Below are 115343 nucleotides of genomic sequence, written 5' to 3' on the forward strand. Positions count from 1 at the left end.
AGTGTGCAGCGGTTTTGCGGCAACGACATGCGTAAAAACAAAGAGCTAAAGCGTAGGGAGCGAATCTGAAAGATCGCGACGCGCTTTAGCGGATCAGCCTTCGTTCCAGGAAGGCCTGCATGTCGCGACGGCCGTCCGCCACGCAGTAGACGACGACGTCGGTGCCGATGATACGGTAGATCATGCGCCAGGGCTTATGGTGCAGTTCGCGGTATTCGGAGATACCGATGCTGGCCAGTTCCTTCGGAATATTTCCGCGGGCCGGGAATTCTTCGAGATCGGCGCAGGCGCTTTCGATTTCCGTCAGGATGCGCTCTGCCGTCTCGGCGCCGTCGCGGGCGGCAATGAAACGATAGAGATCCTCGACGTCGCGTTCCGCGTCCTCGGCAAGAAGAACACGATAGCGCATCAGGACTGGTCGTCGGCCAGATGTTTGCGGATGCGCGCGAAGGATTCCGATGCAGGACGCAGCTTGCCTTCCTCGACCTGTCGATTGGTGAGCGCCAGCACCTTCAGCAGCGCCAGCGTTTCCTGCGTTTCTTCATATTGGCCGACATCCTGAAGGATCGCCTTTGCCTCGCCGTGAAGGGTAATGACGACGGGCTGCGGATTGTCCTTCAGCGTCCGGATGATCTCGGGCGCATGTGCCTTGAGATAGCTGATCGGCTTGACCTGTTCTGACAGCTTCATGCGGCTACTCCATGTTGACCAGAATATAGATCATTAAATGGTCGATTGAAAGATCCATGCGCATGCCCGCCCGCATTCCCGGCATCTGAATTTCCGTCGCAGCTGCGGCTGCTTTTTTCCTCTCATTGTCCGCGAAAGAGAATGTCATTTCTTATCATGATATTTGTCTACTGATTTTATAGATTAAATATTGCAACCACTGAGCGGATCGTGGCGCCATGACCTACCTCCTCAGCCTTCTCGACAAAAGCCCGATCGAACAGGGCCTCTCCGCCGCCGACGCGTTGCGGGCGACGGTAAAGATTGCCGCCCGGGCCGAGGAACTCGGTTATCACCGTTTCTGGGTCGCCGAACATCACAACATGTCCAACCTGGCGAGTTCCGCGCCGGAGGCGCTGATAGCCTATCTTCTCGCCAAGACATCGAGGATCCGGGTCGGCTCCGGCGGCGTCATGCTGCAGCACTACAGCGCCTACAAGGTTGCCGAGACCTTCAATCTCCTGGCATCGCTTGCGCCGGGCCGCGTCGACCTCGGCGTCGGCAAGGCGCCGGGCGGCTTTCCGCTGTCGACGCGCGCCTTGCAACTTGCCGTCGATCCGGTGAGGAAGCCGGATTTTGCGAGCCAGCTTTCCGATCTCAACACCTATCTCGCGGCCGATCCTAATTACGACGGTGCCCAGGCGACTCCTTTCCCGCCGACGGCTCCGGAGCGTTTCTTGCTCGGCGCCAGCGTCGAGAGCGCCGAACTGGCGGCCGAGAAGGGGTGGGAGCTCGTCTTCGCCGGCCATCTGAATGGCGATCCCGACAATCTGAGCAAGACCTTCGAAGCCTATGAACGGGCCTCGGGCGGCAAGCGTCCCAGCCTGGCACTCGCGGCCTTCGCCGCCGAAAGCGAGGAGTATGCCCGTGAGCGTGTCGGTAAGCTTAGGATCGTCAAGGTGTTCCTGCCGGACGGTCAGACCGTCAACGTCGGCAGCGAAGAGCAGGCAGCCGAATTTGCCCGGCAGGCCGGCGTCACCGATTACCGCATCGAGGAGAAGGTGCCGAGCGTGCTGCACGGCACTGCAAAGCAGATCCGCAAGGAACTGGACGAGCTCCACCGCCGCCACGGCGTCAAGGAATTCGTGCTCGACACGCCGGCGCTTTCAACCGCCGACCGCCTTGCCTCCATCGAGCTGCTCGCCGCCGAGCGCCTTTCCCTCGTCGCCTGACCTTTCCAAGGAGGATCGATCCCATGGCTCAGAAACACGTCACATTCGGCATCATGCTGCAAGGTCCCGGCGGCCATATGAATGCCTGGAAACATCCGAGCGGACCGGCCGATGCCAGCGTCAATTTCGATTTCTTCGTGACGACGGCGCGCAAGGCGGAGGCGGCCGGCATCGCTTTCGCCTTTGTCGCGGACGGGCTTTATATCAACGAGCAGTCGATCCCGCATTTCCTCAACCGGTTCGAGCCGATCGCCATTCTCTCGGCGCTGGCGGCTTCAACCTCGAAGATCGGCCTCGTCGGCACGGTCTCGACTTCCTACAGCGATCCTTTCACCATTGCCCGCCAGTTTGCCACGATCGATCTCATCAGCGGCGGCAGGGCAGGGTGGAATGCGGTGACCTCGCCGCTCGAGGGTTCGGGGCGAAATTACAGCCGTGAACATCCCGAGCACGAGCTGCGCTACGAGATTGCTGAGGATTATATCGACGCAATCAAGGGTCTCTGGGATTCCTGGGACGATGACGCTTTCGTGCGCAATCGCGAGACCGGCGTTTTTGTCGACAAAGCGAAGATGCATCGCCTCAACCATAAAGGCCGCTTCTTCCGTATCGAGGGACCGCTCAATATCGGCCGATCGAGGCAGGGTCAGCCGGTGGTCTTCCAGGCGGGCGCTTCGGACTCCGGCATCAGGCTTGCCGGCAAGCATGCCGACGCCGTCTTCACCAATGGCGGGCCGTTCGAAGAGGCGCGAGGCTTCTATCGTCAGCTCAAGGATAGCGTCATTGCTCACGGGCGGCCAGCCGCGGAAGTCGGCGTTTATCCGGGCATCGGCCCGATCGTCGGCAAAACGGCTGAGGAAGCGGAAGCCAAGTATCAGGCGATCCGCAATCTCGTCACGATCGAGGAGGCGCTCCTCTATCTCGGCCGCTTCTTCGATCATCATGATTTCGGCGTCTACCCGCTCGATGCGCCTTTCCCTGACATTGGCGATATCGGCAGGAACAATTTCCGCGCCACCACCGACCGCATCAAGAGGACGGCGCGCGAGAAGGGGCTGACACTTCGCCAGGTCGCGCTCGATTCCGCGACGCCGCGCACCGCCTTCATCGGCACGGCGGAGCATATTGCCGACGAGATCATCCGCTGGGTTGATCATGGCGCCGCCGATGGCTTCATTCTCGGCTTCCCCGTCATCGCCGAAGGCTTCGACGACTTCGCCGAGCACGTCCTGCCGATCCTGACCGCGCGCGGCTATTTCGATCCGGTCCTCAAGGGCGAGACGCTGCGCGATCATCTGGGCCTTCCCTTCCGGGAAAGCCGGCATGCGGCCGGCGCCGATCAGGTCGAGCAGGGAAGGGCTGTCGGCGCCTGAGGCGCCGAGCGAACCGCCATGGACACCATCGCTCAGAACCCGCGCAGCAACGATCCGATCGAGAAGGGCATCGCCGCCTATCTCGATGAGATCATCGCGCTTCGCCGCGACCTGCACCAATATCCTGAGCTGGCCTTCCAGGAACTCAGGACCAGCAAGCTAGTGGCGTCCCGCCTTTCCTCCTGGGGCTATGAGGTGGCGACGGGCATTGCCGGCACCGGCATCGTCGCCACCCTCAGACGCGGCGAAGGCCGGAAACGGATCGGTATCCGCGCCGACATAGACGCGCTGCCGATCGAGGAGGCGAGCGACCTTGCCTATGCCAGCAGCAATCCCGGCGTCATGCATGCCTGCGGCCATGACGGGCATACCGCGATCCTGCTTGCCGCCGCCCGTTATCTCGCCGAAAGCGGCAATTTCAGCGGCACGCTCAGGCTGATCTTCCAGCCCGCCGAGGAAATCGGCGCCGGCGCGCGCAAGATGATCTCGGAAGGTCTATTCGAGCGCTTTCCCGTCGATGCAGTCTTCGGCCTGCACAACTGGCCGGGCGTGCCGGCGGGCCAGTTCGGCTTCGTCACCGGTCCGGCCATGGCGTCTGTCGACCAGGCCTCCATCAGGATCGTTGGTAAGGGCGGCCACGGCGCCGAGCCGCACCGCGCCGTCGATCCGGTGCTGGCTTCGGCTTCCTTCATCACCGCATTGCAGAGCGTCGTCTCCCGCAATGTCGATCCACAGGATATGGCGGTCGCCACCGTCGGCTCGATCCATGCCGGCTCCGCCTCGAATGTCATCCCCGAGAGCGTCGAGATGAAACTCACCATGCGGGCCTTCAGCGAGGAGGTTCGCCGGCTGCTGCAAGAGCGCATTCCGGCCCTTGCCCGCGCCCAGGCCGAAAGCTTCGGCGCCGAGGCGGACGTGAACTACCGGCTCGGTTTTCCGGCGCTGGTCAACCACGCCAAGGAAACGGCCTTTGCCCGCGATGTCGCTTACGACGCGCTCGGCCTCGCCGCGATCGAGAAGGATTTCCGCCCGAGAACCGCAAGCGAGGATTTCGCCTTCATGCTGCAGGCCAATCCCGGCAGCTACCTCTTCGTGGGCAACGGCGACAGTGCGCCCCTCCACAGCGCCCATTACGATTTCAACGACGCGATCATCGCGCCGGCCGCCCGCTACTGGGTCCGGCTCGCGGAAGCATTCCTCACTGAAGACAACGGGTGATGAACGATATGAGCGATACGTTTTTCTATACGAGCCCCCTCGATCCCCGCGCCAAGCCGTTGATCGATGAGCTGATCCACGAATATGACAGCCGCTACGGCACCTATTTCAATGCCGAAGGCGCTGCAGCCGAATTGAATCGCTATCCCCCCGAAGCTTTCGCGCCGCCTCACGGCAATTTTCTGCTGCTGATCCGCAATGGCGAAACCATCGGTGGGGGCGCTTTCAAGCATTACGACGATTGCACGGCCGAGTTCAAACGCATCTGGACACGCTCGGACCTGCGCCGCCAGGGCCTTGCCCGCAAGGTGCTGGTGGAGCTGGAAGGTCAGGCTGGCCGGCAAGGTTATACGAGGATCTATCTGACGACCGGTTTCCGCCAGCCCGAGGCTGTCGGCCTCTATCTGAACTACGGCTACACCGCTCTCTTCGACACCTCAGCCGATCCCGAGATCTACAAGAGCCTGCCCTTCGAGAAGGACATCACCCATCTCGTTCCGCCGGTCTTCGGAACGGAGGCGGCCGAACCGCGCCTGCGCGTGGCCGGCGCAAATCTCTGAAATCGACACGACGATAATTATAAAAGGGAAGCAAGAATGGCACTGACGACGGATTTCGCGGGCATCGAGCCCGGCAGCAGGACGGCAGAACCGAAGCAGGACTATTCCCGTTACCGCATCGTGCCGGCGCGCCATCCCGAGCGGTTGGCGGGCACGTTATTCGCGGCCGTCGTCATCGTCGCCATGCTCTATTCCACCTTCACCAATCCGCGCTGGGGTTGGAACGTCTTTGCCGAATGGTTCTTCGCCGAGCCGGTGCTCGTCGGCCTCGGCCGGACACTGCTGCTGACCGCGCTTGCCGCCATATCGGGTTCCATCCTCGGAACAGCCCTGGCGCTCGCCCGCGTCTCCAGGTCGCCGCTGCTATCGGGTCTTTCCTGGGGCTATATCTGGCTGCTGCGCTCGATCCCGATAATCGTGCTGCTGCTGATATTGAACAATCTCGGCTATCTCTATGAAACGATCAGGATCGGCGTCCCGTTCACCGACACGGTCTTGTTCGACTATCCCACCGTGCAGTTGCTGACGCCTTTCGCCGCTGCCTATCTCGGCCTCACGCTCAACCAATCGGCCTTCTTCGCCGAGATCGTCCGCGGCGGCATTCTTTCCGTCGATCATGGACAGCTGGAGGCGGCCGCCGCGCTCGGTCTGCCGCGCCGTCGCCAGGCCTTCCGCATCGTGCTGCCGCAGGCGATGCGCTCCATCCTGCCGACCGGGTTCAACGAGCTCATCGGATTGGCGAAAAGCACGTCCGTCGTCTATGTGCTGGCGCTGCCGGAGCTATTCTACACCGTCCAGGTGATCTACCGCCGCAATCTCGAGGTCATTCCGCTGCTGATGGTCGCGACGGTCTGGTATCTCATCATCATGACCGTGCTTTCGGTCGCCCAGCACTATATCGAGCGCTATTTCTCCCGGGGCGCCGTGCGCAATCCGGCACCGCTGCCTTTCCAGGCATTGTTCCAACGCTTCCGCCGCCCGCTGCCGGTTCTCGATAGCACGACCGATAAAGTACGCAATCTTGGTTTCCATGATGCGAGGGCGCTCCGGACAGGCGGTGCGGTTCGCATTCACGGCATCTCGAAGAGCTTCGGCTCGCTGAAGGTGCTCGACGACGTCGAGCTCAACCTGCCGGCCGGCAGCGTGACCGCCATTCTTGGCCCCTCCGGTTCGGGCAAGTCGACGCTGCTGCGATCAATCAATCATCTGGAGCGTGTCGACGACGGCTTCATCTCCATCGACGGCGATTTCGTCGGCTATAGCAGGAAGGGCGACACGCTCTATGAGCTCAAGGAGAAGGAGATCCTCAAACGCCGCGCCGATATCGGCATGGTCTTCCAGAGCTTCAATCTCTTCCCGCATCTGACCGTGCTCGAAAACCTCATCGAAGCGCCGATCCAGGTTCGCGGCGTCGGCCGCGAGGAGGCCGTGCAGCTGGCGCAGGAACTGCTGGCACGCGTCGGTCTCAGCGACAAGATCAATGCCTATCCGCGCCAGCTCTCCGGCGGCCAGCAGCAGCGTGTGGCGATCGCCCGGGCGCTGGCGCTTCGCCCCAAGGTTCTGCTTTTCGACGAGCCGACATCCGCACTCGATCCGGAACTCGTCGGCGAGGTGCTCGACGTCATCAAGGAGCTCGCCCGCACCGGAACGACCCTCGTCATCGTTACCCACGAAATCGGCTTTGCCCGCGAAGTCGCCGATACGGTTGTTTTCATGGAAAGTGGCCGCATTCTGGAGGCCGGTCCGCCGGCCCGGATCTTCACGCAAGCGGAGCATCCTCGAACGCGCGAATTCCTCGCCAAGGTTCTCTAGCGCGGACAGCGCTGGTGAAATGCCGGGCCGCGACGGGCTGCTCCGGTCGTATGACAACAACCACAACCTTAAGACGAAATGGAGAAGGGGCATGGCATTTACAGATAGGGTAAGGCTTCTCATAGCGGGAGCCGTCGCTATTGGCGCGATCGGTTTCGGTTCCGCTCAGGCGCAGCAGAAGTTCGATCTCAGCCCCGAACAGCCGAACCGGCTGCGGGTGGAAAAGAACGAGAAACGCATCGCTGAAATCAAGGACTTCAAGTTCGTCGAGAACGGTGTTTTCACCGTCGGCATCAGTTCCAGCGGCAATCTGCCGCTGCACGACTATGCCTCCGATTCCAAGACGGTCATCGGTTATGACGTCGATCTGGCGCAGGCGATCGCCGACAGTCTGGGCCTGAAGCTCAACCTCGTTTCCGTTGCCTGGGCCGACTGGCCGCTGGGGCTCACCTCCGGCAAGTTCGACGCGGTGATCTCGAACGTGACTGTCACGGAAGAGCGCAAGGAAAAGTTCGATTTCTCGACCTACCGCAAGGATGAGCTCGGTTTCTACGTCAGGGCCGACAACCCGATCACGTCGATCAAGGAGCCAAAGGACATTGCCGGCCTGAAGGTCATCACCGATGCCGGCACCAATCAGGAGAAGATCCTGCTGGAATGGGACCGGCGGAATGTTGCGGCCGGCCTCAAGCCGATCGAGGTGCAGTATTACGACGACGATGCGGTGAAGGACCTCGCCGTGCAGTCCGGCAGGGCCGATGCGGTCTTCAGCGTCAACGCCACCCAGGCCTATGCGGCGGGAATCAACGGCAAGACCAAACTCGTCGGCACCGTCAGCGGCGGCTGGCCGATCACGGCCGAGATCGCCGTCACCACGCGCAAGGGCAGCGGCCTGGCGGCGCCCGTCACCAATGTCGTCAACGACCTGATTGCCAGCGGCGCCTACAAGAAGATCCTCGACGCCTGGAATCTCGGTCCCGAGGCGATCGACAAGGCCCAGACCAACCCGCCCGGCCTGCCGAAGAGCGGTTCGTAATGTTTATGGGACGGGCGGCCATTCGAGCCGGCCCGTCCCTGCCTTTCACTGCAAACGGAGACATATCGAACGTGGCGAGTTTTCTTGATATCCGCAGCTTTTTCTTCGCGGCGCTGACGGCAGCCTTGACTGGCCTCAGTGCAGCCCATGCGGCCGATGATTTCGACCTGAGCCCGCAGCAGCCGGGCAGGCTTCATGCAGCCAGGAACAATGCGGCGATCACTGCAATCCCCAAGGATTTCAAGTTCGTGACGCCAGGTAAGTTCACCATCGCTGTCAGTCCCGGCGGCCCGCCGCTTGCCACTTACGCCACCGATGCCAAGACCGTGGTCGGCGCCGATCCCGATTATGCCTATGCGATCGCCGACAGCCTCGGCCTGACGCTGGAGATCGTGCCGGTCGCCTGGATCGACTGGCCGCTCGGGCTCACATCGGGCAAATATGATGCCGTCATCTCCAATGTCGGCGTGACCGAGCAGCGCAAGGAGAAGTTCGATTTCTCCACCTATCGCCAGGGCCTGCACGGTTTCTTCGTGAAATCTGACAATCCCATCACCTCGATCAAGGAGCCGAAGGATGCGGCGGGCCTGAGGATCATCGTCGGCGCCGGCACCAACCAGGAGCGTATCCTGGTGAAGTGGAGCGAAGAGGACGTCGCCGCGGGCCTGAAGCCGATCGAACTGCAATATTATGACGACGAGGCGGCGAGCCTTCTTGCGCTGCGTTCCGGTCGCGCCGATGTCATCGTTCAGCCGCACGCACAGCTCGTTTTCATCGCGGCGCGTGACAAGAACATCAAGCGGGTGGGCACGCTGAGCGCCGGCTGGCCGGATCGATCGGACGTCGCCATCGCCACCCGCAAGGGAAGCGGGCTCGCCGATGCGCTGACTATCGCCACCAATGGCCTGGTCAAGGATGGCACCTATGCGAGGATTCTCGCTCACTGGCATCTTTCCGAGGAAGCTCTCCCGGCATCCGAGACCAATCCGCCCGGCCTGCCGAAATATTGATTGCGGGAAGCAGGTCATGAGCGGCGGCAATATATCCATCAGCCATATCGGCTTCCTCACGCCCGGCAACTATTCCGATGATGATCCCTTGTCGGGATTGGAGCAGACGCTCCAGCAACTGCACTATGGCGAGGCGCTTGGCTTCGACAGCGCCTGGGTCCGCCAGCGTCACCTGGAGCCGGGGATCTCGTCCGCCAGCGCCTTTCTGGCGGCGGCCACCCAGCGCACCAGTCGGATCGAGCTCGGAACGGCAGTCATTCCGATCGGTTATGAAAGCCCGTATCGGCTGGCCGAGGACCTTGCGACGGTCGATGTTCTCTCGCGCGGGCGGCTGAATATCGGCGTCAGCGCCGGCCGGCCGCTGCATGCCGAGCTGATCGGTCCGCTCGCCTTCGACGGCGACTGGACGCGTTACGATTTCTCGCATGATCGCGTGCTGCGATTTGCCGACAATCTGCGCGGTGCCTATCTCGGCGACGACGCGACCTTCATCAAGACACCCTTCGGCCCGCAGCGGCCGCGCCTGCAGCCCTATGCCAAAGGTCTGATTGAGCGGATCTGGTATGGCGGCGGATCGCAGCGCTCGGCCGGCTGGGCTGGCCGCAACGGCTTCAACCTGCTGACGGGCAATGTGATAACGGGGGAGGGGACCGACGATTTCTTTGTTGCCCAATCCAGGCTGATTGAAACCTATCGCGACTCAGGAACGCAGCGCCGCGTCGCGCTCGGCCGCGTCATCGTGCCTTTCGACAGCGCCGATGCGCCAACGCGCCGCCGCTACCGCGATTATGCCGACGGCCGGCATCAGCGGACGCTTTCGCCACAGGGCGAGCGGCGCACCTTGTTTGCCCGCGATATCGTCGGCACATCGGAGGAAATATTGGAGCGGCTTTTCGCCGATCCGATCCTGCCCGAGGTCAGCGAGTTGCGGCTGGAGCTCCCTTACGAGTTCGAGCACGAGGAATATCGCCAGATCCTCCACGACTTCGCCACCAGAATCGCCCCGGAGCTCGGATGGAAAGCGCAGCCGGGAATTCGGGCCGCTTCCTGATTGGCCGTCGGCAGACAACGTCCCATTCGCCATCAAACAATCATCTCAGGAGGAACATTCGTCAGTGACCAAATCGGTGGAATATTTCTTTTCGATCGGCTCGCCCTGGTCCCACATCGGCTTCGACGCCTTTACCGAACTGGCGGCGAAGAACGACGTCGTCGTCACGCCCTATCTGACGACCGTGGTCGAGGAGAATGGCGGCATCTTCTCGCGCAACCGCCCGGAGATCCGTCGTGCTTATTGGACGCGCGACCTCAAACGCTGGGCGCGCGTGCGTGGCAAGGAATTGCGGCTGGAGCATCGGCCGGAGCTCAGCGATCCGACGCCGGCATCCCTCTTCGTGATCGCCGCCTATCTCGACGGGCAGGATTGGATTGGCATTGCCCGCGCCCTGCAGCATGCTTTCTGGAGCGAGGCGAGGGATATCGGCAAGGCTGATATACGCGAGGCGATCGTGACAGCAGCAGGTTTCGACGGCGCAGCGCTTCTCAGGCGCCAAGCCGACGACGACGTTCAGAACAAGTGGTCGGCAGACCGGGTGCATGCGCGCGACAGCGGCGTCTTCGGTTTTCCCAGTTATGTCTATGACGGCGAACTCTATTGGGGCCAGGACAATCTGCCCTTCCTCGAACGCCATCTCCACGGCGACAGGCCGTAAACGTCAAGACGAATGTTTTTTCAATCGAGCGCCGAAGGAGAGACGCACATTCCTTTAATCCAGTAATTTTATAGACAATATTTGAAGCAACCACAGAGAGGAAAAACCATGTCAGGTTTCAAACTCGTCGGCATTGCCGGCAGCTTCAACCGCCCATCGAAGACATTGGCGCTCGTCCGGCATGTCGCCGAACGGGCCAGCATCAGATACGGCTTTTCGAGCAAAACCTATGATCTGCACGATGTCGGTCCGTCGCTGGGCGGCGCCTTGTGGCGCAAGGACCTCGACGAGCAGGCCAGGCGAGTCGTCGACGAGATCGTAAGGGCCGACGTGCTGATTATCGGTTCGCCGACTTACAAGGGCTCCTACCCCGGCCTTTTCAAGCACCTCATCGATCTGATCGATCCACAGGAGCTCCGCGCGAAGCCGATCATCATTACGGCGACCGGCGGCGGCGACCGGCATGCCTTGATGGTCGAGCATCAGCTCCGGCCGCTATTCGGTTTCTTCATGGCCCATACGCTGCCGACGGCCGTCTATGCGTCCGACCGTGATTTTGCGGATTACGCGGTCTCTTCCGATGCGCTTTCGAACCGCATCGGTGAAGTGGTCGGCGAATTGTCAGCCTTCTTTCCAGAGGCAAGGCCGGCAGTAGCGGCAGCCGAATAAGGCGCGTCACGAACTTCGTTCTCAGGAGGCAGCGATGGATGATGCAGGCCCGCAGGGATCAAGCGAGCAAATCTGGAGCGTCTTTGAATTTGCTCGCCGATATCGGCTGGCCAAGCGCGAGGAAAACCGCCTGCTGATGCTCTACGGGCCGACTGCATCGCTGCGCGATCTTCTAGCAAATGCGCAACGTCATTCGTTGATTTCCCAACCGACCAGTTCCTGACAGGAGGTTCGCATGAAGCTTGATTTCAATTTCTGGCTGAAGTTTGCGATCGCCCGCTTTCGGCGCCAGCTGCGAAAGCCTGCAAACGCAGCGGTCACCCGCGACGAGGAGCAGGAACGGTCGGCGCGCGAATACGAACTTCACTATTGGGGCGCGATGCCGGGACTTTGGTATTGAGGAGGGCGGCGGGATGGCGATTGCTGTTGAGACCGGCGACCGTCGGCACGACACCAGAAGAGCAACGGGAAGCCTCATGTCGCAGTTCAGGCATGCGGCCGGGATCTGCACGGTCGCCGGTTCCTTCACCTTCCTCTTCGCCTTGGTGATCGGACTGATCAGATGAGCGAAGTCCTCATTCTCCCAGGATTGTTCGGCTCGGGAGAGGGGCATTGGCAACAGCACTGGCTGCAGGATCAGCCGGGTAGCCGTTTTGTCGCTCAGGACGATTGGGATCATCCCAGCCTCGACAGCTGGTTGCCGCGACTGGAAGAAGCGCTTGAAGAGGCTGGCGAAGCCTATCTGGTCGCCCATAGTCTCGGATGCCTGCTCGCCGCTCGGCTGGCCGGGCGAAGCGCTGCCCGGCGCGTGAAGGGAGCATTGCTCGTTGCTCCCTGCGATCTGCCGGCCACGGAAATACTCCATCCCGGGCATATCGCGTTCGGCGGCATGCCGACGGCGCCTCTGCCATTTCCGAGCATCGTCATCGGCAGCATGAACGACGCCTACATGACGGTCGATCGGCTGACCTTTTTTGGCCGACTGTGGAAGGCGGAGACCAGGAATATCGGCCTCGCCGGCCACATCAATATCGCAAGTGGTTTTGGCCGCTGGCGAACCGGCTACCGGCTGCTGGATGCCTTGAAGATGCGCACCGGCGATCGAAGGCGCAGCGTTTTCGCACGACCGGCTTTTGCGATGTGAATGGAAGCGGAATGTCCGATATCATCGACGATCTCCTGCGCCTCAGCGAAGATCCGAATGCCGACCCCAGGAGCCGGCGCCGGCAAACCGTGGAGCGCCTGGTGAAGACGCTGCTTGCCATGGCCGACGCCGAAATCGGGCCTGACGAGGCGCAACATCGCCATTCGATCATGCATTTGACGACGATCATCCGCGACATGACGGGCAGGATCGCCGAGGCCGACGATACGACATTTGCGGCGATCGTCAGGGAGGCCGCGATGCTGATCCGCAGCCTGCAGCGGCGCCAGGCCGATGCGGCCAGATTTACGGTGCATTGAAACGTGACCGATATCGCCGAGCATAGGCAGGTGATAATCCGGCGAAGCGAGGTTCGGATGCTCAGTGCAACCAGCATGGCTCTTACGGACGAGCTCGTGTCGCTCAGCCTTCGCCCCGAGCTCGATCCCGGTCCCGAGCCGCACCGCACACCGCTGACCGAGATGGAGGTGGAGATGTTCGCCAGGCGGCTGCTCCAGGAATCCGCCGGCGCGCCGCTCTGGGTCTTCGCCTATGGATCATTGATATGGAAGCCGGACTTCGATGCCGTCGAGTGGCAGCGCGGCGCAGCCAGGGGTTGGCATCGGTCCTTCTGCCTGAAGATGACACGTTGGCGGGGAAGCCGGGCGCAGCCTGGCCTCATGATGGCGCTTGATCGCGGCGGACGCTGCAATGGCATCCTCTTCAGGCTTGCCGATGACGATCGCCTCGGCCAGATTCGACGCTTGATCCGCCGTGAGGTCGGCACGATCGAAGATGCGGCGACGGTTCGCTGGATTCCTGTCGAGACCGCACATGGCTTCGTGCGCGCGCTGGTCTTTTGGGCCGGCCCGAAAGGCGAGCGCGTTTCCCGCAGATTGCCGTTGGAGACGGTGGCGCGCGTGCTTGCCAGGGCCTGCGGACATGTGGGCTCCTGCGCCGAATACCTCTATCTGACGGTGAAGCATCTGGAAGAACGCGGCATTCGCGATCGCAATTTATGGCGCCTCCAGGAGCTCGTCGCAGCCGAACTCCTGTCGATCCATGGCCTGAACGAGGTTGCGGCCAAGCCGTTAAGCGCCGCGCGTCCTTTCAGACCCACGGCGCTTTGACGTTTTGGATTGCTTGCATTCCCTCAGAGCTTGCCCTTCCAGGGCACAAGGTAGGTCTCCAGGAAACGGATGGCGGCCGAGAAGGTGAAGGCGCAGACCGCGATGATGCCGATGCCGACGAAGACGACGTCGGTTGCCAGGAACTGCGATGCCGACATGATCATGAAGCCGATCCCGCGCGTCGAGGCGATCAATTCGGCGGCGACCAGCGTGCCCCAGCCGACGCCGAGGGCAATGCGGATGCCGGTGAGGATCTCGGGCAGGGCGGAGGGCAGGACGATATCGATGAACAGCTGCAGCCGGTTGGCACCCAGCGAACGGGCGGCATTGACGCGCTCGATCGGCAGCGAACGAACGCCGGCCTGGGCTGAAAGGCAGATCGGCGCAAACATCGCCAGCACCAGCAGCGTGATCTTCGACGTCTCGCCAATGCCGAGCCAGATGATCATCAGCGGCAGGTAAGAGAGCGGCGGAAGCGGCCAGTAGAATTCGATCGGCGCATCGAGCACACCTTTGGCCCAGCGGTTCAGGCCCATGAGCAATCCTAGCGGAATGCCGGCGGAGATGGCGATGAGAGCCGCGACAACGATGCGGAAGAGACTTGCAGCGACGTGTTCAGAAAGCGATGCACCGGCGTAACCATCGCGATAGATGACGCCGATCTGCGTCAGCACCTCATCGGGACGCGGCAGGAAAAGGTGCGGGACGATGCCAAGGGCAGCGACGAGCCACCACAGCAGCAGGATTGCCAGCGCGGTGGCAACACTGATGGCGACCGTTGATCTCTCGCCGGCGCCGAAGCCGGCCATTTTCACCAGCTTGACCTGATGATCCTGGACGTGGGCCGCAGCCGGCGAGGCCTGTATTACATCGCTCATGCGGCGCTCCTCAAATCTTCGCTGCTGTGGAGAATGGCGCGGATCTCCTCACGCAGCTCGGCAAATTGCGGCGACGCCTTGATCGATCGTGCATCGCCCGTCTCCGCGAAGCGTCTGATGAAATCAAGATCGAAGCGGGCCACGACGCGGCCTGGCCGAGGCGACATAACCAGGACTTGTGTGCCGAGAAACAGCGCCTCTTCGATCGAATGGGTGATGAAGAAAACCTTCTTCGCCGTCTTGTCCCAGACCGAAACCAGCAGTTCCTGCATCTGCTCGCGGGTCAGACTGTCGAGCGCGCCGAAAGGCTCGTCCATCAGCAGGATATCAGGATTGGTCGCAAGCGCCCGGGCAATGCCGACCCGCTGGCGCATGCCGCCCGACAGCTCGTAGGGAAAGGCGCCGGCGAATTCGTCAAGCCCGACGAGCCGGAGCAGTTCCAAGGCGCGTGCTTGCCGCTCCTTGTGGTTGACGCCGGCAAATTTCAGGCCGAGCGCGACATTGTCGGACACCGATTTCCAGGGCAGCAGCGCATCTTTCTGAAAGACGACGCCGCGATCGGCGCCCGGCCGTTCGACGGCGCGGCCATCGAGCGTGATCCGGCCATCTGACAACGGAAGGAAACCGGCGATCGCGTTGAGAAGGGTTGATTTGCCGCATCCCGAGGCGCCGAGCGCGACGACGAAACCCCGTTCGGGGATATCGAAGGAAACGCGATCGAGCGCGTGGACGGTCCGCCCGTCCCGGGCTGCAAAGAATACGCTGGCGTGATCGACTTTAAGCATGGTGCCACTCGCAAGTTCGATGCCGGCGCGACGATGGTCGCGCCGGCATCGGGGAGGATCAGTTGCTGACGCTGGTAAGCGCGTCGGCGGTGACGAAGGCGCCGTAATTTGCCAGCACGTCGGACACCTTGCCCTGTTCCTTCAGGAACGATGCCGTGTCCTTCAGGATCTTGCCGGCGCCCGCCTTCTCGCCGCCACCGAGCCAGGCGTCCGATGCCTGGACCTCGGGAGTGAGCAGCGTCAGGTTCTTCAGAGCCGAGGCCTGCTGCTCGGCCGTTCCACCGAGAAGCTTGGCGAGCGCCTTGGCGTTGTCGCTGTCGGGACCCCAGGCGGCCTTGTCCGAGGCGAAGGATGCATAGTATTTGGTGACGACTGAGGCAAAACCCTTCAGGAATTCCGGATTGTCGCCGGCAAATTTCGAGGTGGCAACCCAGGCCGAGAATGTCGGCGCGCCCTTGTCCGCCACATCCTTGGAGGTCACCAGAACCTTGCCGTTCTTCTTGAGTTCGGTGAGCGCCGGATCCCAGACGAAACCGCCGTCAATATCGCCGCGGTTATAGCTCGCCACGATCTCAGGCTGGGGGATTGCGAAGACCTGGACGTCCTTCTCGGTCAGGCCAAGCGATTTGATCAGCGCTAGAAGCTGATAGTGGTCCGTGGAGACGGGCGCGGCGGCAAGTTTCTTGCCCTTCAGATCGTTGAGGCTTTCGATGCCCGAGCCGTTGCGGACGACGAGAGCCTCATCGATGCCGGAGATGGAGGCGAGGTAGAAGGCCTTCACCTCGAGCCCGCGCGATACCGCAGCCGCAAACGGACTGGAGCCGACATAGCCGACCTGAACGTCGCCCGAGGCGATGGCCGCGAATATCTCGGCCCCGGAATTGAACCTGCGGAAGTCGATGTCATACCCGGTCTTCTTGGCGAATTCGCCGTTGGCGATTGCCACGGAAGACGGCAGGGCGTCGGTTTGATAGCCGACGACGACCTTCTTGTCCGCCGCCTCAGCGGCGATCGCCGTTGCGAGAGTGCCGACGCCGACGGCGATTGCGGCAAGCAAATTTCTGAAATTCATCTTGAGCCCCTTTGTTCGAGGGCCACCCGGCCCCTTGATCTCACCTGCAAAAGGGTAATGGTTGATATGGGGCTGGCGGGAGGAATAACAAACTATATTTATAGACTATGAAGATAATTGTTTTCGTGATTCTGCCGGTTGAGCCATCCGCGTGGCGGTGAGTGACAAGAAGCGGCTTTACCGAGGTTCAGGGAGAATGCCTTGACATACGATGTTATCGTCGTCGGTTCCGGTTTTTCAGCGATCGCTGTGACCTGTAATCTCGTCGAGCTGCTTCCCGCGTCGGCGAAGATCGCGGTCGTCGGCGACGATGCCGGTTTCGGACGCGGGACGGCATATAGGACGGAGCTCTATCTCCATCGCCTCAACGTGCCGGCCGGCCGCATGAGCCTGCTGCCCCATCACCCTGACGATTTCGTCGACTGGCTGAAGGCCCATGGACGTCCTATGCAGGCCGGCGATTTCGCCTCGCGCAGCGATTACGGCCTTTATGTCAGGGATACGCTTGCGCGGCTGCTTCGAAAGCGGGATGGCCGTTGCCGGGTCGACTTCATCAAGGCCAAGGCGGCCGGATGCGTGGAGCGCTACACCAGCACGCTCGCCTTCCATCTCGGCAATGGCGACGAGATTGCCGGAAAGAATGTGGTGCTCTGTCTTGGCGTTGGAAACGCGAACCTTCCGGTCGATCCGGCCGGCGTCCCGCCATTTTTGCGATCGCGGATCGTCGAGAACCCATGGCGGCTTTCATGGCTGAGGCGTGTCGCACCGTCCGATGCGGTCTGTATTCTCGGCTCTGGCCTGACGATGATCGATCAGGTTCTGGCACTTCGCGCCCATGGTCATAGGGGCAGGATCGAGGTGCTTTCGCGGCGCGGCCTGGCGCCGCTCGGCCATGCAAGGACGCCGCCCGCGCCGCTGCCGATCGACGTGCACACGCTTCCGGCTACGATCAGCGGCCTGTTGAAGATCTTGCGGGAAAAGAGCAGGGAGGTCGCCGACTGGCGGAGCGTGATGGACGGCCTGAGGCCGGTCACGCAGGCTCTCTGGCAACGGCTTTCGAACGAGGAGCGAGCCCGCTTCCTGCGGCACGCGCTTCCCTGGTGGAACATCCATCGCCACCGTGTCGCGCCCGACGTATTCGCCGGCTTCGAGACGCTGGTCTCGAATGGAACCGTTCGCTTTCACGCCGGCTTCCTGAAATCGCTCGAGGCCGAAGATGACAGGCTGGTCGCCGGATACAGGGTCAGAGCCAAGCGCGAGATCGACGAGATCAGGGCGGACTGGTTGGTCAACTGCACGGGTATGGAGCGCGCCGGGATGAGCCATTCGCCGCTTCTGAAGGAAATGAGCCGCTTTCAGCTGATCGTCCCCGATCCTCTCGGCCTCGGCATCCAGGTGGATGCGGCTTCCGAAGTGACGGCTCCGTCCCGGATCTCGCCCGCGCGGCTGTTTGCCGTCGGCGCCTTGACGGCGGGACAATTCTGGGAGATCACCGCCGTCCCCGACATTCGGCTGCAGGCGAAGGCCGTGGCCGAAGAGATCGTCAGGGCGAGGCTGAAGTCCGAGGCATAGGCTGATAATCTCGGATCGGCACGGTGCTGTTGAATTGCTGGCCGCCGACAGCTACAGTATTTGGTAGGCCATAATACGATTCCCGAGTTCGACTGCCGCAGCAAAGCTTGAGCCTGCGAAGTCAATCCAACCCCGAGGTACAGCATGAGCGGTGCTCTGAAGGACGCAGCAATCAGGGTCGAGCGTCCTGCGAAGACCTTGCGGGAACTGGCGCTCGACAAGGTCCGCGAGGCCATCGTCAACGGATACTTCCGTCCCGGAGACCGGCTTGTCGAGCGCGACCTCTGCGCTCAGCTCGGCGTCAGCCGCACGGTGGTGCGCGAGGTTCTGCGGCATCTGGAATCGGAAGGGCTTGTCGCCAATCTGCCGAACAAGGGACCGATCGTCGCCCAGCTCGATATCGAGGAAGCCAAGCAGATATATGAGATCCGCGGTGCGCTTGAAGGCATGGCGGCGCGGCTCTGCGCGGAGCGCGGCAGCCCCGAGATCGTCGCCGCGCTCGAGGAATCCCTGACCGCAATCCGCAACAGCTATCGCGACAGCGATATGGCGGGCGTGCTGGCCAATACCTCGTCCTTTTATCAGACGCTGTTCACCATGGTCGACAGGCATGTCGCCTGGGGCGTCGTCAACCTCCTCACCGTGCGCATCAACCATCTGCGCTCGATGACGATCAAGACGGAACGACGCGGCATCGAAGGGCCGCTGCAGATGTCGAAGATCGTCGATGCCATCCGTCGCGGCGACGGCGAGGGCGCCCAGCGGGCGGCGATGGATCATGTCGCGGCGGCAAGTGCCATTGCAGAAGCGGTGCTGTCCGCCCAGAAGCCAGCCGAATAGTCAGGGCGCCGACCCTTGCCGTCTTCGCAGACGACGGCAGCAAGGCCGTCCGCCGTATCGATAATTTGTCGATGCCTGTCGGGTATTCGGGATCACGTTCCGCGGACGAGGCCGGATCAATATCGGTCGGGAGCATAAAGTTGAAACGCGAAATCCCCATCAGATCCTTTGCCATTTCTCTTTTCATTTTGAAGCCCCGAGACGATAGTTTCGAGCTCCTTCTTTTGCGCCGGACCGGTAGCACCCTGAGTGGCGAATGGTGTCAGATCGCTGGTGGCATCGAGCACGGAGAAACGGCTTGGCAGGCGGCACTTCGGGAAGCAAGGGAGGAGACAGGTCTCGCCCTGAAAGCACTCTACTCCGCGGACATTTGCGAGCAGTTTTATGAGGCCGATCGGGATGCAATCACGCTGACGCCGGTGTTTGTCGCCTTTGCACCGACGGATTGCACAGTACGGCTCAACGACGAACACGATGATTTCCGCTGGCTACCTTTAGATGAGGCGCTCGCCTTGCTGCCGTTTGCCGGACAGCGGGCTACTCTTGAGCATATCAAGAGAGAGTTCATTGATCGGCAACCGAACCCGTTGCTGCATATCCAAACCTGAGAATAACCCTACTCTGGAACAGCAGCACCTGCCCAGCTGCCCTATATCGGTGTCCGTTAGTCTGGGCCGATGAGGGGAATCCCAACTCCAAGCTTGACACCCAACTTCGCTCGATGTGATGGTATGCCATAATCAATAATATATATGGCGGCATTCACATGGGACGGGAAAATTTTGACTTCCCGATATATCGCGTCGCTGCGGCGGCGTCGCATCGTCCGGTTTCCGCCAGCACGCTGAATGAAGGAACGGCTTACGCACCGTCGCAGAAACCAACTTGACACCGACATATTATGGTATACCATAATACAAAATGAAGAGATGAGGTGCTCCATGGCCATTCAAATTCGCAAGACGGGACTGCAGATCGAAACGACGCTGATCGAGGGCGGCAAGGCCGCGGCGGTGCCGCTAAAACTGTTTTCCGCTTTCGCGGTCGTGAAGAACCCCTGGGCGGGCCGCGGCTTTGTCGAAGATCTCAAGCCCGAAATCCATGCGGGCGCTCCGGTTCTCGGTGAGTTGCTGACCAAGATGATCATCGATGCGGTCGGTTCCGGCGATGCGGTCGAAGCCTATGGCAAGGCCGCCGTCGTCGGCCTGGATGGTGAAATCGAACATGCCTCCGCGCTCATCCACACGCTGCGCTTCGGCAATTTTTATCGCCATGCCGTCGGCGCCAAATCCTATCTCGCCTTCTGCAATACGCGCGGTCCTGCCAATGCGCCGATCATGATCCCGCTGATGGACAAGAACGATGAAGGCCGCCGCTCGCACTATCTCACCATCCAGACTTCGATCCCCGATGCGCCGGCCGCCGATGAGATTGTCGTGGCTCTTGGCGCGTCGGTGGGCGGGCGTCCTCATCACCGCATCGGTGACCGCTACCAGGATCTGAAGGATCTTGGGCAGGACGTCGCCAACCCGGCGGGCGTTTGAAAGGGTGGGCGCTGAGATGCTGACAGCCGGATCGATCTCGGGCGCCGCTGCAGCAAAAGGTGCCGGTGACTTGCCCCGAAAGAAGACGCCAGGCGGGACGGCCTATCACGAGGCCGGCAGCGGCGAGCCGCTGGTTCTCATTCATGGCGTCGGCATGCGGCTCGAAGCCTGGGCGCCGCAGATCACCTTTCTGTCGGCCGACCACCGCGTCATTGCCGTCGACATGCCGGGGCATGGCGAGAGCGCAAAACTGCCGGCGGGCAGCCGCCTGGAGGAGTTCGTCGCCTGGTTCGGGCGCTTTCTCGACGAGATGGCGATCGATAGGGTGAATGTTGCCGGCCACTCGATGGGGGCGCTGGTATCCGGAGGAGCGGCGGCGACGTTCGGCGAACGGATCAGCCGTGTCGCGTATCTTAACGGCGTTTACAGGCGCGATCCGCAAGCAAAGGCCGCTGTGCTCGCGCGGGCCGCGGCCATTCCGCTGACGGGCGTCGACAAGGAAGGCCCGCTGGCGCGCTGGTTCGGCGATGATGCAGACAGCGTCGTTGCGCGGGAACTGACGCGAGAATGGCTCAGTCGCGTCGATCCGGACGGCTATGCGGTTGCTTATGCCGCTTTTGCCGGCGGAGACGAGACCTATGCCGATCGCTGGAAAGACGTGGCTGGTCCGGCCCTGTTTCTGACGGGGTCCGACGATCCCAACTCGACGCCTCTGATGGCAGAGCAAATGGCGGCGCTCGCGCCGAAGGGTTGGGCCCGTATCGTCGAAGGTCATCGTCATATGGTGAACCTGACCGCGCCTGATATCGTCAATTCGCTGCTCGCCGAGTGGCTGTCGTTCGGGGAGGATGAACGATGACAATCCAGACTGTCGATCCAAGAGCATTGCGCGATGCATTCGGCGCTTTTCCGACAGGCGTGACTGTCGTCACCGCTTGCGATGGGGAAGGAAATCCGATCGGCTTCACCGCGAACTCCTTCACATCGGTCTCGCTCAATCCGCCCTTGCTCCTCGTCTGCCTTGCCAAGACGTCGCGCAATTTCGCCACCATGACCGGTACGCCGCATTTCGCGATCAACGTGCTGTCGGAAACGCAGAAGGACGTGTCGAACACGTTTGCGCGGCCGGTCGAAGACAGATTTGCGGCGGTCGAATGGGCAAAGGGATCGGCGGGCTGCCCGATCTTCTCGAATGTGGCCGCCTGGTTCGAATGCGCCATGGAACAGGTCGTCGAGGCCGGCGACCATGTCATCCTGATGGGCCGGATCGAATCCTTCGACAATAGCGGCCGCAACGGTCTCGGCTATGCGCGCGGCGGCTATTTCACGCCGACGCTTGCAAGCAAGGCGGTTTCCGCGGCCGCCGAAGGCAATATCGAGCTAGCGGCCGTCGTCGAACGCCGCGGTGAGGTTCTGCTGCTGGGCGAGGATGTGCTCTCCCTGCCGAACATCGACGCCCATGACGGCAACCCGACCGAGGCGCTGCAAAAATACCTGGAGACGCTCACCGGGCTGACGGTCAGCATCGGCTTCCTCTATTCGGTCTATGAGGGCAAGAGCGACGGCAAGCAGCATATTGTCTATCACGCCGTTGCCGGCGACGGCGAGCCTGCCGGCGGCAGGTTCGTCAAGCCCGACGCCCTGGCTGCGGCGAAATTCAAGACCAACTCGACCGCCGATATCGTCAACCGCTTCGCGATGGAAAGCTCGATCGGCAATTTCGGCGTCTATTTCGGTGACGAGACCGGCGGCAAAATCCATCCCATTCCAGCCAAGGGCGCAAAAGCATGAAGTTCTCCCTCTTCGTCCATATGGAACGGCTCGACGCCGGCCAGAGCCACAAGAGCCTGTATGAGGAATTCGTCGCGCTCTGCGAGATTGCCGACAAGGGTGGCATGCATGCGATCTGGACGGGCGAGCATCATGGCATGGATTTCACCATCGCGCCCAATCCCTTCGTGACCATTGCCGATCTCGCGCGCCGTACGTCGCGGGCAAGGCTCGGGACGGGAACGGTGATCGCGCCCTTCTGGCATCCGATCAAGCTCGCCGGCGAAGCGGCCATGACTGACATCATCTGCGATGGACGGCTCGATATCGGCATTGCCCGCGGCGCCTATTCCTTCGAATACGAGCGCCTGCTGCCGGGTCTCGATGCCTGGGGTGCCGGCCAGCGCATGCGCGAGCTCATCCCGGCGGTCAAGGGCATATGGGCTGGCGACTACGCCCATGACGGCGAGTTTTTCAAATTTCCCGCGACAACCTCGGCGCCGAAGCCGCTGCAGCAGCCGAACCCGCCGATCTGGGTCGCCGCGCGCGATCCGAACTCGCATGAATTTGCCGTCGCGAACGGCTGCAACGTTCAGGTCACGCCGCTCTGGCAGGGCGATGACGAGGTCCAGTCGCTGATGGACCGTTTCAACGATGCCTGCGCCAAGAACCCTGGCATCGAGCGGCCGAAGATTATGCTGCTGCGCCACACCTATGTCGGCTCCTCCGAAGACGACGTCGCCCAGGCGGCCCATGAACTCAGCGTCTACTACAACTACTTCTTCGCCTGGTTCAAGAATGAGAAGCCGGTGACCCAGGGCCTGATCGAACGGATTCCCGACGAGCAGATCCGCGCGAATGCGATGCTTTCGGATCAGGTCATGCGCACCAACAATGTCGTCGGAGACGCCCGGACCGTCATCGACCGGCTCAAAGCCTATGAAGCCCTCGGCTACGACGAATATTCCTTCTGGATCGACACCGGCATGAGTTTCGAGCGCAAGAAGGCGTCGCTCGAGCGCTTCATCGCAGATGTCATGCCGGCATTTCAGGAGTAAAGCCATGCGGCGTTTCCAGCACTATATCGATGGCGAATTCTCGGATGGCGAAGCTTCCTATCCGAGCATCGATCCGGCGTCCGGCACCGTCTGGGCTGAGATGCCCGAGGCGCGCGAGAATGATGTCGATCGGGCCGTGAACGCTGCCGAAAGGGCGCTCTACGATGGCCCCTGGGCGAAGATGACGGCGACGCAGCGCGGCAAGCTTCTCTACAAGCTGGCCGATCTGGTTGCCGCCAATGCGCAGATACTCGCTGAACTGGAGACGCGCGACACCGGCAAGATTATCCGCGAGACGTCAGCGCAGATCGCCTATGTCGCTGAATATTACCGTTACTATGCTGGTATAGCCGACAAGATCGAAGGCTCTTACCTGCCGATCGATAAGCCTGACATGGATGTCTGGCTTCGCCGCGAGCCGATCGGCGTTGTCGCCATGGTCGTGCCCTGGAACAGCCAGCTCTTCCTGTCGGCGGTCAAGATCGGCCCGGCGCTTGCGGCCGGCTGCACCATGGTGGTCAAGGCCTCGGAAGACGGGCCGGCGCCGCTGCTCGAATTCGCCCGTCTCGTGCATGAGGCAGGCTTTCCCGCCGGCGTCGTCAACATCATCACCGGTTTCGGCGCCTCCTGCGGCGCTGCCCTTGGCCGCCACCCGAAGGTCGCGCATGTCGCCTTTACCGGCGGCCCGGAAACCGCGCGGCACGTCGTGCGCAATTCGGCCGAAAACCTCGCCTCCACCTCGCTTGAACTCGGCGGCAAGTCGCCCTTCATCGTCTTTGCCGACGCCGACCTCGAAAGCGCCGCCAACGCCCAGGTCGCGGGCATCTTTGCGGCGACCGGACAAAGCTGCGTCGCCGGTTCGCGCCTGATCGTCGAGCGCAGCGTCAAGGACAGGTTCGTCGCGCTGCTGCGCGAGAAGGCGCAGGCGATCCGGATCGGCGCGCCGCTCGATATGGCGACCGAAGTCGGCCCGCTTGCCACCAAGCGCCAGCAGGACAATATCGGCGCTCTCGTCGAGAGATCGATCGAAAGCGGCGCCCGCCTCGTCACCGGCGGACGCAAGATCGATGGCGACGGCTATTATTTCTCACCGACGATCCTCGATTGTGACGATGTCGCTTCGCCCTCACTGATCGAGGAGTTCTTCGGGCCGGTCCTCTCCGTCGTCTCCTTCGAGACCGAGGCCGAGGCACTGCGGCTTGCCAACGACACCCGCTACGGCCTGGCCTCCGGCATCTTCACGCAGAACCTCACCCGGGCGCACCGGCTGATGAAGGGCATCCGTGCCGGCATCGTCTGGGTCAATACTTACCGCGCCGTGTCGCCGATCGCGCCCTTCGGCGGCTTCGGCCTGTCGGGCCACGGCAGGGAAGGCGGCATGGCCGCGGCGCTCGATTATACCCGCACCAAGACGATCTGGCTCCGAACCTCGGACGATCCGATCCCCGATCCTTTCGTGATGAGGTGACGCGATGTTTTACGAGGTCCGCACCTATCGGCTGAAGAACGGCACGATCCCGCAATATCTCAAGGTCGTCGAGGAAGAAGGGATCGAAATCCAGAAGGGCCATCTCGGCACGCTCGTCGGCTACTTCTTTTCGGAGATCGGCACGATCAACGAGATCGTCCATATCTGGGCCTTTACGAGCCTGGACGACCGCGAGGCGAGACGGCAGCGGCTTATGGCCGATCCCCGGTGGCAGGCTTTCCTGCCCAAGATCCGCGACCTCATCGAGGTGGCGGAAAACAAGATTATGAAGCCGGCAAGCTTCTCTCCCCGGAGCGAGGCGCGCTGACGGCATAAGGCATACCCGCAGGACAAACCAGAACAGGATAAGGGAACATGAAAACGACATTTGCTTTCGCGGCGGTTGCCGCATTCGTGGCGGTCTCCGCGCCGGCGCACGCTGACAGCATGGTCTTCTCGAGCTGGGGCGGAACGACCCAGGATGCGCAGAAGGCGGCATGGGCAAGCCCGTTCACCGAAAAGACCGGCATCACCGTCGTGCAGGACGGCCCGACCGACTACGGCAAACTCAAGGCCATGGTCGAGGCCGGCGAAGTCAACTGGGATGTCGTCGATGTCGAAGGCGACTATGCCGCCCAGGCCGGCAAGAACGGCCAGCTCGAGAAGCTCGACTTCTCCGTCATCGACAAGTCGAAGCTCGATCCGCGCTTCGTCACCGACTATTCGGTCGGCAGCTTCTATTATTCCTTCGTCATCGGCTGCAATGCCGATGCCGTCAAAGCCTGCCCGAAGACATGGGCCGACCTGTTTGACACGGCCAAGTTCCCCGGCAAGCGCACCTTCTACAAATGGTCGGCTCCCGGCGTGATCGAGGCGGCGCTGCTTGCCGACGGCGTGCCTGCAGACAAGCTTTATCCGCTCGATCTCGACCGCGCCTTCAAGAAGCTCGATACGATCAAGTCCGATATCATCTGGTGGTCGGGTGGCGCCCAGTCGCAGCAGCTGCTGGCTTCCGCCGAAGCGCCGTTCGGCAGTGTCTGGAACGGGCGCATGACGGCGCTTGCTGCGACTGGCATCAAGGTTGAAACCTCCTGGGAGCAGAACATCACCGCTGCCGATGCGCTCGTCGTGCCGAAGGGCGCGCCGAATGCCGAGGCGGCGATGAAGTTCATCGCGCTGGCAACCTCGGCCGAACCGCAGGCTGCCCTTGCAAAGGCCACGGGATATGCGCCGATCAATGTCGAGTCGGCCAAGCTGATGGATCCGGAAACCGCCAAGACCCTGCCGGACCAACAGACGGCAAGCCAGGTCAATGCCGATATGAACTACTGGGCTGACAATCGCGATGCCATCGGCGAGAAGTGGTACGCCTGGCAGGCGAAATAGTCCGAAAACTGGAGATGAACGGGCACGGCGATTGTTCGCCGTGCCTCCCGCAACGTCGGCGCCGGTCATCGGACCTCGCCGCCAGCGGAAACTGACGGGTGGGAAGGACTGTCATGTCGACATATAGCGATGCCTCTGGCGCGATCATGCCTCTGCCGAAGGCGCGCAGGGCAACAGGTTTTGGCGGGGTCGTTCCGGCTCTGGCCTTCGTGGCAATCTTTTTCGTCGTGCCGGTGGTGGTCCTGCTGCTGCGAAGCGTATTGGAACCCGTCCCGGGTCTTGGCAATTATGCGCAACTGATCGGATCGGCCACCTATCTCAAGATTTTCGCCAATACCTTCATCGTCTCGGGTTTCGTTACGGTGATTTCGCTGCTCATCGGGTTTCCCGTCGCCTGGGCGCTTGCGATCATGCCCGGTCGGCTGACGTCGGTGATCTTTGCGATCCTGCTCTTGTCGATGTGGACCAATCTGTTGGCCCGCACCTATGCCTGGATGGTGCTGCTGCAGCGGACCGGGCTGATCAACAAGATGCTGATGGGAATGGGCCTGATCGACCAGCCGCTCGCGCTCGTCAACAATCTCACAGGCGTCACGATCGGGATGACCTATATCATGCTGCCCTTCATCATCCTGCCGCTCTACGGTGTGATCAAGAAAATCGACCCGTCGACCCTGCAGGCGGCAGCCCTTTGCGGCGCCAACCGCTGGCAGTGCCTGACCCGAGTTCTGCTGCCCTTGGCGATGCCCGGCATGGCGGCCGGCGCCCTCATGGTCTTCGTCATGTCGCTCGGCTATTTCGTTACGCCGTCGCTTCTCGGCGGTACCGCCAACATGATGCTGGCGGAACTGATCGCGCAGTTCGTGCAGTCGCTGGTCAATTGGGGAATGGGTGGCGCCGCAGCGCTGGTTCTCCTGGTCGTGACTCTCTCGCTTTATGCGGTGCAGCTGCGCTTCTTCGGTAACCAGAACCCGGGAGGACGTTGATATGTTGCTCAATTTCGACCGTCTCGGCTGGTGGAAATACGTCCTGCTCGCGATCACGCTTCTGACCGCAGCCTTTCTGCTGCTGCCGATCGTCTTCATCGCGGCCCTGTCCTTCGGCTCCTCGCAATGGCTGATCTTTCCGCCGCCTGGCTGGACGTTTCAGTGGTACAGCGAGCTTTTTGCCGATCCGCGCTGGGTGGAATCGGCTTTGACGAGCTTCAAGATCGCGGTCATCGTCACCACCCTGTCGGTGCTGCTCGGGCTGGTGACATCCTTCGGATTGGTGCGCGGTTCGTTCATGTTCCGCGATGCGCTGAAGGCGCTGTTTCTGACGCCGATGATCCTGCCGGTCGTGGTTCTTGCCGTTGCTCTTTATGCCTTCTTTCTGAGGATCGGCCTCGGCGGTACGCTGGCGGGCTTCGTCATTTCGCACCTCGTTCTGGCGCTGCCCTTCTCGATCCTGTCCATATCGAGCGCGCTGGAGGGTTTCGACAAGTCGATCGAGGACGCGGCCGTGCTGTGCGGCGCCTCGCCTTTGGAAGCGAAGATCAGGGTCACCCTTCCGGCGATCAGCCATGGGCTGTTTTCAGCCGCCGTCTTTTCGTTCCTGACATCCTGGGACGAGGTGGTGGTGGCGATCTTCATGTCCAGCCCAACCCTGCAGACGCTGCCGGTGAAGGTATGGGCGACGCTCAGGCAAGACCTGACGCCTGTTGTCGCTGCCGCATCGACCCTTCTCATCCTTTTGACGATCATCTTGATGGCGCTGGTTGCCGTCGTGCGTAAGGTACTGAAACAATGAACGAACCATTCCTTCAGATCCGCGGAATACGCAAGGAATACGGCCCAGTCGTCGCCGTGCACGACGTCAATCTCGATGTCCGGCGCGGTGAGTTCCTGACTTTCCTTGGTCCGTCCGGATCCGGCAAGAGCACGACGCTCTACATCCTGGCCGGCTTTGAAAACCCGACCAAAGGCGACATTACTCTGGAGGGCAAGACGCTCCTCGCCACGCCGTCGCACAAGCGCAATATCGGCATGGTGTTCCAGCGCTATACGCTGTTTCCGCATCTGACGGTGGGCGAGAACATCGCCTTTCCGCTGAAGGTTCGGCGCAAGTCGAAGGCCGAGATCGACTTGAAGGTGAAGGAGATGCTGCGCCTCGTTCGGCTCGAAGGCTTCGAGGATCGCAAGCCCGCGCAAATGTCCGGCGGTCAGCAGCAGCGTGTCGCCCTTGCCAGGGCCCTTGCCTATGATCCGCCGGTGCTGCTGATGGACGAGCCGCTGTCGGCGCTCGACAAGAAGCTGCGCGAGGAAATCCAGCATGAAATCCGCCGCATCCACCAGCAGACCGAAGTGACGATCCTCTATGTCACGCACGATCAGGAGGAAGCGCTGCGGCTCTCCGATCGCATCGCTGTCTTTTCGAAGGGCGTCATCGACCAGATCGGGACTGGCCCTGAACTTTATGCCAATCCCAAGACCCGCTTCGTCGCCGAATTCATCGGCGACAGCGACTTCATTTCATGCGACCTGGTGTCCTCCTCCGATGGACAGGCCACCATCGCGCTCGGAGGCGGAACCATCTTCAATCAAATCCCGGTGCATGGCAAAGGCACCTCCGGCGCAAGGGCGGCGCTGATGCTGAGACCGGAGCGCATTCGGCTGTCGCGCGCGAGAGCCGCGGGCGCAGGTCTTGCCGCGACTGTCAGCGACATTACCTTTCTCGGCAACAATATCCACGTCTCCACGGAGACGGCGACAGGCGAGGCGCTTTCGGTTCGCTTGCCGTTCGGCCATGAGGCTATTGCCGGGCTTAATCGTGGAGATATAGTCCATCTCGATTTCGATCCCGGCGCCGCTCACGTATTCTGTTGAAAGTTGTCCCATGAAACTCAATGATCCCTCGCTGTTCCGTCAGGCATGCCCCATCGCCGATCGCTGGATCGAAGCGAAAGGCCGCGCGTCGGCCGTGGTCCGCAATCCGGCGACAGGGGAGGTGCTGGGGGCGGTCCCTGATTTCGGTGCGGCGGAAACCGAAGAAGCCATCGCAGCCGCCGTCGTTGCTCAGAAGCTTTGGGCGAAGAAGACCGCCGGCGAGCGCGCGACTGTGCTCAAGACGTGGCATCGCCTGATGATCGAAAACCGTGACGATCTGGCGATGATACTGACACTGGAACAGGGAAAGCCCTTGGCCGAAGCCAAGGGAGAAATCACCTATGGTGCGAGTTTCATCGAATGGTTCGCCGAGGAGGCACGACGCATCAACGGCGAGATCGTACCGGGGCATCAGCCGGACAAGCGTATCCTCGTGCTGCGCCAGCCGGCCGGCGTGGTGGCGGCGATCACGCCCTGGAATTTTCCGAACGCGATGATCACGCGCAAGATCGGCCCGGCGCTTGCCGCCGGCTGCGCTGTCGTTCTCAAGCCGGCGCTGCAGACGCCGTTCTCCGCAATCGCGATCGCCGTCCTCGCAGAGCGCGCCGGCCTGCCGTCCGGCCTCCTCAACATTGTCACCGGCGATGCAGCGGCAATCGGCGGAGCGCTGACCGCCAGCCGCGACGTTCGGGTCCTGACCTTCACCGGCTCCACCCGGACGGGCGAGCTGCTGTACCGGCAATGCGCGCCGACGATCAAGAAGCTCGGTCTCGAGCTCGGCGGCAATGCCCCCTTCATCGTCTTCGACGACGCCGACCTCGACGCGGCGGTCGAAGGCGCCATCATCGCCAAATTCCGCAACAACGGTCAGACCTGCGTCTGCGCCAACCGGCTTTATGTCCAGGACGGCGTCTATGAGGCATTTGCCGCCAAGCTCGCCGAGGCCGTTTCGAAGCTGAAGGTCGGCAATGGCCTGGAGCGTGACGTCGTGCTTGGCCCGCTCATCGACGACAACGCCGTTGCCAAGGTCGAAAGCCACATTCAGGATGCCGTTGCAAAGGGTGCCGGGATCGTAACGGGAGGCAAACGCCACGCGCTTGGCGGCCATTTCTTCGAGCCCACCATTCTGCGTGACGTTGCCGCCGGCATGCAAGTGGCGCGCGAAGAAACCTTTGGGCCTCTTGCCCCGCTTTTCCGCTTCCGCGACGAGCAGGACGTCATCGAGCAGGCAAATGACACCGAGTTCGGCCTTGCCTCCTATTTTTACGCGCGCGATTTATCGCGGGTCTTCCGCGTGGCCGAAGCGCTCGAATATGGGATGGTCGGCGTCAATACCGGTCTCGTCTCGACGGCGGAAGCGCCGTTCGGCGGCGTCAAGATGTCAGGTCTCGGTCGCGAAGGGTCGAGCCACGGCTTGGACGAATATACCGAACTCAAATATGTGTGCCTGGGCGGCATTGCCTGATCCTCAACCTTCGCGTTCCAGCGCCGCCCGTCTTTCAGACGGGAGGCTGTAGCGCTCGTGCAGGGGCAATGAAAGATCGGCATGCATCTCGTCAGCATTGCCATGTACCTGACATCCCGGCCGCTCGCGGAGGCGACGGCCGAACTCTGGTCGTTTCTCCGGCACTACCTCCTGCATGCCGGCCTCACGGGGGTGCCTGAAACGCTCGACCAGACGGTTGCCTATGACGAAGCCTGGCTGAGGCCAAACCTGCTCCTGTCGCAGACATGCGGCTACCCTTTTGCCACGAGCCTGCGCGGCCGGGTGCGGCTGGTGGCCACGCCCGTCTATAGCCACCCCGGCTGCAATGGGCCGCTGATGCGCAGCTTCATCATCGTCCGGGAGAATTCTTCCCTTCGCGTGCTGGAGGATCTGCGCGGCACCACAGCTGCGATCAACAGCCCTGACAGCAATTCCGGCAGCAATCTCTTTCGCGCCGCCGTCGCTCCGCTTGCGCGCAACGGCCGCTTCTTTGGGCGGATCATCGAAACAGGCAGCCACGGCGGCAGCCTTGCCGCCGTTATCGAGGGCAGGGCGGAAAGCGCGGCCATCGATTGTATCACTCTTGAGAACATCCGCCGCTTCGATCCCGCCCAGGTCGAGGGCATCCGGATCATCGCCGAAACGCCCAAGGCGCCCGGTCTACCGTTCATTACATCAGGCGACGCATCGAGCCAAACAATTCTCCTCCTCCGAGGTGCGTTGCATGCCGCCATCAGAGAGCCGTCATTAGCGGCCATGCGCGCCACGATGGGACTCGCTGATAGCGCGTTGCTCTCCGAAGCGGATTACGAGCCGCTGCTATCATTGGCCGGCGATGCATTGCCGCCATTGAGGCCCTGAAGAGGCAGACGAACGTCAGAGCGCCGGGTTCGCCTCGGTTTCAGCGAGGCGGCGGGCAATGCGATCGGCATTCGCCATAATCGTCATCGTGATGTATTTCGAGGAAAGATCGGGGAGAACCGAGCCGTCGACGACGTGAAGACCCGGATGGAGGTTCAATTCGCCGTCCACAGAGCTACCGAAGGGCCCGGTTGCGCCCATCGGCAGGGTGCCGGCAAAATGCGCATCGATCCCGGGTTCGGCCAGCGATGCGCCGGGAAGCGGAACGAGCCCTAACCGTTGCCACTCGCGGCGAAGCCGTCTTTTCAAATCCTTGGTGCGGATATCGAAATCGTCTGCAAAGCCGCCCCGGACGGTCATGCCTTTTCCTGCTGCTGCATCGCGATGGATGTAGCTCCGGCTTTGGTCGCCAGGATAATAGATCGTCGCAACCAGCAGGCTGCCGGCGATCGTCTCGAACGCGGCGCGCCCGGCCTTTCTGCCGAGCGGCATCCTGTTGACGAAGCTCTGCGCCGGCAGCGAGCCGACTTCATAGATCGCACCCGTCACATAGTCGGATGCGCGCTCGCCGTAACGCAGCGACAATCCGAGTTGCGCCAGGCTATGGGTTGCCGTGGCCGAGCGCAGCAATCTTGCCGGAGAGAGCAGAGGAATGGCAAGCGTCGGACTGTTCAAAAGGCGCAGTCCTTCACCGCCGATCGGCAGGAGGTCCGCCAGCAGGGCGGCAGTTCCGAGCACGCCTGCGGCGAGAATGATCCTCGGCGCAGAGAATGATGATCCGTCGGCCGTTCCGATCGTCCAGCCCGCGTTGGACGTCAGAGATATGGCGCGCATGTTATCGAGCAACCGAAAATGCGGCGACTTCTGCAGCGCAAGCAGATCCTGCCGGCTGTTATAGATCGCGCCGCTCGGGCAGCCGTAGAGACAGTCGCCGCGCAGATCGCACGCGGCCCGCCCGGGCCTCGCCTCCGAAAGGATGGCGTTGACGGCGGGAAAAAGCCGAAACGACCCATCGGCCGGCTTTGCGATCTCGTGCCGATGGAGGACATGGGCGGCTGTGGCGCCAAGCGGCAGGACGGATCCGCTGTTGGTGCCTGCGGTCAAATCGGCGTTCGTGCTGATCCCGATGCGTTGCGACACACGTTCGTAGGATCGCTGCAGCAGCTCGATATCGATAGGCCAAGCCGCGATGTCCTCGGCATCGAGGTAGCTGATTTGCGCTCCCCATATATTGGAGAGACCGCCGCGGACGAGGCTGGCGACCGGCGTGAATCCATCGCCGGTGATCCCTGACTCGCGCCGGAACCGTTCAAGAATCCCGCGGGCCACCGGGGTCTGCAGTTTCGGTGAACTGCCATTGTCGGCGCGGAGCGATTCCAGATTGCTTCCCAAGACACGGGCGCTGCGGCTTTCGTCCTCCCATCCAGCATCATTGCCGGCATCCAGCATCAGGACGCGGCGGCCGGCCGCTATCAGCGGAAACGCAGCGGAGACGCCTGCCGGACCGCTGCCGACGATGATGAAGTCGGCGTCGGGCGTCCTCATCGGTATCGTCCCGCCAAAAGTGCGCGAAGCGGGAAGAGCAGGACATCGCCGGCGATGGCCAGCACGGCGCCGAAAAGTCCGCTCTTTTTGGCCGAATATCTTTCCGGCTCGCTCGCGAGATCTGCGAGATAGAGGGCTCGCGCAAGCCGATGCTGCGTGTGATTGGCCGGCGGCTCGAAGAAGGCGAGCAGGCGCGGATTCCGGATCAACCTTGGGGAGAGGCCGAGCGGCGACAGACCTTCACGGCGAAGCCCTTCGTCGAGCCGCTGCAACTGTACCGACGTCGGCGTGATGCCGAGATATTGCAGCAGCGCCTTCGCCTCACCGTGCGACTCTTCCTGGTCTGTTTGAGCGAACTCCCGCGTCAGCACCATTGTCGGATCGGCCGGATTCAAGCCCAGCAGCCTGAGGCTTTCCGCGCTCTCCATCGGCGCTGCGCCCGCGAGTCCCAGGACGCGCTCCGGATCAACAGTCGGGATCAACGGCACAAGCTTGGTCATCCGGCAGGCAAAAAGAGCGAAGCCCAGGGGGATCGGTATGAAATGAAGCTTGCCCTTGTCCTGGCTGCGGCGAAGAATTCCGAGCCAGGCGGCGAAGCTGAGCGGTTTTTCCTGTGCGAGCACGAATGTTTGCGGCTGCAGGTCCTCCCGGGTCGCCAGCGCCAAAAGGCCTGCAGCAACTTCGTCGAGATGAATCGGCTGGACCTTTCGGCTGAGCCCTATCATCGGCAGGAGTGGACTCAAGGCCGCCAGCTTCGCCATCAAGCCGTACATCGCAACCCGTGGGCCGCCATAGACAAGCCCGATCCGCGCGATGCGAACGATCGGTGCTGCAGAGCTGGCGGCCAGGTGTTGTTCGATTCTGAACTTGGTGCGTCCGTAAACGTTGAGCGCTTCCCTCCGGGACGAGGTGGAGGAGGAAAAGACGAAGTGCGGCACGCCGGCCGCTCTTGCCGCTTCGGCCAGTTTAACGGTGCCCGATATATTGATGTTGTTTTCTTCAGCCGCCTGCGGCTCGGTCGCCCAGGAATGCGCGAGATGGATGACTGCGGCCGCCCCCTCCAGATCCGATACAGCAGGCTCATCTCCAATGCGCCATTTCGCTCCGGATCGCCGACCGAATTCAACCACGTCGAAGCCGCGCTCACGCGCCGTCGCCGCGAGTCTTGCGCCGATGTAGCCGGTCGATCCCGTGATGATGAGACGCGGTGCCATCAACACCCTCTACTGTGCAAAGGCGATGCGCGCGCCGCTCCAGTCGAAACGAAACTCGATCTCCTTGAGCTGCGAGAGCGCTTGCCGGACTTTTGCCTGGCGGTCTTTCGGACAATAGAGGACGAGGAAGCCCCCTCCGCCGGCACCCGCGAGCTTGCCGCCGATCGCGCCGGCCGCGCGGGCCGCATCGTAAAACTCGTCGATCGCGCTGTTGGTGATCTGCGATGTCAGCGAGCGCTTCATCATCCATCCGCGGTGCAGCGCTTCGCCGAAGGCGCTGAGATCCCCGCTCATCAGGATGTCGCGCATTTCGTAGGCCAGTTGCACCATGCGTTCGACGGTCCGGAACTTGTCCTCGTCCGTCTCCATCGCCTGCACCTGGGTTGACAGCACAGAGCGCGTATCGCGCTGGCTTCCGGTAAAAAACAGCAGGATATTGCTCTCGAGCTCAGCCATCTTCTCGGAGCTGAGGACGACGGGCTGCACGTTCACGCCGCCATTGGAATTGAACTCGATGAAGTTCAGGCCGCCATGGGCGGCTGCGTACTGGTCCTGTTTGCCGATCGGCTCCTTCAGGATATCGATCTCGAGCCTGCAGGCTTCTTCCGCCAACTGATCCTTGGAGGCAAAGCGCGACCGGTGAGCATAAAGCGCGTTGATCAGCGCCACGGAAAAGGAGCTGGATGATCCGAGACCGGTGCCGGAGGGAATGTCGGCGACGGAAGCGACTTCGATGCCGGGCTCGACCCGGTGCATGCGCAAGGCCTCGCGCAGTAGCGGATGGGCAATATCCTCAAGGCCATCGGCAAGCTCGGTTCGCGTATATTTGAGATGATATTTGTTTTCGTTGAAATAGTTGTGCACGATCACGAAGCTGTATTTGGCGATCGCGCAGGACAATACTGCGCCCGCCTGACGACGGTAATAGGACGCGATGTCCGAGCCGCCGCCGGCGAAGCTGACGCGAAAAGGTGCGGAAGAAACGATCAAAGGAGTGCCTCCTCGAGATTGATGACGATGTCGGCCGATGTCCGCTGCAGATCGATCCTCGGCCACTCTTCCTGAATTCGCGACTTCAAGAGCTCTTCGGCCGCCGCTGGCGTTAGGCCTTTCCAGGCATAAAACTTGTGAAAGCGATCCAGCAACGCCTGCTGTGAGGCTTCGACGAAGACAGTCATATCAACGTCCTCGCGGATCGACGCATGTCCGGCAAAGATACCGTCCAGAAGGATCACGTCGGCACCACGCGCATCGTAGAGCGTCGGAGATGCATGCTGGCCACGGCTTGCCGTGTCGTAACCCGGTGCCTCGACCCGTCCGGATTGACGCAGCATTCTGACGATCTCGGGATAATCATCCACCCTGTTGCGTTCTTCCGCATCCATATCGGGCCGGCGATGCTCGAGCGGCAATATCCAGCGGTCGAGCTCCAGCCGCAGCACGCTGCGCCCGGCTTCCGAGAGAAGGCGTTGTACGGCATGCGCGGACGTGCTTTTCCCTGAGCGGGAACGACCGCATATGCCTACGAGCAGCGGGCCTGCCGCATTGGAAAGCCGCTCATCAATCGCTTTGAAGAGAGCTTGCCCAATGTCGTGGTAGCTGCATTGAAAGCGAACAGCATCATAGACCGTGTCGAAGACCAGATCGGCGTGGGGGATTCCCGTTTCTGCGGCAGGATAGCTCCTATCGTCCCGCACGCCGTAACCGGTCCGGACGCCATAGGCCCAGATTCCGGCTTTGCGGCCCGCACCGATATCGCGCAGGCTGTCGCCAATGATGGCGGATCTCGTTTTTTCGATCGGCAGTTCCGCCATGGCTTGGCGGATCATCAGGTCTCCGGGCTTGCGGCAAGCGCAATCGATCTTGAGTTCGGGCACCTCATTGGGGAATCCTTTGTCCGGATGATGCGGACAAAAGTAGATGCGATCCAGGACGCCGCCGTCTTCGGCCAGCTCGGCCTCCAGACGACCGAGAACATGATCCAGGCCGGCTTCGTCGAGCAGGCCTTTGGCGACCTGCGGCCTGTTCGTTACCGCGACCGCGAGGAAGCCTGCCTCGCGGGCGAGCCGTACCGCTTGGCCGGCGCGGCCGACCAACGTCACCTGGTCGGGATGAATGACGCCATGGCCGCCGACGTCTTCGTTGAGCACGCCGTCGCAATCGAAGAACACCGCGGGTCTTCGGACCGACAAGTGGATTGCATGGACACGGTCCTGCCTAAGATCCTCTGCCGCCGCGGCATGCCGGCTCGGAGATCCGGTATCCTTCATATATTCGGGCGTGTCGTAGATTGCGACCGGGATCGAGCGCTCGAGAAGATCGGGAATGACATCGTGGATCATGTCGGCCTGGTGGCCCGGCAGGAGGGTCTCGAAGAACTGACCGGAAGCCACGTACAAGCCGGCCGGCACGAGATTGCGCCAATCCGCATCGCGTGGCGCCTTGCGAGCCAAGAGGCGCGTGAGATAGCCGTTCTTCTGAACGACTATGTCGGATGTGCGGGGATGATCGTTGGGATGGGCGATGATCGTCAGGGCGGCGGGAAATTGCCGGCGATGCCGCGCCAGCGCCGACAGATCGAGATCGAAAAGCATGTCACCATAGACGATCAGGACATCGTCGGCGACCGTGTCCAAAGTCGTCAGGCAGCCGGCCGTGCCGAGCGGCGACGTCTCCACGAAGACCTCGATCGTAATACCGAGCTTTTCAGCTTCCGGGCCGAGAGCAGGCTCGAGCTGGCTGCCGAGGTGGCCGCCGAGCACGCGCACATGCCGAACGCCTTCGCGGGCGAGGACGCGGATCTGCCTGAGAATGATCGGTACGCCGTCGATCGGCAGGAGGGCTTTCGGAATGGCATCGCCCGTCATGCTGCGCGCGCGCGTTCCAAGGCCTCCGGCAATAATGATTGCCTCGCGGATAGCGGTGTCAGAACCCATTCGCCAGAATCCGCTCCACGGCGAGTTCAACCGCTTCCGTCGACTTTCGCTTCGGCGACCAGCCCAGCGCTATCAGTTTACTGATGTCGTAGCTGAAGCGCGGAACGTCGCCCAGCCAGCCGCGATCCTCGCTTCCATATTCGATAGCGGCTCCGGCTGCGACCTTCGAGACCACGATCTCGGCAATATCGCGGACGGAGGTTTCGCCGATGCCGCTGGCATGAAACACTTCATAGGCGCCGGGCGCCTTGTTCCAGGCCAGGAGAATCGCGTCCACCAGGTCGCCGACATAGAGATAGGGCTTCGTCTGCCTTCCGTTGCCGAGGACCTGAAGCTTCGTCGGATCCGCTTTCAACCTGTTGATGAAGTCGTAGATTGCACCGTGGGTGGAACGTTCGCCAACGACGTTGGGAAAGCGCAGCACCAGCGTCTTGATGCCGAATGACAGAGCATAGACGGACAGATAGGCCTCCGCTGCAAGCTTACTGGCGCCATAGAACGAGATCGGCTGCAAGGGGCCGTGAACCTCGTGAATATTGCCTTCGGCTTCGCCGAACACCGCAGAAGTGCTGGCAAAGAAGAGCCTGCCGACACCATGCTTGCGCATGATGGCAAGCAGTGTCGTCGTCGTCAGCTGGTTCAACTGCAGATCCAGTTCCGTATTGGTATTGCCCGCGGCAATATCGGAATTGGCGGCGAGATGGAAAACGGCATCAGGACGATCCGCCGCAAAGAGTTGATCCATGCCCTCCCGATCGAGCATATCAAGCTTCTGGAAGCGAAAATCCGCCCGGCCCTGGAGATGATCTATATTGCGCATCCGACCAAGATGAAAATTGTCGATTGCCGTTACCCGATAACCCGAGTCCAAGAGGCGATCGCAGAGATGGCTGCCGATAAATCCGGCCCCTCCTGTTACCAAGGCATGCATGTCGGCAGCTCCATATGATCTGTTAAGGCTCTTCAGAGCGCTTTGATCTTTCCCGTATGAGGACGCGAAAGGACGAATACACCACCGGCCAAGCCGACCACAAGCTGCAACAGGCCGAAAACCACCGACAGCGTCGCGGCGTCCGTCGTGCCGATGCCGAACACCGCAAGTGAAATGATCATGCCGCCTTCGCGCAGGCCCCATCCTCCGACGGAAATCGGGACCATGGCGATCAACAGGACCGGCGGGAAAGCGGCGGCGGCCTGACCCCAGTCGAGCGGGAGACCAAGGCCGAGAACGAGGATCTCAAGCGAGACGACACCCAAGCCGTGAATGGCGAGGGTCAATAGAAATATTCCGAGCATTCTCCGGTGGGTGAGAAAAGCCCCCAGCGCCTCGTTCAACGCGTGCAGTTTTTCCGGAAGAAGCCGAACGAAGAGATGGCGACGCCAGCTGAACACCACGGCCGATGCGATGATTCCCGCGACGCCGAGGGCCGTGAGTTCGGTGAGATAGGGGATTGGGAAGTCGTGCCCGTAAAACGCCCGCATGATGATCAGACCGATCAGCGCAACGACCGCCAGTCCGAACAGCGTGAGGATACGGTCCATGACGACGCCGAGCGTGGCTTCGTGGATCGTCAAGCCATATTTGAGGGCGCCGAAAATGCGTGCGGCATCGCCCGGAATGGGACTTGGAAGAGCCTGATTGTAAAAGAGGCTTTGCATGAAGAGATTCATGGCGCCTGATATTTTCAGCCTCTGCCCGATCATCTCCGATAGAAGGCACCACCGCCACGCCGAAAGCAGGGCCTGCAAGAGAAGAAGGAAGACGCTGACGCAGATGGTCGTCACCGACAGGGTCTGGATCGCCGCCCAGCCTTCTGCAAAATCGACCCTAAGCGCGATCCATAGGACGAGGCCAAGCGCGACCGCCACTTTCAGAACCGGGATGCCGATGCGAAGCAATGCGCGGGAGGAGGGAGTGGTCACGATGCCCGATCCGTGTCGAAACGGTAGAGCTTCCAGCCGAACCGATCCGTCAAGATCAGCGATGAGCGAGGCATCATGTGCGCTATGACGCTATTGGCCATCACGATTTTGTCCGCTCCAATGCGCTCGGCGAGGAACGCGCTGTCGGCATCCGGGGGAACGATGAAATAGCCGATGCGATTGTCCCTGATGAAGGCATCGATATCCGACCCCGGTGCGGGCAGCACGTGGCGGGGCAACTGCCAGCCGCCGTCGCGACCGTCGTTATAAGCGGTGGACAGTAATGTATTTGCGGTATCGAAAGGCTGAAATACGGCTCGCAGGTCGTGATCTGCGATGTAGCGGTACATGAAATAGGCTTCGCGATGACTCTCCATATATTTGTCGACGCTGATCAGCCCAAACACGACGTCGAGCTCTTTCGCCTTGACGGGATCGATGTCGCTGCCGCCCATTCGATGCCAGTGAGAAATCCAGATGCCCCCGGCCAGCAGGCCTATAATCACCGGGCTGGCGATCAAGCTTGCCGGCGAAGAGGCAATTTTCGCAAGGGGGGCTATCTGCGGCAGCACCCGTCGGTCGAGCCATTGATCCAGCCGTTCGCGAACCAGCGAGGCGCCGATAAACCCGGTCGAAAAGTAAAGCAGATAGGCTGGCGTTGCCCACCTGATGTGATTGAACATAACGGTGTACCATATCACAAACATGGCAGCCGTAATCGCTGCGAGAAATGCGATGCGCCGGAAAGCCACTGCCAGGCCGGCCAATATCAAAGCGAGCGCGACGAAAGCATTCGGCTTGCTCTCGAGAAACCACTCGTAAAGAATATGCAGAAAGTCGCGCCAGCCTTGCAGAGTTGCGAGGTTCGTCACGAAATGCCGGTTGGCGGGATCGAAAGCCCGGCCCAATTCGAGCATGTAATCCGCCATCCAGGCGTCGGTGAGGCCCGGATGACCGAACATGAAGGGATAGATCGGATTGCCGAGGACGATCAGGTTTCTCGCATACCAGTAGCCCGCGACTGCAAGGAATGCGCAGAGGCATGACAGAAAGAGCGGCAGCGACACCCGTCCCCTGAGAAGCGTCGGCAGCAATGCCAGCCCTATCAGGCCGACCATTTGCAGTTCCGTATATTTTCCTCCGACCGCACCCCCAAGCACGAGCGCACCATGGAAAAGCTCCGCCGGGCGCCGGGTTTCCAGATAACGCCACAGGAAAAGCACGGCGGCAACCGAGAAACACGACCGGGCCAGATCCGTCATCGGTTCGCCGACACTCCCCCTGAAGAAGGGAATGCTGAGGATCAGAGCGGCCACCAGGAAAAAGCCGCATGCCCGCCAACGGCTGGCGCAGCTTGAAAGCAGAAACAGAAACCCGAAGAAAATCGCGATGTTCATGACGGACGCGCCGGTCCAGTGACCACTGACCATCATGACGAGCGCAAACAGCAGATTGAAGAAGAGCGGAATATTGCCGTAGAAGGGATGGTCGATCTGCGGCGACACAAAACCCGCGTGTTCGATGATGCTGTTTGCGAGAGGAATGTGGAAAACCCACACGTCGGCGATACCGGACGGAAATTGGGCCAGAACGCTCGAGACATAGCCGAGTATGATGCATGCGAAGGCGGCAAGCGCCGGCAACGGATTTCCGCTTTTCGTTCCAGCGGTGATTTTACGAAGCAGCGAAGCCAGGTCGCAGAGAACGGCGACGAGATCGCGCCGCCGCCAGATCATCGAGGCTGCCACTATGGGAAGAACGATTTCCCATCTCAATCCATGAAACGCGCCAAGAATAGTGGCCGCGCCACCGGATATCGCCAGAGCCGGCAGAACACCGCTGAACAGAAAATCGATGCCGTCTCGAAAGGGCTGATCGCAACGTCGGTTGAGCCGGGCAACAATGCCTCTGTCGATCACGAGGCCCCATAATATTATGGAAAGAACCGTACACCAGCCTACGATCATGATAGCCCTTTCGTGGTTTTATCCCGCGAGAGGCGGCGCAGGCTTCTTGACTGGCAGCATAACCCCGAGGGCTCGTATCATGAGCCCTGATATAAAGATCTGGAACGCCGTGATGATAAGCCACAGTCCGAAGACGGCCCAGTTGGTCTCGATGCCGATCTCGGGCAGCACGTAGCCGTTCCCGACATAGGAATCGAAGAGCGGAACCGCCAGCAAAACGCCTGCCAGAACGGCGATAACCGATCCCCATATCGTTGCATTGTACGGAAGAAGCCGCTCGAGGCGAGGCTGCACATGTCCCGAATAGTCAAAAATCACCCGACCGATCGCTGCCGAAATCAGCATTGATTGACCAAGGACGGCCAGAGCCATCGCAAACAGCATGGCATTCGAGGAGAACCGCACGCCTGCTATCGACATAGGTCCGGTGAGCAGCGGCAACATTATGATCAAGCCGAGGGCCAGAAGCAGGAGACCCGGCCAGACGAGAAAGAAATCGAACCCGTAGACAAACATCGCCTGCAGATTGCGCCAGCCGGCGCGCCAGGGCTCCATCCAGCCTCGGCGCTTCATGTGGCTCAGCCGTCCTTCCGGATCCTTCAGGAAGTGAATCGGCACCTCGGTCGTCGCAAGCTCCATATGCACGGATTTCAGCACCATTTCCGAGGCGTATTCCCACCCTTGCGAGCGGAGATCCATGCGAAGCAGCGCATCGACGCTGATGCCCCGCATGCCGCAATGGATGTCGGAAAAGCCGCTGCCGAACATCCGATTGAGAATCCACGTCGTCAGCGGCGTTCCGAAATAGCGATGCAGCGGCGGCATCGCATTGTCTTCGATCGTGCCCTTGAACCGCGAGCCCATGACGAACTCAGATCCCTTCCGGAAGGCCTCGATGAAGGGTGCGATCTGGCGAAAATCATAGGTGCAGTCCGCATCGCCCATAATGATGAACTTGCCGCGGACGAAAGGAATGGCATCGATGTAAGCTCTGCCCAAGCCGCGCTTCGGCGTCCGCAACACGCGCGCGCCCCGTTCACGGGCGATTTCCGGCGTGCGATCGGTCGAACTGTCGACAATGAGGATTTCGACCGCCGCACCACTTGCCGCGATGCCTTGACGGCACCAGTCGACGAAGGTTCCGATCGTCAATTCCTCGTTCAGCGAGGGGACGAGGATGGTTACCTCAGGGTCGGTAACGTCGTCGTCGGGCGTAAGAAGCATCAATTCCGGATCGTGGATGTGGGGAAAATTCATGCGCGTAATCAGGCTCTTAGGAAAGGACGGGCGGGACGAGGCCGCAGGAAAAATCCAATATGGCATGGCAGATCGCCAGATGGGCGATCTCCACGTAGCCATATTGGTCGGAAGCGACGTAGAAGTTGAGATCGCCGAGCGCGCGCAACGGATTGCCTGGAGCAAAACCGCTCAAGGTGATAACGGCGCCACCTTTTTCGCGGGCGGTGCCGACGGCTTTGGTAATGCTTTCCGATCTGCCTGAACTGCTGATGGCGATCAGCAGATCCCCTTCATTCGCATGCATTTCGATCTGCTTTGCGAAGACGTTCTCATAGCCGAGGTCGTTCGAGAGGCAGGTCAGTGTCGCCCCGTCGTTCATCGCCATGGCGCGGAGTCCGCCATTTTTGGAGTAGTCCGTCGCCATATGGCTGGCAATTGCGGCGCTGCCGCCGTTACCGATGAAGATGATCTTCCGGCCGGCATCATGGGTAGCGCGGGCCAGCCGCATGGCCTCACTCATCGCAGTTGCATAATCGAGGCTTTCGTCACCCGGCCGCGACGCGGCTGCATTCACGAGAACATGGCGGAGAAATGTAAAATAGCGATCAAGATCGCCGGCCGTCACGCCAAGGTCCGAAGATATGGTCTGGTCATGTGACATGCTAGTTCAACCCCTACGCCTTGGAAATTGGGGCGTCCTTAAAGACTAAATGATACAAAGGCAAGTTGCCCGGCATTCCTCCGGATGGTTGTTAACGAGTGTCACGGCTTTGCAACTAACGGTCTTCCGTCAAGCATCCGGCCCCGACGTGAGGGTTGCTGCTCGCCTTAGCGCTGCTGAACCCGACCGGTTATCAAGCTACGGAGGCGTGCGTGATGAATATTGACAATATGTGCTACGCTACCCATCATAGACGAAACGAAGGGGTATGCCGATGGCATCGGGTAGCATTCATGTGAAGGTCAGTGGGCAGTTGCAGGATCATATCCAGCAGCAGGTCGGCGATGACGGCCTTTATGAAAACGCCAGCGAGTATATTCGTGCGCTCATTCGCCGCGACTTGCAGACCCGTAACGAGGCTTGGGACATGCTGCAAAGAGAGCTTGCGCCGGCGATGCGGGCTGAAGACAGCGAATTCGTCGCGGTTTCGGCCGAAGACGTCATCCGCCGCAACAAGCGTCGATAAGCCTGATGGTGGCCTATCGATTTTATCCGCGCGCTGACGACGCGCAGGACAAGATTTGGCGCGACACGATTGAGGCGTGGGGAGAGAAGCAGGCGGATGCCTACATTCTCGGGCTGCACGCCTATTTGCAGCGTTTGTGCGAGGATCGGTCGATCTGGCGACAGCTTCCGCAACGTCTGGCAGTTCCGGCAGACATCAAGCGGTTAGCCTATTTCGGTCGTTATGAACATCATTACGTGTTCTTTCGCGAGCTTAAGAACGGCGATCTTGGTGTCATGAGCATTCTTCACGAACGGATGAATCTGCCGGTCCGGCTCAAAGAGGATCTGGCGGCTCTCTCAAACAAACAGCCGTGAGGGCGGGATCTTCGGTCGGTGGGATTGCTCCTCGATGTGGGCTTTAACCCGGACTCAGAACCGGTGTTCCGCTCCCTCCAGCGGGTTTGCCCAGACCGTCATGCCAGGCCCGAAAGGCGTTTCGCCTTCGGCGCGCACGATCATTTCGCCGAGTTCGGGGACATCGAGATAGAGGATCGCGTCGGCGCCGAGCCGTTCCACATGGCGGATTCTGCCTTGCCACTGGCCGGTGCCTTCCGAAAGTCTGACATGTTCCGGGCGGATGCCGTAGGTGGTGCAGTTCATCCGCCGTGCCGTCTCGCCGCCATAGAGGTTCATTTTCGGGCTGCCGATGAAGCCGGCGACGAAGGGTGTGGCGGGATTGCGGTAGAGCTCCATCGGGCTGCCGATCTGCTCGACGGCGCCGCCGTTCAAAACGACGATCTTGTCGGCCATTGTCATCGCCTCGACCTGGTCGTGGGTGACATAGATCATCGTCGAGTTCAGACGGGCGTGGAGTTCCGAAATCTCCAGGCGCATCTGCGCCCTCAGCGAGGCATCTAGATTGGAGAGCGGCTCGTCGAACAGGAAGACCTTGGGATCGCGCACGATGGCGCGCCCGATGGCGACGCGCTGCCTCTGGCCGCCGGAAAGCGCTTTCGGTTTTCTCTGAAGCAGATGCGTGAGCTGCAGCGTTTCGGCCGCCGCCGCAACCTTTTCGGCGATCTCAGCCTTCGGGCGGCGGGCGAGCGAAAGTCCGAAGCCGATATTCTCGGCAACCGTCATATGCGGGTAGAGCGCATAGCTCTGGAACACCATGGCGATGCCTCGCTCGGAAGGTTCCGCATAGGTCACGTCCTTGCCGCCGATGGTCAGCCTACCCGAGGTCGTCTCTTCCAGGCCGGCGATGATGCGCAGCAGCGTCGACTTCCCGCATCCCGACGGGCCGACGAAGACGACGAACTCGCCGGAGGCAACCTCCAGATCGACGCCCTTGATGACCTCGAGAGCGCCAAAGCTCTTGCGAACCTGTTTGAGAGTGAGCTCAGCCATTCTGCTACCCTTTGACTCCGCCTGACGTCATGCCTGCGACGATCTGGCGGTTGAAGAAAATGAAGACGATCAGCGGCGGGATCGTCACGAGGAGAATGTTCATGAAGAGCAGATTATACTGGCTCGAATACATGCTCTGGAAATTATAGAGCGTCAGCTGCACCGTCACATTCTCCTTGCCCGGCAGGTAATAGAGCGGATTGGTGAAATCGTTGAAGATCGCGATCGACTGGACGACGATATTGGTCACGGTCACCGGCTTCAGTAGCGGCAGGACCACCCGGAAGAAGATCTGCCGGGGCTTGGCGCCGTCAATCAGCGCCGCCTCGTCGAGATCGCGCGGGATGGTCGAGATGAACGACCGATAGAGCAGGACCGAAAAGGAGAGATTATAGGCAACCTGGATCAGAATCATTCCCGTCATGGTCTTGAAGAGGCCGATATCCTGCAAAAGACCGATGGTGGGAACAACGGCCGGCGGCATCATCAGGCCCATGAACAGCGCTGCGAAAGCCACGCGGTTCCACGCCGTCTTACGGCGCTGCATCACATATCCGACCATCGCCGACAGCAGGATCAGGATCGCGACGGAAACGACCGTGATCAGCGTCGAATTGAAATAGGCAAGCACGAGCTGATAGTCGCGCGCCTTGAAGACGGCGACGAGATTGTCCCAGAACAGCCAATGCTCAGGAAATTCGAAATCGAGCCGGGAAGCCTCCGATTTGGATTTCACCGCCTGCAGGGCGACGAAAACGAAAGGCATGACGAAGATGACGGCCGCGACGGCAAGGGCTATCGCGCCTGTCACATAGGGGCGGACGCTTCTCATTCCTCGACCTCGCGCCGGTTGAACCACAGGGTGAAGGGCAGGATGATCACGGCAATCAGCGCGAACAGAATGACGTTTCCGGCCGTCGACAGCCCATAAAAACCAGCCTGGTACTGCTTGTAGATGACCGAGGCGATCACATCGGAGGAGAAACCGGGTCCGCCCCGGGTCATGGCCCAGATCAGGTCGAAGGAACGGAGCCCACCGATCAGCGACAAGGTCACCACGATGACCGTGGCGGGACGCACGAGCGGCAGGGTGATGCGGAAAAATTGCTGGAGGCGCGTGGCGCCGTCGATCCTCGCCGCCTCATAATAATCGGGGCTGATCGCAGCGAGACCGGCAATGAAAATCAGGGTGGCGAGGCCGACACCCTTCCAGACATCGACCAGGGCCACCGAAAAAAGCGCGATCGCCGGATTGGTCAGCCATCCCGGCCCAGGCATTCCAAGCGTCTCGAGCGTAACATTGATGATGCCCTTGGTCGGATGCATCATCACCGTGAAGGTGATGCCTATGCCGATGGTCGAGACCAGCACGGGAAAGAAGACCAGCGTGCGCAGGAAGCCGCGGGCGAAGATATTGCTGGTCAGCAGCACGGCGAGCAGCAGGCCGCAGACCGTCTTTAAGCCGGATGTCGTCACGGCATAGATCAGGGTGTTGACCAGCCCCTTGACCAAGAACGGTTCGGAAAAGAACTGCTGGAAATTTTCAAGCCCGATAAATTGCGCCGTCGAGAGATCCCAACGCGTCAGGCTGTACCAGAGAGACGATATGGTCGGAAAAAGGAACAGCACGCCGTAAATGATGGCGGCGGGAATGAAAAACCACAGCGGGTAGGGCGATTTGCGCGGGTGCGGGCGTGTCTCGGTCATGACTACCTCTTCGATCGGGGAAACCTCGCCCCGTCAGGAGCGAGGTTAGCTGGCCCGAACGACCGCTACCAGTTGGGCAGGCCGAGCTGCTTGGCCTGTTTACGCACATCCTCGTCATAGAGCTTCGCTGCCTCGGCGGGCTGGCGAATGCCGGAACCGACTTCGACGGTGATCTGCTCGAGAGCCGGGCCCTTCACCGGCGATACGAATTCCAATGCCGGGGTCGTCTTTCCCTTGGCGTCGAAATAGGGGAGCATGTCCTTTACGGCGGGCGGTACGTCGGCAGGCAGATCGCAGCCGTCGATCAGCGGAGGCCCCTGCACGGTGTTGGTTTCCACCATGATCTTGCAGCCTTCGACGCTGCCGGCGAAATCCACGAATTTCTTCGCTTCTTCTGCGTGCTGGCTGGTCAGGGGAATATAGAGGGCGGGCGGCATCCAGACCGTCAGTCCGTTCGTTGCCGCATCGTCGCTCGGTTGCGCGAAGAAACCGACATCTGCAAGATTCTCGGGATAATTCTGCTTGATGGCGCCAATGGCGAAGCTCAGCATCGGATAATGCGCCGCTTCGCCGGTCGCCACCATTCTGAGGCCGTCGTCATAACTTGCCGCGCCGAAATCCTCGTTCGTCAGGCCGGCGTCGTGAACATCCTTCAGCCGTTCGAAACCTTTTGTGGCGGCGGGCGTCTCCGCATATTTCGCCTTGTTGGCGGTATAGTCGGCGGCGAAGTTCGGCACTGCGGCGTGCAGATTGTAATAGTCGGCCAGAACGAACAGCTGCGATGTCCAGGTATCGCGATAGGTCTGCGCCACGGCGATCTTGCCCGAAGCCTTGACCTTGGCATTGTTGGCCATGAAATCCGCCCATGTCTTCGGAACGGCGAGGCCGAGATCCTGATAGATCTTCCTGTTGTAGAGGATCCCGCCCGCCATGGCCGTGCCGAAAGGAACGCCGTAGAGTTTGCCGCCGGCGCTGACCACAGATTTGAAGCCTTCATCCACCTTCGCCTGCGAGGCGAGACCGCTCAGATCGACAAGTGTCTGCGCCGGCTTCAGCGCCTGTAAGAGAGAGCCGGAATTATAGAGGAACACATCGGACATCTCGCCCGTTGCCAGGCGCGTCTTGATGATGTTGTCACCCTCGCCGCCGCCTGCCCGCGGCTCGATTTCGATCGTCACGTCGGGCGCCTTGGTCTGGTAGGCCGCAACCAGTGCTTCGGCTGCCGCGACCGTGTCGGGGTTGTTGTCGATCAGGAAAGACAGCGTGGTTTCTGCATGCGACGGGCTGGCCGCGGCCAAGGCCAGAAGCGCGGATGCGCCGGCAAGAATGAGCTTTATCCGATGTGTCATGACGTTCCTCCTCTGAACGGTGTGACTGTATGCTCCTCAGTAATCGGGTAGGGAAAAGACCAGCCGGTGCGTGCCGGGGGGAAGAGCCGCCTCCTCGATGACAGGCTCCCCATTGAGTGACGCATTCCGGTGCCGCCGGCCGGGCCGGAAGCGGCCGACGCACCCCTCCGGAAGCGTCAGCACATAGGTGACCTCGCTGCCGGTGCAGTGCCAGCCGGCCTCGATGCGCCCTTGGCTGATATCGTGATAGGCCGAAACCGACGAAAGCGACGGGATCGGTGCCGGATCGACGATCACTTCGGCAAAGCCGGGTGCGGCCGGGCTCGGCGAAATGCCGGCGACGCATTCGAACAGCCATTGGCAGACCGCGCCATAGGCATAGTGGTTATAGCTGTTCATGTCAGGTTCGTAGATGGTGCCGTCGGGCGCCATCGAATCCCAACGCTCCCAGATCGTCGTTGCTCCCTTCGAGACCTGGTAGAGCCAGCCCGGCACATCCTCCTGCAGGAAGACTTTTTCGGCGAGGTCGTCCATGCCGAGTTTCGTCAGGGCCGGCAAAAGGGCCGGCGTGCCAATGAAGCCGGTGCCGATCTTGTAGTCGGCATCGACGACCACCTGCCTGAAATGTCGCCGGGCTGCCTCATGATGCTCACCCGGTATCAGGTCATACAGGAAGGCCAGCGCATAGGATGTCTGATCGTTATGGGCGAGCCGCCCGGCCGGCGTGATGAACTCGTTGGCGAAAGCCAACCTGATCTTGTCAGCGCGGCCCTTCATCTGTTCTTCAAGCGCTTGCTCGCCGAGTACGCCTGCGATCTTCGCGAGAAGATCCGTCGAGATGAAGTGGTAAAGGGTGGCTGCACAATCGTCGGCAATCGTCGGGCGCGGCTTTCTGTTATCGCCGACCGGCTGCAGCCAGTCGCCGAAGGTGAAGCCGCGGGCGCCCCAATGCGAGGGCGGATGGACGATCGGGCCATCCGAGATGGACCAGACGAAATCGACCCAGCGCACCATCGAGCCGAGGCACTCCGAAAGAACGGATCGGTCGCCGTAATGGGTATAGAGGACCCAGGGGATCACGACAATCGCGTCACCCCAGCCGGTCGAGCCGGCATAGCCCGGGAAATTGCCGGGGTGCAGACGCGTCGGGTCGGGCGAGAAATGCGAAACGGCGCCGTCCTCGCGCTGGTCGGCCATCACATCGCGCAGATATTTCCTGAGGAAGGACTGGCTGTCGCTCAGCCAGCAGGCCGTCGCGGCAAAGACTTGGGCATCACCCGTCCAGCCAAGCCGTTCGTCGCGTTGTGGGCAATCTGTGGGCACTTCGATGAAATTGGCGCGCTGCGACCAAATGGTATTCTCGACCAGACGATTGACGAGAGGGCTGCCCGAGGTGAAGCCGCCGGCCGGTTCCGGCACCGACGAGATCGGGATCGAGGCGATATCAACAATCTCCGCATCGCCTTTGATCGTCACCCTGGCATAACGGAAGCCGTGGAAGGTGAAATGCGGCGCATAGGTCTCGTCGCCATCTCCGCTGAGCGTATAGAAGGTGTGCGCGGTAGCCGCGCGATAGTTGCGATTGTCGAAGTAGCGTTCCGGCCCAAGGACTTCCGAGTGCTCGACCCGCACTTCGGTGCCGCCGACGCCACGGACCGTGTATCTGACGTAGCCGCCGACATTCTGGCCGAAATCATAGATCGTCCTGCCTTCATGATCGGTCCAGCTTTCGATGGGGGCGACCGGCCGCAGCTCCCGCACCGCTGCGGTCTCATGCGCGACGAGCAGCCCCGTGTCGAACGGCAATCGCTCGGTCCCGTGGGTTTCGGCGATGTTTTCCAGGCGTGCGTCGTAAATCTCGCCGAAATAGATCCCCGACTTCTGGATCGGCAGAAGCCCGCTTTGCCAGGTCGTATCGGTGGAAAGAATGGTGCCGCTGGGGCCGACCAGATCAGCAATGGCCCCGATCCTGTCGCCCCAGCAGTTGGGAATAGCCTGGGCGCCCCACATGATCGGCGAGCGGTACCATCCGTCGGCGAGCCAGATTTCTATCCGGTTAAAGCCTGACTTCAGCAATCTCGAGATGTCGTATCGCTGATAGGCAATGCGGTCGTCGTAATTTGTCCAGCCGGGAGTCAGCAGATCGTTGCCGACGCGGGTGCCGTTGATGAAGCAGCGATAGAGGCCGAGCGCCGAGATGAAGAGTTCGATCGGAAGGCCGGTGTCGTCATGATCGAAGGTCTTGGAGACGAAGCTTGCGGCCGTTCCCTGGCCGCGGTCCGACAGCGGTGCGATCATCTCTCCGGACCAGGCGCGCGAAACGAGATTGCCGTCGATGGCTGCCGGCTGAAAGTTCATCAAGTCCTCCCGACGAGTTGTAGAACGTTCTCCATATAACGTTCTACATTTTTTTCGGAAGCGCAATAGAAATTTCGTCGCCAGTCTGCCATGGTGGTTCTGCGAGCGATTGTGACGGCCCGCAGCGTAACCCAGAGATTTCATGTCGATCGAAGAGAAAAAAAGACTGCAACGAAATGATCGCGTGACGATCCGGACAGTGGCAATGCATGCAGGCGTCTCGGTCGCCGCGGTCTCGAAGGTAATGCGAAACGCCTACGGCGTCAGTGAAGCGCTGCGGGCGAGGGTGACCGACGCTATTGAAGTGCTTGGATATCGTCCCTCACGCGCGGCGCGCGGGTTGCGGGGCCGCAGTTTCACCATTGGCGTGCTTTTGATCGACATCCGCAATCCCTTCCTTCCGGAGGTGATCGCCGGCGTGAACGGCGTGCTGGCGCCTTCGCATTACCAGGCGATGATCGGTGTCAGCGATGCGCGCGTGCAGCTGGAGACGTCGCTGATCGAGTCGATGATCGACTACAAGATGGATGGTCTGATCCTGGTTGCGCCGCGCCTGCCTTCCGACATCATCGCAAAATTCGCGGCTCAGATACCGATCGTCGCGGTCGGTTATCACGATGCCGGCGCCACGGCCTTCGATACGGTCAATGCCGACGACCAGCGTGGCGCCGAGATTGCGGTGGAAGCGTTGCTTGCCTGCGGCTATCGCGACATCGAAATGCTGAGCCTCGGCGAGCGTGAGGGGCACCAGGTCTCCGTCGTTCGCCAGCGCGAGATCGGCTTCCGCCGGGCGATCCAGCGCGCCGGATTGGGATCGTCTGCGCCGATCACTAAAATTCCGATCGCCCCGCCAAAGCGGGAGGAAACGATGCGAAAGTTCCTGTCGAGGAAGAACAGGCCGCGCGCCGTGTTCTGCTGGAGCGACCTCGACGCCATCACCCTTCTGAGCCTGGCGATGGAAATGGGTGTGCGTGTGCCCGAAGATCTTGCCGTCGTCGGATATGACAATTCGTCGACCGCAGCGCTCGGCCTCGTCAATCTCGCAAGCATCGATCAGTCGGGCAGGGAGCTCGGCCAGGTCGCCACCCGGACGTTGATTTCGAGAATAGAGGGTCGCACCGGCGCCGAGCATATTTTCCAGATGCCGTCGCTGGTCAGCCGCAACAGCCTGACCCGATCCGGCAAGGCTCCGGTCACTTAGAGCGAGGGATGGAAGGGCCGGCAGCTCATGTGCGCTGCCGGCCTCGTAATCTCAGGCGGCCTTGCCGAGTTTCGAGGGACGCGTCGCGGCAGCCTTCTCGACCATGGCGGTGACTTCGGTGCGCCGTGCCCCTGAAAGCGGCAGGCGCGGCATGCGCACGCGTTCGGAGCCGCGGCCCATGATCTGCTCGGCGAGCTTGATCGACTGCACGAGATCGTGCTCGGCATCGAGATGCAGAAGCGGCATGAACCAGCGGTAGATCCTGCGGGCCTCCTCCCAGTCGCCGCGTTCGGCAGCAGCAACGAGCTGCACGGATTCCTCAGGGAAGGCGCTGGTGAGGCCCGAGACCCAGCCCTTGGCGCCGAGCATCAGGCCTTCGAGCGCGACGTCGTCGAGGCCGGCGAAGATATCGAAACGGTCGCCGAATTCGTTGATGAGATCGGTGAAGCGGCGCGGATCCGGGGCGCTTTCCTTGACCGCCTTGATGTTCGGCACCTCGGCAAGCACCTTCAGCACATCGGCGCCGATGTCGACGCGGTAGGCGGGCGGATTGTTGTAGAGCATGATCGGCAGCGAGGTCGCCTCGGCCACGGTGCGGAAATGCGCGATCAGCTCTTCCGGCTTCGGCACATAGACCATGGCCGGCAGCAGCATCAGCCCGTCGGCGCCGAGCTTTTCGGCGTCACGGGCATAGGCGACGGCGCGGCGCGTATCGAATTCGGAGACGCCCGTCACGACGGGAACGCGGCCGTTGACGACCTCGACGGCGGCTTTGAGGATCGTGCGCTTCTCATCGGGATCGAGCGAATTGTTCTCACCACATGTGCCCATGACGATCAGCCCGTTGACGCCGTCGTTGACGAGCGCGTCCTGGACGCGCTGGGTCGCGGAGAGATCCACGGACAGATCTTCGTTGAATTGCGTCGTTACGGCGGGAAATACGCCCTTCCATCCTGTTGTCATCGATCGAAACTCCGTTAAAGTCGGTTCGTTATATACAAACTGTCGACAAGACTCAATCGCCATGATTTGTAAATTCGTGGGGCGTTGCCGAAATCGGCCAAAACGCACTACAAGGCTCTCATCAAGGGGAGGGACGCATGCAGAACGACGCAGAAAATGTGCGGGTGCGCGGTTCCGGCACGCAGAGCATCTATGCCGCGCTGCGCCGGGAGATCCTGTCGATGGCGCTGGAGCCCGCCAGCCCGCTCGACGAGGTGCGGCTGTCGGAGCGTTTCGGCATGTCAAGGACACCCATCCGCGAGGCGCTGTTACGGCTTGCCGCCGATGGGCTGGTCACGACCCTGCCAAACCGGAACACGATCGTCGCGCCGATCGACTTTGCCAGCCTGCCCACCTATTTCGAAGCGCTGACGCTGATGTACCGGGTGACGACGCGCGGAGCCGCCGGGCGGCGAAATGACGCGATCATGGAGACCATCCGCCGGCACCAGAAGGATTTCGCCGGCGCCGTTGCCGCGCGCGACGCCTATGCGATGATCGAGGCGAACCGCGAATTCCATGTGGCGATCGCCGAGCTTGCCGGCAACGCCTATTACACCGCCTTCTTCGCCAGGCTGCTCGACGAAGGCCGGCGCATCCTTCGCTTGTATTATTCGACCTTCGACGACCGGCTGCCGCGCCAATATGTCGATGAACACGAGGAAATTATCGCCGCGATCGAGGCCGGTGACGCCGATCGCGCCGACCGGCTGGCGATTGCCCACGCCGCCCAGATCGTTCGCCAGATCCAGGACTATCTTGCCCGTAACCTGGACCGGCCGGTGGCGATCGGCCTGTCCTGAAGCACCGGTCGCGCGAGGACAGCAGAAACGCTAAGAACAGGAGAGCGACATGTTGTGGCCGCACCCGGTACCCCGCATCACTGAAGATGAACGGCGCGTTCGCCTCGGCAGGCTTCGAGAAGCGATCGACGCAGAAGGACTGGCCGGGGTGCTTCTCGGCCCGACCGAAAGCCTGCGGTACTTTACCGGCCTCGTCTGGCATCCGAGCGAAAGGTTCCTCGGCGCGCTCGTCACACCCACGGCCGCTTCTTATATCGTCCCCGGTTTCGAGCGCAGCCGCGTCGAAACCCTGCCGCATCTGCCGGGAGAGATCCTGGTCTGGGAAGAGGAAGAGAGCAGTGCTGCCCTCATTTCCCGCCTTGTCGAACGAGACGGCAAGCTCGCACTCGACGATGGTCTGCCGCTTTTTTGCTATCACGCCTTGGCCGCGGCGATGGGCGCCGAAAGGCTCGCCGATGGCGGACGGCTGATCCGCGGCCTGCGCCGCATCAAATCGGCGGCCGAGATTGCGCTGATCCAATATGCGATGAACCTGACGCTCGACGTGCACAGGCAGGTGCATTCGCTATTGAAGCCGGGCATCACCTCATCCGAGGTCGTCGATTTCATCGACCGGCAGCATCGCCAAGCGGGCGCCGATGACGGCTCGACATTCGCAATCGTCTCCTTCGGCGCGGCGACCTCGCTGCCGCATGGCGCCGACGGCGATCAAATCCTTGGCGACGACGACGTCATTCTCGTCGATACCGGCTGCCGGATCGACGGCTATCATTCCGATATCACCAGAACCTATATGCTCGGCGGCGGCGACGGCGCCTTTGAACGTGCCTGGTGGATCGAACGGGAGGCGCAGCAGGCCGTCTTCGATGCCGCCGGGATCGGTGCCGCCTGCTCGAGCCTCGACGATGCGGCCCGCAAGGTGCTTGCCAAATATTCGCTTGGCCCCGGCTATTGCCTGCCGGGATTGCCGCATCGCGCCGGCCACGGGCTCGGGCTGGAAATCCATGAAGAGCCCTATATTGTTCGCGGCAACGACACGCCGCTTGCCGCCGGCATGTGTTTTTCCAATGAACCGATGATCGTCTTTCCCGAAACATTCGGGATCCGGCTGGAGGATCATATCTACATGACCGCAGACGGCCCGCGCTGGTTCACCAACCCGGCGGCGGGGCCGACAGAGCCGTTTGCCTGAGCGGACGTCATTTCACGCCCCGCTCAGAGAGCTGCATCTTAGCCTTGAATGCCGGAAGCGCTTCCGGACTTGAGCTTGACCTCGATGACCGGGACGACGACCTTGGGGCGGCGTACCGGCAGGACGAAGGTCAGTTCATCCTCGGCGACGGGAAATTGGGTGTTTGCCCATAGCGTATTGGCGGCGGGGCGCAGCCAGGTGACCTCGCTGGCGTCATGCAGGAATTGCGCATATTCGATCTTGCCCGCCAGCGCATCGAAATGCAGATGCTTATAGGGCCAGTTGAACAGGTGGATGTAGAGGCGATCGCCGTTCTGGGTCAGACGGCAATCGGGCGGCGCAGTGAAGTCGGACTGGGTGCAGCCAACGATGCTGCGCTCGTGCAGCGCCATCCACTCCTCATAGGCTGAAAGCGCCGATTTGGCGCGGTGGTCGAGCGTGCCGCGGGCTGTCGGCCCGACATTCATCAGCAGATTGCCGCCGATGGCAACGGTGCCGACCAGCATCTGCACCAGTTGCTCGGTGCTTTTCCAGGTGTCCTCGTCGCGGTGATAGCCCCAGGAGCCGCTCAGCGTCTGGCAGGCTTCCCAGACGACGCGCCGGCCGTCGCGTTTCGGCCAGGCGCGCGGCATATATTGCTCCGGCGTAACGATGTCGGGCTGCAGGCCGGCGAGATCGAGCCGGTTGTTGATGATGATGTCGGGGGCGAGCTCGCGCACCAGGCACACGAGTTTCTCGCTTTCCCAATCCTGATGGCCCTTGCCGACCAGTTCTCCGAGCTTCCACTGCGGATAGCTGAAATCGAACCACATGATGTCGATCCGCCCGAACTCGGTCAGCAGTTCGCGCACCTGCTCGCGCATGAAGGCGGCATAACGCTTGGCGTCCCGGCCTTCATTGATCTTCATCGCATCGGGGTGATTGCGCTGCGGGTGGCGCGGATCGACCGTGAAGTCGGGATGGTGCCAGTCGATCAGCGAATAATAGAAGCCGATCTTCAGGCCCTCGGCGCGGAAGGCGTCGACGAAGGGGCGCAACAGATCCTTTCCATAAGGCGTGTTGGTCACCTTGAAGTCGGTGGCCTTGGTGTCCCAGAGGCAGAAGCCTTCATGGTGCTTGGTGGTCAGCACCACATATTTCATGCCCGCGGCCTTGGCGCGTCTTGCCCATTCGCCGGGATCGTAGAGATCGGGATCGAAGTGATCGAAATATTTCTGGTAGTCGGCGTCGGTGAGCTCTTCGCGGCTCTTGACCCACTCATGGCGCGCCGGCAGAGCATAGAGCCCCCAATGCACGAACATGCCGAACCGGTCATGGACGAACCAGGCCTTCTTCTCCTCGGGCAAGGCCAGTGAGTGCAGATTGTCGGCATCCATGGATATTCCTCCTGTTCCATTTCAGAATTGGCGCACGACACCAGAAACCGCTCGCCGATTTTGGGGTGGCACCCCGGCGGCCCTCAGGTCGTTTCGCGGACGATGAGTTCGGGAACGATGACGATGCCGTGCTGCCGGTTCTTGGTGGCAATGCGGCTGAGCAGCAGGCGCACTGCTTCTTCGCCCATTTCCCGTTTCTGCACCCTGAGCGTGGTGAGCGCCGGTGACAGCAATTCGGCCGTCGGGATATCGTCGAAACCGATCAGGGCGATCTGCTCGGGGATCGAAATGCCGGCCGCCCGGCAGGCCTTCATGGCGCCGATCGCATTGAGATCGTTGTAGCAGACGAGGGCATCGATGCCGGGCGCTTCCGCCAGCAATTGCGCCGCCGCCGTCTGTCCGGCCGCTGCCGTCGGATCGCAGTAGACGATGCCTTCCGCCTTGAGCCCGTGCGACGCCAACGTCTTGCGGATGCCGACGAGGCGGCTCTTGCCGCCGAAGGAGCTGCGCGGCCCTGCGATGATCGCGATCCTGCGGCGACGGCGCTCGACCAGATGATCGATCGCACGCGACGCTCCGGTTTCGTAGTCCGTGACGATCGTTCCCGCCACTTCGGGCGGCGCTTCGCGGTTGATGAGCACCGCAGCGCGATGGTGCGCGAGCGCCTTGTGCAGGGCGGCATCCGGCAGGCGCGCGCTGCAGACGATGATGCCGTCGACCCGATGGCGCAGCAGCGCCTCGATGAGTTCGCCTTCGCGCTTGCTGTTCTCGACGACGTTGGACAGAAGCAGGTTGTAGCCGGCGGCACTCGCCGCGTCCTCGGCTCCTCTGATGACCTCGGGAAAGAACGGATTGGTGATGTCGGGAACGAGAAGGCCGATCGTCTTCGAGCGGTCGGACCGCAACCCGCGTGCGAAGGGATTGGGCCGATAGTTGAGTTCGTTCGCCGCCAGAAGAATGCGCTGCGTGGTCTCGGCGCTGGCGCCGCCCTGATCGTTGAGCACGCGCGACACCGTCATCGGCGATACGCCTGCGGCGCGCGCGACATCGGCAATGGTTATCTTGGCTTCCGGCTCTTTGGTGCGGCTCAACGGGACAGTCTCTCGAACGGCAGGAATTGCGATAACGATAACTAACACAATTTGCAGGAAAACCAAGGATGCTCAGGCTTGGCTCACGCATTTAAGAATTTCTTTGACAAGGTCCAACGGTAACGTTAACGTCCGAGACGGAGGAAATACGTTAACGATAACCTAAACGAGATCATTGGGAGGAGAGAATGCAACACGTCAGAATCCTACGAGGGCGGGTCGTCTCGACCGTTGCCGCTGCTATTCTCCTTGGTTCCGGTTGGGCGGGTGCTGCCTTCGGTTTTCAGGAAGCGCCGGAACTCAAGGCGCTCGTCGATGCCGGCAAGCTGCCGCCGGTCGAACAGCGGCTGCCGAAGGAGCCGCTGGTGCTCACTCCCCTTGAATCGGTCGGCAGCTATGGCGGCACTTGGCGAACAGCCACTTTCGGCGGCGGCGACAGCGAGATCGAACGTTCGATCGGCTATACGAGACTGGTGCGCTGGAATCCGGAATGGACCGAGGTGATCCCCGACATCGCCAAGAGCGTTGAGGTCAACGACAATGCGACCGAATATACCTTCACCCTGCGCGAAGGAACGCGCTGGTCGGACGGCGAACCTTTCACCGCCGACGATCTGGTCTGGTGGAACGAGAATGTGCTGCGCAACACCAAGATCACGCCCGCCGCACCCGACTGGCTGACCGCCGGCGGAGAGACCGTCAAGGTCGAAAAGCTCGCCGACGACAAGGTCGTCTTCAAATTTGCCGCGCCGAACGGCCTGTTCCTGATGAATATGGCGACCGTGCGCGGCTCCGATATCCTGGCGGCCGCACCGGCGCATTACCTCAAGCAGTTCCACAAGGATTTCAATCCCGACGGCATCGACGCCCTGGTGAAGGCGGCCGGCGCAACCGACTGGGTTCAGCTCTTCAACAACAAGATCGGCTTTCCCGGCCGCTGGCGCGATCTCGGCCGGCCGACGCTGGATGCCTGGGTGCTGACCGCGCCATATAACGGCACGACCCAGGTCGTCGCCGAACGGAATCCCTATTATGCCAAGGTGGATACCGCAGGAAACCAGCTGCCTTACTTCGATCGCATCACCATCGACGTGATGCAGGATACCCAGGCGATCATCCTGAAGGCGATCAGCGGCGAAATCGACATGCAGAACCGCTTCATCGAGACCACGGACGCCCGCACGGTGATCGTGCAGAACCAACAGAAGGGTGGTTACGGACTGTTCATCGCCCGGCCGGCCTGGTCGAACGCTCTGCTGATCACGCTCAACCAGACCCATAAGAATCCGGCGCTCCGCGCCGTCTTCTCCAACAAGGATTTCCGCATCGGCCTCAGCTACGCCATCAACCGCGAGGAACTCAACCAGCTGATCTATGCCGGTCAGGCCAAGCCCTATCAGGCCGCCCCGCGCGAAGGCACGGCGCTCTACGATGAGAAGATGGCGACTCAATATCTGGAATATAACGTGGATCTCGCCAACCAATATCTCGACAAGGCGGGTCTGACCAAACGCGACGCCGACGGTTTTCGCCTCGGCCAGGACGGCAAGCGGATCACCTTTGCGATCGACGCCTTGACCGGAAGTCCGATCCAGGTCGACGCGCTTGAGATGATCCAGCGCTACTGGCGGGCCGTCGGCATCGACATGCAGCCCCGTCCGGCCGAACGGTCACTGATCTTCTCGCGCTTGCAGAACAACGACAATGACGGCCTGGGATGGGTCGGCGGCGGTGGCTACGACTTCCTCGGCCTGCTCGATCCCAAATGGTATTTCCCGCACGAATATGAATCGAGCTTCGCGACGGCCTGGGGCCTCTATTACCAGAACCCCAAGGATCCGAACGCTCAGGACCCGAGCCCGGCCGCCAAGAAGCAGATGGATCTCTATCGGCAGGTGCAGGAAGCCCCGACGCTCGAAAAGCAGCTTGAAGCCATGAAGGAACTGCTGGCGATCACCCGTGACGAGTTCTACGTCATCGGCACCAACCTGGAGCCGGACCGCGTCGGCATCGTCAAGACCAATATGCACAATGTCCCGAAGGTCATCCCCAGCACCTCGTTCTACATGACGCCGGGACCGGCCAAACCCGAGACCTTCTACTACCAGCAATAAGACACATGATCGGCCGGAATGGCGCCCGCGCGCCATTCCGCCACCAGCCCCGCCCCATCATTCAGACCGATCGGCGATCGCCGGTCGAAGGAGCTTGAACATGGCCGGCTTCATCATCAGACGTCTGCTTTACATGATCCCGATGATGTTCGCGATCTCGGTCGTGACCTTCATCATTATCCAGCTGCCGCCGGGCGACTTCCTGACCGCGATGACGGCGCGTCTGGCCTCGCAGAACGAAACGATCGATCCCGGCGTCATCGCCGGCCTGCGTGAGCGCTACGGCCTCGATCAGCCCTGGGCGGTGCAATACTGGAAATGGATCAGCGGCATCCTGCTGCGCGGCGATTTCGGCCAGTCTCTCGATTGGAACAAGCCGGTCAGCGAGCTGATCTGGGCGCGCATGGGCCTGACCATGGTGGTCTCGGTCACCACGCTGCTCTTCGTCTGGGCGGTGGCCTTTCCGATCGGCATCTATTCGGCCGTGCGGCAATATTCGGTGGGGGACTATTTCGCCACCTTCTTCGGCTTTCTCGGCCTTGCCATCCCGAACTTCCTGCTGGCGCTGGTGCTGATGTTCGTCTCGGCGCAATATTTCGGCCAGAGCGTCGGCGGGCTGTTTTCGCCCACCTATATCAATGCCGCCTGGAGCTGGGTCAAGCTCGGCGATCTCGTGTCGCATATGTGGATCCCGGTTGTCGTGCTCGGCACCGGCGCTACGGCAGCGCTGATCCGCATCATGCGCGCCAATCTGCTCGACGAGCTCAACAAGCCTTATGTCGACATGGCCCGCGCCCGGGGTCTCAGCGAAATCCGATTGTTGTTGAAATATCCGGTGCGGGTGGCGCTCAACCCGTTCATCTCCACCGTCGGCTGGGTGCTGCCGCACCTCGTCTCCGGTTCGGTGGTGGTCTCCATCGTCCTCAGCCTGCCGATCACCGGTCCGCTCCTGCTCAACGCGCTTTTCGCCCAGGACATGTATCTGGCGGGCACCTTCATCCTGCTGATGAGCACGCTGACGCTGATCGGAACGCTGATCTCCGACCTGCTGCTCGCCTGGCTCGATCCGCGCATCCGCAACGGCTGAAGGACGACAGACATGACCGATCAAGCCATCGCACTACCGCCCGAACCCATTCGCAATTCGGACGCCGTCGCCGGTCAGTGGAAACTCATCTGGCGGCGCTTCTGCCGCCACCGGCTGGCGTTGGCGGCGGGGGTCGTGATCTTCCTGATTTACCTGGTCGCGCTGTTTGCCGAGGTCCTCGCTCCGGTTTCATCGCAGACCTACGATTCCCGCTACACCTATGCGCCGCCCCAGCAGCTGAGATTCGCCGGCTATGACACGGCGGGGAGATTTCATCCGCTCTATGTCAATGGCTATTCGATGAAGGTCGACCCGATCGCGCTCAGCCGCACCTATGTGCCCGATCCCGCCGTCGTCATCCCCGTCGGTTTCTTCGTCAAAGGCGAGCCTTACCGGCTCTGGGGATTGTTCGATCTCGACCGGCACCTGATCGGCCCGGCCGAGGCCGGCAAACCATTCTACCTGTTCGGCGCCGACCGGCTCGGCCGCGACGTCTTCAGCCGGACGGTGCACGGCACCCGCATTTCCATGTCCGTGGGGCTCATCGGGGTGGCGATCAGCCTGATCCTCGGCATCATCCTCGGCGGCATTTCGGGGCTCTATGGCGGCTGGGTCGATGATGTGATCCAGCGCTCTATCGAACTCATCAACTCGATCCCGACTATCCCGCTGTGGATGGGGCTTGCGGCCGCCGTTCCGATCAGCGCCGATCCCATCCTGGTCTATCTCTGGATCACGGTCATCCTGTCGCTGATCGGCTGGACCGACCTGGCGCGCGTCGTGCGGGGACGTTTCCTGTCGCTGAAGACCGAGGACTTCGTCATCGCCGCCCATCTCGATGGCTGTTCGCGGATGCGCATCATCTGGCGGCACATGGTGCCATCCTTCATGAGCCACATCATCGCGTCGGTCACGCTCGCCATCCCGACGATGATTCTTGCCGAAACCGCGCTCTCCTTTCTCGGCATCGGGCTGCGTCCGCCTGTCGTGAGCTGGGGCGTGCTGCTTCAGGAAGCGCAGAACATTCTCGCGGTCTCGAGCGCCCCCTGGCTGTTCCTTCCCGGCCTTGCGGTGATCGTCACCGTGCTCGCCCTCAATTTCCTCGGTGATGGATTACGCGATGCTGCAGATCCCTATGAATACTGATAGAAATTTCGCGGCCGCCGGCGGCCGGCACGCCGAGCGTGACTCGCTGATCGAGGTCGACGATCTCCGGACCCACTTCTTCGGCGGCGCGAGCACGGTTAGGGCGGTCGACGGCGTGTCCTTTGGCATTCCACGCGGCAAGACGGTCTGCGTCGTCGGCGAATCCGGCTCGGGCAAGAGCATCACCGGCCGCTCGATCCTCAACCAGGTTCCGCGCGGCGGGCGGATCGTCTCGGGCGCGATCCGCTACCGGCCGGATCCGGCGGCACCGGCCATCGATCTGGCGGCGCTTGATCCGCGCGGCCGTGACATGCGGGCGATCCGCGGTGCCCAGATCGGCCTGATCAGCCAGGAGCCGATGGCAGCGCTTTCGCCCGTCCATACGATCGGCAACCAGATGGTGGAAGTAATCCGCCTGCATCTGAAGATGGGAAAGAAGGAGGCGCGTGAACATGCAATCGAGACATTGGCGCTGGTCGGCATCCCCCGTCCTGCCGAACGGATGGAAAGTTATGCCTTTCAGTTTTCCGGCGGCATGCGCCAGCGCGTCTGCATCGCGCTCGCGCTCGCCTGCCGTCCCAAACTGCTGATCGCCGACGAGCCGACTACGGCGCTCGATGTGACCACCCAGGCCAATATCCTCGATCTGCTCGCCTCGCTGCAGGCCGAGTTCGGGCTTTCGGTGCTGTTCGTCACCCATGATCTCGGCGTTGTCGCCGAAATCGCCGACGAAGTCGTCGTCATGTACCTCGGCCGGGTCGTCGAGGCAGGCGATGTCGATACGATCTTCCACGCGCCGGCCCACCCCTACACCAAGGCCCTGCTGCAATCGGTGCCGCGCATGCACGGGCAGCCGAGCGAACGGCTGGCGACCATCGAGGGCATGGTGCCCTCGCGTTTCCACAGGCCGGAGGGCTGCAGCTTTCATCCCCGATGCAGAGAGGCGAGAGCAGGCCTCTGTGATCGGAAGGACCCCGGATCCGTCGTCGTCGGTGACGGGCACGTCGCCAGCTGCCTGCTTTACGAGGGGAGACAATGATGGCCGATCCCGTAATGCAGCCAAGCCCGCTGCTGGAGCTCAACGATCTCAGGATGCATTTTCCCATTCGCAAGGGCGCGTTCCGGCAGGTGGTCGGACATGTCAAGGCGGTCGACGGCGTCTCGCTTCGCGTCGAGGACGGCGAGACGCTCGGAATCGTCGGCGAATCCGGTTGCGGGAAGTCCACGCTTGCCCGCACCGTCCTGCGAATCTATCGGCCGACAAGCGGAGAAATCCGCTATCGCGACCGAAGCGGCGGCACTGTGGATCTCGCGGGGCTGTCAGGCCCGGCGCTCAAGGAAATCCACCGCGATCTGCGGATGGTGTTCCAGGATCCGCAATCCTCGCTCAATCCGCGCCTTCCCGTCATCGATATCATCGGCGAGGTGCTTGGTGTCAACGGTATCGCCAGGGGCCGGGAACTCGAACACCGGGTCGCCGATCTCATGCAGAGCGTCGGCCTGCGGCCCGAATATATGCGTCGCTATCCCCATGCTTTTTCCGGCGGCGAACGCCAGCGTATCGGCATCGCCCGGGCGCTGGCGTCCAATCCACGCCTGGTGATCGCCGATGAGGCCGTCTCGGCGCTCGATGTCAGCGTTCAGGCCCAGACCATCAACCTGCTGCAGGATCTGCAGGAGCAGTTCGGCCTGACCTATCTCTTCGTCGCCCACGACCTCTCGGTCGTACGGCACATCTCGGACAACATCGCCGTCATGTATGTCGGCCGTGTCGTCGAAAAGGCGCCGACGGAGCAGATCTTTTCCCGCCCGCGCCATCCCTATACCGAAGCGCTGCTTTCGGCCGTGCCGATCGCCGATCCGAGACTGCGCCGTCACGGCCGGCGCATCCGGCTGGCGGGGGAGGTGGCCGACCCCGCCCATCCGCCTGCCGGCTGCGCATTCCATCCGCGTTGCCGCTACGCAACCGAGCTTTGCAGGCAGGAGGTGCCGGCCCTGCGCACCGTGACCGCCGATGGGCACGCAGTCGCCTGCCACTACGCCGAATCCTTGACCCTCAATCCCTTTGCCGACCGTACCGTTCCGGAGTTCAATTGATGCCCGAATTCATTCCACGCTCCGAGCAGCGTCCGATTGTGGATACCTCCTCCAGGACGCTCGATCTCATCTATTTCGACCTCGTCACGCTTTCGGCCGATGGCTGGGACGCGCGGCGGCTGCCCTTGCACGAAAGCCTCTACGTCGTGCTGTCGGGGCAGGTGGATATCGAAGTGGATGGTATCAGTTTCGAAGCCGTGGGCCGGCGAGCCGATATCTGGGGAGGTGACGCGGACTCGGTTTATGCGCCCGTCGACGCCATTGTCCGGATATCGGCCCGTGGCGGCCCGGCGGAAATCGCCATTGCCGGCGGCATTTGCGATACGCGCTACGCACCGTTTCGGGTGACGCCCGACGAGGTCGATGCGGTCAATGTCGGCTCGCCCGACACGCATAGCCAGCGGCGGATCGTCCACCTGCTCGGGCAACGGCAGAACGGCCGCTGCGGCAATCTGCTGGTCAGCGAACTCTATGCCGGCGAGGGTTGCTGGTCGGGCTATCCTCCGCACAAGCACGATACCGAAGACGGCGATGCCGAGACCCTGCACGAGGAGCTCTATCACTACCGTTTTCAGCCAGAGACCGGCTTCGGCAGTCAGATCACCTATGACGAAAATGGTCCGGTCAAGATCCTCATGACCCGTAACGGCGACACTTTCCTGCTCGACCGGGGCTACCACCCGACGGTCACCTCGCCGGGGCATCGCGGCTATATCTTCACCATCCTGGTCGGCAAGCACCGCCGGGGGCTGATCCAGCGCTTCGATCCCGCCCATCAGCATCTGACCAAAACAATCCCCGGCATCGACGCGATGCGCGACAAGTTCAAATAATCCGGCTCCGGCCGCTTTGCGGACACTGCCCGTTCGAGGAGAGACGATCCATGCGTGAACGTACGCGAATAAAGGTCGATGCCGATAAGGCGGTGCGCCCCTTTAACCGGTTCTGGCGCGGCACCGGCTTTTCGCCGGCCGAACTGCTGCTCGAACCCGAAATGCGCCAGATGCTCGCCTATATCGGCGGACTGCCGAACGAAGGCATCCGGTACCTGCGTGTGCACTATCTCTACAATCTGCTGCGCTCGACCGGCGGCGCCGGTTATGACTGGTCCCTGCTCGACCGCGCGCTCGACGTGATAATCGAACATCGTCTGAAGCCGTTCTTCGAACTGATGGGCAATCCCTCCGGCCTTTTCACCGATTATGAGGACATGGACCAGGTCAAGCGCTGGCGGGATCTCGTCACAGCGACGGCCGACCGCTATGGCGCGCGTTACGGCATGGACGAATTGCGCAGCTGGTATTTCGAAACGACGAACGAGGCCGACTCCGGCTGGTGGACATACGGGATCAAAGGCTACACCAATTATTACGACGCCTGCGTCGCCGGGCTCGATGCCATCGATCCCGGCCTGCCCATGGGTGGGCCCGGCACTGCCCGCACGCTCTCGCCGATCTTTGGCGCCCTGATGGCCCATTGCGACGTCGGCACGAGCTGCCTCACCGGCGAGGGGCCGCCGCGCCTCGACTACATCTCGATCCACGAAAAGGGCGTCAACGGCAGCAAGGAAGACCTGACCCCGAAAACCCACGCCATCGTCGACCGCACGCTTCTCGTCGTCGACTATCTCAAGGAGCATCATCCGCGGCTTGCGGCCTTGCCGATTGTCAATGATGAATGCGATCCGCAGCTCGGCTGGAGCGATCATCACAGCTGGCACGGCAAGGCCTACTATGCCGGTATCATCGCCCGGATCATCGAACAGCACGACCGGCGCATCATTGCCCCGAAGGCGGCTGATTTCACCTTCCTCAGCAATGACCATGCCTTTATCGGCGGCTGGGGCCAGCGCACGATCTTTGCCTATTTCGGTTCGCGCAATTTCACCAAGGCGCAATGGGAGCACAAGACCGATCTGAACAGACTGGTTACCGATGTCGACAAGGCGCCGCCCTTCGACATCATCAAGAAGCCCGGCCTGACATCGATGGAATTGCTGGCAACGCTCGGCGACACCGTCTGCAAGGTGACGGCCGAGCCTCCGTTGGCGCCCGACCAGGATGGCCTGGCGATCCTGCCGACACGGCTGCCGGGCGGCGGTGTTTCCATCAGCCTCATTCACAGCGTCGATGCGATCAACCGTTCGGGGCGGACCGCTGTCCGCCTCGAAGTGAGCGGGCTGGTTCCCGGCCGCCATGCGCTGTGCCTGCTGCGCATCGACGAGGAATTCACCAATCCAATGGAGGTCTGGGAGGCCCAGCGCGACGAAAGCAATCCCCGCGGACCCTTCGAGCCGGTCGGCGCGCCACCCGAGCCAACCGAAGCGCAATTCGCCGAATTGCGCCGTGCGCAGGAGCCCGCCTTGCTGCATCCGATCAGCACCGTCGACTGCGACGAAGGCCGGATCAGCGTCGATCTGGACGTGCCCCTGCCGTCGCTGACGCAGGTGCTCGTCGTTCCCGATCTCGGCAGCCCTCCGGCCGCGCCTACAGACCTCGTTATCGAACGTTACCTTGGTCTCGGCGGCCGGGAGCGGCGCATGCTGTTCTGGGCCGCCGCCGATACGAGCCCTGCCATCTTCTATGATGTCCTGGTCAGCAGGGATGGCAAGACATTCGAAAAAGCCAATTCCGTGCCGCTGATCTCGACGGCATTCCTGCACATGTCGCCGCCGGAGGGTGCACGTTACGCGGTCTGCGCCCGTGATGCATTCGGCCGCCGGAGCGAAGTTTGTGTTTCCCGTTGATGAACGGCCTTCTCCACTTCGGATTTGATCATGGATATCGCCTATTTCACCAAGACACTGGAGGGACTGCCGCTCGAAAAGGCGGCGGAGATCACCGCCGATCTGGGCTTCGACTGTGCCGACCTCCTCATCCGCGACGGCCATGCCGTTTCCCCCGACAGGCCGGAGCAGATTGTCGAGGCGGTGAAACTCTTAGCCGCGGCCGGCCTTCGCATACCGATGGCGACGATTGATTCCACACGGCCCGACGATGCTACGTCCCGGATTCTCGGGCATTGCGGCGAGGCTGGCATCGGGCAGATCAGGCTCGGTTTCTGGCGCTATGATCCCTCTCGACGCTGGAGAGTCCAGCTCGACGAGGCGCGGCACGATCTTGACGGCTTTGAGCGCCTGGCCGCACGCTTCGGCATCAAGCTGACCATCCAGCTCCACGGCGGGACGCTGCACAGCTCGGGCGCGCTGGCGCTGCAATTGCTGACCGGACACGATCCGGCGCGGATCGGCGTCTATCCCGATCCAGCCAATCAGATCGTTCGCGAGGGAAGCGAGGACTGGCGCCTCACCCTCGACGTTCTCGATCCATGGTTCTGCTGCTTGGGCGTCAAGAATGGCGGCTGGTTTCCCGGCGCTTACGGCGCCGGCGGTCAGCGCGCATGGCATTCGGATTGGCAGGGGCTCGACGAGGGCATGGTGCCCTGGAACGAAATCATCCCCCATCTGGTCGTCACCGGATTTGCCGGTGTGCTCTCGGTGCATTCCCAATACCGGGTTCCCCGGCCGCAGGCGCTCGACAAGGTCCGCGCCGATCTTGCCTATCTCAGGCGCCTGGTCGCCGCAGCGAAAGAAGCAGAAAGATGAACGAGCAGGCTTCCATCATTGCCGTCCTTTTGACCGAAAAGACCCGCCGCATGATGCTGGACGATGCGGCGACCGCTGAGTTGAACGCTCTCGGCGAGGTGCGCTGGCCGACCGGCGCCGTTATCGACGCCGCCGATGCCGACCGGCTGCTGCAAGGCGCCACCGCCTGCCTGACCGGCTGGGGAACGCCGCCCTTCGATGCCGCCACGCGTCAGCGCCATCCGCAACTTGCCCTCGCCGCGCATTCGGCCGGCAGCATCCGCACGCTCGTTCCTGCCCGTCTGTTCGATGAGGGCCTTCGCGTCAGCCATGCTGCCTCGAAAATTGCTGCCTCGGTTGCCGAATTCGTCGTCGCCGAAGCGTTGCTTTCCATGCGCGGCATTCACCAGCTGCATGCTCAATTGCGTGGCGGCGGCGAATGGCTCGACGTTCGTGCCGCAGTGCCGCAGAGATTGCTGGGCGCCCGCACGGTCGGCATCGTCGGCGCCGGATATGTCGGACGGGCGGTCATGCGCCTGCTCGTTCCGTTCGGCTGTCGCGTACTGGTCGTTGATCCCTATTTGGACGAGAGGGAGGCCGCAGCACTTGGCGTTGTCAGTGTCGCGCTGGAGGATGCGCTGGTTCAAAGCGAGGTGATTTCCTTGCATGCGCCCGTCCTGCCCGAAACGCGCCGCATGATCGGTGCCCGCGAACTGGCGCTGCTGCGTCCGGGCACCCTGTTCATCAATACGGCCCGTGCCGAACTCGTTGATGAGGCAGCATTGCTCGCCGAAATCCGGTCCGGCCGTATCGAAGCGGCACTTGATGTCTTTGACAACGAGCCGCTGCATTCTGACAGCCCTTTCCGCGACCCTGCGCTCGCCAACCTCACCATTTCGCCTCATACTGCTGGCCACACCGAAGAGGCACATTTCGCCCAGGGGCAGGCCATGGTGGACGAGATCGGCCGGCTGCTTCGCGGAGAAGCGCTCCACCACGAGGTGACCCGCGCCATGCTCGAGCGGATGGCATGACGATGGACAGAAGCATCGGAGGGCCTGTGGAGGCGCCGCGTGTCAGCATCGTCGAGATCGACGCCTTCGAGCGCGATAACCGGCTGCGCCTGCCGTTTCGCTTCGGTGCGGCTACCCTTGAGCAGGCGCCGCAGGCCTTTCTCAGGGTTCGTATCGAGGACGAGCAAGGGAAAACCGCCATCGGCGCCGCCGCCGAGATGATGGTGCCGAAATGGTTCGACAAGAATCCGGCCCTGACGCCGGCGCAAAATGTCGATCAACTGCGCGCCTCGATCCGCCTTGCCGGCGCTGCGTCCCTTGAAGCTTCCACGCCGACGACATTGTTTGCCGCTGCCCGGCTGAACGAGTTGGAGACGGTGCGGCGCCTGCCCGGAAATCCGTTGGCGGCCGGCTTCGGCCCTTCGCTTGTCGCCCGCGCGGCGCTCGACGCCTATTGCCGCCTTGCAGGCATTTCCTTCTTCGATGCGGTGCGCCGCAATCTCATCGGTATCGGCGGGCCGATGCTGCCGGGGGATATCCATGCGGATGCGTCATCGGCGACGCTTGCCGACCTTCGCCCTGCCGGTTCGATCGCAGCCCGGCACACGATCGGACTGCTCGACCCGATCACCGAGGGCGATGTCGCCCATCCCGTCGAGGACGGCCTGCCGGAAAGCCTCGAGGCCGTGATAACGCGTTACGGCAACCGCTGGTTCAAGATCAAGTTGTCCGGCGCGATCGATGCCGATATCGACCGCCTGGCCCGGATCGCCGCCGTGCTGGACCGCTTGCCCGACTACCGGGTGACGGTCGACGGCAACGAACAGTTCGGCGCCGCCGATCAGCTTGGCGCCGTGCTGGCGCGGATCGATGAAACCCCGCGGTTGAAGAGGTTGCGGGCGACCATCGCCTTTGTCGAGCAGCCGTTCTCGCGCGAGATCACCATGGAGACGCCGCTGGGAGATCTGGCGGCGCAATTGCCCTTTCTGATCGACGAGAGCGATGATGGCGACGATGCCTTCGCCCGCGCCCGGGGGCTCGGCTATACCGGCGTCTCCTCCAAGACCTGCAAGGGCATTTACCGCTCGCTCATCAAGGCGGTCCGCATCAGGACGGGAGGTGTGCCGGGACTGTTCCTCTCCGGCGAGGATCTCACCTGCCAGGCCGGACTTGCGGTACAGCAGGATCTGGCGCTGGTCTCACTGCTCGGCCTCTCCCATGTCGAGCGCAACGGTCACCACTATGTGGCCGGCATGCAGGGTGCGCCTCAGGCAGAGAAAGCGCGCTTTGCCGCAGCCCACCCGGATCTCTACCAGCAAGGCGCCGACGGGCCGATCCTGTCGATCCGCGGCGGCCGGATCGACATCGGCTCGCTGACGGCGATCGGTTACGCCAGCGGCGCCTTGCCTGATTTCGAAGCGATGGAGCGGCTCTCTTGACATCCATGGACGTTCAGACGGGAGCCTGTATCTTGCTGGCCTCGGACACTTCAAGCTATGTCAATATTGGAGGGTGGTCGGCATGTCATTGAAAACCATCAAGACACCGGGGGAGCTGCGGTCGGCGCGCTGGTTCGCATCCGAGGACCTGCGCGGCTTCGGCCACCGCTCGCGCCTGATGCAGATGGGTTATGATGCCGGCGACTGGGCCGGCAAGCCGTTGATCGGCATCCTGTCCACCTGGTCGGACCTAAATCCTTGCCACGCCCATTTCAAGCATCGCGTCGAAGACGTGAAGCGTGGCGTCCTGCAGGCTGGCGGCTTTCCGGTGGAGATGCCGGCGCTGGCGCTGTCGGAAAATTTCATGAAACCGACGACCATGCTCTACCGCAACCTCCTGGCGATGGAGACCGAAGAGCAGATCCGCGCCCATCCCGTCGACGGCGTCGTGCTGATGGGAGGATGCGACAAGACCACGCCGGGCCTCATCATGGGCGCGCTCAGCGCCGGCGTGCCGATGATCTACCTGCCGGCGGGGCCGATGCTGCGGGGCAATTATGCGGGCCAGCAGCTCGGGTCCGGTTCGGACGCGTGGAAATATTGGGATGAGCGGCGCGCGGGAACGATATCGGACAAAGAATGGGCCGGCATCGAAGCCGGCATCGCGCGTTCCTACGGCCACTGCATGACGATGGGCACCGCTTCGACGATGACCGCAATTGCCGATGCGATGGGACTGACGCTGACGGGCGCCTCATCCATTCCCGCGCCCGATGCCAATCATATCCGCATGTCGGCTCATTCAGGCCGGCGGATCGTCGAGATGGTCTGGGAAGATCTGACGCCGGACCGGATTGTCACCCCGGCGGCCATTCGCAATGCCGCGACGGTCGCCATGGCGACCGGCTGTTCGACCAATGCCGTCATCCACCTCCTGGCCATGGCGCGCAGGGGAGGGGTCGCGCTGACGCTTGACGATCTCGACGCGCTTGGCCGCGTCACTCCGGTCGTCGCCAATGTCCGTCCGTCCGGAAAGACCTATCTGATGGAGGATTTCTACTATGCCGGCGGCCTTTTGGCGCTGATGTCGCAGATTCGCGAGCGGCTCGATCTGGACGCCTTGACGGTTTCGGGTGAAACGCTGGGCGCGGCGCTGGCCGATGCAAAGATCTATAATGACGACGTGATCCGGCCGCTTTCCAATCCGATCTATCCGGAGGGCTCGCTTGCCGTGCTCAAGGGTAATCTGGCGCCCGACGGCGCGGTGATCAAGCCAGCGGCCTGCGATCCGCGCTTCCATGTGCATCAAGGGCCGGCGCTGGTCTTCGACAGCTATCCCGACATGAAGGCGGCGGTCGAGGACGAGACACTCGATGTGACGCCGGATCACGTAATGGTGCTGCGCAATGCCGGGCCGCTCGGCGGTCCCGGCATGCCGGAATGGGGCATGCTGCCGATGCCAAAGGCGCTGCTGAAGCAGGGACATCGCGATATGCTGCGGTTGTCGGATGCGCGCATGAGCGGCACCAGCTACGGCGCCTGCGTGCTGCATGTGGCGCCCGAAGCCCATGTCGGCGGTCCGCTCGCTCTGCTGCGGAACGGCGACATCGTCAGGATCGATATTCCCAGCCGCCGGCTGGACATGCTGGTCGATGAGGCGGAGCTGATCCGGCGCCGCGCCGCCTGGATGAAGCCGGCGGATCGTTTCGGCCGCGGTTACGGCTGGATGTACGCCTCCCATGTCAGCCAGGCCGACAAGGGTTGCGACTTCGATTATCTGCTGCCCGAATTCGGTGCGGCAGCCGGAGAACCGGACATTTTCTAGGAGGACATGTATGACGACACTTTCGGACAGTACGCGCGACAAACTCATGCGGGTCAGCGTCGCCACCATCAGCACGGCGCTCTTCAAGCGCGGCCTGCGCAACCAGACCATCCAGGATGTGCAGCCGGTCGCTCACAAAGGCCGCAACATGGTAGGTCCGGCCTATACGCTCCGCTACATTCCGGCGCGCGAAGACCTGAACAAGCTCGAGGTTTTCCGCAATCCGGAACACCCGCAGCGCGCCTGTGTCGAAACCTGCCCGCCGGGCTCGGTGCTGGTGATGGACAGCCGCAAGAATCCGCGCGCCGCCTCCGCCGGCTCGATCCTCGTCACGCGGCTGATGGTGCGCGGCGTGGCGGGTGTCGTCACCGATGGCGGTTTCCGCGACAGCCCCGAAATAGCGGCGTTGGCCATCCCTGCCTATCACAACCGCCCCTCGGCGCCGACGAACCTGACGCTGCACCAGGCGCTCGACATCAATGTGCCGATCGGTTGCGGCGACGTGGCGGTCTGGCCCGGCGATATCATGGTCGGCGACGACGAAGCGGTGATCGTCATTCCCGCCGAGCTCGCTGACGAGATCGCCGAGGAGGCCGTGGAAATGACCGCCTATGAGGATTTCGTTACCGAGCGCGTGCAGGCCGGCCAATCGATCATCGGTCTCTATCCGGCGACGCAGCCGCGCAATCTCGAGGAATTCGCCGCCTGGCGCGCCAAACACGGCCGCTGACCAGCTGAGGACGTTATGTTCTCGTCATGTCGATGAGCTTGACCCTGCATGCTTGCCGATCCGATGGCAGGACGCGCAGGCGGCATGATACCGCCTGCGGGGGGACACGTCCCGCGGTCTTGTTCCTGTGGGGGTAGGAACGCGACCGAAGAGGTTTGCCACAAGCGCCGAGCGTCAGGCGGCGTGGAACCATGTGAGGATACATTTGCGGACCGCACGTCATCGCTGACCTTGTCCGCGCCTGGATTGTTCGGGGAGTAAAGCGATCGCGGTGCGATCGTTGGAGGCCTGCGGCTCCCTTTCCGCGGCTTCATCGTGCGGCCCGGACCGGCGCACGAGACGCTTCAATGCCTCATGCAGGTCGTCGACGAAGGTAAAAATGACGGGGATGACGATAAGGCTGAGCAGCGTCGACATGATGACCCCGCCAATCACCACGATGGCCATCGGCTGTCGGAAGCTGGAATCGCCGCCCATCAGGCTGAGAGCCGCCGGAAGCATGCCGGAGGCCATCGCAATGGTGGTCATGACGATCGGCCGAGCGCGTTTGTGGCAGGCATCCACCAGGGCGTCAAACCGCGACATGCCCTGGTGGCGCGACATGATCGCATATTCGATGAGAAGGATAGAATTCTTCGTTACCACGCCCATCAGCATGAGCAGGCCGATGACGGCCGGCATGGAGAAGCTGGTTCCAGTCACGACGAGCGGTACCAGTGCCCCGCCAAGCGAGAGCGGCAGAGCCATCAGCAGGGTGAGCGGCTGCAGGAAGTCGTGGAAGAGCACGACGAGAACCGCATAGATGCAGAACACGCCGATTGCCATTGCGAGCGCGAAGCTTTGGAAGAGTTCCGAACTGCGCTGAAGCTCGCCTTGTTCAACAAGCGTGACGCCCGGCGGCAGATGCCGAAGTGCCGACAGCGCCTGTGCCTCGCGGTTGACATCGCCGAGGATGCGGCCGTTGAGTTCGACGGACACCGTCACATTGCGCATGCGGTCGATTCGATCGATTTCGGAGGGGCTGCCGCCGATGCGGATATCGGCAATCGATCCGAGGTCGACATTGCCGTTCGTGCCCGCCACCCGCATGTTCCTGATGTCGTCGAGTTTCGTGCGGGACTCGGGGCTGAAGCGAACGACGATGGGAACTTGCCGCTGAGGCAGATTGAGCTTGGGCAGGTCTGAGGAATATTCGCCGTTGGTTGCGACGCGCACTGCGCTGGCAATGGCAGTCGATGTTACCCCAAGTGCCGCAGCACGCGTGAAATCGGGGGTGATCTGAATTTCCGGAGCCTGACGGGATGCCGTCGACGTCACGGCTCCAATGCCCTTTATGGTGCGGAGCTGTTCCTCAAGCGCCGCGCCCGCCGTATCGAGTGCGTTTGCATCGTCGCTGGCGAGCGTGATCTCGAGCTTCGTCCCGTTAGAGCCGTTGCCGACCTCCACCCGCATGCCGGGGAGGGCCGAGAGGGCCTGGCGGATGTCGTTTTCAATTTCCGACTGCTTGCGATTGCGCTCATCGATGGGTTTGAGCACGACGACGATCGTGGCAGAGCCTAGATCGCTCGAGGTGGTGACGTTAGGCCCGCCGCCGTTCGAAGAGGCGACACCCACCGAGGAAAAGACACGCGTGACGTCCTTGAGCTTGCCGACGATGTCGGCGGCCTTCCTGGTGGCGGCATCGGTCTGCTCAATGGTGGCGCCCGGCTGCATGGTGAGCGTGATGCGGGTTCGCGCATCGTCGGAAGCAGGCAGAAAACCTGATTTGAGCAAGGGGATGGTGGAAAGAGACAGCGCAACGACGACCGCGGTCAGGGCCACCGTGGTCTTCCGGCGGCGCATGGCCGCTTTCACGACTGCCATATAGGCGGTCATGACCCGTCCATCCGTTGCCTCGGCCGAATGCGCCTTCATGAAATAGGCCGCCATCATTGGCGTCAGCAGGCGGGCGACGACGAGCGAGGCAAGAACGGCGACGGCCGCGGTGATGCCGAACTGACGGAACACGAGACCCGGTATGCCGCTCATGAAGGCCGTCGGCAGAAAAACCGCGACCAGCGTGAAGGTGGTTGCGATAACGGCAAGCCCGATCTCGTTGGCGGCTTCGAGTGCTGCATCGAAAGGCCGCTTGCCCATCTGCAGGTGGCGGGCGATGTTTTCGATCTCGACGATGGCATCGTCGACGAGGATGCCGACCACCAGCGACAGCGCCAGCAGCGTGACGATATTCAGGCTGAAATCGGCGAGGTACATGACGAGGAAGGTCGGGATGACCGACAAGGGCAGCGCCACGGCCGACAGGATCGTTGCCCGCCAGTCGCGAAGAAACAACCAGACGACGACGATAGCGAGGATCGCGCCTTCGTACAGCATTTCCATTGAGCCGTCGTAATTGTCGAGGATCCGCCCAATCGTGCTGTAAGCCTCATCAATCTGCACGTTGGAATGCGCGGCTGCGAATTGTTTGATCGTCCTGTCGACGTCGGCAGCGACACCGCTGTCGGAAAAGCCGTTCGAACGCTTGATTTCGACCGCGATCACCGGTTTGCCGTCGAGATAGGCGAGCGAGGAGCGCTCGGCAAAGCTGTCCGTGACGGATGCGACCTCATCGAGGCGAACCTGCTGGCCGTTGGCCAGCGGAATTCTGAGCGCCTTCAGCGCTTCGACCGATGGCAGGGCGCCGAGTGTCCGCAGCGTCTGACGGGTGCCGCCGATTTCGCCGAGGCCACCTGACGTATCCGCCTGCACGGCCTTCAACTGTGACGACACGGTTGCGGCGGTAACTCCGAGCGAGGCCATCGTCGAAGGATCGAGATCAACATGAACCTCGCGGTCGATCCCGCCGATGCGATTGACCTGCCCGACGCCGGAGACGGACAGCAGCGCTTTCGTCAGATCGTTATCGACAAACCAGGACAGCTCGGTCTCGTTGAGAGCGGTCGACCGTACGGCATAGGTAACCAGTGCGGTGCTCTGTACCGTGACCTTGGTGACGCTCGGCGTCTCCATCTGCGCCGGCAGATCACCCTTGACGCTGTCGACGGCATTGCGGACTTCGTTCAACGCTGTTTCGCTATCCTTTTCCAGCTTGAAGGAAACCTTGATCGAGACGCTGCCATCAGTGATCGTCGTGGTGACATGGTCGAGATAGCTGAGCGCGGCGAGACTATCCTCGATAGGGCGGGCGACCTCGGTCTCAAGCTGCGTCGGCGCCGCTCCTTCGAGCGTGGCGCTGACGGTGATCGTCGGAAGGTCCATATCGGGAAAGTTTTGGATCGGCAGCCGGTTGAAGGCCAGGAACCCACCAACGGTGAGCATCACAAACAGCAATATCGCCGGTACGGGGTTGCGGATGGACCATGCTGAGAAGTTCATCAGTTTTTCTCCGCAATCTTCACAAGGTCATTATTCGACAGGAATGCGCCGCCCGAAGTCACCACTTTGGCCGAGCGCTCTATGCCCGAGACGATTTCCACTTCGCCATTGTTGCGGCGACCGGTTTCGACCCGGACCCTTTGCACCCGTTGATCCGCGGCGGCGGTAAAGACGTAGCTGATCCCGTCCCGGAACACGATTGCCGTTTCGGGAACGGTCAGCGCCGGGGAGGTCTGCAGCTCGATATTTCCGGTCACATAGAGTCCGGTGCGAGGACGTGCGTCTGCGGGAAGCGCGACATAGACGATCGTCCGGCTGGTATCGGTGCTGACCGACGGACCGACCAGCCTCACCTTGCCTTCGATGAATTCGTTGTCCGGTCCGTTGATCTTGACGCGCAAACCTTCTGAAATGCGCGGAAGGTAACGTGCTGAAACCTCGGCCTGCCATTCGATCCGCTGCTGGCGAACCATGCGGAAGAGTTCAGTGCCGGCGGAGACGACAGCGCCGAGGTCGGCGGAGCGCGACGTGATGAGGCCGTCGTCGACGGCAGCGACGGTCGTCTGTGCAAGCTTGATCTTTTCGCTGTCGAGCGCCGCTTCTTCGGACTTAAGAGTCGCCTCAGCCGTCTGCTCGTCCGCGAGATATTCGACAATTTTCTCGTCGGAGAGCGCACCTGAGGGTTGGAGCTGTCGTGCCCGGTCGGCATTGGCCTTGGCCTTCGCAAGGCTTGCCTTGGCGGTCTCGACGGCCGCCTCCTGCTTACGAAGGTCGGCCAGCACGCTCTCCTGTGACAACCGGACGAGCGTCTGCCCCTTCGTTACGACGGAGCCGACATCGACGAGAACATCGGTTATCCGCAGACCGCTCGTCTCGGACGCGATGACTGCTTCCTGCCAGGGCTTCAGCCATCCGCTGGCAGGCACTGTCTCAGGCCAATCCCGCTGCTCCGGCGCCGTCAGCGAGACGGTGAGCGCGGGTGCGGCGGCTTGCTCGGCCGCGGCGCCGCGAAAGGAAAACAGAAGTGCGGCCGCGACGCATAAGGCGGCAAATGTCATAGACGGCTTTTTCAACGATCAAATCCTTGCAGTTCCGGCACAGGCGCGGGCAAATCCTGCCGCATGACCGATGCCGCCCCTGCTACCAGTAGCGGGACGAACGTTAAGTGCGGTCAAGTTAGTGTTAAGCTGGGTAAAGTTGGGCGGAGTGCCCGAACATGGAGCTGTCAAGCCGCGGGATATCATGGCCGACGGGCGAGCGGTGGACGGGATCGTGCCTGCTCGGAAATTGGGCGCAAGTAAAGATTTTGGGCCGAGACGGCCCAAAATCCTGCGAAGCTAGAGCTTTTCCGGGTTAGATTGAAGCATTCTNCCGGAGCAGGTTTTCGTCAGGGCAGAGGCGATTGGCGACGGGCATACCCCAAGGTATGTCCGAGCCGATCGCCTCTGATCCTGGCGGAAAGATGCCCGGCCCTTCGGGTTGGCTGAAACGGGCCGGCTGATCGACCGGCCGGCTTGGCCGTAGAGCTGGGCTACGACGCGCGCCGGCCGGTCGACCATCCGACTTCGTTTGAGCCAATGCTTCAATCTAACCCGGAAAAGCTCTAGTGGGTGAGCTTCAGGTCGGGCTTCTCCCCATCCCAAGCCTGGAGACCGTCGGGAATCTCGCGGAACCGGAGGCACTTCGACATCATCGTGCCGGAGATGCACATCGCGTCACCTTTGACGGCCCAGTTTACGGTCAGCTGAAACAGCAGAGGCCCCTTGATGTTCCCCGTGCCATCCTTGTTCAGAGTGAGTTTGAAGTTCCTGCCATTTGGCGCTTCCGCCGACCACGGCTTTCCATTGGCGATAATAGCGGCCGCTGTCTGCGGCGGCAGATAGGCTTTTCCCTCTGCGGCAAAAGCGGGTGCTGCGGCAACAACCGCGACGGCCGCCATCGCGAGCGTTAGACGTTTCATGCTGGTATCCTTTCTTTCTCTGATATCAGGAAAGCGAGCGTCAGATTGCGCATGTCGCGGCATCTGTTTTCCGTTGCTATCAAGGGACAGCGGCCTCATTGCCGCGGTCACGGTAGTGTTCACCTGCGTCCGGTTCGCCGATATCGCCTGCCATTTGACCGAGGCCGACCATGACGGCACTTTCGCGCCACAACCGTTCCCGGGCGTCCGGGCTTTGCGCCAGCGCCGAGGGATCGGGGAATGTTGGTTTGCCCTTGACGAGGGAGAGATAAATTCGGCCCGCCGGCAGGGTGACGGCGCCAAGAGAGACCTCGGCCAGTGCTTCGCCGGCGCGCTCAGGTGTTCCGACCACGTATTCGGGACGGAAGAGGCCGACCAGGCGGAAGACAGTATGCATCAGGAACATGACAAGCGCCCGTGCGACGCGCGGACTGTCGCGGCCGAGCGAGGTGCCGCCGGTGAGGCCGGGGCTGAAGGCGACGACGGTGATCCCGCGTGCCTTGACGTCATCGAGAGCAGCGAAGGATTGTGCGGTCAAAAGATTGCACAGCTTGGAGGCGGCATAGGCGCGTATTCCCGAGCCGAAGCCACTCTTGCCCGGGCGCGCCAGCACCTGCGGCTCAAGAGTCTTGGGAGCGATCGGAGTAACGGCGGGATCATGGGTTTCGCTGGTGGTGATGATCAGGCGGCCGTGGTCGGCCATATCAGGCAGCAGCAGTCTTGCCAGCAGATAATGTGCGAGGTGATTGACCGCGAATGTCAGCTCATAATCGTCCGAACTCCGCCCTTCGCTCGTGGAGGACTGCATGCCAGCGTTGAGGACGAGGACGTCGATGCCGGCTTCACCGAGTTGATCCCTTACCGTGTTGATGAATTGGCGGACACTGGCAAGCGAGGCGAGATCGAGCGGTATCACCTCGACGCCACGCGGGATTTTCCGTCCATTTCCACGGGCATCGACGATGACGCGCGTGTCGGGCTGGGCGGCGATGTGCCGTAGAGCGTGTGCGCCAAGCCCCGCGGTGACTCCGGTCATGACGACAACACGCTGTGGCTTGGTTCTATCCATGGCTGATCATCTCGTAATTATCCATCTCGATTCCTTGGGCCGCAGTCGCGGCGCAGTTTATCCGGTCCCCGAACATGATCGGCTCGCGGGAAGTGGCAGGGCTGGAGCGGTCTTCAGTTCGATATTGCCGGTCACATAAAGGCCGGTGCGCGGACGCAAGTCCGCGGGAAGCGCCACATAGACGATCACGCGGCTGGTATCGGTGCTGACCGAAGGTGCAACAAGCCTGACTTTGCCTTGAATTGGCCGATCATCCGGTCCGTTGATTTCGACGCTCAGACCTTCTGCGATGCGCGGGAGGTAGTGCGCCTGAACTTCGGCCTGCCACTCGACGCGCTGTTGGCGCGCAAGGCGAAACAGCTCAGCACCGGCCGAGACGACAGCTCCCAGTTCGGCGGAGCGCGAGATGATGAGGCCGTCGTCGACGGCGGTGATGGTCGTCTGCGCAAGCTTGATCTTTTCACTGTCGAGCGCCGCGTCTTCAGATGCAAGGCTCGCTTCTGCCGCCCGTTCGTCGGCCAGATATTCGGCGATCTTTTCGGCGGTAAGATCTCCCGCTGGGGAGAACTGCCGTGCCCGGTCGGCGTTGAGCTTGGCCTTGGACAGATTTGCCTTGGCGGCTGCGACGGCCGCCTCCTGCTTGCGCATATCGGCCAGCACGCTTTTCTGCGACAGCCGGACGAGCGTCTGTCCCTTGGTGACGACGGAACCGACATCGACGAGAACATCGGTTATGCGCAGGCCGCTCGCCTCGGAGGCGACAATCGCTTCCTGCCACGGTTTCAGCCATCCGCCTGCGGGAATGGTCTCAGGTCCGTCCCGCTGCGCCGAAAGTGAGACGGTCAGCGCGGGCGCAGCCACCTGCTCCAGCATGGCATTGCGCAAGAGAAAGAGAAGCGTTGCCGCGATGCATGCGGCGGCAACTGTCCCAAGCGACTTTCTCACGATGCCACTCCTTGCCGTTTTAAGCACCGGCAGGTCGTGTCAGAGCCGATCGATGCCGTCATATCGATCAGTAGCGGGACGAACGTAAAGTGCGGTCAAGTTAGTGTTAAGCTGGGTAAAATTGATGGAGTGTTCCCATTTGTGCTGTATGACCGCTGACATGAATGACGGACGACGCGAATGAACAAGGTTCTCCTCATCGACGACGACGTCGAGCTGACGACGCTTCTGCAGGAATATCTGACGGAAGAAGGATATGACGTCGCCACTGACACGGATGGCCGTGCGGCGATTGCCGCAGCCGCCGGCAACACGGCCGACATTATTGTGCTCGACATCATGATGCCGCGAATGAACGGGATCGAAGTGCTTCAGAGAATCAGGAAGCTCAGCCAAGTCCCCGTTCTGATGCTGACCGCCCGAGGAGATGATGTCGATCGGATATCCGGTCTCAATCTCGGCGCCGACGATTATGTGCCGAAGCCGTGCTCGCCCGGCGAACTTGCGGCGAGGGTTCGCGCTATCCTGCGTCGAGCGGGTCAGCCGGTCGCCGGAGTCTCGATCGACACGGTGAGGGCCGGGCAGCTCGTGATCCATCCGGGCAGCAGGATTGCCGAGTGGCGCGGAGAACCCCTTGATCTGACCGGCACGGAATTCAGCCTGCTTGAGGTTCTTGCCCGCAATGGCGGTCAGCTCGTGTCGAAGCAGGACATTTCAAAACGCGCCTTCGGCAAGCCGCTTACGCCGTTCGACCGGCGTATCGACGTCCATATCAGCAGCGTCCGTCAGAAGCTCGGGCTGAGGGAGGACGGGCAATCCTGGATCCAGTCCGTTCGTGGCCAGGGTTACCAGCTTCTCATGGACTGAAAATGCCACGTCTTTTCTGGAAGTTCTTCAGGATCATTTGGCTGACGCTGGCGATAAGCCTCGCAGTCGTGATCCTGCTCGTCAAATTCCTTCAAGCGGTTCCGTTTGCGCGGCAGCTGGACCAGGAGCGACGGGCGATTGTCATGAATCTGACGGAGAACATCCTGCTCCACGACGGCGAAGACGCCGCCGCGCGTTTCGTTCGGACAAGCGAGAGAACTCAGCCCCTCGGCCTTACGCTTTCGAAGCCTGCTGAAGCCGGCGCCTGTACCACGAAGAGCACGGTCACCACCCGGGACGTGCTGAGGGATGGGATTTGCTATCGGCTTTCTCTCTCAGCGCCCCCCAGCTTCACGTTCGATAGGCTTGGTCCTATCATACCGTGGCTCACCATCCTGGTTGCGAGCACGATTGCGGCGGGCGCGCTCGCCCGGTATTTGATCCGCCCCGTCGTGCATTTGCGCGATGGCTTGAGCGCGCTTGCGCATGGCCGCTTCGATTTTCGCATTGGCGACAAGATGGCCGGCCGGAAGGACGAGGTGACGGCGCTCGCCTACGACTTCGATTCGACCGCCGCACGGCTTCAGGAACTTCAGGATGCGCAGCAGAGGCTGTTTCACGACGTCTCTCATGAACTGCGTTCGCCTTTGTCCCGCCTGCAGGCCGCCGTCGGCGTACTCAGGCAGAGCCCAGCCAAACTCGCCGCCATGCTGGATCGAATGGACCGGGAGGTCGAACGCCTCGACATGCTGGTAGGGGAGGTATTGACCCTTGCCAGGCTGACGGCCGGATCCGGCCGGCCGCTGAAGACGCAGACCCTTGATGTCATCGAACTGCTGAACGAAATTCTTGGCGATGCGGCCTTCGAAGCCCAGGCGCGGAAGGTCTCGATCACGACGAGCATCGACGGCACATTTCGGGCCGAGGTCGAGGGTGAACTGATCTACCGGGCCTTCGAAAACGTCGTGCGCAATGCCGTCAAATACACCGCCGAGCATTCGCACATAAGCGTTTCCTGCGAGTGGACTGCCGAGCGCCTCAGGGTCTGCGTCACGGATCAGGGGCCTGGCGTCGGGTGGGATGAGCTTGAACGGATCTTTCAGCCGTTCTCACGCGGAAAAGAGGCGGTGCCGAAAGGAGGATACGGTCTTGGCCTCGCCATCACCAGGCAGGCCATCGAACGTCACGGCGGGCGCGTGCATGCGTCGCTACCGGATGCCGGCGGCCTGGCGATCACACTGGAGCTTCCCAGGAGGCCAACGTCCTATGGTGCAGCCGACGATGAAAACTGATCCGGATCGCCCGCTGAGGCGCGCCGGATTTTACCTAACTTTACAGTTTCTTAACTGCTGTTAACGCTGGCACCGCTAAGCCTGAACGCCCAATCCCGGTTCAGAAGGCTCGCCAGTGAGTACCTCGCTTCGCACAAGACTCTCATCCCTCCGCTACGCCGCATCCGCATTCACACTGCTGCTGACCGGCTGCGTCAGCGGCCCGGATCACGTCCCCCCTGAGATGCCGCTTCCCGCCAAATTCGAAGCGGGGAGCAGCAAGAGCAACGGCGATGTCGTGGCGACTGAATGGTGGACGGCCTATCGCGACAAGAAGCTCGACGGGCTGGTCACTCACGGCCTCAGAGAGAACCTCGATGTGCTGCAGGCGCTCGAGAACATCAACTCCGCTTTCGCCAACGTCACGATTGCTGGGGCAGGCGCTCTGCCGAGCTTGAGCGTGGACGCATCGCACACGATATCCGGCGAGAAGGGGCGGCTGCGCACGACGGTCGGCACCACGAACACGACGGGAGGCGATGCCAGCCTGTCCTGGCTGCTCGACGTCTTCGGCCAGTACCGTCGCTCGAAAGAGAGCGCCATCGCCTCGCTTGGAGCCGCTTATGCGACGGCCGACAATGCGAGGCTCACCTTTCTGAAAGACCTCGTCGAGAGTTATGTCGACGCCCGCTACTATCAGGAACGGATTGCACTCTCACAGGCGAATTTGAAATCCCGCCAGCAGACTTACGAACTTACGCAGCTGCAGCTGAAAGCCGGTGCGGCCTCCCGCCTCGACGTCGTTCAGGCCGAGGGCTTGGTACAGTCGACAAAGTCGGACATTCCCGGCCTCGAACAGAGCTTCACCGAGTCGACCCATCACATTGCCACTCTGCTCGGAATGCCGGCGGCTTCGCTGACGGACGAGCTGCGCAAGAATACAGGCCAGCCGGTGTTCCGCGGCGACATCCGCGCCGGCATTCCGGCCGATCTTATCCGCAACCGTCCCGATATAAGAAAGGCCGAACGCGAGCTGGCGGCGGCTGTGGCCGATATCGGTGCAGCCGAAGCCCAGCTTTACCCGTCGATCTCGCTCTCCGGCTCGATTTCGCCGAGCTGGGTCAAATCATCGGGCGCCAGCGGCGCAAGCCTGACCAGTTGGTCGTTCGGCCCGACGCTCAACCTGCCGATTTTCGATGGCGGCAAGTTGCGGGCCAATGTCGACATCGAGAAATCCGATGCCAGAACCCAATATCTGGCGTGGAAGGCGGCGGTGCTGAACGGGGTCGAAGAGGTCGAGAACGCGCTTGCGGCCGTTCGCCACGACACGCAGGCGCTGGGACCGTTGCGCAGGCAGGTGCAGACGGCGCAGGAATCGCTGGCGCTTTCGACCACGAGCTACAAGGATGGCGCCTCTTCGCTGCTCGACGTCCTGGATGCGCAGCGCTCGGTCTCAAATGCTCAGGAGAGCCTTGCTGCCACCGTGCAGCAGGTCGCGAAGGATTATGTCGACCTCTATGTGGCCATCGGCGCCGGTTATCTCGAGCCGGAACAGGCCGCCTCCAAGCAAACTGCTAAGTCGGGCTGATTGGATGGGAGGTCGGGCCTATCGTCCGGCGCTTTCCAGAATGCGCAGCGCAAGTTTGAGATGCGGCAAGTCAAGCATGCGTCCGTCAAGCTGGATGACGCCGGCGTCGGGCCTGGCGGCAAAGGCGGCGGCGACTTTCTCGGCCCAGGCGACCTCGGAGGCGTCAGGTGTGAAGGCGTGATTGATCGCTTCGACCTGGTTCGGATGAACGGCCATCATGCCGGAAAAGCCGTCGCGCCGGGCACGGCCGACATAGGACCTGAGACCGTTGAGATCGCGAAAATCGGGATAGACGGTATCGATTGCCGGAACGGCGGCGGCATGGGCTGCGAATAAAGTGAGCGAGCGGGCAAGCTCGTAAGGCGGCGTATAACGGCCATCCGTCCTCCGCGCGGTCGCAGCCCCTATTGCGGCGGGCAGATCCTCGGCACCCCAGGTCAGGCCGCAAAGCTTCGTCGAGACCTCGCGGTAGCTGCCGATCTCGAAGATCGCGGACGGCGTTTCCGTCGCGATCGGCAAAATGGGAACGGCCGGCGTCAACGAGGCTGCGAGTTTGCCCACGGAAACGGCCCCCTCGGCCTTCGGCAACATGATGGCAAAGGGATGAAGACCGTTCAGAGCGGCAAGGTCGGCTTCGAATTCAGGGGAGGTGAGGGGATTGACGCGGATCAGGAGAGCGGTCTCGCCGGTATGGCCGAGGACGAATTCGTGCACGGCCTCCCGTGCTTTTGGCTTGTTCGCGGGCGCAACTGAATCTTCCAGATCGAGAATGACGGCATCGGCGCCGGAGGCGAGCGCTTTGTCGAAACGCTCCGGCCGGTCGCCGGGCACGAAGAGCAGCGAGCGCAGCCTCATGACGGTTTTACCTTCAGCATCGCCGTGCGCAGGCACTGGCAGACGATTTCATCACGCTGGTTCAGGGTCAAGTGTCGGAAGGTGACGATGCCGGCATCGGGGCGGGAGTTCGAGCGCCGCAGCTCCGTCACTTCGGTTTCCACCCGCAGCGTGTCGCCGATGAAGACCGGTTTCGGCATCGTCACCTTGTCATAGCCGAGATTAGCGACGAGCGTGCCGAGCGTGGTGTCGCCGACCGAAAGGCCGATGGTGAGCGCAAAGGTGAAAGTGCCGTTGACGACGATCCGGCCGAACTCGGTGCCGGCGGCATAATCGGCATCGAGATGCAGCGGCTGCGGATTGTGGGACAGCGTCGTGAACAGCAGATTGTCGGTCTCGGTGACGGTGCGGCGGATCTCGTGGGCGATGCGGTCGCCGACCGTCCATTCGTCGAAATAGCGGCCGGCCATCACGCCTCCTCCTTGATGACGCTGACGACCAGCTGGTTTTCCGAAACCCGGACGCCCGTGGAAACCTGCAATTTCCCAACGATGCCGTCGAAGGGCGCGCGTAGAGCATGTTCCATCTTCATCGCTTCGACCGTCAGCAGACGATCCCCCTTTGCAACAGCGTCGCCTTCGGCGACATCGACCGATATGACGAGACCGGGCATGGGCGAAAGGATGGCGCCGTCGCTTGCACCCTGGCTTGCCTCGACCTCACCTGCATGAGGCAGGCCGATCGGCCAGGCATTGCCGGCCTCGAAAAGCACGGTCTTCTCGTCGGCCCAAACGGCATTCGCCTCAAGGTCGGGTCGTACGCGCCCCCAGCGGAGGTGACCGTCGATGCGCACCCGGACGCGGCCGTCGCCTGGCCCGGCGATGCGAAAACCGGTCAGCGCCGACCAGGGATCCTCATTCGCGGCCTTCGAAAGTGCCGTGGCCGCCTTGTCGATTGTCGTCTCATCCGGCTCCTTCGCCACCAGGCTTTCACCATGGCGGTCGAGAAAGCCGGTATCGATTCGGGCGGCGCGAAAATCCGGGTCGACGGCGATGCGGGCAAGAAGACCGGCATTGGATCTGACCGGCCAGACCTCGATGCCGGCACAGGCGGCTGCGAGCTTCGACAGGGCGGCCTCGCGGTTCGGCCCATGCGCAATGATCTTGGCGATCATCGGGTCGTAGAAGGCGGTGATCTCATCCCCCTGTTCGACGCCGCTGTCGACGCGGACCGCCTCTGGAAGTTTCAGATGGTCGAGCCGGCCGGTCGAGGGCAGATAGCCGGCGGCGGGATTTTCGGCATAGAGCCGGGCTTCGAAGGCCCAGCCGTTGATGGCGATCTCGTCCTGGTTTTTCGGCAACGGCTCGCCGTTTGCCACCTTCAGCTGCCAGAGCACCAGATCCTCGCCGGCGATTGCTTCAGTGACCGGATGCTCCACCTGCAGGCGCGTGTTCATCTCCATGAACCAGATACGGTCGGGACGCAGGCCTTGCGAGGCATCGGCGATGAATTCGATCGTGCCGGCGCCGACATAGTTCACCGCTCTTGCGGCCTTCACCGCCGCATCGCAGATCGCCGTGCGGGTGGCAGCATCGAGGCCGGGGGCGGGGGCTTCCTCGATGACCTTCTGGTGGCGGCGCTGCAGCGAACAGTCGCGTTCGAAGAGATGGACGCAGTTCCCGAAGCTGTCGGCGAAGACCTGCACCTCGATATGGCGCGGATTGGCGATATAGCGTTCGATCAGAACGCGGTCGTCGCCGAAGGAGGCGGCGGCCTCACGGCGGCAGGAGGCGAGGAGCTCGCTGAAATCCTCACGGCGGTCGACGCGGCGCATGCCCTTGCCGCCGCCGCCGGCGACAGCCTTGATGAGAACAGGGTAGCCGATGGCATCGGCCTCAGCTGCAAGCCTTGCTTCGCTCTGGTCCGGCCCGAGATAACCCGGTGTGACCGGTACGCCGGCCGCCTGCATCAGTTCCTTGGCGGCGTCCTTCAGTCCCATCGCCCGGATTGCGGCCGGGGGCGCCCCGACCCAGATGAAGCCGGCCTTCTCGACCGCTTCGGCAAATTCGGCATTTTCCGACAGGAAGCCGTAGCCCGGATGGATCGCGGTAGCACGAGTTTTGCGGGCTGCTTCGAGGATGCGTGCCTCGGACAGATAGCTTTCGCGGGCGGGCGGCGGGCCGATGGCGATCGCCTCGTCGGCTTCTCTCACGAAGGGCAGGCCGGCATCGGCCTCGGAGTAGACGGCGATCGTACGGATGCCGGCGATCTTTGCTGTCCGGATGATGCGGCGGGCGATCTCGCCCCTATTGGCAATGAGAAGGCTTTCCATTATCGCCGCCTCACATCCGGAACAGGCCGAAGCGCGGCCCTTTCGGGATCGGCGCATTCAGGCAGGCGGAGAACGCAAGACCAAGGACGTCGCGCGTCTGGCTGGGGTCGATGATGCCGTCGTCCCAAAGGCGGGCGGTGGCGTAATAGGGATTGCCCTCCGCCTCGTAGTCGGCACGGATCGGCGCCTTGAAAGCCTCCTCGTCGTCAGCAGACCAATTCTCTCCGCGCGCCTCCATCGCGTCGCGGCGGATGGTGGCGAGCACGGAAGCCGCCTGTTCGCCGCCCATGACGCTGATGCGGCTGTTCGGCCAGGTGAAGAGGAAACGCGGGCGATAGGCGCGGCCGCACATGCCGTAATTGCCGGCGCCGAAACTGCCGCCGATGATGACAGTCACCTTGGGCACGGTCGCCGTGGCGACCGCCGTCACCAGCTTTGCCCCGTCCTTGGCGATGCCGCCGGCCTCGTATCGGCCGCCGACCATGAAACCTGAAATATTCTGCAGGAAGAGCAGCGGCACCCGGCGCTGACAGGCGAGCTCGATGAAATGAGCGCCCTTCAGCGCGCTTTCGGAAAAGAGCACGCCGTTATTGGCGATGACGGCGACAGGCATGCCCCAGATGCGGGCGAAGCCGCAGACGAGGGTGGTGCCGTAGAGCGGTTTGAACTCGTGCAGTTCCGAACCGTCGACGATCCGGCCGATGACTTCGCGCACGTCATAGGGTGAGCGCACGTCATCGGGGATGAGGCCGTGAAGGTCTTCGACGGTTAGCTTCGGTGGCCGCGGAGGCTGGATGTCGATATCGACCGATTTCACGCTGTTGAGGCTGGCAACGATGTCGCGCACCAGGAGCAGTGCGTGTTCGTCGTTCTCTGCGACATGGTCGACGACGCCGGAGCGGCGGCCGTGGGTCTCGGCGCCGCCGAGCTCTTCGGCCGAGATGATTTCGCCGGTGGCGGCTTTGACCAGCGGCGGGCCGGCGAGGAAAATCGTGCCCTGATTGCGGACGATCACCGTCTCGTCGGACATGGCCGGCACATAGGCGCCGCCGGCGGTGCAGCTTCCCAAGACGCAGGCGATCTGCGGAATGCCTTCGGCCGACATCTGCGCCTGGTTGTAGAAAATCGCACCGAAATGGTCGCGGTCGGGGAAGACCTCGGCCTGATGCGGAAGATTGGCGCCGCCGCTATCAACCAGATAGAGGCAGGGCAGCCGGTTCTGCAGGGCGATCTCCTGCGCCCTGAGATGTTTCTTCACCGTCATCGGAAAATAGGCGCCGCCCTTCACCGTCGCATCATTGGCGACGATCATTACCTCGCGGCCGCAAACGCGGCCGACGCCGGATATAATGCCGGCGCCCGGCGCCTCGCCGCCATACATGCCGTTGGCAGCCAGCGTGCCGATCTCCAGGAAGGGACTGCCAGCATCGAGCAGGAGCTGAATGCGGTCGCGCGGCAGGAGCTTGCCTTTGCTGGTATGGCGCGCGCGCGCCGCCTGCGATCCGCCCTCGCGCGCTTTCGCCGAACGCTCGCAGAGTTCGTCGATAAGCGCTCGATTCTTGGCGGTATTGGCTTTGAAGCTTTCGCTGTGTCGATCGATCGCAGTCGAAATCACCGTCATGATGCGATGAGCTCCCGCCCGATCAGATACCGGCGAATCTCATTGGTGCCGGCGCCGATATCGTAGAGCTTGGCGTCGCGCAGGAACCGCTCGACCGGCCATTCCTTGGTATAGCCGGCGCCACCAAGCGCCTGGATCGCCTCCAGCGACACCTTCACCGCGTTCTCGCTGGCAAAGAGGATTGCGGCGGCCGCGTCGGTGCGCGTCGCGCGGCCGGCATCGCAGGCGCGGGCGACGGAATAGACATAGGCGCGGGCCGAATTCAGCGCGACATACATGTCGGCGATCTTACCCTGCATCAGCTGGAAATCGCCGATCGGCCTGCCGAACTGCTTGCGATCGCGGACATAGGGCAGCACGACATCGAGACAGGCCTGCATGATGCCGAGCGGGCCGCCGGCGAGCACAGCGCGCTCGTAATCGAGGCCGGACATCAGGATCTTCACGCCTTCTCCCTCCCGGCCCATCAACGCCTCGGCCGGCACCTCGCAATCCTGGAAGACCAGTTCGGCCGTATCGCTGCCGCGCATGCCGAGCTTGGAGAGCTTCTTCGAGACGCTGAAGCCGGGCAGGGCTTTTTCGATGATGAAGGCGGAAATGCCCTTCGGGCCGGCGGCCGGATCGGTCTTGGCATAGACGACGAGCACGTCGGCATGCGGTGCATTGGTGATCCAGAATTTGGTACCGTTGAGGACATAGCGGTCGCCTTTTTTCTCGGCCCGCAACCGCATCGAGACGACATCGGAGCCCGAGCCGACCTCCGACATGGCAAGCGAGCCGACATGTTCGCCGGAGATCAGCTTCGGCAGATGGCGGCGTTTCTGCTCCGCCGAGGCCCAGCGGCGGATTTGATTGACGCAGAGATTGGAATGGGCGCCGTAGCTGAGGCCAACGGAAGCCGAGGCGCGCGAGACCTCCTCCATGGCGACAACGTGCTCGAGATAACCGAGACCGGCGCCACCCAATTCTTCCTCGACGGTGATGCCATGCAAGCCGAGCGCGCCCATCTGAGGCCAGAGCTGGCGCGGAAACGTGTTGCTTTCGTCGATCTCCGCAGCCAGCGGAGCAATGTGATCGGCAGCAAACCGCGCCGTCGCTTCGCGGATCGCATCCGCGGTTTCGCCGAGCGAAAAATCAAACATGGCACTCCTCCCGCTAAAATATGTAGCGCGGGTTGCGAAAGGTTCAAAGTGCTGTTGGTTGAATGGTATTTGGAAGCGCTAATGGAAGGTGGTGCGGCAAGCCCGCCCGTTCCTCCCTCATGCCTGTGCTTGTCACAGGCATCCAGCCACCGCGCGTCCGCGCGGTGAATGACTCATTTTTGAAGGGCGTCTCTTGCGCCCAAGGACTTGGGCGTGCTGGATGCCTGTGACGAGCACAGGCATGAGGGAACGTGTTGGACGGCCAGCGCCAGATCGCAGCGCTGATCAAGATTCTATGCTACCGCTCGCGATCTTGTTCACCCGCTTCCTCACGCCGGAACGTCTCCGGGCTCTTGCCCATCCATTTCCGGAAGGCCCGGAAGAAGGCGCTGGGTTCGGAATAGCCGAGCTGCACGGCGATCTCGCCGATCGTTTTCGATGTATTCAGCAGCAGTTCGACGGCGAGATCGCGGCGGATCTCGTCCTTGATGGCGGCATAGCTTTGTCCTTCGTCGTGCAAGCGATGGCGCAGCGTCGAGGGCGGCATGCGCATATCGGCGGCGAGTTCGGCAAAGCTTCGCCACGTGGCCGGCGTTGCCTGGTTCAAGCGCCGGCGGACGGCGGCGGCGATGCCGGCATCGTAGCGGTAGCGCACCAGAATATTGGCGGGCGCGCCGCGCAGGAACTGTTTCAACGCCTGCTCGCTGCGTGAAATCGGCAGGTCGAGCAGAGTGCTGTCGAAGCCGAGACGGCTGATCGGTTGCGAGAAGCGCACCGGCGCGCCGAAGAACAGCCGGTAGTCGGCGCCTTGTTTCGGTTCGGCACAGCGGAAGTCGACGAGCCGGATGGGGATGCGGCGGCCGACCAGCCAACAGGTGATGCCGTGCAGGATGATCCAGTAGGTACGGTAGGCGAAGGCCGAGCGCGGGCTGCCCGCATCCCTGAGTTCGACCTCGGCGAGGCCGTCGCGGATGACGAGCTGCCCTCGGGGATCGTCGAGCACGACATCGAGGAAGCGCAGGGCCCGGCGGAGCGCTTGGCCGAGCGTCGGCGCATGCAGAACACAATGGCAGAGCAGGGTGAAGCTGCCGCTGCGCATTGGCCGGCCGCCCATGCCGAAGAATTCGTCATCGAGCTCGGCGGCGATTGCCAGCCAGAGCGCGCCATAGGTCTCGGCAGACACCGGCTGATCGACGGCCGATGGCAGCCCGACCCGGGCAAGGATCGGCGCCGTTGGCTTGCCGAGCCGCCGCAGGCTGTCGAGCGCCTCCTCGACGAAACCCGGTGCAATCATGCGTCGCTCGATCTCGGCCATCCCAACCTCGCTATGGCAATAATGGCCGAAATAATGGAGCAGTTCTGTCATCGCTTGCAATAGCTGGAGCGAATAGAATCCTGCCTGCCGGCAACATCTGGAGGAAATGGCCGGCGGCGAGGAGAAGAGATCCATGCTGATCCATGGGGCAAGTTTCATCGTCACCGGCGGCGGCTCCGGGCTCGGAGCGGCGACGGCGCGCATGCTGCTCGAGGCCGGCGGGCATGTGACGATCGCCGATCTCAATGTTGACGCGGGCGAGGCGCTCGCGCGGGAATTCGGCAGCGATGCTCGCTTCGTCAAGGCCGATGTGACCGATGGCGAGGCGGGAGCAGCTGTGGTCGCGGCGGCTGTTGAAGCCTTCGGCAGCCTGCGCGGTCTGATCAATTGCGCCGGGGTGGCGCCGGCCGAAAAGGTGATCGGCCGTGACGGGCCGCACCGCCTGGAGAGTTTCGCGCGCACCATCGGCATCAATCTGATCGGCACGTTCAACATGATCCGGCTTGCGGCTGCCGCGATCCAGACTGCGGCGCCGGATGGCGAAGGGGAACGCGGCGTGATCGTCAACACGGCCTCGGTCGCCGCCTTCGACGGTCAGATCGGCCAGGCGGCCTATGCCGCTTCCAAAGGCGGGGTGGCGGCGATGACCTTGCCGATCGCCCGCGAGCTTGCCCGTCACGGCATCCGTGTCGTGTCGATTGCGCCCGGCATTTTCGAGACGCCGATGATGGCCGGCATGCCGGCCGAAGTTCAGGCGGCACTCTGCCAGAGCGTGCCCTTTCCGCCGCGGCTCGGCCGGCCGGCGGAATTTGCCGGGCTGGTGCGCCATATCTTTGAAAACAATATGCTGAACGGCGAGGTCATCCGCCTCGACGGCGCATTGCGGATGGGCGCGCGCTGAGCGTCTGCCCCAAGGAGGAAAGATGGCACTGCAGGATCCCATCGTCATCGTCGGCGCGGCGCGCACGCCGATCGGCAGTTTCCAGGGAGAGCTGAAGGAGGTGACGGCGCCGGAGCTCGGAGCAACGGCGATCCGCGCTGCACTGGAGCGCAGCCGGGTCTCGGCCGAGGCGGTCGAGGAGGTCGTCTTCGGCTGCGTGTTGCCGGCGGGCCTTGGCCAGGCGCCGGCGCGTCAGGCGGCGATCGGCGCCGGTCTACCCTTCGCGACGGGGGCCAGCACCGTCAACAAGATGTGCGGCTCGGGCATGAAGGCGGTCATGATGGCGCATGACCTGATCGCCGCCGACAGCGCCTCGGTGGCGGTCGCCGGCGGCATGGAAAGCATGACGAACGCGCCCTATCTCCTTGACAAGGCCCGCGGCGGCTACAGGCTCGGCCATGGGCGTGTCGTGGATCACATGTTCCTCGACGGGCTGGAGGATGCTTATGACAAGGGGCGCTTGATGGGCAGCTTCGCGGAGGATTGCGCCGAGGCGTATCAGTTCACGCGCGAGGCGCAGGATAATTACGCCATCGCCTCTCTGACGCGGGCGCAGAAGGCGATCACGGATGGCTGTTTCGACAGCGAGATCGTGCCGGTCACGGTAAAATCAGGCAAGGCCGAGCAGCTGGCGAGCCGCGACGAGCAGCCGAGTCGGGCGAAGCTCGACAAAATCCCGACCCTGAAGCCCGCCTTTCGCGAGGGCGGCACGGTGACGGCCGCCAATTCCAGCTCGATTTCCGACGGCGCAGCCGCCCTCGTTCTGATGCGCCGATCTGAGGCGGAGCATCGCGGTTTGACGCCGCTCGCCACCATCCTCGGCCATGCCACCCACTCACAAGCACCCAATCTTTTCGCCACCGCGCCAATCGGCGCGCTGCAGAAGCTTTCCGACCGGACTGGCCTGGCGCTCTCGAATGTCGATCTCTTCGAAATCAACGAGGCTTTCGCCGTTGTCGCCATGGCGGCGATGCGCGATCTCGATCTGCCGCATGAAAAGGTGAATGTGCATGGCGGCGCCTGCGCCCTCGGCCATCCGATCGGCGCATCGGGGGCTCGCATTCTGGTAACGCTGCTTTCAGCATTGGAGCGCTACGACCTCAAGCGCGGCATGGCGGCACTCTGCATCGGCGGCGGCGAGGCGACGGCCGTCGCCATCGAGCGGCACTAGCGGGAAGGGGAGGAGCCACATGATTCTTTCCGAACTCCAGCAGCAGATCTCGGATGTCGCCCGCGACTTTGCCCGCGACCGGCTGGCGCCGGGGGCGGCCAGGCGCGATCGGGAGCATCTCTTTCCGCGCGAGGAATTGCAGGAGATGGGCGAACTCGGGCTGCTCGGCATGCTTGTGCCGGAAGCTTATGGCGGCTCGGATACGGGTGTCATCGCCTATGCCGCCGCACTCGAGGAGATTGCCGCCGGCGATGGGCCGTGCTCGACGATCATGAGCGTGCACAGCTCCGTCGGCTGCGTGCCGATCCTCAAATTCGGCACCGAAGAGCAGCGGCAGCGTTTCCTGCCGAAGCTTGCGACCGGCGAATGGATCGGCGGCTTTGCGCTCACCGAGCCGCAGGCCGGTTCCGATGCCTCGAACCTCAAGACCCGAGCCCGGCGCGACGGCGATCACTATGTGATCGACGGCGCCAAGCAGTTCATCACCTCGGGAAAGAACGGCAATGTCATCATCGTCTTTGCCGTCACCGATCCCGACGCCGGCAAGAAGGGCATCACCGCCTTCATCGTGCCGACGGACACACCTGGCTACGAGGTGATCCGGGTCGAAGAAAAGCTTGGGCTGCATTCCACCGATACCTGCCAGATCGCCTTCAACGCCATGCGCATTCCTGCGGATTTGAGGTTGGGTGCGGAAGGCGAAGGTTATCGCATCGCGCTCGCCAATCTCGAGGGCGGGCGGATCGGCATTGCCGCGCAAGCCGTCGGCATGGCGCGCGCAGCCTTCGAGGCGGCGCGCGACTACGCGAAGGAGCGTACCGCCTTCGGCAAGCCGATCTTTGAACATCAGGCCGTTGCCTTCCGCCTTGCCGACATGGCGGTACGGATCGAGGCGGCGCGGCAGCTCGTCTTTCACGCCGCTTCCCTCAGGGAAGCGGAGCTTCCGTGCCTGTCTGAAGCCTCGATGGCAAAGCTCTTTGCCTCGGAGATGGCCGAGCGCGTCTGCTCCGATGCGATCCAGATCCATGGCGGCTATGGCTACATGGCCGATTATCCTGTCGAGCGCATCTACCGCGATGTGCGCATCTGCCAGATCTACGAGGGAACGAGCGACGTCCAGCGCATGGTGATTGCCCGCAATCTATAGGAATGACATCCGGTCCCGCTTCCGGGGAGAAGGGCAGGGCCGGCAAAGGGAGGAAAGAAAAAACCATGGTGGATTCCGCTCGTTTGAGCCTGCACGTCCCCGAACCTGCCGTCCGCCCGGGCGGCCAGCCTGATTTTTCCAATGTCAAGATCGCCAAGGCCGGCTCCGTGCCGCGGCCGGAGGTCGATGTCGCGTCCGAGGATATCCGCGATCTCGCCTATTCGATCATCCGCGTCTTGAACCGTGACGGCGAGGCGGTCGGTCCCTGGGCCGGATCGATCTCCGACGAGGAGCTGCTGACCGGCCTTCGCAACATGATGAAGCTGCGAGCCTTCGATGCCCGCATGCTGATGGCGCAGCGCCAGGGCAAGACCTCCTTCTACATGCAGCATCTCGGCGAAGAGGCCGTCAGCTGCGCCTTCCGCAAGGCGCTTGTTAAGGGCGACATGAATTTCCCGACCTATCGTCAGGCGGGCCTCCTGATCGCCGACGACTACCCGATGGTCGAGATGATGAACCAGATCTACTCGAACGAGAGCGACCCGCTGCACGGCCGGCAGCTGCCGATCATGTATTCCTCCAAGGAACACGGCTTCTTCACCATCTCGGGCAATCTCGCCACACAATATGTGCAGGCCGTCGGCTGGGCGATGGCTTCGGCGATCAAGAACGACAGCCGCATTGCCGCGGCCTGGATCGGCGACGGATCGACGGCGGAATCCGACTTCCATTCGGCGCTCGTCTTCGCCTCGACCTACAAGGCGCCCGTCATCCTCAACATCGTCAACAATCAGTGGGCGATCTCCACCTTCCAGGGCATTGCCCGCGGCGGCTCCGGCACCTTTGCCGCCCGCGGCCTCGGCTTCGGCATTCCGGCGCTGCGGGTCGACGGCAACGATTATCTCGCCGTCCATGCGGTCGCCCGCTGGGCTGCCGAACGCGCCCGGCGCAATCTCGGGCCGACGCTGATCGAACATGTCACCTATCGGGTCGGCGCGCATTCGACCTCCGACGATCCGAGCGCCTATCGGCCGAAGACGGAATCGGAAGCCTGGCCGCTCGGCGATCCCGTGCTGCGGCTGAAGAAACATCTGATCGTCAAGGGCGTATGGTCCGAGGAGCGGCATGTGCAGGCGGAAGCCGAAATCATGGATGAAGTGATCGAGGCGCAGCGCCAGGCCGAGGCGCATGGCACGCTGCATGCTGGCGGCAGGCCTTCGGTGCGCGATATTTTCGAGGGCGTCTATGCCGAGATGCCGGCGCATATCCGTCGCCAGCGGCAGAAGGCAGGGTACTGACATGGCCAGGATGACGATGATCGAGGCCGTGCGCAGCGCCATGGACGTCTCGATGGCGAAGGACGACAATGTCGTGGTCTTCGGTGAGGATGTCGGCTATTTCGGCGGCGTCTTCCGCTGCACCCAAGGCCTGCAGGCAAAATATGGCAGGACGCGCTGCTTCGATACGCCGATCAGTGAATCCGGCATCGTCGGCACGGCAATCGGTATGGCGGCCTATGGGCTGAAGCCATGCGTCGAGATCCAATTTGCGGACTATGTGTATCCTGCCTATGACCAGCTGACGCAGGAGGCGGCGCGAATCCGCTATCGATCGAACGGCGATTTCACCTGCCCGATCGTCGTGCGTATGCCGACTGGCGGCGGCATCTTCGGCGGCCAGACGCACAGCCAGAGCCCGGAAGCGCTCTTCACCCATGTCTGCGGGCTGAAGGTGATCGTGCCGTCCAATCCCTATGATGCCAAGGGCCTGCTGATCGCGGCGATCGAGGATCCCGATCCGGTCATGTTCCTGGAGCCGAAGCGGCTCTATAACGGTCCCTTCGACGGTCATCATGAGCGGCCGGTGACGCCCTGGTCGAAACACGATCTCGGCGAGGTGCCCGACGGCCATTACACCATCCCGATCGGCAAGGCCGAGGTGCGGCGCGAGGGCTCGGCGGTGACCGTCATCGCCTATGGCACCATGGTGCATGTGGCGCTTGCCGCGGCCGAGGATGCCGGCATCGATGCCGAGGTGATCGATTTGAGAAGCCTGCTGCCGCTCGATCTCGATACGATCGTCAAATCGGTCACCAAAACCGGGCGCTGCGTCGTCGTGCACGAGGCGACCTTGACGTCGGGCTTCGGCGCCGAGGTCGTGTCGCTGGTACAGGAACATTGCTTCTATCATCTGGAAGCGCCTGTTGTGCGCGTCGCGGGATGGGACACGCCCTATCCGCATGCGCAGGAATGGGACTATTTCCCCGGCCCCGGCCGGGTCGGGCGGGCGCTTGCCGAAGTCATGGAGGCCTGAGCCATGGGCGAATTCATCATCAAGATGCCCGATGTCGGGGAGGGGGTGGCCGAGGCCGAGCTGGTGGAATGGCATGTGAAGCCGGGAGATCCCGTCCGCGAGGATATGGTGATCGCCGCGGTGATGACCGACAAGGCGACAGTTGAAATTCCCTCTCCCGTCGATGGCACCGTCATCTGGCTCGCCGGCGATATCGGAGACCGCATTGCGGTGAAGGCCCCGCTGGTCCGGATCGAGACGGCGGGAGGTGCCGGCGAGGCCCAACCGATGCGAATCTCGCAGGCGCCGACCGCCGAAGTGGTCAAGGCGGAAATCGCGAGACCCGCCCCGGAAACGCCGGTCTCCGCGGCGCCGGCTGCTGCCGCGCCGTTCGCCGAAAAGCCGCTTGCCGCTCCCTCCGTTCGGCTCTTTGCCAGGGAAAGCGGCGTCGATCTCAGGCAGGTGCAGGGGAGCGGGCCGGCCGGACGTATCCTGCGTGAAGATGTCGAGCAATTCCTCGTGCAAGGCGCTGCTCCTGTCCTCGTCAAGGGCGGATCCGTCAAGAAGACAGCGACCGAGGAGATCAAGCTCACCGGATTGCGCCGCCGCATCGCCGAGAAGATGGTGCTTTCCACGTCGCGCATTCCCCACATCACCTATGTGGAGGAAGTGGACATGACGGCGCTGGAGGAGCTGCGCGCCACCATGAACGGCGACCGCAGGGAAGGCCATCCGAAGCTGACGGTCCTGCCCTTCCTGATGCGGGCGCTGGTCAAGGCCATTGCCGCGCAGCCTGAGGTCAACGCAACTTTCGACGACGATGCCGGCATCATCACACGCCATAGCGCCGTGCATATCGGCATCGCCACGCAGACGCCGGCCGGCCTGACCGTGCCGGTGGTGCGGCATGCGGAAGCGCGCGGCATCTGGGGCTGCGCCGCCGAGATGGCCCGGCTGGCGGAGGCGGCGCGGTCGGGGACTGCGACGCGCGATGAGCTTTCCGGCTCCACCATCACCATCAGCTCGCTCGGCGCGCTCGGCGGCATCGTCTCGACACCCGTCATCAACCATCCAGAGGTGGCGATCATCGGCGTCAACAAGATTGCCACACGGCCCGTCTGGGACGGGACCCAGTTCGTGCCGCGCAAGATGATGAACCTCTCCTCGAGTTTCGATCATCGCATCATCGACGGCTGGGATGCGGCGACCTTCGTCCAGCGCATCCGCACGCTCCTCGAAACGCCGGCGCTCATTTTCATCGAAGGCTGAGCCATGAAAGAAATTGTCTGCAAGCTCCTCGTCATCGGCGCCGGCCCGGGCGGTTATGTCTGCGCCATCCGCGCCGGACAGCTCGGCATCGATACCGTCATCGTCGAAGCCGGCAAGCCGGGCGGCACCTGCCTCACGGTCGGCTGCATTCCCTCCAAGGCGTTGATCCACGCAGCCGAGGAATTCGACGCCACGCAAAAAATGCTGGCCGGCAAGAACCCGATGGGCATCCGCGTCGAAGGCGCCTCGATCGATCTCGCAAAGACAATCGCCTGGAAGGACGGCATTGTCGGCCGGCTCACCGGCGGCGTCTCGGGTCTGTTGCAGAAGGCGCGGGTAAAGATCGTCCATGGCCGGGCCCACTTCCGTGACGGCAAGACGGTGGAGGTGGAGACCGAAACCGGCCAGCAGGTCATCCGCGCCGAGACCGTGGTAATCGCCACCGGTTCCGATCCGGTGGAGCTTGCCGATCTGCCTTTCGGCGGACGCGTCATTTCCTCGACCGAGGCGCTGTCGCTGAGGGAACTGCCGAAAAAGCTTGTGGTGGTCGGCGGCGGTTATATCGGACTGGAACTCGGGATAGCCTTTTCGAAGATGGGCTCGGAGGTGAGCGTCGTCGAGGCGACGCCGCAGGTGCTGCCGCTCTATGATGCAGAGTTGGTGCGTCCCGTCATGCGCAAGCTTACCGAAAGCGGCATCCGGGTGCTCACAGGCGCGAAGGCGATGGGTCTTGCCGATAATGGCGAGGCATTGATCGTTGAAACGTCGGATGGCCGGCGTGAGACACTGTCGGCGGATCGCATGCTTGTCACTGTCGGCCGCCGCCCCCGAACGGCAGGGTCCGGTCTCGAGGAGCTCGATCTCGACCGCGCCGGTCCGTATCTGAGGATCGACGATCAATGCCGCACCTCGATGCGCGGCATCTATGCGATCGGCGATGTGACCGGCGAGCCGATGCTGGCGCATCGGGCGATGGCGCAAGGGGAGATGGTGGCGGAGATCGTTGCGGGCAGGAAGCGGGGTTGGGACAAAAGATGCATTCCCGCCATCTGCTTTACCGATCCTGAGATCGTCAGCGCCGGCCTGTCGCCGGCGGAGGCGCGCGCACAAGGATATGAGATCCGCACCGCCCAGTTTCCGTTCAGCGCCAACGGGCGGGCGATGACGATGGTCTCTGAGGAGGGCTTCGTGCGCGTGGTGGCCCGCGCCGACACCAATCTGGTTCTCGGCCTGCAGGCCGTGGGGGCCGGGGTCTCCGAACTCTCGGCGGCTTTTGCGCTGGCGATCGAGATGGGAGCGCGCCTGGAAGACATCGCAGGCACCATCCACGCGCATCCGACCCGCAGCGAAGCGGTCATGGAGGCGGCGCTGAAAGCTTTGGGAAGCGCTTTGCATATTTGAGCCGATCCAGGCACGTTCTAAGCGATGCGGCTAGAGCGGCCGGTGCAAGTTCACTTACGATTAGAGGAAGTCTTGCTAACCCAGCCTTGGAAAGAGTACTTGCAGCCCGATGGGGCCTAACGGCAGAGGTTGGCAAAAGGGACGGACTCATTTACGATACCTCTAAGGTGATACGCAATGAACGCGAGAATTCGGGCCAAAAGAATATTAAAGGATCTGAGGCGTTATGAAGCGATGCCATCGCCGATCTGGCACCAAAGAGAGGAATTTGGCTTCTTGATCGGGATATATTCTAATCCAGGCCCGAGTAACAATAAGATATTTATATTGGATAACGGCATATTTTGGGGCGACGGTGGAGAGGGAAAGTCATTCCTCTACTCCGAGGTAAAGTTGGTGTCCATTCTAGAGGGACAAGAGAGCGTTGAAATAATCATCTTGACTGACGGGGGCAAGGAGTTACGGATTCCTGTCTCCGGCAAGGACGGAAAATACTCCGACTGTATGGTCATGCTTCGATTCCTGGATAGGGTTGTAGCGGATGCGAAAAAATATCCCTACGAGTGAGGCGCACCGGCCGATTTACGAAAAAATGCACAAAGCCGATCCGCATCGTCGGCCAGGGGCCTCGTTGGCCTGGCCGCACTGACAACGCTCCTTTCGGTCGTTCCGATCGGCTTCACCGTCTGCTCTGTCCGTGCTCAGGAACTGACCACTGGTGAGCAAAGCCCGCAGCTGGACCAGCTTGCGCCGGCGGAACGTGACATCACCGAGGAAAGCCTTAAATACGGCGCGCAGTTGCCGCCAACACGGCGTTGCGCATCCACTGAAAGGCGTCTCCCTTAAAAGGGCAAGGCGTATGCGTGACTGGCCGAAAACAGATTTTCGCGAACTGCCTTGAAATCAGAGATCATCCCGAGTGCGCCTCTATTCCTTCAAGGCAAGATGATCGCATTTTCTCTTTTTGATTGCTTGGACAAACAGAGAATGAAAATATTGGCGAAACTTGTAGTAATTGGCGGATGTCTTTTCACGCGGGCTATGGGCCTGTGTCCGATCGTGTACGTGAGATCGAGCTCGCGGAACTCCATCCGCTGGGCGAGGAGTGCGACGGAGCCTATTACAAGCTCGATGGCGCCGCTCTCGTATTTGTTGAGGGAGATGGGCGCTCTAAAAAGCTTGCAGACAACGCATTGCTACATGAAGCTGAGGGAGCGGTGATCCTGGAGTTTGGGAGCGAGCCATTGATCTTTCAATGGATTCTCACGCGCAAGGATACCGAGAATATCGTCGGCCTTGATTCTCGATTGAAGCATCCCATAACTGAGGCCGAGACCGCTTTCTATAAGAAAACCACCGGTAGAGTGCCGGACGACGCTAATAAAATTTGGAAAAGCTTCAAGGGCTTTACCCTTTGCCCGGTGCGAAACACAGTTCCGGCTTCCATCATGATTTCCTGATAAGTTGTATTTTTGCCGCAGAGACGATTGTGTTGTATGTGATCGCTCTTGTAGGGATCGAGTCCAGCGTTGCAGTGACAGCATCCAAGCCAGACCTTGATGCAATGATCCACGCTGCGCGCGACGGCACCGGGGCGACAGCCATTTCCGTCGCCGCAAGCGTGTTCCTCGTCATACTCGCGCTGCTGTGGTGGTTCCTGCCGCTCATCAGATGGCGAGGCCGGATGTTCTATGACCGATTCGCCGGCTGCGAGGTCCGCCGCTCGTGAGCTCATCTGGGTTCTTCCGATACGCAGTGTGTAGGCATGCTCCCGCAAAGGCGCTTCCTCGAAGTATCTCCGATTGGCGAGGCGGCGTTGCGCCAGTTCTCTAGGGCGTGACCTCATTTTGCTCCGAGGTTGACATCGAGCTGGATCAATCATCAACGCCAGTGCCGTTCGATCACTTCGGCTTAATGGCCATTAGATTGCCCAACTCCATCGGGAAGGGGAATAAAATCGTCGAAGTCTTCTCGCTGGCGATGACGTTCAAAGTGCTCAAGTAACGAAGTTGCATCGCCTCCGGCTGTTTGGCCAGAATTTCCGCCGCTTCCAGTAGCTTCGCTGCGGCTTGCTGTTCGCCCTCGGCATTGATGACCTTCGCGCGGCGTTCGCGTTCGGCTTCCGCTTGGCGGGCAATCGCGCGTATCATCGACTCGTTGATATCGACATGTTTGATCTCGACAGTGGCTACTTTAATTCCCCAAGCGTCCGTTTGAGCGTCGAGGATTTCCTGAATATCGGAGTTGAGCCTGTCGCGTTCTGCCAGCATTTCATCGAGGTCGTGCTTGCCGAGCACGGAGCGCAACGTCGTCTGAGCAAGCTGGCTTGTTGCCATCATGAAATCCTCGACCTGTATTGTCGATTTCTCGGGGTCAATGACCCTGAAGTAGATCACCGCGCTGACACGAACCGAGACATTGTCATGTGAGATGACGTCCTGGCTGGGGACATCGAGTACGCGCGTGCGCAAGTCGACCCGGATCATCTGCTGGACATAGGGAATGAGCAGAATCAAGCCGGGTCCCTTGACTCCGGTAAAGCGGCCAAGTGTGAACACGACGCCGCGTTCATATTCCCTCAGGATCTTAACCGCGGATGCGAGGATGGCGACCGCAATGACAATGGCCACCAAATAGAAGGCAAGATCTGCAAACATATCCATGGCTTCTCCTCCTGCGTTCTTGAGTGCCGCTAGGTGTCCTTAGGACGGCTGGTGACCTCGAGCGCCAGCCCGTTGCGGCCGGTCACCCTGACAGGGTCACCAGCGACAAGGGGTTCGGCGGAAACGGCCTTCCAGCGTTCGCCATGCGCGATGACGTACCCCGTGAGCCCCGTCCAACTCTCAACTTTACCGGAAATGCCAATCATCTCCTCTGCACCGGTGGCAACCTCGCGAAAGCGCGAGGTGAATGCCAGGCGAGCAACGACAAGGCTGAAGGCAAGAGTCGCAACTGCAATTGCGCCCAGTAGGGGGCGCGACACCTCCAAGCCGGGTATATCGGTATCAAACAAGATGGTTGCTCCCAGGATCACGGCTACCCCGCCGCCAATGCCAAATGCGCCGAAACTTGGCGAATGCGCCTCAGCCACAGTCAATCCTACGCCGAGCAAAATAAGCCCAAGGCCGGCAAAACTCACCGGCAGCAATGCCAGGGCATAGAGACCGAGGAGGAGGCAGATGCCGCCGATCGTGCCAGGAAGCATTGTCCCGGGTGCGAGAAATTCGAAGATCAGGCCATAGATACCAACCATCATCAGGATGATTGCGATGTTCGGATCGGTAATGACGGAAAGCAGGCGCGTGCGCCAGTCCGGCTCGAATTCCTGCACGGCCAAACCGGCGGTATCGAGCCGGACCTCCGTTTGACCGACCCGCACCATGCGGCCCTGCGCCTTTGCAAGGAGATCGTTGACATCAGCTGCCGTGAAATCGATGGCATGTTCGCGCACTGCCGCTGTGGATGAAAGGCTAGCAGCTTCGCGGACAGCACGCTCTGCCCAGTCGGCGTTGCGATTGCGCAATTCCGCAAGCCCACGGATGTAAGCGACTGCGTCGTTAACGGCTTTTGCTTCGTGGGCATTGCCTGGAGCTTCCGGTTGCTTGCCGCTAGGTTCGCTCGGCTTCTTTTCGGGTTCCTCATCACCGCCGAAAGGCTTCACGCTGAGCGCGATTGGTGTCGCTGCACCCAAATTGGTCCCAGGGGCCATTACCGCAATGTGGCTTGCGTAGAGAATATAGGTGCCGGCGCTGGCAGCCCGTGCCCCGCTTGGCGCGACGAAACTCGCGACAGGCACCGGCGAGGCAAGGATCGCGCGGATGATTTCCCGCATGGAGGTGTCAAGACCGCCTGGTGTATCCATTTGCAGGACGATCAAGACCGCTTCACGTTCGCCAGCACGCTGAATGCCTCGTACCACGTAGTCAGCTATAGCAGGCCCAATGGCGCCATTCACCTTGAGGACGACAGACGCGCGGTCAGACGCCGACGGTATGCCGAAGCCCCAAGCTGAAAGCAGCAAAAACAACAAAGTGAAGATTGGCGGTTGCCATCGCCAACACCTCAATCCCCGCGTGCCAATCGGCGGAACGTACATAGTATTTAATGTATGTCGGAAATTACAAAGAAAAAGACGGAGGCATCAAAGGCTCATGTTCAAGCCGTCTTATGCGCTCGTAAGGCGAGGTTGGCTAAGCGCATTGCACGGATGCGAGCCGCGTGGCCTATGTTTCTTGAAGGTCGCTGACGGCCAATCAGATACTTCAGGATCTTATCGCCAGACGAGAATATCTCGTTCGGCAGGACGCCTTACGACCAAACTATATGTCAACAGCTTCAATATTTGGCAACCAGATTATGCAATTCTATAGAGCGTCAGCGGCTAGTTCTTCCGCTTCTACGACCCATGAAGGGTTTCACTCCGCGTCATCAAGCGCTGCGAGGAGCCCAAGGTCGCATGTCACTTTCAGAAGATGAGAGATTGAATCTCCTCCACCAGGCCAGCATTCTCGATACGCCGCCGACGGAAGAGTTCGATGCTATCGTGCGGCTGGCTTGCAGTGTGTTCGACATGCCGATGGCGTTGGTTTCGTTCGTCGACGGGGATCGGCAGTGGTTCAAGGCCGAGCACGGTCTCTTTTTGAAAGAGACGCCTCGCGAGCATTCCTTCTGCAGCCATATCGTACAAACGAAGTCACCGCTCGTCGTCGAAAACGCCGACAAGGATTCTCGCTTTTCCGGAAACACCTTCGTTAGAGAGCGTTCGGTCCGGTTCTATGCGGGAGTGCCGCTTTCGGAAGGGGAGACCTGCTACGGCAGCTTTTGCGTCCTCGACACGAAGAACCGCCGCTTCGGCGATCGGGATATCGAACAGCTTCGCAGTTTGGCACGCGTGGTCGTCGGCCTGATCCGGGAACATCGTCAGCAAAGCCTCTTGAGAGAGCAGCAACGCGAATTGGAACTGAAGCAGGCTCGCTTCGAGCAGACTGAACGCTCTGCCAAGGTCGGCGGCTTCGAGATGGATCTCAGCACCGGCACGATCATCTGGTCGGACCAGATTTACCGCACCGTCGGATTGCCGGTCGGCAAACGCATGACCTCGGAGGAGGTGATCGGCTGCTATGCTCCCGAAGAGCGTGAAAGCGTCAGGCGCAGGATTGGCGATGTCCTCAATGGCTCCGGGGCCGGAATCGACAGGGAATATCGCATCGTAACGCCGGAAGGCGAGGAACGCTGGATTCGCGTGGTCAGCGATATCGAACGCTTGAACGGCGAGCCCAGTCGTTTGTTCGGCATCGTTCAGGATGTTTCCGAAAAAGTGCGCTACGAGCAACGTCTGCTTCAGGCGGCTAATGTCGATTCTCTGACCGGACTTGCCAACCGGGCAGCCTACAATGCTCATATGGAGCGGCTCACAGCGGCCGACGCTCCTTCCATCGGCTTGCTGCTGATCGACGTCGACCGCCTGAAGCAAGTGAACGATATCCTTGGCCATGCGACAGGTGACCTGCTGCTGAAAGGCGTGGCCTCACGTCTGGATGAACGTTTGGGAAAGCGAGGAAAGGTCTTTCGCCTTGGCGGCGATGAGTTCTCCGTTGTCCTGGACGCGCCCGCGAGTGTACGCCGCATGGGTTCGCTCGCGCGCCACCTGATCGAATATATCGGTCGCCCGCTGCAGGTTGCGGGATCGACGATAAATCCGACGATAACTGTGGGTGGGGCAATTTCGGAGGGCATGATGGATGCCGCAACGCTTTCCCAAAACGCGGATTTCGCCCTCTATCATGCCAAAGAAACGCGGCGCGGCAGCTATGTACACTACGAGCCGAGCCTGCGTTCGAGGATCGCGCGACGCATTCAGATCGTCCGGGAGGTGGAAGCGGCTCTTACCGAACATCGGATGGTGCCCCACTATCAGCCGATCGTTGGTAGTGCCGACGGTCAGGTCTGGGCGTTTGAAGCGCTTGTGCGAATGCAGCGTCCGGATGGTTCAATCGTGTCGGCGGCGCAATTTCACGAGGCGTTCACAGATCCAAGCGTTACCCACCACATTACGACCCGCATGCTTGAACAGGTCGCGGTCGACATTCGAAGCTGGATCGACCGAGGGCTGGAATTCGGGCGGGTAGGTCTCAATATAAGCGCCTCCGATTTCATGAGGGGCGACTTGGAAACCCGGATCGTTGCCGCCTTTGCGTCCAGAGGCATTCCGCTGGACAAGCTTGTGCTGGAGGTGACGGAAACGGTCTTCCTGCAGGGCCTGGAAGATACCGTTGCGACAACCCTGCAACGTTTGCGCAAAAAAGGCCTGACAGTGGCGCTCGATGACTTCGGGACAGGCTATGCATCGCTGACGCATCTGCGAAGTCTGCCGGTCGATATCATCAAGATCGACAAGAGCTTTATCGACACGATGCTCGTGGATGAATCGAGCCTCGCAATTGTTGAACTAGTGCTCAATCTGGCGCGGAAGCTTGATATGAAAGTCACGGCGGAAGGCGTAGAGAGCCATCGGCAGGCGATGTGTTTGCTGGAAATGGGCTGCAACACGCTGCAGGGTTATTTGTTCGCCAAACCTATGGGCCGCGAACGTGTTGGCGAATACCTGTGTGCACGGAAAACCAGCGTGACGGAGAAGGCCGACCGACCGCAGGAGGAACCGCGTCTCCTCGGATAGCAGGGGGCGAGGTATTCGCCGCTCCGACAAGGCTCAGGCGGCGGCCGTGGAAAGATTCGGATCGGCGTGGTGGCAGGCGGTCAGCAGTCCGGCAGCTGCCGTCCTGTTCTTCAAGGCCGGTTCCTGTTCGGCGCAGATCGATGTCGCCTTCCAGCAGCGTGTTCGAAAACGGCATCCGCTCGGCGGATCGACCGGGCTTGGCAGGTCGCCTTTCAGGACGATGCGCCTGCGGTGTCCGCGAAGCCGCGGATCCGGTGTCGGCACGGCCGACATCAGGGCTTGGGTGTAGGGATGGGCCGGCGCGCTGAAGATCGAGTGTTTCGGTCCTGTTTCAATGATCTTGCCGAGATACATGACCATCACCCGGTCCGAGACATGCCGCACGACGGCCAGATCATGGGCGACGAAGAGCATCGCCAGATTGCGCTCGCGCCTCAGCCTGGCGAGCAGGTTGACGACCTGCGCCTGGACCGACACATCGAGGGCCGAGACCGGCTCGTCGCAGACGAGGAGTGTCGGATCAAGCGTCAGAGCGCGCGCAATGCCGAGCCGCTGACGTTGGCCGCCTGAAAATTCCGATGGATAGCGTTCCGCATGTTCGGCGCGCAATCCGACAGATTCGAGCAGCCTGATCGTCTCCTCCCGCCACCGGGACTTCGGCAGCACACCGGGATGCAGCGCCCAGGGTTCGGCGATCAGTCGGTCGACCCGCAGGCGCGGATTGAGCGACTGGTAGGGGTCCTGGAAGACGACCTGCATCTTTCGGCGCAGATCATGCAATTGGCGGCCGCCTGCCTCAGTGATCTCGACGCCGTCGAGCCGGACGCTGCCGCTCGTTGCCGGCCCGAGCTTCAGGAGCGTACGCACCAGCGAAGTCTTGCCGCATCCGCTTTCGCCGACGAGGCCGACCGTTTCGCCCCTGGCGATCTCGAAGCTGACGTCGTCGACGGCGCGAACTGCTGTTGCGCCACTGCCGAAGTGCCGGGAGAGGTTTTGCACTTTGAGAAGAGGTTCGGTCATGCTGGCAGTACCGGGAAGTGGCAGGCGGCCTGGCGGCCTGGACCCACGGTTTCAAGGTGAGGCGCGAGCTCGGCGCAGACAGCCGCGGCGCGCGGACAGCGCGTTCGGAACGCACAGCCGGACGGCAGGGCGACAGGATTGGGGGCAGAGCCGGGGATCGGGACCAGTTCGTCCTCGTCGGTGTCGATGCGCGGCTGCGAGGCAAGCAGTCCGACGCTGTAAGGATGCCGGGCATCGTCGAAGAGTTCGAAGACGCTCGCGGTTTCGACAATGCGGCCGGCATACATGACCGCGACACGGTCTGCGAGCTCGGCCACCACGCCAAGATCGTGGGTGATGAAGATCATGCCGGCATTGCTGCGTTCGCGGATGGTGCGGAGCAGATCGACCACCTGTGCCTGGATCGTCACGTCGAGCGCCGTCGTCGGCTCGTCGGCGATGATGATGTCCGGTTCGAGCGCCACCGCCATCGCGATCATGATGCGCTGGCGCATGCCGCCGGAAAATTCGTGCGGATATTGCCTGGCGCGCCGTTCGGGGTCGGGAATGCCGATCGCCGTCAGCAGGTCGATCACCGCATTTTCGACACCCCCTTCCGGCTTGCGCCCATGGATGCGGAACATCTCGGCGATCTGCCAGCCGACGGGATAGACCGGGTTGAGCGAGGCCAGCGCGTCCTGGAAGATCAGAGCGATCCGGTCGCCGCAGAGATCACGCCGTTCGTTGCGCGGAAGTTGCAGCAACTCGGTTCCCTCGAAGCGGATCGATCCGCGGTCGATCGCGCCGGGCGGGTTGGGAACGAGGTCCATGATGGCCGAGGCGGTCACCGACTTTCCAGAGCCGCTTTCTCCCAGAAGCGCCAGGACCTCGCCGCGCTCGAGCGAGAAGGAAACGCCGTTGAGGGCGAGGATGCGGCCGGCAGCCGTGTCGAAGCTGACCTGAAGGTCTTTGACGTCGAGAAGGGCCATCAGCGCCTCCGGCTTACAAGCCGCCAGTGCTGCGACGGGTCATTGACGATCCGGAACCAGTTGGCGAGTAGGTTGAAGGACATGGTGGTGAACATGACGGCAAGGCCGGGAAAGAAGCTGAGCCACCAGGCAGACGACAGGTAGCCCTGGCCCTGTGCGACCATCAGCCCCCAGCTGACCGAAGGCGGCTGGATGCCGAGCCCGAGATAGCTGAGCCCGGATTCGAACAGCATCACCATGGCGAGATTGACGGAGGCGAGCGTCAGCATTGTCGGCGCGACGCTCGGGAGAATGTGCGTGCGCAGGATCCAGACAGGCCCGCCGCCGAAGACGCGCGCCGCATCGACGAAGAGCCTCTCGCGGACCTCCAGCGTTTCGGCTCGTGCGACGCGGATATAGGCCGGCATGCGGGTCACGGCGAGTACGATGACGAGGTTGCTGACGCTCGGGCCGAATAGATAGAGGCCGAACAAGGCCACCAGCAGCGTCGGGAAGCCGAGGATAATGTCGCAGATCCGCATGATAAGGCTGCCGACGAAGCCGCCGAAATAGCCGGCGATCACGCCGAGCAGCGTCCCGCCGGCGAGGCTCGTCAATACCGTGACGAGAGCGATGCCGATCGTCGTCGATGCCGCCTCGATCAGACGGACGAGGAGCGGGCGTCCGAGCGCATCGGCGCCCAGCCACAAGGTCCAGGGTTGCCCGAAGCCGAAGGGTGGCAGGTTGCGCGCCTTGAGCGAGATGCGATGTTCGCCGAGGAGGGAAAGGCTGTCAGCGGCAATGGCAAGGACGACGATCAGCAGCCAGACGGTGGCCGCGACCGCCATCGGGTCACCCGACAGCGCCCGCATGAGCCAGAGGATGCGCCGGTCGCGGCGCGCGCGGGCGGGGAGGAGCTCAGCGGATGTGTCGGTCATTCGACCCTCACCCGCGGATCGATCGAGGCGTAGAGCATGTCGACCAGGATATTGATGAAGAAGATGACGACGGCGACGGCAAAGATCGATGCCTGAACGATGGCGAAGTCGCGTTTCAGGATGCCGTCGATCAGCAGTTTGCCGATGCCTGGAAAGCCGAAAACCACTTCGACGACGCCGCCGCCGCCGGCGAACTGGGCGGCGAGATCGCCCGTCACCGTGACTGCCGGAAGGAGAGCGTTGCGCAGCGCATGCACGAAGGTGACGCGTCCGCCGCGGGCACCCTTGGCGCGGGCCGTGCGGACGAATGTCGCGTTCAGAGCTTCGATCATCGAGCCACGGATGATCTGCACCAGAGTTCCGAAAGGTCGGGCAAACAGGCAGGCGACCGGCAATACCCAGTAGACGGGACCACCAAAGCCTGAGGTCGGCAGAATTCGGAACGTGACCGCAAACAGAAGGACACCCATCAGGCCGAGCCAGAAATCGGGTACGCTGGCGGCCGCCTGCGACAGGAGATTGATGCCCCGGTCGACCCAGCCACCGGCATTGACCGCCGCAATCGAGCCGACGACGATCGCGGTGGCGAAGGCGAGCGCCAAGGCAATGGCGCCGAGCGCCAAGGTGTTCGGCAGCGCTTCCAGCACGACGTCCATCGCGGGGCGATGGTGCCAGAGAGACATGCCGAAATCGAGGCTGAGCATATCCCAGGCCCAATCGAAGAACTGGGCGAGAAGGGAACGATCGAGCCCAAGGCGGACGCGCATGGCTTCGCGCGCCGCAGCCGAGGCGTCGACGGGCAGATAGAGATTGACGGGATCACCCGTCAGCCGCACGAGGAAGAAAGCCGACGTCATCAGGGCAGCAAGCGCGAGCGCCGCGAAGGCTGCACGTCTCAGGAAATAGGTCAGCGACATCCGCTCTCCTCAGGCGACAGACGTTAGGCTCGGTCAGCGATAGCTGATCGATTTCAGCTTGATCTCGTTGCCGGCCTGCACATCGGGGGTGTAGTTCACGTCCTTTGCGACGCGGGCGATCGAGACCATATGGAAGAGCGGCGCGATATTGACCGCATCGACGGCGATGTATCGGAACGCCTCCTGGAACAGCTTCTTGCGCTCGTCGCCGGTTGCCTTCGACCCATCGGCAATCAGCTTGTCGAGCTTGGCGTCTGCGATTGTCGACTGATTGCCGTCGGTGGTGAAGCGGTTGGGCAGGGTGAACACCGCATCCCCCTCGGCATTGTCGATTTGCGTCTGCAGGATGGACGCCTGGCGTTCCTTGTCCCACGGCTTCAGAAGCCGTTTCAGCCATGGGCTGGTCTCGAGCATTTCAAGCCGCGCGTTGAAACCAGCCTCCGCCAGCATCGCCTGAATGGCCTCCAGGCTTTCCGACGAGTTGGGATATATGCCGATGCGACCGTAGATGACGATCTCCTTGTCGACCGGCACGCCATCGGCCTTGGCCGCAGCAAGCAGCGACTTCGCCTTTTCCGGATCATAGGTCCAGACGGGAATGTCGGGATTGAAGCCGAACACCGAAGGCGGCACGACCTGCATTGCCTTCTGGGCTTCCTCATGGAAAATGGTTCCGACGAGGCCGTCCCGGTCGATCGCGAGATTGAGCGCTTCACGCACGCGTTTGTCGTCGAGCGGCGGCACCTGGGCATCGATCCTCAGCAGCGACGTTTCAGCGTTCGGAAAGGCCTGATCCTGTTTACTCGTGCCATCCTGCGGCGCGATTTCGTAAGCGATCTGCGCCTCGCCGGTCTCCACCATTGCCGCACGAACGGCGGATTCGGCACGCCAGATGATCGTCGCATTCTTGATTGCCGGCTTATCGCCCCAATATCCGTCATAGGCCGCCAGCGTCACCGACTGGCCTGCTGTCCATGCTCCCAGCTTGTAAGGCCCGGTTCCAGCCGGGCTGCGCGTCTTGCCGTCATTCGGGGTCGCCGGCGAACCGATGTCGACGGCAGACATCTTGTTCGGCAGGATCGGCTCGACGACGTCGGTTTTGATGAGGACGGTCGTCGGGTCGACGACCACCGCATTGAGCTTGACGCCCTTCAAAGTGGCCAGTCCGACTTCACAGGCCAGTGCCGGGTCTTGAGCACGCTTGACAGCGGCGACGACTGCGTTGGAATCGAACAGCTTGCCGTCATGGAACGTCACCCCCTCGCGCAGCTTGAACTCCCAGGTCAGGTCGTCGACCTGTCGCCAGCTGGTGGCAAGGCTTGGAACGACCGATCCGTCTGCCGGGCTGAGGTTGACCAGTGCTTCGGTGATATTGTTGTGCAGGATGCGGGAATTTCCCGAAAGATCGGTGTCGCAGGGATCCAGCGACTTCGGCTCGTCCGTCACCACAACCGTCAGCTTGTCCTCGGCGGCGTAGGCCGGCATTGCGACACCCGCCGCCAAGGAGATCGCAAGCCCGATGCGTAACGCGTGCATATTCCTGATCGTCATGAAAGCCTCCTCCCGTTCCAGCCGCGCGCGCCTACATCCGTTTTGTGGCAGCCCCTTCGGCTGCGCGGATCCCTTCGGCGCTCTGATGGCTTTACTTCCTCCCGCAAGCGCGTAGTGTCAAATACGACACTTGCGAGGGACAACATGGTTGCCGCCCTGAGAGAAGTCAAGCAGATTAATTCTCTAATGGAATTCGAAATTCATGAATGAACCGAAGCATGGTTCTCCAGTGGTGGAAAAGACGGCGCATCTGCTTGAGGCGGTGGCCGATGCGAAAACGGGAATTTCCCTTGGGGCATTGGTCGATCAGCTGCGCGTGCCTCGCTCGACGGTCTATCGCATTTTGAATTCGCTGACCGCGCATGGCCTGGTCGCGCGGGTCAATGGCGGAGCCTCCTACGAACTCGGGCCGAAATTCGTCGAGCTTGCCCGGCGGATATCGCCCGGCGCCGATCGGGTGACGCTGATTGAGGCGGCAAGGCCAATCCTGGCGGCGGCGGCGGAGCGGGTAATGGAATCCTTTAAGCTGGCCGTGCCCGAGGGACGTGAGATGATGACGATATTTGCCGCTTCGAGTCCCGGCGATTATGCTTTGTTTATCAAGGTCGGCGGGCGTTCGCGCAAGCACGTCGGAGCCGCAGGCAAGCTTGCTCTGGCCTATTCGGACTATAGTGAAACCGAAGCCTACTGCGCCGGCGGGCTGGAGGCCAAGACGCCCTATACGATCACCGATCCGGAGGCGCTGAAAGAGGCGCTGGTGGAAATTCGCCGCAACGGCTATGCTGAAGACAATCAGGAATCCAACCTCGGCTTGCGCGCCTTCGCCGCGCCGGTATTCGATGATCAAAGTCGTCTGATCGCCACCGTCAGCGTGCCGTTCATTGGAGAGGCAACACCGGATCGGGCTCGGTCGATCCGGCGCGAGGTCTTGGAGGCGGCTGCGACGCTGACGAAAACCATCAATGGGCTCCATCCGTTGTCCAAATAAGAAACTCTAAATTCACTATTGAACAATTACTTTGATATGGTAGATCTTGTCGCCGACAAGGGGAGGGATCTTATGACCGCTTTGGACCCATCGGTTTATGCCAAACTTTTGCAGACGAATTCGGCGAGTCTCAGCAGTTTGCTGCTGAAGCGGGGGCTTAGGAACACCGCTGTTCGTGGCGTGCGGCCGCTCGCGGCGGCCGAAAAACCGATGATCGGTCCGGCCGTCACCGTCCGTTATATTCCGGCCCGCGAGGATATCGACGGTTCGACCTACAGTTCCGATCCGTCCAACCAGCAGCGCAAGGCGATCGACACGATACCGGAGGGCCACGTACTCGTGTTCGACTGCCGTTCGATGGCCGAGATCGCCGGCATTGGCGCGGTACTGGCTCGTCGCCTTATCTATCGCGGCTGCGCCGGTCTCGTGCTCGATGGAGGCGTTCGCGACACTGCCGATATCGCCCAGCTCGGGCTTCCCACCTATTGCCTCGGGCCGGCAGCGCCCGCCAATCTGGTTGCCCATCACGCATCGGATATGAACCAGCCGATTGCCTGCGGCGGCGTTGCGGTCTACCCGGACGACATCGTGTTCGGAGACAGCGAAGCCGTCATCATCATTCCTCGCGAATATGTCAGCGAAATCGCCGATGAGGCCGTCGCGATGGAGGAGCAGGAAGAGTTCCTCAAGCTGGAGATCGAATCCGGTAAATCGACACTCGGCGTCTATCCCCCTAATAAAGAGACGCTCGAGCGGTTTGAAGCGTGGCGCAAGGCTCGTGTCGAAGCCGTCTGAAGTGCTTGCAAGGGTCAATCCCGGCCGAAATCACTCCGGTTGTTTGATCTCTATAGGGCTTTTCATGATGATTTCATGATGCGGAAACGGAATAGAGACGCCAGCTTTCTTGAAGGCGTCCCACAGCGCCATCAGGACTTGCCCACGAACATTTGTCAGCCCGTTCGCTGGATCCGAGATCCAGAAGCGAAGCCGAAAGTCGAGGGACGAAGCGCCAAAGGCAGTCAGCCAGCAGACGGGTGGCTTATATTGGTTTGCGACCCGGGGCACCGTCGACGCTGTCGCAATGGCGATCTTAACGACTTGATGCGGATCGCTGTTATAGGACGTTCCGAAGTCAACGTCGATTCGTACATAATCACTGGAAAACGACCAGTTGACGACCTGCTGCGATATGAAGTCCTCATTTGGAATGAGATACTCCTTGCCATCGCGAGTGATGACGGAAACAAACCGCGAGCGCAGGTCACGGATCGACCCGAACGTGTCGCCAAGTGTGATCGTGTCACCCGGCTTGATCGACTTGTCGATCAAGATGATTATGCCGGATATGAAGTTCGATACCACTTTTTGAAGGCCGAAGCCTATTCCGACGCCGACTGCGCCGGAGAAAATGGTCAGCGCCGTCAGGTCGACCCCGGTCGCCGACAAAGCGATGGCTCCAGCGATTATGATCAGGCTGATCTTGATGCATTTGCTGATCAACACCTTGATGGAAGGCGACAAGTCGGCCGAGCGCTGAACCCAGTGGGAAAGCATGTTGCCGATGAGGACGGCCAACCAGATCAAGGCGATCGCCAGCACGAAGGCTTTGAGCACAAGGAGAAGCGAGAGTCTCACCGCACCTAAATTAATCGCGAGCCCGTCAAGAGCAGATAGAACCGGGCCGTCAAGGCCGACCGCATAAAGAGCGATGTAGCTCCAGCTGCCGATCGCAACGGCGCGTGACAGCGTTGGGTTGCGGATGATTTTGGTCAGGACGGAGATGAGGAACCATGCCGCTGCCAGCGTCAGAGCCGTGGACACAAGCCAGCGTTGTGAAGGCCATGCGCTCTTGCTCAGCACGACGTTGGCGAGCCACAACCAACCGACAAGGAAAAGCCACATCATCCGGCGCATAGGAGCAATGATGACCCGAAGAAGGTCTGGATTACCCTTGATCAGGCGCGCCTTTGCCTCCATCGCAGGCTCTGTGCGTGACGCAAGTAAGGAGGCAAAACCCAAGCCCGCCACGATGATCGCAAGCTGAAAGAACGTCCATTCGTTCAGAATGAATGTCGTTAGCCACTGCTCGGCGATCTCGGTCATCTGCCTGATATTCATGATGATGATCCGACGAATGTCAGCTAGAGAAAGCTAGCGCACGAGTTTAGTTCATTTGGAAGAAACAAGCATCAGCATTCCATTTCGTCGTGCGAAAACAGGTCGATGAAACGCCGCTCGCGGATATCGATCAGCTTGCGCGCCCGCGCAGCCGTGCGCGCCCTTCTTTCGCTGAGCTTCACGCCGAGGATGGAACGGTGCGCGGCAAAATCTGCGTCCGCGCCAAAAATATATTTCGGCGCCAACTGACACAAGACGTTCATTTGAACACTGTATCGAGCATCCGAGCGGCTGATGGCGAAATCCATGCGAGCCAATCACGCTTGGGAGCAAGAGGCCCGTGCGGCTTTCGGTTTGCGAGCGCTTCAAATGTTCATTTGAACATTCCGTTGTTGCAATGTGAAACTCGGCTGCTACCATCCGCGCGTCTGGAGCGGGAGGCTGCGGACCGAGAGAAGGCGGAGAGATTATGAACAAGATCGCTTTTTTCCTGTCCGCAGGATTGACCAGCCTGTCCTTATCAGTTCCGGCGATGGCCGCCACGAAGATCCAGTGGTGGCACGCGATGGGTGGGGAGAACGGCGCGAAGCTGGAGCAAATTGCCAAGGGCTTCAACGCGTCTCAGTCCGACTATGAAATCGTGCCGGTTTACAAGGGCACCTACGACGAGACGCTGACGGGCGCCATCGCTGCGTTCCGCGCCAACCAACAGCCGGCCATCGTGCAGGTCTATGAAGTCGGCACCGGCACAATGATGGCAGCGCAGGGCGCGGTCTATCCGGTGTATCAGTTGATGAAGGACCAAGGCGAGCCCTGGGACCAGAACAAGTTCATTGCGCCGGTGGTCGGCTACTACTCCGACACCAGCGGCAACGTGTTGTCGCTGCCCTTCAATTCGTCGACTCCGATCATGTATTACAATAAGGATGTCTTCAAGAAAGCCGGGCTCGATCCTGAGACGCCGCCGAAGACATGGGCCGATGTGGAGGCCGTCTCGCGCACGATCATCAAGTCCGGCGCCGCCAAATGCGGCTTCACCAGCGCCTGGATCTCCTGGATTCAGACGGAAAATCTCAACGCCCTGCACGACAAACCCTATTCCACCAAGGCCAACGGTTTCGGCGGCCTGGATGCGGAATTCACCTTCAACAACGATCTGACCATCCGCCATTGGGGGAACCTGAAGAAGTGGCAGGACGAAGGGCTCTTCAAATTCGGCGGGCCGGTCGGCGGTGACAACGCGCCTCCGATGTTCTATTCGCAGGAATGCGCGATGTACATGAACTCGTCCGCCGGCCGGGCGGGCGTCATCAACAATGCCAAAGCCTTCAAGGTCGGTTTTGCGCCGCTTCCCTACTATGACGACGTCATCAAGCAGCCTCTCAACTCGATCATCGGCGGCGCCACACTCTGGACGCTGAAGGGGCGCCCGGAAGAAGAATATAAGGGTGTGGCAAAATTCTATACCTATCTGCAGAAGCCGGAAGTTCAGGCCGACTGGCATCAGTTCTCGGGGTATCTGCCGATCACCGAGGCTGCCTACAAGCTGAGCCAGGAGCAGGGATATTACGAAAAGAACCCCGGTGCAGATGTCGGCATCAAGCAGCTGACGCGGGTGACGCCGACCGAAAATTCCAAGGGCATCCGCTTCGGCAATTACGTTCAGGTCCGCGGCATCATCGATGACGAATTTGCGGCATTGCTCGGCGGCAAGAAGACCGCAAAGGAAGCACTCGATTCCGTTGTCGCGCGCGGCAACGAACAGCTTCGCGATTTCGAATCCGCCAACTAAGGGCTCGGGGCAGGGCCCGCCTGGCCGGCCCTGCCTCTCCATCATTCTGTGAGGGCCCATGCAAACGAAACGAACCGTCTTTCCCAATAGGGTCTTGCCGTATCTGCTTATTGCTCCCCAGCTTCTGATAACCATCGTCTTCTTTCTTTGGCCGGCCGCAACCGCCTTCTGGCAATCGTTCCTTCGCCAGGATGCG

At 61.7% G+C, this 115343-nt stretch carries 109 protein-coding genes and 1 pseudogene (1 of these 110 running past the window's edge); 67 read left to right on the forward strand and 43 right to left on the reverse strand.

Going from position 1 to position 115343, the window contains the following annotated elements; all coding sequences use genetic code 11:
• Positions 1-85: 85 nt before the first annotated feature.
• The 3 genes from AMK00_RS21190 to AMK00_RS32660 are packed head-to-tail and all read right to left on the reverse strand — an operon-like array spanning position 86 to position 838.
• Positions 86-409 (reverse strand): type II toxin-antitoxin system RelE/ParE family toxin, encoded by a 324-nt coding sequence (locus AMK00_RS21190; protein WP_016736955.1) that lies wholly within the window; start codon positions 407-409, stop codon positions 86-88.
• The gene (locus tag AMK00_RS21195) at positions 409-690 is read right to left on the reverse strand and encodes a type II toxin-antitoxin system Phd/YefM family antitoxin (protein WP_064811789.1); all 282 of its coding nucleotides are present in this window, start codon (positions 688-690) and stop codon (positions 409-411) included. The genes AMK00_RS21190 and AMK00_RS21195 overlap by 1 nt, the downstream gene beginning before the upstream one ends.
• Before the next feature lie 4 nt (positions 691-694).
• On the reverse strand, positions 695-838 hold the full coding sequence (locus tag AMK00_RS32660; protein ID WP_167377209.1) for a hypothetical protein: 144 nt from the start codon (positions 836-838) through the stop codon (positions 695-697).
• A gap of 70 nt (positions 839-908) precedes the next feature.
• Here AMK00_RS32660 and AMK00_RS21200 point away from each other — a divergent pair, with 70 nt between their 5' ends.
• The 16 genes from AMK00_RS21200 to AMK00_RS21270 all read left to right on the forward strand — a co-directional run bounded on the left by AMK00_RS21200 (position 909) and on the right by AMK00_RS21270 (position 13565).
• On the forward strand, positions 909-1901 hold the full coding sequence (locus AMK00_RS21200) for an LLM class flavin-dependent oxidoreductase (RefSeq protein ID WP_064811790.1): 993 nt from the start codon (positions 909-911) through the stop codon (positions 1899-1901).
• 23 nt (positions 1902-1924) lie between these two features.
• Positions 1925-3274 carry an LLM class flavin-dependent oxidoreductase gene (locus AMK00_RS21205; protein WP_064811791.1) on the forward strand — a complete coding sequence of 450 codons (1350 nt, stop codon included), beginning with the start codon at positions 1925-1927 and terminating at the stop codon, positions 3272-3274.
• Positions 3275-3292: 18 nt separating this feature from the next.
• Positions 3293-4492: a M20 aminoacylase family protein gene (locus AMK00_RS21210; RefSeq protein ID WP_064811792.1), complete on the forward strand. Its 1200-nt coding sequence runs from the start codon at positions 3293-3295 to the stop codon at positions 4490-4492.
• Positions 4489-5052, forward strand: a complete 564-nt coding sequence (locus tag AMK00_RS21215; RefSeq protein WP_064811793.1) for a GNAT family N-acetyltransferase — start codon at positions 4489-4491, stop codon at positions 5050-5052. The genes AMK00_RS21210 and AMK00_RS21215 overlap by 4 nt, the downstream gene beginning before the upstream one ends.
• A gap of 36 nt (positions 5053-5088) precedes the next feature.
• On the forward strand, positions 5089-6864 hold the full coding sequence (locus AMK00_RS33530; protein WP_082240365.1) for an amino acid ABC transporter permease/ATP-binding protein: 1776 nt from the start codon (positions 5089-5091) through the stop codon (positions 6862-6864).
• A gap of 91 nt (positions 6865-6955) precedes the next feature.
• On the forward strand, positions 6956-7900 hold the full coding sequence (locus tag AMK00_RS21230) for an ABC transporter substrate-binding protein (protein WP_064811794.1): 945 nt from the start codon (positions 6956-6958) through the stop codon (positions 7898-7900).
• A gap of 71 nt (positions 7901-7971) precedes the next feature.
• Positions 7972-8910 (forward strand): ABC transporter substrate-binding protein, encoded by a 939-nt coding sequence (locus AMK00_RS21235; protein ID WP_064811795.1) that lies wholly within the window; start codon positions 7972-7974, stop codon positions 8908-8910.
• A 16-nt stretch (positions 8911-8926) separates the two neighbouring features.
• Positions 8927-9961, forward strand: coding sequence for an LLM class flavin-dependent oxidoreductase (locus AMK00_RS21240; RefSeq protein ID WP_064811796.1), 1035 nt, complete (start codon positions 8927-8929; stop codon positions 9959-9961).
• Positions 9962-10025: 64 nt separating this feature from the next.
• Positions 10026-10622 (forward strand): 2-hydroxychromene-2-carboxylate isomerase, encoded by a 597-nt coding sequence (locus AMK00_RS21245; protein ID WP_064811797.1) that lies wholly within the window; start codon positions 10026-10028, stop codon positions 10620-10622.
• Positions 10623-10730: 108 nt separating this feature from the next.
• On the forward strand, positions 10731-11291 hold the full coding sequence (gene msuE / locus AMK00_RS21250; RefSeq protein WP_064811798.1) for an FMN reductase: 561 nt from the start codon (positions 10731-10733) through the stop codon (positions 11289-11291).
• A 34-nt stretch (positions 11292-11325) separates the two neighbouring features.
• Complete coding sequence (locus tag AMK00_RS21255) at positions 11326-11514, forward strand: hypothetical protein (protein WP_064811799.1); 189 nt, start codon at positions 11326-11328, stop codon at positions 11512-11514.
• A gap of 12 nt (positions 11515-11526) precedes the next feature.
• A complete protein-coding gene (locus tag AMK00_RS32665) occupies positions 11527-11691 on the forward strand; it encodes a hypothetical protein (protein WP_164517818.1) in 165 nt (54 codons plus the stop codon).
• Positions 11692-11704: 13 nt separating this feature from the next.
• Complete coding sequence (locus tag AMK00_RS32670) at positions 11705-11857, forward strand: hypothetical protein (protein WP_016736942.1); 153 nt, start codon at positions 11705-11707, stop codon at positions 11855-11857.
• Positions 11854-12435, forward strand: a complete 582-nt coding sequence (locus AMK00_RS21260; RefSeq protein ID WP_016736940.1) for an RBBP9/YdeN family alpha/beta hydrolase — start codon at positions 11854-11856, stop codon at positions 12433-12435. The genes AMK00_RS32670 and AMK00_RS21260 overlap by 4 nt, the downstream gene beginning before the upstream one ends.
• Positions 12436-12446: 11 nt before the next feature.
• Positions 12447-12755: a hypothetical protein gene (locus AMK00_RS21265; protein ID WP_064811800.1), complete on the forward strand. Its 309-nt coding sequence runs from the start codon at positions 12447-12449 to the stop codon at positions 12753-12755.
• 3 nt (positions 12756-12758) lie between these two features.
• Positions 12759-13565, forward strand: a complete 807-nt coding sequence (locus tag AMK00_RS21270) for a gamma-glutamylcyclotransferase (protein WP_064811801.1) — start codon at positions 12759-12761, stop codon at positions 13563-13565.
• Positions 13566-13588: 23 nt separating this feature from the next.
• Here AMK00_RS21270 and AMK00_RS21275 read toward each other — a convergent pair whose 3' ends face one another.
• From AMK00_RS21275 to tauA, 3 genes are read right to left on the reverse strand one after another with little or no spacing between them, the layout of a single operon-like run.
• Positions 13589-14443 carry an ABC transporter permease subunit gene (locus tag AMK00_RS21275; protein WP_064811802.1) on the reverse strand — a complete coding sequence of 285 codons (855 nt, stop codon included), beginning with the start codon at positions 14441-14443 and terminating at the stop codon, positions 13589-13591.
• Positions 14440-15228 (reverse strand): taurine ABC transporter ATP-binding protein, encoded by a 789-nt coding sequence (locus AMK00_RS21280; protein WP_064811803.1) that lies wholly within the window; start codon positions 15226-15228, stop codon positions 14440-14442. Before AMK00_RS21280 ends, AMK00_RS21275 begins: the two co-directional genes overlap by 4 nt.
• 58 nt (positions 15229-15286) lie before the next feature.
• Positions 15287-16300: a taurine ABC transporter substrate-binding protein gene (gene tauA, locus AMK00_RS21285; RefSeq protein ID WP_011427646.1), complete on the reverse strand. Its 1014-nt coding sequence runs from the start codon at positions 16298-16300 to the stop codon at positions 15287-15289.
• A gap of 201 nt (positions 16301-16501) precedes the next feature.
• Between tauA and AMK00_RS21290 the strand changes: the two genes are divergently transcribed.
• From AMK00_RS21290 to AMK00_RS21360, 15 genes are all read left to right on the forward strand, one after another.
• Entirely contained in the window at positions 16502-17872 is a 1371-nt protein-coding gene (locus tag AMK00_RS21290; RefSeq protein WP_064811804.1) for an FAD/NAD(P)-binding protein, read from the forward strand.
• 144 nt (positions 17873-18016) lie between these two features.
• The gene (locus AMK00_RS21295) at positions 18017-18712 is read left to right on the forward strand and encodes a GntR family transcriptional regulator (RefSeq protein ID WP_004676649.1); all 696 of its coding nucleotides are present in this window, start codon (positions 18017-18019) and stop codon (positions 18710-18712) included.
• 140 nt (positions 18713-18852) lie between these two features.
• Positions 18853-19320, forward strand: a complete 468-nt coding sequence (locus tag AMK00_RS21300; protein WP_064811805.1) for an NUDIX hydrolase — start codon at positions 18853-18855, stop codon at positions 19318-19320.
• A gap of 333 nt (positions 19321-19653) precedes the next feature.
• The gene (locus tag AMK00_RS21305) at positions 19654-20256 is read left to right on the forward strand and encodes an amino acid synthesis family protein (protein WP_004676653.1); all 603 of its coding nucleotides are present in this window, start codon (positions 19654-19656) and stop codon (positions 20254-20256) included.
• Positions 20257-20272: 16 nt separating this feature from the next.
• Positions 20273-21115 (forward strand): alpha/beta fold hydrolase, encoded by an 843-nt coding sequence (locus tag AMK00_RS21310; protein ID WP_064811806.1) that lies wholly within the window; start codon positions 20273-20275, stop codon positions 21113-21115.
• Positions 21112-22047, forward strand: coding sequence for a flavin reductase family protein (locus tag AMK00_RS21315; protein WP_016736930.1), 936 nt, complete (start codon positions 21112-21114; stop codon positions 22045-22047). Before AMK00_RS21310 ends, AMK00_RS21315 begins: the two co-directional genes overlap by 4 nt.
• The gene (locus tag AMK00_RS21320) at positions 22044-23084 is read left to right on the forward strand and encodes an LLM class flavin-dependent oxidoreductase (protein WP_064811807.1); all 1041 of its coding nucleotides are present in this window, start codon (positions 22044-22046) and stop codon (positions 23082-23084) included. The genes AMK00_RS21315 and AMK00_RS21320 overlap by 4 nt, the downstream gene beginning before the upstream one ends.
• A gap of 4 nt (positions 23085-23088) precedes the next feature.
• Positions 23089-24552, forward strand: coding sequence for an aldehyde dehydrogenase (locus tag AMK00_RS21325; protein WP_064811808.1), 1464 nt, complete (start codon positions 23089-23091; stop codon positions 24550-24552).
• A gap of 4 nt (positions 24553-24556) precedes the next feature.
• Positions 24557-24880, forward strand: coding sequence for an NIPSNAP family protein (locus tag AMK00_RS21330; RefSeq protein WP_064811809.1), 324 nt, complete (start codon positions 24557-24559; stop codon positions 24878-24880).
• Between the two features lie 47 nt (positions 24881-24927).
• Positions 24928-25938, forward strand: a complete 1011-nt coding sequence (locus AMK00_RS21335) for an ABC transporter substrate-binding protein (RefSeq protein WP_016736926.1) — start codon at positions 24928-24930, stop codon at positions 25936-25938.
• Between the two features lie 113 nt (positions 25939-26051).
• Positions 26052-26924, forward strand: a complete 873-nt coding sequence (locus tag AMK00_RS21340; protein ID WP_016736925.1) for an ABC transporter permease — start codon at positions 26052-26054, stop codon at positions 26922-26924.
• A gap of 1 nt (position 26925) precedes the next feature.
• Entirely contained in the window at positions 26926-27726 is an 801-nt protein-coding gene (locus tag AMK00_RS21345) for an ABC transporter permease (RefSeq protein ID WP_064811810.1), read from the forward strand.
• On the forward strand, positions 27723-28802 hold the full coding sequence (locus AMK00_RS21350; protein WP_064811811.1) for an ABC transporter ATP-binding protein: 1080 nt from the start codon (positions 27723-27725) through the stop codon (positions 28800-28802). The genes AMK00_RS21345 and AMK00_RS21350 overlap by 4 nt, the downstream gene beginning before the upstream one ends.
• A 10-nt stretch (positions 28803-28812) precedes the next feature.
• Positions 28813-30267: an NAD-dependent succinate-semialdehyde dehydrogenase gene (locus AMK00_RS21355; protein ID WP_064811812.1), complete on the forward strand. Its 1455-nt coding sequence runs from the start codon at positions 28813-28815 to the stop codon at positions 30265-30267.
• A gap of 81 nt (positions 30268-30348) precedes the next feature.
• Positions 30349-31149, forward strand: a complete 801-nt coding sequence (locus tag AMK00_RS21360) for a phosphate/phosphite/phosphonate ABC transporter substrate-binding protein (protein WP_064811813.1) — start codon at positions 30349-30351, stop codon at positions 31147-31149.
• Positions 31150-31164: 15 nt separating this feature from the next.
• Here the strand turns inward: AMK00_RS21360 and AMK00_RS21365 are convergent, their stop codons facing one another.
• The 7 genes from AMK00_RS21365 to AMK00_RS21395 are packed head-to-tail and all read right to left on the reverse strand — an operon-like array spanning position 31165 to position 40272.
• Positions 31165-32694, reverse strand: coding sequence for an FAD-dependent oxidoreductase (locus tag AMK00_RS21365; RefSeq protein WP_064811814.1), 1530 nt, complete (start codon positions 32692-32694; stop codon positions 31165-31167).
• On the reverse strand, positions 32691-33908 hold the full coding sequence (locus tag AMK00_RS21370; RefSeq protein WP_064806719.1) for an NAD-dependent epimerase/dehydratase family protein: 1218 nt from the start codon (positions 33906-33908) through the stop codon (positions 32691-32693). The genes AMK00_RS21365 and AMK00_RS21370 overlap by 4 nt, the downstream gene beginning before the upstream one ends.
• A 9-nt stretch (positions 33909-33917) precedes the next feature.
• Positions 33918-34898, reverse strand: coding sequence for a GHMP family kinase ATP-binding protein (locus AMK00_RS21375; protein WP_064806721.1), 981 nt, complete (start codon positions 34896-34898; stop codon positions 33918-33920).
• A complete protein-coding gene (locus AMK00_RS21380) occupies positions 34895-36844 on the reverse strand; it encodes an HAD-IIIA family hydrolase (protein WP_064811815.1) in 1950 nt (649 codons plus the stop codon). Before AMK00_RS21380 ends, AMK00_RS21375 begins: the two co-directional genes overlap by 4 nt.
• Positions 36834-37775, reverse strand: a complete 942-nt coding sequence (locus tag AMK00_RS21385) for an NAD-dependent epimerase/dehydratase family protein (protein ID WP_064806725.1) — start codon at positions 37773-37775, stop codon at positions 36834-36836. The genes AMK00_RS21380 and AMK00_RS21385 overlap by 11 nt, the downstream gene beginning before the upstream one ends.
• Before the next feature lie 32 nt (positions 37776-37807).
• Entirely contained in the window at positions 37808-38767 is a 960-nt protein-coding gene (locus AMK00_RS21390; RefSeq protein ID WP_064811816.1) for a lysylphosphatidylglycerol synthase transmembrane domain-containing protein, read from the reverse strand.
• Positions 38764-40272, reverse strand: a complete 1509-nt coding sequence (locus AMK00_RS21395) for a hypothetical protein (RefSeq protein WP_237350488.1) — start codon at positions 40270-40272, stop codon at positions 38764-38766. Before AMK00_RS21395 ends, AMK00_RS21390 begins: the two co-directional genes overlap by 4 nt.
• Between AMK00_RS21395 and AMK00_RS33100 the strand changes: the two genes are divergently transcribed.
• Entirely contained in the window at positions 40252-40698 is a 447-nt protein-coding gene (locus AMK00_RS33100; protein WP_237350489.1) for a hypothetical protein, read from the forward strand. The two genes, AMK00_RS21395 and AMK00_RS33100, sit on opposite strands and share 21 nt — an antisense overlap.
• Positions 40699-40752: 54 nt before the next feature.
• Here the strand turns inward: AMK00_RS33100 and AMK00_RS21400 are convergent, their stop codons facing one another.
• Positions 40753-41991, reverse strand: a complete 1239-nt coding sequence (locus AMK00_RS21400) for a glycosyltransferase family 2 protein (protein ID WP_064806730.1) — start codon at positions 41989-41991, stop codon at positions 40753-40755.
• 16 nt (positions 41992-42007) lie between these two features.
• Complete coding sequence (locus AMK00_RS21405) at positions 42008-42634, reverse strand: SIS domain-containing protein (RefSeq protein ID WP_064806732.1); 627 nt, start codon at positions 42632-42634, stop codon at positions 42008-42010.
• A gap of 274 nt (positions 42635-42908) precedes the next feature.
• Here AMK00_RS21405 and AMK00_RS21410 point away from each other — a divergent pair, with 274 nt between their 5' ends.
• Together AMK00_RS21410 and AMK00_RS21415 are read left to right on the forward strand one after the other, a co-directional pair.
• Positions 42909-43160 (forward strand): ribbon-helix-helix domain-containing protein, encoded by a 252-nt coding sequence (locus tag AMK00_RS21410; protein ID WP_064811943.1) that lies wholly within the window; start codon positions 42909-42911, stop codon positions 43158-43160.
• A 5-nt stretch (positions 43161-43165) separates the two neighbouring features.
• On the forward strand, positions 43166-43516 hold the full coding sequence (locus tag AMK00_RS21415) for a type II toxin-antitoxin system RelE/ParE family toxin (RefSeq protein ID WP_064811818.1): 351 nt from the start codon (positions 43166-43168) through the stop codon (positions 43514-43516).
• Between the two features lie 54 nt (positions 43517-43570).
• Here the strand turns inward: AMK00_RS21415 and AMK00_RS21420 are convergent, their stop codons facing one another.
• The 5 genes from AMK00_RS21420 to AMK00_RS21440 all read right to left on the reverse strand — a co-directional run bounded on the left by AMK00_RS21420 (position 43571) and on the right by AMK00_RS21440 (position 49962).
• On the reverse strand, positions 43571-44548 hold the full coding sequence (locus AMK00_RS21420) for an ABC transporter ATP-binding protein (protein WP_064811819.1): 978 nt from the start codon (positions 44546-44548) through the stop codon (positions 43571-43573).
• 4 nt (positions 44549-44552) lie between these two features.
• Entirely contained in the window at positions 44553-45380 is an 828-nt protein-coding gene (locus AMK00_RS21425; RefSeq protein WP_064811820.1) for a carbohydrate ABC transporter permease, read from the reverse strand.
• On the reverse strand, positions 45377-46255 hold the full coding sequence (locus AMK00_RS21430) for a carbohydrate ABC transporter permease (protein WP_064811821.1): 879 nt from the start codon (positions 46253-46255) through the stop codon (positions 45377-45379). The genes AMK00_RS21425 and AMK00_RS21430 overlap by 4 nt, the downstream gene beginning before the upstream one ends.
• Before the next feature lie 65 nt (positions 46256-46320).
• On the reverse strand, positions 46321-47604 hold the full coding sequence (locus AMK00_RS21435) for an ABC transporter substrate-binding protein (protein ID WP_064811822.1): 1284 nt from the start codon (positions 47602-47604) through the stop codon (positions 46321-46323).
• A gap of 36 nt (positions 47605-47640) precedes the next feature.
• The gene (locus AMK00_RS21440) at positions 47641-49962 is read right to left on the reverse strand and encodes an alpha-L-rhamnosidase (protein WP_064806743.1); all 2322 of its coding nucleotides are present in this window, start codon (positions 49960-49962) and stop codon (positions 47641-47643) included.
• A 142-nt stretch (positions 49963-50104) separates the two neighbouring features.
• Here AMK00_RS21440 and AMK00_RS21445 point away from each other — a divergent pair, with 142 nt between their 5' ends.
• On the forward strand, positions 50105-51163 hold the full coding sequence (locus tag AMK00_RS21445; RefSeq protein ID WP_064811823.1) for a LacI family DNA-binding transcriptional regulator: 1059 nt from the start codon (positions 50105-50107) through the stop codon (positions 51161-51163).
• 51 nt (positions 51164-51214) lie between these two features.
• Here the strand turns inward: AMK00_RS21445 and AMK00_RS21450 are convergent, their stop codons facing one another.
• A complete protein-coding gene (locus AMK00_RS21450; RefSeq protein WP_064811824.1) occupies positions 51215-52126 on the reverse strand; it encodes a dihydrodipicolinate synthase family protein in 912 nt (303 codons plus the stop codon).
• 137 nt (positions 52127-52263) lie between these two features.
• Between AMK00_RS21450 and AMK00_RS21455 the strand changes: the two genes are divergently transcribed.
• Both AMK00_RS21455 and AMK00_RS21460 read left to right on the forward strand, forming a co-directional pair.
• Entirely contained in the window at positions 52264-52968 is a 705-nt protein-coding gene (locus tag AMK00_RS21455; protein WP_064806748.1) for a GntR family transcriptional regulator, read from the forward strand.
• A gap of 49 nt (positions 52969-53017) precedes the next feature.
• Positions 53018-54160 carry a M24 family metallopeptidase gene (locus AMK00_RS21460; RefSeq protein ID WP_064811825.1) on the forward strand — a complete coding sequence of 381 codons (1143 nt, stop codon included), beginning with the start codon at positions 53018-53020 and terminating at the stop codon, positions 54158-54160.
• A 38-nt stretch (positions 54161-54198) separates the two neighbouring features.
• Here AMK00_RS21460 and AMK00_RS21465 read toward each other — a convergent pair whose 3' ends face one another.
• Positions 54199-55536: an alpha-L-fucosidase gene (locus AMK00_RS21465; protein ID WP_064811826.1), complete on the reverse strand. Its 1338-nt coding sequence runs from the start codon at positions 55534-55536 to the stop codon at positions 54199-54201.
• Positions 55537-55619: 83 nt separating this feature from the next.
• Positions 55620-56555, reverse strand: coding sequence for a LacI family DNA-binding transcriptional regulator (locus AMK00_RS21470; protein WP_064807167.1), 936 nt, complete (start codon positions 56553-56555; stop codon positions 55620-55622).
• Positions 56556-56815: 260 nt separating this feature from the next.
• Between AMK00_RS21470 and AMK00_RS21475 the strand changes: the two genes are divergently transcribed.
• The 12 genes from AMK00_RS21475 to AMK00_RS21530 all read left to right on the forward strand — a co-directional run bounded on the left by AMK00_RS21475 (position 56816) and on the right by AMK00_RS21530 (position 71661).
• A complete protein-coding gene (locus tag AMK00_RS21475; protein ID WP_064811827.1) occupies positions 56816-58741 on the forward strand; it encodes an ABC transporter substrate-binding protein in 1926 nt (641 codons plus the stop codon).
• A gap of 100 nt (positions 58742-58841) precedes the next feature.
• The gene (locus tag AMK00_RS21480; RefSeq protein WP_064811828.1) at positions 58842-59828 is read left to right on the forward strand and encodes an ABC transporter permease; all 987 of its coding nucleotides are present in this window, start codon (positions 58842-58844) and stop codon (positions 59826-59828) included.
• Positions 59829-59840: 12 nt separating this feature from the next.
• The gene (locus AMK00_RS21485; RefSeq protein WP_064811829.1) at positions 59841-60974 is read left to right on the forward strand and encodes an ABC transporter permease; all 1134 of its coding nucleotides are present in this window, start codon (positions 59841-59843) and stop codon (positions 60972-60974) included.
• The gene (locus AMK00_RS21490) at positions 60964-62013 is read left to right on the forward strand and encodes an ABC transporter ATP-binding protein (protein WP_064811830.1); all 1050 of its coding nucleotides are present in this window, start codon (positions 60964-60966) and stop codon (positions 62011-62013) included. The genes AMK00_RS21485 and AMK00_RS21490 overlap by 11 nt, the downstream gene beginning before the upstream one ends.
• Positions 62013-63071, forward strand: a complete 1059-nt coding sequence (locus tag AMK00_RS21495) for an ABC transporter ATP-binding protein (RefSeq protein ID WP_189637643.1) — start codon at positions 62013-62015, stop codon at positions 63069-63071. Before AMK00_RS21490 ends, AMK00_RS21495 begins: the two co-directional genes overlap by 1 nt.
• Positions 63071-63904 (forward strand): 5-deoxy-glucuronate isomerase, encoded by an 834-nt coding sequence (locus tag AMK00_RS21500; RefSeq protein WP_064806762.1) that lies wholly within the window; start codon positions 63071-63073, stop codon positions 63902-63904. The genes AMK00_RS21495 and AMK00_RS21500 overlap by 1 nt, the downstream gene beginning before the upstream one ends.
• Before the next feature lie 50 nt (positions 63905-63954).
• A complete protein-coding gene (locus AMK00_RS21505) occupies positions 63955-65817 on the forward strand; it encodes a GH39 family glycosyl hydrolase (RefSeq protein ID WP_064811832.1) in 1863 nt (620 codons plus the stop codon).
• A 30-nt stretch (positions 65818-65847) separates the two neighbouring features.
• Positions 65848-66675 (forward strand): sugar phosphate isomerase/epimerase family protein, encoded by an 828-nt coding sequence (locus AMK00_RS21510; protein ID WP_064806766.1) that lies wholly within the window; start codon positions 65848-65850, stop codon positions 66673-66675.
• Entirely contained in the window at positions 66672-67688 is a 1017-nt protein-coding gene (locus AMK00_RS21515) for a hydroxyacid dehydrogenase (RefSeq protein ID WP_064811833.1), read from the forward strand. Before AMK00_RS21510 ends, AMK00_RS21515 begins: the two co-directional genes overlap by 4 nt.
• Positions 67685-69106, forward strand: coding sequence for a hypothetical protein (locus AMK00_RS21520; RefSeq protein ID WP_064811834.1), 1422 nt, complete (start codon positions 67685-67687; stop codon positions 69104-69106). Before AMK00_RS21515 ends, AMK00_RS21520 begins: the two co-directional genes overlap by 4 nt.
• A gap of 82 nt (positions 69107-69188) precedes the next feature.
• Complete coding sequence (araD, locus tag AMK00_RS21525; RefSeq protein ID WP_237350490.1) at positions 69189-70931, forward strand: L-arabinonate dehydratase; 1743 nt, start codon at positions 69189-69191, stop codon at positions 70929-70931.
• A gap of 10 nt (positions 70932-70941) precedes the next feature.
• Positions 70942-71661 carry a ribonuclease activity regulator RraA gene (locus AMK00_RS21530; protein ID WP_064811835.1) on the forward strand — a complete coding sequence of 240 codons (720 nt, stop codon included), beginning with the start codon at positions 70942-70944 and terminating at the stop codon, positions 71659-71661.
• 219 nt (positions 71662-71880) lie between these two features.
• On the opposite strand, the gene AMK00_RS21535 is transcribed toward AMK00_RS21530, so the two are convergent.
• The 5 genes and pseudogenes from AMK00_RS21535 to AMK00_RS21555 all read right to left on the reverse strand — a co-directional run.
• On the reverse strand, positions 71881-75036 hold the full coding sequence (locus AMK00_RS21535) for an efflux RND transporter permease subunit (RefSeq protein ID WP_064806773.1): 3156 nt from the start codon (positions 75034-75036) through the stop codon (positions 71881-71883).
• Entirely contained in the window at positions 75036-76094 is a 1059-nt protein-coding gene (locus AMK00_RS21540; protein ID WP_406869906.1) for an efflux RND transporter periplasmic adaptor subunit, read from the reverse strand. The genes AMK00_RS21535 and AMK00_RS21540 overlap by 1 nt, the downstream gene beginning before the upstream one ends.
• 545 nt (positions 76095-76639) lie before the next feature.
• Positions 76640-76996, reverse strand: coding sequence for a hypothetical protein (locus AMK00_RS21545; RefSeq protein ID WP_064807170.1), 357 nt, complete (start codon positions 76994-76996; stop codon positions 76640-76642).
• A 79-nt stretch (positions 76997-77075) separates the two neighbouring features.
• A complete protein-coding gene (locus AMK00_RS21550; RefSeq protein WP_064806777.1) occupies positions 77076-78065 on the reverse strand; it encodes an SDR family NAD(P)-dependent oxidoreductase in 990 nt (329 codons plus the stop codon).
• A 34-nt stretch (positions 78066-78099) separates the two neighbouring features.
• Positions 78100-79037 (reverse strand): annotated as a pseudogene (locus tag AMK00_RS21555) (efflux RND transporter periplasmic adaptor subunit); the annotation flags it as partial.
• Between the two features lie 153 nt (positions 79038-79190).
• Here AMK00_RS21555 and AMK00_RS21560 point away from each other — a divergent pair.
• The 3 genes from AMK00_RS21560 to AMK00_RS21570 all read left to right on the forward strand — a co-directional run bounded on the left by AMK00_RS21560 (position 79191) and on the right by AMK00_RS21570 (position 82736).
• Positions 79191-79877: a response regulator gene (locus tag AMK00_RS21560; RefSeq protein ID WP_064806778.1), complete on the forward strand. Its 687-nt coding sequence runs from the start codon at positions 79191-79193 to the stop codon at positions 79875-79877.
• A 2-nt stretch (positions 79878-79879) separates the two neighbouring features.
• Positions 79880-81169, forward strand: a complete 1290-nt coding sequence (locus tag AMK00_RS21565; RefSeq protein ID WP_064811836.1) for a HAMP domain-containing sensor histidine kinase — start codon at positions 79880-79882, stop codon at positions 81167-81169.
• A 115-nt stretch (positions 81170-81284) separates the two neighbouring features.
• The gene (locus tag AMK00_RS21570; RefSeq protein ID WP_064806782.1) at positions 81285-82736 is read left to right on the forward strand and encodes an efflux transporter outer membrane subunit; all 1452 of its coding nucleotides are present in this window, start codon (positions 81285-81287) and stop codon (positions 82734-82736) included.
• 18 nt (positions 82737-82754) lie between these two features.
• Here AMK00_RS21570 and AMK00_RS21575 read toward each other — a convergent pair whose 3' ends face one another.
• The 6 genes from AMK00_RS21575 to AMK00_RS21600 form a co-directional block, all read right to left on the reverse strand.
• Positions 82755-83591, reverse strand: coding sequence for an HpcH/HpaI aldolase/citrate lyase family protein (locus tag AMK00_RS21575; RefSeq protein WP_064806784.1), 837 nt, complete (start codon positions 83589-83591; stop codon positions 82755-82757).
• Complete coding sequence (locus tag AMK00_RS21580; RefSeq protein WP_064806785.1) at positions 83588-84040, reverse strand: MaoC family dehydratase; 453 nt, start codon at positions 84038-84040, stop codon at positions 83588-83590. The genes AMK00_RS21575 and AMK00_RS21580 overlap by 4 nt, the downstream gene beginning before the upstream one ends.
• Entirely contained in the window at positions 84040-85905 is a 1866-nt protein-coding gene (locus tag AMK00_RS21585; protein ID WP_064807171.1) for an acetyl/propionyl/methylcrotonyl-CoA carboxylase subunit alpha, read from the reverse strand. The genes AMK00_RS21580 and AMK00_RS21585 overlap by 1 nt, the downstream gene beginning before the upstream one ends.
• A gap of 7 nt (positions 85906-85912) precedes the next feature.
• The gene (locus AMK00_RS21590; RefSeq protein ID WP_064806787.1) at positions 85913-87523 is read right to left on the reverse strand and encodes a carboxyl transferase domain-containing protein; all 1611 of its coding nucleotides are present in this window, start codon (positions 87521-87523) and stop codon (positions 85913-85915) included.
• Complete coding sequence (locus AMK00_RS21595) at positions 87520-88665, reverse strand: isovaleryl-CoA dehydrogenase (RefSeq protein ID WP_064806789.1); 1146 nt, start codon at positions 88663-88665, stop codon at positions 87520-87522. The genes AMK00_RS21590 and AMK00_RS21595 overlap by 4 nt, the downstream gene beginning before the upstream one ends.
• 298 nt (positions 88666-88963) lie before the next feature.
• Positions 88964-90031 (reverse strand): AraC family transcriptional regulator, encoded by a 1068-nt coding sequence (locus tag AMK00_RS21600; protein WP_064807173.1) that lies wholly within the window; start codon positions 90029-90031, stop codon positions 88964-88966.
• Between the two features lie 82 nt (positions 90032-90113).
• Between AMK00_RS21600 and AMK00_RS21605 the strand changes: the two genes are divergently transcribed.
• From AMK00_RS21605 to AMK00_RS32110, 10 genes are all read left to right on the forward strand, one after another.
• Positions 90114-90881 carry an SDR family NAD(P)-dependent oxidoreductase gene (locus AMK00_RS21605; protein WP_064806791.1) on the forward strand — a complete coding sequence of 256 codons (768 nt, stop codon included), beginning with the start codon at positions 90114-90116 and terminating at the stop codon, positions 90879-90881.
• 22 nt (positions 90882-90903) lie between these two features.
• Positions 90904-92091, forward strand: coding sequence for an acetyl-CoA C-acyltransferase (locus AMK00_RS21610; RefSeq protein ID WP_064811837.1), 1188 nt, complete (start codon positions 90904-90906; stop codon positions 92089-92091).
• A 19-nt stretch (positions 92092-92110) separates the two neighbouring features.
• A complete protein-coding gene (locus AMK00_RS21615) occupies positions 92111-93238 on the forward strand; it encodes an acyl-CoA dehydrogenase family protein (RefSeq protein WP_064811838.1) in 1128 nt (375 codons plus the stop codon).
• A gap of 65 nt (positions 93239-93303) precedes the next feature.
• A complete protein-coding gene (locus AMK00_RS21620) occupies positions 93304-94536 on the forward strand; it encodes a 3-methyl-2-oxobutanoate dehydrogenase (2-methylpropanoyl-transferring) subunit alpha (protein ID WP_064811839.1) in 1233 nt (410 codons plus the stop codon).
• Position 94537: 1 nt separating this feature from the next.
• On the forward strand, positions 94538-95551 hold the full coding sequence (locus AMK00_RS21625; protein WP_064811840.1) for an alpha-ketoacid dehydrogenase subunit beta: 1014 nt from the start codon (positions 94538-94540) through the stop codon (positions 95549-95551).
• Between the two features lie 3 nt (positions 95552-95554).
• Entirely contained in the window at positions 95555-96799 is a 1245-nt protein-coding gene (locus tag AMK00_RS21630) for a dihydrolipoamide acetyltransferase family protein (RefSeq protein ID WP_064811841.1), read from the forward strand.
• Between the two features lie 3 nt (positions 96800-96802).
• Positions 96803-98200: a dihydrolipoyl dehydrogenase gene (gene lpdA, locus AMK00_RS21635; protein WP_064811842.1), complete on the forward strand. Its 1398-nt coding sequence runs from the start codon at positions 96803-96805 to the stop codon at positions 98198-98200.
• A 177-nt stretch (positions 98201-98377) separates the two neighbouring features.
• Positions 98378-98767 carry a hypothetical protein gene (locus AMK00_RS21640; RefSeq protein ID WP_064811843.1) on the forward strand — a complete coding sequence of 130 codons (390 nt, stop codon included), beginning with the start codon at positions 98378-98380 and terminating at the stop codon, positions 98765-98767.
• 482 nt (positions 98768-99249) lie between these two features.
• Positions 99250-99660, forward strand: a complete 411-nt coding sequence (locus tag AMK00_RS21645) for a hypothetical protein (protein WP_123876240.1) — start codon at positions 99250-99252, stop codon at positions 99658-99660.
• 32 nt (positions 99661-99692) lie between these two features.
• Entirely contained in the window at positions 99693-99929 is a 237-nt protein-coding gene (locus AMK00_RS32110; RefSeq protein WP_123876241.1) for a hypothetical protein, read from the forward strand.
• Between the two features lie 172 nt (positions 99930-100101).
• Here AMK00_RS32110 and AMK00_RS21650 read toward each other — a convergent pair whose 3' ends face one another.
• Entirely contained in the window at positions 100102-100863 is a 762-nt protein-coding gene (locus AMK00_RS21650) for a slipin family protein (protein ID WP_064811845.1), read from the reverse strand.
• A gap of 29 nt (positions 100864-100892) precedes the next feature.
• Positions 100893-102296 (reverse strand): NfeD family protein, encoded by a 1404-nt coding sequence (locus tag AMK00_RS21655; protein ID WP_064811846.1) that lies wholly within the window; start codon positions 102294-102296, stop codon positions 100893-100895.
• Between the two features lie 360 nt (positions 102297-102656).
• On the opposite strand from AMK00_RS21655, the gene AMK00_RS21660 reads away from it, so the two are divergent.
• Entirely contained in the window at positions 102657-104876 is a 2220-nt protein-coding gene (locus AMK00_RS21660) for an EAL domain-containing protein (protein WP_064806839.1), read from the forward strand.
• A gap of 33 nt (positions 104877-104909) precedes the next feature.
• Here the strand turns inward: AMK00_RS21660 and AMK00_RS21665 are convergent, their stop codons facing one another.
• From AMK00_RS21665 to AMK00_RS21685, 5 genes are read right to left on the reverse strand one after another with little or no spacing between them, the layout of a single operon-like run.
• Positions 104910-105896, reverse strand: a complete 987-nt coding sequence (locus AMK00_RS21665) for an ABC transporter ATP-binding protein (RefSeq protein WP_064806841.1) — start codon at positions 105894-105896, stop codon at positions 104910-104912.
• On the reverse strand, positions 105893-106864 hold the full coding sequence (locus AMK00_RS21670) for an ABC transporter ATP-binding protein (protein ID WP_064806842.1): 972 nt from the start codon (positions 106862-106864) through the stop codon (positions 105893-105895). The genes AMK00_RS21665 and AMK00_RS21670 overlap by 4 nt, the downstream gene beginning before the upstream one ends.
• Entirely contained in the window at positions 106864-107781 is a 918-nt protein-coding gene (locus AMK00_RS21675) for an ABC transporter permease (protein ID WP_064806844.1), read from the reverse strand. The genes AMK00_RS21670 and AMK00_RS21675 overlap by 1 nt, the downstream gene beginning before the upstream one ends.
• Positions 107778-108698, reverse strand: a complete 921-nt coding sequence (locus tag AMK00_RS21680) for an ABC transporter permease (RefSeq protein ID WP_064811847.1) — start codon at positions 108696-108698, stop codon at positions 107778-107780. The genes AMK00_RS21675 and AMK00_RS21680 overlap by 4 nt, the downstream gene beginning before the upstream one ends.
• Before the next feature lie 33 nt (positions 108699-108731).
• The gene (locus AMK00_RS21685) at positions 108732-110249 is read right to left on the reverse strand and encodes an ABC transporter substrate-binding protein (protein WP_064811848.1); all 1518 of its coding nucleotides are present in this window, start codon (positions 110247-110249) and stop codon (positions 108732-108734) included.
• Positions 110250-110451: 202 nt separating this feature from the next.
• Here AMK00_RS21685 and AMK00_RS21690 point away from each other — a divergent pair, with 202 nt between their 5' ends.
• Together AMK00_RS21690 and AMK00_RS21695 are read left to right on the forward strand one after the other, a co-directional pair.
• Complete coding sequence (locus AMK00_RS21690) at positions 110452-111237, forward strand: IclR family transcriptional regulator (protein WP_064806847.1); 786 nt, start codon at positions 110452-110454, stop codon at positions 111235-111237.
• A gap of 72 nt (positions 111238-111309) precedes the next feature.
• The gene (locus AMK00_RS21695) at positions 111310-112032 is read left to right on the forward strand and encodes a hypothetical protein (protein WP_064807177.1); all 723 of its coding nucleotides are present in this window, start codon (positions 111310-111312) and stop codon (positions 112030-112032) included.
• A 30-nt stretch (positions 112033-112062) separates the two neighbouring features.
• Here the strand turns inward: AMK00_RS21695 and AMK00_RS21700 are convergent, their stop codons facing one another.
• Positions 112063-113355: a mechanosensitive ion channel family protein gene (locus AMK00_RS21700; RefSeq protein WP_064806848.1), complete on the reverse strand. Its 1293-nt coding sequence runs from the start codon at positions 113353-113355 to the stop codon at positions 112063-112065.
• Positions 113356-113426: 71 nt separating this feature from the next.
• Entirely contained in the window at positions 113427-113663 is a 237-nt protein-coding gene (locus AMK00_RS32115) for a hypothetical protein (RefSeq protein ID WP_064939120.1), read from the reverse strand.
• Between the two features lie 161 nt (positions 113664-113824).
• Between AMK00_RS32115 and ugpB the strand changes: the two genes are divergently transcribed.
• Both ugpB and ugpA read left to right on the forward strand, forming a co-directional pair.
• The gene (gene ugpB / locus AMK00_RS21705) at positions 113825-115147 is read left to right on the forward strand and encodes a sn-glycerol-3-phosphate ABC transporter substrate-binding protein UgpB (RefSeq protein ID WP_064811849.1); all 1323 of its coding nucleotides are present in this window, start codon (positions 113825-113827) and stop codon (positions 115145-115147) included.
• A gap of 58 nt (positions 115148-115205) precedes the next feature.
• Positions 115206-115343 carry the 5' end (the start) of a sn-glycerol-3-phosphate ABC transporter permease UgpA gene (gene ugpA, locus AMK00_RS21710; protein WP_064811850.1) on the forward strand. It continues 747 nt past the right edge of the window, so the window shows 138 of its 885 coding nt (coding positions 1-138); it begins with the start codon at positions 115206-115208; the stop codon falls past the right edge of the window.

The organism is Rhizobium sp. N621, from assembly GCF_001664325.1.
GTDB classification, from domain to species: Bacteria; Pseudomonadota; Alphaproteobacteria; order Rhizobiales; family Rhizobiaceae; genus Rhizobium; species Rhizobium esperanzae.

Coding starts and splice junctions, on each gene's coding strand:
- AMK00_RS21190 (WP_016736955.1), bottom strand. CDS start 409: ATGCGCTATCGTGTTCTTCTTGCCGAGGACGCGGAACGCGACGTCGAG.
- AMK00_RS21195 (WP_064811789.1), bottom strand. CDS start 690: ATGAAGCTGTCAGAACAGGTCAAGCCGATCAGCTATCTCAAGGCACAT.
- AMK00_RS32660 (WP_167377209.1), bottom strand. CDS start 838: ATGACATTCTCTTTCGCGGACAATGAGAGGAAAAAAGCAGCCGCAGCT.
- AMK00_RS21200 (WP_064811790.1), top strand. CDS start 909: ATGACCTACCTCCTCAGCCTTCTCGACAAAAGCCCGATCGAACAGGGC.
- AMK00_RS21205 (WP_064811791.1), top strand. CDS start 1,925: ATGGCTCAGAAACACGTCACATTCGGCATCATGCTGCAAGGTCCCGGC.
- AMK00_RS21210 (WP_064811792.1), top strand. CDS start 3,293: ATGGACACCATCGCTCAGAACCCGCGCAGCAACGATCCGATCGAGAAG.
- AMK00_RS33530 (WP_082240365.1), top strand. CDS start 5,089: ATGGCACTGACGACGGATTTCGCGGGCATCGAGCCCGGCAGCAGGACG.
- AMK00_RS21230 (WP_064811794.1), top strand. CDS start 6,956: ATGGCATTTACAGATAGGGTAAGGCTTCTCATAGCGGGAGCCGTCGCT.
- AMK00_RS21240 (WP_064811796.1), top strand. CDS start 8,927: ATGAGCGGCGGCAATATATCCATCAGCCATATCGGCTTCCTCACGCCC.
- msuE (WP_064811798.1), top strand. CDS start 10,731: ATGTCAGGTTTCAAACTCGTCGGCATTGCCGGCAGCTTCAACCGCCCA.
- AMK00_RS21255 (WP_064811799.1), top strand. CDS start 11,326: ATGGATGATGCAGGCCCGCAGGGATCAAGCGAGCAAATCTGGAGCGTC.
- AMK00_RS32665 (WP_164517818.1), top strand. CDS start 11,527: ATGAAGCTTGATTTCAATTTCTGGCTGAAGTTTGCGATCGCCCGCTTT.
- AMK00_RS32670 (WP_016736942.1), top strand. CDS start 11,705: ATGGCGATTGCTGTTGAGACCGGCGACCGTCGGCACGACACCAGAAGA.
- AMK00_RS21260 (WP_016736940.1), top strand. CDS start 11,854: ATGAGCGAAGTCCTCATTCTCCCAGGATTGTTCGGCTCGGGAGAGGGG.
- AMK00_RS21265 (WP_064811800.1), top strand. CDS start 12,447: ATGTCCGATATCATCGACGATCTCCTGCGCCTCAGCGAAGATCCGAAT.
- AMK00_RS21275 (WP_064811802.1), bottom strand. CDS start 14,443: ATGAGCGATGTAATACAGGCCTCGCCGGCTGCGGCCCACGTCCAGGAT.
- AMK00_RS21280 (WP_064811803.1), bottom strand. CDS start 15,228: ATGCTTAAAGTCGATCACGCCAGCGTATTCTTTGCAGCCCGGGACGGG.
- tauA (WP_011427646.1), bottom strand. CDS start 16,300: ATGAATTTCAGAAATTTGCTTGCCGCAATCGCCGTCGGCGTCGGCACT.
- AMK00_RS21295 (WP_004676649.1), top strand. CDS start 18,017: ATGAGCGGTGCTCTGAAGGACGCAGCAATCAGGGTCGAGCGTCCTGCG.
- AMK00_RS21305 (WP_004676653.1), top strand. CDS start 19,654: ATGGCCATTCAAATTCGCAAGACGGGACTGCAGATCGAAACGACGCTG.
- AMK00_RS21310 (WP_064811806.1), top strand. CDS start 20,273: ATGCTGACAGCCGGATCGATCTCGGGCGCCGCTGCAGCAAAAGGTGCC.
- AMK00_RS21315 (WP_016736930.1), top strand. CDS start 21,112: ATGACAATCCAGACTGTCGATCCAAGAGCATTGCGCGATGCATTCGGC.
- AMK00_RS21320 (WP_064811807.1), top strand. CDS start 22,044: ATGAAGTTCTCCCTCTTCGTCCATATGGAACGGCTCGACGCCGGCCAG.
- AMK00_RS21325 (WP_064811808.1), top strand. CDS start 23,089: ATGCGGCGTTTCCAGCACTATATCGATGGCGAATTCTCGGATGGCGAA.
- AMK00_RS21330 (WP_064811809.1), top strand. CDS start 24,557: ATGTTTTACGAGGTCCGCACCTATCGGCTGAAGAACGGCACGATCCCG.
- AMK00_RS21335 (WP_016736926.1), top strand. CDS start 24,928: ATGAAAACGACATTTGCTTTCGCGGCGGTTGCCGCATTCGTGGCGGTC.
- AMK00_RS21340 (WP_016736925.1), top strand. CDS start 26,052: ATGTCGACATATAGCGATGCCTCTGGCGCGATCATGCCTCTGCCGAAG.
- AMK00_RS21345 (WP_064811810.1), top strand. CDS start 26,926: ATGTTGCTCAATTTCGACCGTCTCGGCTGGTGGAAATACGTCCTGCTC.
- AMK00_RS21350 (WP_064811811.1), top strand. CDS start 27,723: ATGAACGAACCATTCCTTCAGATCCGCGGAATACGCAAGGAATACGGC.
- AMK00_RS21355 (WP_064811812.1), top strand. CDS start 28,813: ATGAAACTCAATGATCCCTCGCTGTTCCGTCAGGCATGCCCCATCGCC.
- AMK00_RS21360 (WP_064811813.1), top strand. CDS start 30,349: ATGCATCTCGTCAGCATTGCCATGTACCTGACATCCCGGCCGCTCGCG.
- AMK00_RS21365 (WP_064811814.1), bottom strand. CDS start 32,694: ATGAGGACGCCCGACGCCGACTTCATCATCGTCGGCAGCGGTCCGGCA.
- AMK00_RS21370 (WP_064806719.1), bottom strand. CDS start 33,908: ATGGCACCGCGTCTCATCATCACGGGATCGACCGGCTACATCGGCGCA.
- AMK00_RS21380 (WP_064811815.1), bottom strand. CDS start 36,844: ATGGGTTCTGACACCGCTATCCGCGAGGCAATCATTATTGCCGGAGGC.
- AMK00_RS21385 (WP_064806725.1), bottom strand. CDS start 37,775: ATGCATGCCTTGGTAACAGGAGGGGCCGGATTTATCGGCAGCCATCTC.
- AMK00_RS33100 (WP_237350489.1), top strand. CDS start 40,252: ATGGTCGATCTGCGGCGACACAAAACCCGCGTGTTCGATGATGCTGTT.
- AMK00_RS21400 (WP_064806730.1), bottom strand. CDS start 41,991: ATGAATTTTCCCCACATCCACGATCCGGAATTGATGCTTCTTACGCCC.
- AMK00_RS21405 (WP_064806732.1), bottom strand. CDS start 42,634: ATGTCACATGACCAGACCATATCTTCGGACCTTGGCGTGACGGCCGGC.
- AMK00_RS21410 (WP_064811943.1), top strand. CDS start 42,909: ATGGCATCGGGTAGCATTCATGTGAAGGTCAGTGGGCAGTTGCAGGAT.
- AMK00_RS21415 (WP_064811818.1), top strand. CDS start 43,166: ATGGTGGCCTATCGATTTTATCCGCGCGCTGACGACGCGCAGGACAAG.
- AMK00_RS21420 (WP_064811819.1), bottom strand. CDS start 44,548: ATGGCTGAGCTCACTCTCAAACAGGTTCGCAAGAGCTTTGGCGCTCTC.
- AMK00_RS21425 (WP_064811820.1), bottom strand. CDS start 45,380: ATGAGAAGCGTCCGCCCCTATGTGACAGGCGCGATAGCCCTTGCCGTC.
- AMK00_RS21430 (WP_064811821.1), bottom strand. CDS start 46,255: ATGACCGAGACACGCCCGCACCCGCGCAAATCGCCCTACCCGCTGTGG.
- AMK00_RS21435 (WP_064811822.1), bottom strand. CDS start 47,604: ATGACACATCGGATAAAGCTCATTCTTGCCGGCGCATCCGCGCTTCTG.
- AMK00_RS21440 (WP_064806743.1), bottom strand. CDS start 49,962: ATGAACTTTCAGCCGGCAGCCATCGACGGCAATCTCGTTTCGCGCGCC.
- AMK00_RS21445 (WP_064811823.1), top strand. CDS start 50,105: ATGTCGATCGAAGAGAAAAAAAGACTGCAACGAAATGATCGCGTGACG.
- AMK00_RS21450 (WP_064811824.1), bottom strand. CDS start 52,126: ATGACAACAGGATGGAAGGGCGTATTTCCCGCCGTAACGACGCAATTC.
- AMK00_RS21455 (WP_064806748.1), top strand. CDS start 52,264: ATGCAGAACGACGCAGAAAATGTGCGGGTGCGCGGTTCCGGCACGCAG.
- AMK00_RS21460 (WP_064811825.1), top strand. CDS start 53,018: ATGTTGTGGCCGCACCCGGTACCCCGCATCACTGAAGATGAACGGCGC.
- AMK00_RS21465 (WP_064811826.1), bottom strand. CDS start 55,536: ATGGATGCCGACAATCTGCACTCACTGGCCTTGCCCGAGGAGAAGAAG.
- AMK00_RS21470 (WP_064807167.1), bottom strand. CDS start 56,555: ATGACGGTGTCGCGCGTGCTCAACGATCAGGGCGGCGCCAGCGCCGAG.
- AMK00_RS21475 (WP_064811827.1), top strand. CDS start 56,816: ATGCAACACGTCAGAATCCTACGAGGGCGGGTCGTCTCGACCGTTGCC.
- AMK00_RS21480 (WP_064811828.1), top strand. CDS start 58,842: ATGGCCGGCTTCATCATCAGACGTCTGCTTTACATGATCCCGATGATG.
- AMK00_RS21485 (WP_064811829.1), top strand. CDS start 59,841: ATGACCGATCAAGCCATCGCACTACCGCCCGAACCCATTCGCAATTCG.
- AMK00_RS21490 (WP_064811830.1), top strand. CDS start 60,964: ATGAATACTGATAGAAATTTCGCGGCCGCCGGCGGCCGGCACGCCGAG.
- AMK00_RS21495 (WP_189637643.1), top strand. CDS start 62,013: ATGGCCGATCCCGTAATGCAGCCAAGCCCGCTGCTGGAGCTCAACGAT.
- AMK00_RS21500 (WP_064806762.1), top strand. CDS start 63,071: ATGCCCGAATTCATTCCACGCTCCGAGCAGCGTCCGATTGTGGATACC.
- AMK00_RS21505 (WP_064811832.1), top strand. CDS start 63,955: ATGCGTGAACGTACGCGAATAAAGGTCGATGCCGATAAGGCGGTGCGC.
- AMK00_RS21510 (WP_064806766.1), top strand. CDS start 65,848: ATGGATATCGCCTATTTCACCAAGACACTGGAGGGACTGCCGCTCGAA.
- AMK00_RS21515 (WP_064811833.1), top strand. CDS start 66,672: ATGAACGAGCAGGCTTCCATCATTGCCGTCCTTTTGACCGAAAAGACC.
- AMK00_RS21520 (WP_064811834.1), top strand. CDS start 67,685: ATGACGATGGACAGAAGCATCGGAGGGCCTGTGGAGGCGCCGCGTGTC.
- araD (WP_237350490.1), top strand. CDS start 69,189: ATGTCATTGAAAACCATCAAGACACCGGGGGAGCTGCGGTCGGCGCGC.
- AMK00_RS21530 (WP_064811835.1), top strand. CDS start 70,942: ATGACGACACTTTCGGACAGTACGCGCGACAAACTCATGCGGGTCAGC.
- AMK00_RS21535 (WP_064806773.1), bottom strand. CDS start 75,036: ATGAACTTCTCAGCATGGTCCATCCGCAACCCCGTACCGGCGATATTG.
- AMK00_RS21540 (WP_406869906.1), bottom strand. CDS start 76,094: ATGACATTTGCCGCCTTATGCGTCGCGGCCGCACTTCTGTTTTCCTTT.
- AMK00_RS21545 (WP_064807170.1), bottom strand. CDS start 76,996: ATGAAACGTCTAACGCTCGCGATGGCGGCCGTCGCGGTTGTTGCCGCA.
- AMK00_RS21550 (WP_064806777.1), bottom strand. CDS start 78,065: ATGGATAGAACCAAGCCACAGCGTGTTGTCGTCATGACCGGAGTCACC.
- AMK00_RS21560 (WP_064806778.1), top strand. CDS start 79,191: ATGAACAAGGTTCTCCTCATCGACGACGACGTCGAGCTGACGACGCTT.
- AMK00_RS21565 (WP_064811836.1), top strand. CDS start 79,880: ATGCCACGTCTTTTCTGGAAGTTCTTCAGGATCATTTGGCTGACGCTG.
- AMK00_RS21575 (WP_064806784.1), bottom strand. CDS start 83,591: ATGAGGCTGCGCTCGCTGCTCTTCGTGCCCGGCGACCGGCCGGAGCGT.
- AMK00_RS21580 (WP_064806785.1), bottom strand. CDS start 84,040: ATGGCCGGCCGCTATTTCGACGAATGGACGGTCGGCGACCGCATCGCC.
- AMK00_RS21590 (WP_064806787.1), bottom strand. CDS start 87,523: ATGACGGTGATTTCGACTGCGATCGATCGACACAGCGAAAGCTTCAAA.
- AMK00_RS21595 (WP_064806789.1), bottom strand. CDS start 88,665: ATGTTTGATTTTTCGCTCGGCGAAACCGCGGATGCGATCCGCGAAGCG.
- AMK00_RS21600 (WP_064807173.1), bottom strand. CDS start 90,031: ATGACAGAACTGCTCCATTATTTCGGCCATTATTGCCATAGCGAGGTT.
- AMK00_RS21605 (WP_064806791.1), top strand. CDS start 90,114: ATGCTGATCCATGGGGCAAGTTTCATCGTCACCGGCGGCGGCTCCGGG.
- AMK00_RS21610 (WP_064811837.1), top strand. CDS start 90,904: ATGGCACTGCAGGATCCCATCGTCATCGTCGGCGCGGCGCGCACGCCG.
- AMK00_RS21615 (WP_064811838.1), top strand. CDS start 92,111: ATGATTCTTTCCGAACTCCAGCAGCAGATCTCGGATGTCGCCCGCGAC.
- AMK00_RS21620 (WP_064811839.1), top strand. CDS start 93,304: ATGGTGGATTCCGCTCGTTTGAGCCTGCACGTCCCCGAACCTGCCGTC.
- AMK00_RS21625 (WP_064811840.1), top strand. CDS start 94,538: ATGGCCAGGATGACGATGATCGAGGCCGTGCGCAGCGCCATGGACGTC.
- AMK00_RS21630 (WP_064811841.1), top strand. CDS start 95,555: ATGGGCGAATTCATCATCAAGATGCCCGATGTCGGGGAGGGGGTGGCC.
- lpdA (WP_064811842.1), top strand. CDS start 96,803: ATGAAAGAAATTGTCTGCAAGCTCCTCGTCATCGGCGCCGGCCCGGGC.
- AMK00_RS21640 (WP_064811843.1), top strand. CDS start 98,378: ATGAACGCGAGAATTCGGGCCAAAAGAATATTAAAGGATCTGAGGCGT.
- AMK00_RS21650 (WP_064811845.1), bottom strand. CDS start 100,863: ATGGATATGTTTGCAGATCTTGCCTTCTATTTGGTGGCCATTGTCATT.
- AMK00_RS21655 (WP_064811846.1), bottom strand. CDS start 102,296: ATGTACGTTCCGCCGATTGGCACGCGGGGATTGAGGTGTTGGCGATGG.
- AMK00_RS21660 (WP_064806839.1), top strand. CDS start 102,657: ATGTCACTTTCAGAAGATGAGAGATTGAATCTCCTCCACCAGGCCAGC.
- AMK00_RS21665 (WP_064806841.1), bottom strand. CDS start 105,896: ATGACCGAACCTCTTCTCAAAGTGCAAAACCTCTCCCGGCACTTCGGC.
- AMK00_RS21670 (WP_064806842.1), bottom strand. CDS start 106,864: ATGGCCCTTCTCGACGTCAAAGACCTTCAGGTCAGCTTCGACACGGCT.
- AMK00_RS21675 (WP_064806844.1), bottom strand. CDS start 107,781: ATGACCGACACATCCGCTGAGCTCCTCCCCGCCCGCGCGCGCCGCGAC.
- AMK00_RS21680 (WP_064811847.1), bottom strand. CDS start 108,698: ATGTCGCTGACCTATTTCCTGAGACGTGCAGCCTTCGCGGCGCTCGCG.
- AMK00_RS21685 (WP_064811848.1), bottom strand. CDS start 110,249: ATGACGATCAGGAATATGCACGCGTTACGCATCGGGCTTGCGATCTCC.
- AMK00_RS21690 (WP_064806847.1), top strand. CDS start 110,452: ATGAATGAACCGAAGCATGGTTCTCCAGTGGTGGAAAAGACGGCGCAT.
- AMK00_RS21695 (WP_064807177.1), top strand. CDS start 111,310: ATGACCGCTTTGGACCCATCGGTTTATGCCAAACTTTTGCAGACGAAT.
- AMK00_RS21700 (WP_064806848.1), bottom strand. CDS start 113,355: ATGAATATCAGGCAGATGACCGAGATCGCCGAGCAGTGGCTAACGACA.
- AMK00_RS32115 (WP_064939120.1), bottom strand. CDS start 113,663: ATGGATTTCGCCATCAGCCGCTCGGATGCTCGATACAGTGTTCAAATG.
- ugpB (WP_064811849.1), top strand. CDS start 113,825: ATGAACAAGATCGCTTTTTTCCTGTCCGCAGGATTGACCAGCCTGTCC.